Raw genomic sequence first — 112848 nt, forward strand, 5'->3', positions numbered from 1 at the left:
ACACCAACCTCGGCCCGGCCGAGCTCGCCCAGGTGGGCTCCGACAAGGCCCTCGCCGCCCGCGTCGGCACCGGCCACTTCGGCTTCACCAACTACATCGCCTTCAACCCCAAGGTGAAGCCCTTCGACAACCCCAAGGTCCGCCAGGCGATCTCGTACGCGATCAACCGCACCAGCGTCGTCAACGCGGCCGGCGGCTCCGCGCTCGCCGAGCCCGCCACCACCTTCCTGCCCGAGCAGACGGCCTTCGGCTTCACGCCGTACGACCACTTCCCGGCCGGGAAGACGGGCGACCCGGAGAAGGCCAGGCAGCTCCTGAAGGAGGCCGGCCACCCGAACGGGCTCACCATCACCCTGCTCCACTCCACCGCCCAGAACCGCACCACGAGCCCCGAGATCGCCACCGCCGTCCAGGAGGCGCTCGGCAAGGCCGGCATCACCGTCAAGCTCGACGGACAGCAGCCCAACTCCTTCAACGAGAAGCGCTGGAGCGTCAAGGACGCGCCCGGCTTCTTCCTCTCCCGCTGGGGCGCCGACTGGCCGGCCGGCGGCCCGTTCCTCGCGCCGATCTTCGACGGGCGGCAGATCGTCGCCAACGGCTCCAACTACAACCACGCGCAGCTGAACGACCCGGCGGTCAACAAGGAGATCGACGAGATCAACAAGCTGACCGACCTCAAGGCCGCCGCCGCCCGCTGGGGAGCCCTCGACAAGAAGATCGGCGAGCAGGCGCTCGACGTGCCGCTCTTCCACCCCGTTTATAAGCGGCTCGTCGGCAAGAACGTCAAGAACGTCGTCATCAGCGACTGGACCGGCGTCCTCGACATCTCGCAGGTCTCGGTCAAGTGACCGCTCCGACCGTCACGACGGCGCCCGTGGCGGGCCTCCCCGCCACGGGCGCCGCCCGGCAGGTGTGGCGACGGCTCCGCACCCGCCCCGCCGCCCTCGTCTCCGCCGCCGTCCTCCTCCTGCTCGTCGTCCTCGCCGTCGGCGCGCCGCTGTTCGCCGCCCTGGAGGGCCAGGACGCGAACACGTACCACGACGACCTCGTCGACTCGGCCCGCGGCGGCGTCCCGTACGGCGCCTTCGGCGGCGCGAGCGCCGACCACTGGCTCGGCGTCGAACCCGGCACCGGCCGCGACCTGTTCGTCCGGCTCCTGTACGGCGCCCGGATCTCCCTGCTCGTCGCCGTCGGCGCCACCGCCGTCCAGATCCTCATCGGCGTCCTCGTCGGACTCGCCGCCGGCCTCGGCGGGCGCTGGATCGACGGCGTCCTCGGCCGGGTCACCGACGTCCTCGTCGCCCTCCCGATGCTGGTCCTCGCCGTCGCCCTCACCGCCGTCGTCCCCCGCGGCTTCCCCCGGCCCCTGCTGCTGATCCTCGTCATCGGCTTCCTCGGCTGGGCCGGGACCTCCCGCATCGTGCGCGCCCAGACCCTCACCCTCAGAAGCCTCGACTTCGTCGCGGCCTCCCGGCTCGCGGGCTCCGGGCCGTGGCGGACCGCCCGCCGCGAGCTGCTGCCCTCGCTCGCCGCGCCCGTCATCACCTACGCGGCGATCCTCGTCCCCACCAACATCGTCGTCGAGGCCTCGCTGTCCTTCCTCGGGGTGGGCGTCACCCCGCCCACCCCGTCCTGGGGGCAGATGCTGTCGACCGCGCAGACGTGGTTCCGGGCCGACCCCGCGTACGTCCTGCTGCCCGCCGGACTGCTCTTCGTCACCGTGCTCGCCTTCACCGTCCTCGGCGACGCGGTCCGCACGGCCCTCGACCCGCGCGAGGCGAGCCGCCTGCGCGTGGGCACCCGCAAGGAGGCCTCCTGATGACCCGCTTCGTCCTCAAGCGGCTCGCGGGCGCCCTGCTCGTCCTGCTGGCCCTGTCGGTCCTCGTGTACTCGCTCTTCTACCTGGCGCCCGGCGACCCCGCGCGGCTCGCCTGCGGCGAGCGCTGCAACCCGCAGCAGATCGCCCAGGTCCGTGAGCAGCTCGGTCTGAACGACAGCATGGCCGTCCAGTACCTGCACTTCCTCCAGGGCGTCCTCACCGGCCGCGACTACTCCACCGGCACCACCCTCGTGCACTGCGACGCGCCCTGCCTCGGACTCTCGTACCAGAGCGACCAGCAGGTCACCCGGCTCGTCCTGGAACGGCTCCCCGCCACGGCGTCCCTCGTCGTCGGCGCGCTGGCCGTCTGGCTGGTCGTCGGCGTCGGCACCGGACTGCTCTCCGCGCTCCGCCGCGGCGGCCCCACCGAGCGGATCCTGACCCTGCTCACCCTCGCCGGGAGCGGCACCCCCGTCTTCATCCTCGGCCTGCTGCTCCTCATGGCCGTCTGCGCCTACCTCCAGTGGCTGCCCTTCCCCAGCTACGTGCCGTTCGGCGAGAACCCCGAGCAGTGGGGCTGGAACCTGCTCCTGCCCTGGCTCACCCTCGGCCTCTTCGAATCCGCCAAGTACGCCCGGCTCACCCGGAGCGCCACCCTGGAGACCCTCGCCGAGGACCACATCCGCACCTTCCGCGCCTACGGCGTGGGGGAGCGGTCCGTCGTCACCCGCCACGCGCTGCGCGGCGCCGTTCCGCCGGTCATCGCGATCAGCGCCGTCGACCTGGGCTCGATGTTCGGCGGAGCCGTCCTCACCGAGTCCCTCTTCGGGATCCCCGGGCTCGGCAAGACCCTCATCGACGGGGTGAAGGCTATCGACCTGCCCGTGGTGGTGGGCGTGGTCATGGTGACGGGCACGTTCGTCGTCCTCGCCAACGTCCTCGCGGACCTGCTGTACGCGGCCGCCGACCGAAGGGTGGTCCTGACGTGACCCCGCTCGTCGAAGTGACCGACCTCACCGTCGAGTTCGCCCGGTCCGGCGATCCCGTACGGGCCGTCGACGGCCTCTCCTTCACCCTCGGCGAGGGCCGGGCCCTCGCCCTCGTCGGCGAGTCGGGCAGCGGCAAGTCCACCGTCGCCGGCGCCCTCCTCGGCCTCCACCGGGGGACGGGGGCGCGGGTCGGCGGGACCGTACGGGTCGGCGGCATCGACGTCGGCACGGCGGGCCCCGGCGAGCTGCGGCGGCTGCGCGGCGGAGTCGCCGCCATGGTCTTCCAGGACCCGCTGTCCGCCCTCGACCCCTACTACGCCGTCGGCGACCAGATCGCCGAGGTGTACCGCGTCCACGCCGGAGGCTCGCGGCGGGACGCCCGCGCCCGCGCCGTCGAGGTCCTCGACCGGGTCGGCATCCCCGACGCGGCCCGCCGCTCCCGCTCCCGCCCGCACGAGTTCAGCGGCGGCATGCGGCAGCGGGCCCTGCTCGCGATGGCCCTCGCCTGCGAACCCCGGATCATCGTCGCCGACGAACCGACCACCGCCCTCGACGTCACCGTGCAGGCCCAGATCCTCGACCTGCTGCACGAGCTGCGGCGCGAGACGGGAACGGCGCTGCTGCTCGTCACCCACGACGTGGGCGTCGCCGCCGAGAGCGTCGACGAGGTGCTGGTCATGCGGGACGGCAGGGAGGTCGAACGCGGCCCCGTGGGCGAGGTGCTGGGCGCACCGGCGGAGCCGTACACCAAGCGGCTGCTCGCCGCGGTGCCGCGGCTCGACGGACCGGTGCGCGAGCCCCTGGAGAAGGGGCGGCCGCTTCTCGAAGTCCACGACCTGCGGCGGGTGTTCGGACGGGGACCGAAGGCGGTGACCGCCGTCGAAGGCGCCTCGCTCACCCTCCACGCGGGCGAGACCCTCGGCGTCGTCGGGGAGTCCGGCAGCGGCAAGACCACCCTCGGCCGGATGCTGGTGCGGCTCCTCGACCCGACCGGCGGCGAGCTCCGGTACGGAGGGAAGGACATCGGGTCCCTGCCGGAGCGGGAACTGCGCCCCCACCGCCACGAACTCCAGATGGTCTTCCAGGACCCGGTCGCCTCGCTCAACCCGCGCCGCTCCGTGGGCGAGTCGATCGCCGACCCGCTGCGGGTGGCGGGGGAGCGGGACGAGAACCGGATACGGGGCCGGGTGCGGGAGCTGCTCGACCGGGTCGGGCTCGACCCCGACCGGTACGAGGCCTACCCGCACGAGTTCAGCGGCGGGCAGCGCCAGCGCGTCGGCATCGCCCGCGCGCTCGCCGCCGAGCCCCGCGTCGTCGTCTGCGACGAACCCGTCTCCGCCCTCGACGTCACCACCCAGGCCCAGGTGACCGCGCTGCTCGCCGAACTCCAGGCCGAACTCGGGCTCGGCCTCGTCTTCATCGCCCACGACCTCGCCGTCGTCCGGCAGGTCAGCGACCGGGTCGCCGTCATGCGCGCGGGCCGGATCGTCGAGCAGGGCACGGTCGCCGAGGTGTACGGCGCGCCCCGGGACCCGTACACCCGGCAGCTGCTCGCCGCCGTCCCCTCGCTCGACCCGCTCCGCGCGACGGAGCGCCGCGAGCAGCGCCGGGAACAGCGCCGCGAGGAACGCCAGGAACTGGCCGTCGCCTGACCCTCCGTGACCGTTCTGGCGTGTACCGCGACAGAACGCTACCGGGGAGGGAAAGTTACGTGCATTCACCCCTTCCGGTGGTGCGACGGACAACCGTCCGTCGCACCACCGGTATCTCCGCTTACGTTCTTCCCGCTGCGAGTCGCCGGACCAACGGTGGCCGCCGTCAAGGGAGACCGGGGGTGCACTCATGCGGATCGGACTGCTCACAGAGGGTGGCTACCCGTACGCCACCGGTGAGCCCGGACTCTGGTGCGAGCGGCTCGTACGCGGACTCGGGCAGCACCAGTTCGACCTGTACGCCCTCGGCGCGGCCGGCGCCCCCCGACCGCTCCCCCCGAACGCCCGCGTCGCCCGCGCCGCCGACCTCGGCGGCCCCGGCACCGGCCCGGCGGCCCGCACCCTCCTCGAACGGACCGCCTTCGGCGACGGCCGTGCCGCCCGCCGCGCCTACGGCCGGCGCGAGCGGCGCCGCTTCGTCGAGGCCTTCCACCGGCTCGCGGTGGGCGTGTGCGGGGACAGCGCGGCCGGGACCCCGGAGAGCACCGCAGGGCCCGGGGACGGCGAGGCCGGCGCCGCGCTCGGGACCGCCTTCGCCGAAGGGCTCTACGCGCTCGCCGAACTCGCCCGCGAGCGCGGCGGCCTCCCCGGCGCGCTCCGCTCCGACGACGCCGTCCGCACCCTCGAATCCGCCTGCCGCGCGCCGGGCGCACGCCGCGGCGCGGCCGCCGCGGGACTCCCCGACCACCTCGCCTTCGTCGAGCACCTGGAACGCACCCTGCGCCCCCTCTCCCTCGACTGGTACGCGGAGGACGCGCTCGGCGCGGCCGACCTCTGCCACGCCGCGGCCGGCGGCACCACCGCCCTTCCCGGCCTGCTGGCCAAACGCTTCTTCGGGACCCCGCTGCTCGTCACCGAGTACGGCGTGCAGCTCCGCTCCCACTACCTCTCGGCCGCCGGTGCCGACCGCTCCGCGCCCCTGCGCACCCTGCTCGCCGCCCTCCACGGCCGGCTCGCCGCCGAGGTCTACGGGCAGGCCGCCCTCCTCACCCCCGGCAACGCCCACGCCCGCCGCTGGCAGGAGAAGTGCGGCGCCGACCGCGCCCGGATCCGCACCGTGCACCCCGGCATGGCCGCCGACCGCTTCGCCGAGGTCGGCGAGGACGAGGAGAGCGGCGACCCCGCCACCCTCGTCTGGGTCGGCCGGGTCGAACCCGCCAAGGACCTCATCGCCCTGCTGCACGCCTTCGCCGAGATCCGCGCCCGGCAGCCCGACGCCCGGCTGAGGATCGTCGCCGTCCCCGTGCGGGACCCGGGCTCCGGCGCCTACCTCGCCCACATCAAGGGGCTCGCCGCCCAGCTCTTCCCCGACGAGGCCGCCGGCGCGCACGCCGTCGGAGAGAACCCGGTCACCTTCGAGGAACTCGGCGGGCCCGAGGCGCCGACCCTGGAGGACACCTACGCCTCCGGTGCGGTCGTCGTGCTCTCCAGCGTCGTCGAGGGCTTCCCCGCGAGCCTCGTCGAGGCGATGTTCTGCGCGCGGGCCACCGTCTCCACCGACGTCGGCGCGGTCGTCGAGATCATCGGCGGCACCGGGCTCGTCGTCCCCCCGCGCAACCCCCGGGCGCTCGCCGACGCCTGCCTCGCGCTGCTCCGCGAGCCCGAGCGCCGCCACCGCCTGGGCGCCGCCGCCCGCGCCCGCGCGCTCGAACTCTTCACCGTCGAACAGAACCTCGCCGCGTTCCGCGGCATCTACCTGGAACTCCTCTCCCACGCACCGGTGCGCCACCGCCCCGGGGACGGCGTGCCCTTCGCCCACCCCGCCGAGGCGCACGTGCCGGGCAGCTGGGCGCACAAGGCCGTGGCCGCCGGGACAGGAGCCCCCGATGCCTGAAGGAGACACCCCCATGCGCGGCTCCGCCGCCCCGACCAGCCCCGGAGCCTGGGACGCCCGCTCCGAGGCCCTCCTCGGCGCCCCCGCACTGACCCCCCGTACCGGCGCCCCCCTCGGCCCGCACACCGCCGAGGGTCCCGTCGAGGCCCCACCGTCCGGGATAGCCCCGGCCCCGACGGACACACCGTGGCCGATGACGACGACGCCGCCCGTCCCGGCGCGGAAGCCGGACCCGGAGGGCCCCACCGGCACGACCCGCCGGGACGGCCTTTCCGACCTGGACGGCCTCTCCGGACCTGACGCCCCTTCCGGCCCGGACGCTCCTTCGGACCCCGCCGGGCCGTCAGGAACCACCGGGAACCCCGTATCCGCCGAGCCGCACGCCGCCCCCGCCCCGGCCTCCGCCCTGCCCGGCGGCGTCCCGGCGACGGCCGCCCTCGCCGGAACTCCCGCCTCCGCAGCAACCCCCGCCCCCGCCGCCCGCCCCCGGCGCGGTACCGCCGACCCCGTCAAAGTCCTCATGCACCGCCACCGGGAGCTCTGCGCCCGGGCCGTCGACCCGCTGGAGATCGCCGCCGGTCTCGAGGCCCAGGGGTTCACCGACCGGACCGCCGCCCGCTTCCGGCACCGGGACGTGTTCTCGCTCGCCGAGGAGCTCTACGCGCGCGTGCCCCGCGGCACCGAGCCCCCCGCGCCGCCCGCGCCCCCGCGCGGGGACACCGACGCCTGGGTGCTCGCCGTCCTCACCCCCGGCGCCGCCGCCGCGCTCACCGGCATCGGACTCGCCCTCACCCACGGGCCCGTGCGTCTCGCCGTCGGCGCGACCGGGGCCCTGCTGCTCACCGCCGCCCTCCTCCTCGCCGTCCGGCGCGGCCCCTTCCGCGCCCCCGAGGGCGGCACCGTGCCCGCCGCCCGGCTCTGGACCGGCTGGCTCGTGGCGTACGCGGTCTGCGGCGACGGGCTCCTCACCCAGGTGCTCAGCGGCGGCCCCGACGGCCCCTGGGACCTGGCCCCCGGACCGGTCCTGGCCCTCGCCCTCGCCGTCGCCCCCGCCGCCTGGTGCGCGCGGCTCTTCGCCCACCGGGCGCGGCGCCGGATCGCCGACAGCCGGGGCCTCGCCGACTTCGCCGCCGGCACCCGCCCGCTGCTGCTCGGCACCGTGACCCTCCCCCTCCTCGCCCTCGCCCTGCTGCTCGGGCTCACCGGGTTCAGCTCCGGGGCCCTGGCCCTCGGCGCGCTCCTGCTGCTCGCCCGGCTCCTCACCGTCCACGGCTTCCCCGAGACGGCCGCGGCCGCCCTCGCCGCCGCCAGCGCCACCGAGGCCCTCGCCCTCACGAGCGTCCTCGCCGCCCGTGTCCCCGTCCCCGGCTTCGACGCGCTCGCCATTCCCGTGCGGACCCTCGTCGACGCCTGGGGCCCCGGGGCCGTACCCACCCTCGTCTGCGGCGCCGCCGCGCTCGGCCTGCTGGCCCACGCGACCGGCTCCCTGGCCCGGGCCTCGGCCCACGCCACCCCGTGAGAACCCGCAGCGACCGGCGCCGGAGGGCGGGCGGCCACCGCACCGCCCACCCCGCCGGGCCTCCCGTCCGGAAACCCTTTCGCACCCGCGGAGCCGACGCCGCGGGCGCGACCCGTCACCTCTCTGAACACCTCGCAAGGAGACCGAAGACCATGACCCCGCAAGCCCAAGGAACGGCCGGTCGGCACGAAGGGGCCGCACGATGAGGGTGCTACTGCTCGGAGCCAACGGCTTCATCGGCCGCTTCGTCGCCGACCGGCTCCTCGCCGACCCGGCGGTCCACCTCACCGCACTCGGCCGGGGCGACGACGCCGACGTCCGGTTCGACCTCGCCTCGGGCAGCCCGGGCGCGCTGACCCGGTTCCTCGACGCCGTCCACCCCGGGGTCGTCGTCAACTGCGCGGGCGCCACCCGCGGCGGCGCCCGCGACCTGACCCGGCACAACACCGTCGCCGTCGCCACCGTCTGCGAGGCCCTGCGCCGCAGCGGCTGCGGCGCCCGGCTCGTCCAGGTCGGCTGCGCCTCGGAGTACGGGCCCAGCCAGCCCGGCTCCTCCACCGCGGAGGACGCCGTACCCCGCCCCGGCGGCCCCTACGGGGTGTCGAAGCTGGCGGCGACCGAGCTCGTCCTGGGCTCGGGCCTCGACGCCGTGGTCCTCCGGGTGTTCTCGCCCGTCGGCCCCGGCACCCCCGCCGGGTCGCCGCTCGGCCGCCTCGCCGAGGCGATGCGCCGGGCCATGCAGGCCGGTGACGGCGAGCTCAAGCTCAGCGGCCTCGGCGTGCAGCGGGACTTCGTCGACGTCCGGGACGTGGCGCGGGCCGTGCACGCGGCCTCGCTCTCCGCCGCCCAGGGCGTCGTCAACATCGGCACCGGCCGCGCGGTCCGGCTCCGGGACGCCGCCGCCGTCCTCGCCAGGGTCGCCGGCTACTCCGGCAACCTGCACGAGCTGGACGCCCCGCACGGCATCCCGCAGCGCCCGATGATCGGCGCCCCCCGCACCGAGGGGACCATCGCCGAGCAGCTGGCCGCCGCCCCCTACCCGTACCCCGACGGCTGCGGCCCCTGGCAGCAGGCCGACGTCCGGACCGCCCGCGACCGGCTCGGCTGGCGGCCCCGGATCAACCTGGAGGAGTCGCTCGCCGACATCTGGATGGAGGCGGCGTGTCGCATCTGACGGCGACCACGGGGGCGGTGCGGGAAGCCGTGGGGGTGGGCGTGCCCGGGTACGCCCACCCGCTGCTCGCCCCCGTCGAGTGGGGCGAGCTGACCCGCCCCGGGACCCCGCTGCACTGGGCGGTGCTCAATGTGGCGGAGGGCCCGGGCAGCCGTCCGGACCCGCACTGCCTGGAGGCGGCGGGCCGGCTCCGCAACGCCGGGGTCAGGGTCCTCGGGCACCTGGACGCCGCGTACGGCTCCCGGCCGTTCGGGGAGCTGGTCTCGGACGCCCACCGCTTCGTCGACTGGTACAAGGTCGGCGGTTTCTACCTGGACCGCTGCCCCGCGGACCGGGCGGACCTGGCGGGGGTGCGGAGGGTCACCGCGACCCTGGAGGCGGTCCTCGGCGGCGAGGCCCACCTCGTCCTCGGCCACGGCACCCATCCCCATCCGGGATACGCCGAGACCGCCGACCAGCTGGTGACCTTCTCGGGTGCCTGGGCGGACTACCGCTGGTCGCAGGTGGCCGAGTGGACGGCCGAGTACACGGAGGCGAAGTTCGTCCATCTCGTGCACGGCGTGCCGCGCACCCACCTCGAGGAGGCCCTGCGGATCGCCCGCTGGCAGGGGGCCGGGACGATCTTCTTCACCGACCGCCCGGGGGGTCCGGGACAAAGTGCGCCATTCCACTCGCTGCCCGGCTACTGGGACGAAATCGTCTCGCGGATCGGACCGGGTGTCTCGGAATGAGAAGAGGCGTGGCAGTGTTACGGGGAGAACAACCGTACTGACATACCGACAACCGGAGTCCCCGTGTCGCTGCCACCCCTGGTCGAGCCGGCTGCCGAGCTCACCGTAGACGAGGTCCGCAGGTACTCCCGCCACCTGATCATCCCGGACGTCGGGATGGACGGGCAGAAGCGGCTGAAGAACGCCAAGGTGCTGTGTGTCGGCGCCGGCGGCCTCGGCTCGCCGGCGCTGATGTACCTGGCCGCCGCCGGCGTGGGCACGCTCGGCATCGTGGAGTTCGACGAGGTCGACGAGTCGAACCTCCAGCGCCAGATCATCCACAGCCAGGCCGACATCGGCCGCTCCAAGGCGGCGTCGGCGCGCGACAGCGTGCTCGGCATCAACCCGTACGTGAACGTGATCCTCCACGAAGAGCGGCTCGAGGCCGAGAACGTGATGGACATCTTCAGCCAGTACGACCTGATCGTCGACGGCACGGACAACTTCGCCACCCGTTACCTGGTGAACGACGCCTGCGTGCTGCTGAACAAGCCGTACGTCTGGGGTTCGATCTACCGCTTCGACGGCCAGGCGTCCGTGTTCTGGTCCGAGTACGGCCCCTGCTACCGCTGCCTCTACCCGGAGCCCCCGCCGCCGGGCATGGTCCCGTCCTGCGCCGAGGGCGGCGTCCTGGGCGTGCTGTGCGCGTCCATCGGCTCCATCCAGGTCACCGAGGCCATCAAGGTCCTGGCCGGCGTGGGCGACCCGCTGGTCGGCCGTCTGATGATCTACGACGCCCTGGAGATGCAGTACCGCCAGGTGAAGGTCCGCAAGGACCCGAACTGCGCGGTCTGCGGGGAGAACCCGACCGTCACCGAGCTCATCGACTACGAGGCCTTCTGCGGCGTCGTGTCCGAGGAGGCGCAGGAGGCGGCGCTCGGCTCCACGATCACTCCGAAGCAGCTCAAGGAGTGGATCGACGAGGGCGAGAACATCGACATCATCGACGTCCGCGAGCCGAACGAGTACGAGATCGTCTCGATCCCGGGCGCGCGTCTGATCCCGAAGAACGAGTTCCTGATGGGCACCGCCCTCCAGGACCTTCCGCAGGACAAGCGGATCGTCCTGCACTGCAAGACGGGTGTCCGCAGTGCGGAGGTCCTCGCGGTGCTGAAGTCCGCGGGCTTCGCCGACGCGGTGCACGTCGGCGGCGGCGTCATCGGCTGGGTCCACCAGATCGAGCCCGAGAAGCCGGTCTACTAGTCGGCCCGACGAAGGGGCCCGGATCCCGACAGGGATCCGGGCCCCTTCTCGTGCCCGCCGCGGGTCACGCCCCGCTGCGAGCCGTCCCGCCGGAGCAGGTCGTGCCGTACGCGGGGACCTTGCCGTCCAGGAGGTACGCGTCGATCGTCGCCGTCACGCACGACGACGTGCCGTACGCGCCGTGGCCCTCGCCCTCGTTGGTGACCAGGACGCCGACACCCGCGCCGAGTTCCTTCGCCATCCGCTCCGCGCCCTCGTACGGGGTCGCCGGGTCGCCCGTCGTGCCGACGACGAGGACCGGAGCGGCACCCGGGGCGCTCGCCTCCGGGGTCGCCCGCTCGCCCTCGACCGGCCACTCGGCGCACCAGCCGGCCGTGTCCCAGGCGAGGAACGCGCCGAACACCGGGGAGAGCCGCCGGAACTCGGGGATCAGCGCCTTCGCCTCCGCGGCGGTCGGCCGGGCGCTGGAGTCGGCGCAGGAGATCGCCCGCTGCGCGTGCGACTGGGTGGCGTAGTGGCCGTTCGCGTCACGGTCGTTGTAGTAGTCGGCGAGTTCGAGCAGGGCGCCGCCGCGGCCCTTCTCGGCGTCCGCGAGGGCCGCCGTCAGCAGGGGCCAGTTGGACTGCCCGTACAGCGTCACCGCGATGCCGGTGAGCGCCAGTCCCTCGGTGAGCTTCCGCTCGCCGACGGTCAGCGGGGCCCGGTCGAGCTTCCGCAGCAGGCGCGCGATCCGCTCGGTCCCGTCCTCGGGGTCCTGGCCGGTGCTCTTCAGGTAGTTGCCCAGGGCCCGCTGGAAGCCGATCGTCTGGTGGCGGGCGTGGCCCACGGCGTCGGCGGTCGGGTCGACGACCGCGTCGAGGACGAGCCGGCCGACGTTCTTCGGGAAGAGGTGCGCGTAGGTGCCGCCGAGCTGCGTCCCGTACGAGATGCCGAAGTAGTGGAGCCTGTCGTCGCCGAGGACCCGCCGGATCAGGTCCAGGTCGCGGGCGGTGGCGGTGGTCGTGGTGTGCGGGACGACCGTGGCGGAGCGGCGGGCGCAGCCGGCGGCGAAGGCGGCGCTGTCCTTGAGGTACGCGGCCTCCTCGGCGGCCGAGTCGGGAGTGAGGTCGACGGTGGCCTCGGCGGCGGCCTGTTCGGCGTCGGTCCGGCAGACGACACCGGAGCTGCGGCTGACGCCGCGCGGGTCGAAGCCCACCAGGTCGTAGCGTTCGGCGAGCTTGCCGTAGTCCTCCTCGACCTGCGGCAGGATGTCGACGCCGGAGGCGCCGGGGCCGCCGAAGTTGAAGAGCAGGGAGCCGATGCGGCCGGCCTTGCTGCCGGCCTCCTTGCGGATCAGGGCGATCGGGATCGTCGCGCCCTCGGGCTTCGCGTGATCGAGCGGCACCTTCACGGTCGCGCAGCGCCAGTTCCCGCCGGGCGCCGCCTTGCCGGGACCCGGGGCCGGGCAGGCCTTCCAGCCGGGGCGCTGACCGGTGAGGGAGGCGGGCAGCGGGGGAGTGGCGGCGGTGGCCGAGGGGGCGGCGGAGGTCGCCGACGGCTTGGCGTCGGTCGTGGCCGTCCGCGCGCCCGGGGTGGCGGCCGGTGCTCCGCCGCCGGCGCTCGTGCAGCCCGCGACCAGCAGGCCGGTGACGGCCAGGACCGCCACCCGTATGCGTATGGACATGTGTTCCCCCCAGGAGCCCGACAGGGCGGCCCATCCTAGGGGGAGTCCTGTCGGCTACTTGCAGACGGTGCCGGAGACCGGGACCTTGCCGTCCAGGAGGTAGGCGTCGACCGCCTTCTTCACGCACGCGCTGCCGCTGTTGTACGCGCCGTGGCCCTCGCCCTCGTACGTCAGCTCCACGCCGACCCCGTCGCCGAGCGCCTTCACCATCGCGCGGGCGCCCTCGTACGGAGTGGCCGGGTCGCCGGTGTTGCCGACGACCAGGATCGGCGCCGCGCCCGGAGCGGAGACGTCCGGGTTCTCCCAGGTCCCGGGCACCGGCCACTGCGAGCAGCTGGAGAGCGCCCAGCCCATGAAGTCGCCGAAGACCGGGGAGGCCTCGCGGAACTGGGGGAGCCGCTCCTTGGCCTGGCCGAGGGTGTAGCGCTCCTTGAAGTCGACGCAGTTGATGGCGGCGTTGGCGGCCTGGATGTTGCTGTAGGAGCCGTTCTGGCCGCGCCCGTTCATGGAGTCCGAGAGGGTGAGGAGCAGCGCCCCGTCGCCGCCCTCGGCGTCGGAGAGGCCCTGCTCCAGATAGGTCCAGTACTCCTTGGAGTAGAGGGCCTGCGCGATGCCGTTGGTGGCCTGCGTCTGGGTGAGCTTGCGGTCGCCGATGCCCGGGATCGGCTCCTTGTCGAGGGAGGCGAGGAGGTCGAGGACGAAGGCCTCGATCTCGGCGACGGTCGAGCCGGGCAGGGTGCACGCGTCGCCGCGGTCCACGCAGTCCTGGGCGAAGTTGTCGAGGGCGAGCTGGAAGCCCTTCGCCTGGCCGAGCGCCCCCTCCTCGACGCCGGCGTCGGGATCGACGACCGCGTCGAAGACGGCCCGGCCGACGTTCTTGGGGAAGAGGTGGGCGTAGACGCCGCCGAGTTCGGTGCCGTACGAGATGCCGAAGTAGTGGAGCTTGTCGTCGCCGAGGACCTGGCGCATCAGGTCCATGTCCCGGGCGGCGTTCTCGGTGCCGACGTGCGGCAGGGCCGGTCCCGCGTCCTTCTCGCAGCCGGCCGCGTACCTCTTCTGCGCGTCGGAGAGCGTCCGCTCCTCGGCCTCGTCGTCGGGCGTGAAGTCGAGGGCGTAGTAGGCGTCGAGCTCCTGGTCGGTGAGGCACTCCACCGGGTCGCTGCGGCCCACCCCGCGCGGGTCGAAGGAGACCAGGTCGTAGCGGCTGCGCAGGCCCTCGTACTCGTTGGCGAACCCGGGCAGCGCGGTGACGCCCGAGCCGCCCGGCCCGCCGAAGTTGAAGACGAGCGAGCCGATCCGCCGGTCCTGGTCGCGGGCCCGGGCCCGGATCAGCGCGAGCTCGATGGTCTCGCCGTCCGGTACCGACCAGTCGAGGGGGGTCTGGAGGAAGGAGCACTCCCAGGTGGCGCCCCCGGGCAGCGGGGAAGGGGCGGGCCCGCCGCCCTCGGCGGCGGACGGCGCCGGGCACGGGGCCCAGGACAGCTTCTGCGCCGCGAGCGCGGAGACCCCGGCCGTGCTGCTCGGCTGCGTCCCCTCCGCCGTGTCGCCCCCGTCCGAGCACCCGGCGGCGAGCAGCACGGTGGTGGCGGTCAGCAGAGCGGCGCGCTGGGCGGCGGAGATCGGCATAGGCCCATGGTGGGCCGCCGCCCCCGCCGCCGCGCGGGACGGGGGTCCATGCGGGTGGCGGGGGCCGGGCGATCCGACCCGCTACAGCGCCTCGCGCTTCGTCAGCCAGTTGAAGCAGAGCCAGCCCGGCAGGACCGGGAGCCACAGGGTCAGCAGGCGGTAGAGCAGCACGGCCGGGGTCGCGACCTCGGCGGGCAGGCCGACCGCGAGCAGACCCAGGGTGAGCGCGGTCTCGACGGCTCCCACGCCGCCCGGGGTCGGCGCCGCAGAGCCGAGCGCGTTGCCCGCGAGGAAGACGACGGCCACGCTCGCGTAGCTGATCGACACGCCGTCGTGGTCGAAGGCCTGGATCGAGGCGTGCAGGCAGAGCACGAACGTGAGGGTGAGCAGCAGCATTCCGCCGATGCCGGTGACCAGCTTCATCGGCCGCTGGAGCACGTCCAGCATGCGCGGCACCACTCCGGCGAAGAGCGAGCGCAGCCGCGTCGCGACGAACTTCCGCATGAACGGGATCGCCGTCACGACGAGCACGAGCACCGCGACCGTGAGGAGGCCGGCGATGACCGTCCTCGACGGGGTGAAGGACTGCGAGCGTTCCGTTCCCGTGAGGTAGCCGAAGGAGAGCAGCAGCAGGATGTGGGCCCCGAGCCCGAAGAGCTGGGAGGCGCCGACGCTCGCCACCGCGAGCCCCGGGCGCACGCCCGAGCGCTGGAGGAAGCGGGTGTTCAGGGCGACGCCGCCGACCGCCGCCGGGGCGACGATCTTCACGAACGAGCCGGCGACCTGGGCCACCACCGTCCGCCAGAAGCCGACCCGCTCCGGCACGAAGCCGAGCAGGCTCATCGCCGCCGCCACATAGCTGAGCGCGGAGAACAGCACGGCCGCCGCGACCCACCGCCAGTCCGCCTGGCCGATCGTCGACAGCGGCGTCTGGGAGATCTGCGACAGCAGGAAGTACGCGGCGACGGCGCCCGCGATCAGGCTGACCAGGGTGCGCGGCTTGATGCGCTCCAGGCGGACCGGCTCCGCCGGCGCCTGCGGGCGGATGAGCAGCACCTGCTGCCGGATCTGGGCCAGCAGGTCCTCCTCGCGGGCCTCGTCGAGCGCCGTGTCCAGGGCCCGCTTCTCCGCCTTCTTGTCCGCCTTCTTCTCGGCCTTGGTCTCGGCCCGCGCGGCCGTCGGGTCCGCGGCCGCCTCCGCGGCCTGGGCCTTCGCCAGCTCCCGCTCGTGCTTGGCCGCCTCCGAGGCGGCGAGCACGGCCTCCCGCTCGCGGGCCGACCGCTCCCGGGCCAGTCTCCGCAGCGTCGCGCGCGTGGAGCGGCTCAGCGCGATCGGCTGGAGCAGCGGCAGGCAGTCGGCGACGGCGTCAGGGCCGAGCACCTCGACCGCCGCGGCGACCGTGCGCTCGGCGCCGACCCGCAGGCCGAGGGTGGTGAGCAGCTGGGCGATGTCCATCCGCAGGATCAGGTCGCCGGCCGCGATCTCGCCGCCGCGCAGATCGGTGAGGACCACCCTGCCGGAACGATCCACCAGAATCGCGTCGCCCGTGAGCCGGCGGTGCGCGATCCGGCGCGACTGCAGCGCCCGTACCTGCCGCCAGGCGCTGCGGACCAGCGCGTCGGTGATCTCGTCGTCGTCGAGGGAGTCGAGGCTGCGGCCGCCGATGTGCTCGTAGACGAGCATCACGGCGTCCGGGCCGAGCTCGGAGGTGGCGATCAGCTTCGGCGCGTTCGCCCCGGCGGCGATCGCCGCGTACGCGAGGAGCGCCTCCTGCTCCAGGGCCTGCCGCAGCGAGACGATCGACCGGCGGGTGGTGATCGTCCGCAGGGTGATCCGCCGCCACGCGCGGTAGAAGAAGCCGTGCGCCTGCTGCTCGCGGTCGACGACGGTGACGTCGAGCGGCGGGCCGTCCTCCAGGGTCACGATGTAGCGGCGGCCCCGGTCGCCGCTGTCGGACGAGTCGGGCACGCCCTCGGCGCGCAGCGCCGTGACCGTCCGGAACCCGACCCGGCGCAGCCCGGCGAGGAGGGTCTGCCCGGTGGGCCGGACGTTGGGGGAGCCGACCGCGTACAGCGTGCCGTACGCCACCGTCCAGCCGATCAGGACGGTCAGGATGATCGAGAGCGCGGTGGTGTAGCCGGCCACCAGCATGGTGAAGGCGTCGAGCAGCAGCACCACCCAGAGCGACACCCGCCAGCGGGGCCTGCGGGCCATGCCGACGGCGGTCATGTACGCGATCACCGGCGCGAGGTAGTTGTGCACGGGGTCGGTGAGCCCGCCGCCGGACGCCGGCTGGGTCAGCGCGTCCTGGATGGTGCCGGGCGCGGCCTGGGCGACCCAGAGGTCGGTGGCGAGGGTGAGTCCGTGCGCGAGGACGGCGGCGAGGACGCCGTCCGCGATGCGCAGCCCGTCCCGTTTGATCAGGCGTTCGATGGCGAAGGCGACGGGGACGAGCAGGACGGCGATGGACGAGACGAGACCGGCGATCTTGACGAAGACATCGGGTGCGCCGACGGCGCCCTTGTTGATGTCCTCCTCGAGACCCGAGGTCGTCGCGTGGGCGAACGCGGCGACGGCGATGACGAGCCCGATGGCGAGCAGACCGGCGAGCAGCCGCATCAGGTCCGAGGGGCGGTGGACCCGGGCGGCGAGCAGCGGCTCGTCGCCCGAGACCCGCTCGGGCACGTCGGCCTGGCCCTCCTCGGGTGGCTGGGTGTCCGGGGCCATCACCATGTCCGTCTCTGCATGCGCGTTGTGTCGTTCTCGTTCTCGCCGTTGTTCGGGCTGTGCGTCTCGCTGTTGTTCTTGCTCGTGTTCTTGTACTTGTCGCTCTTGATCTCGTATCACCAGTCACCGCCCGCACGATGGTGGCACGAAGAGCCGCCGCGCGGAGGCATCAGGGCCATGTCGGTGGGGTGAGGCAGGATGGTGCGGATGAGCATGGAGGTGCCCGTGGGGGAGACCGGAGAACTGCCCGAGTACGCGGAACGGGTGCTCGACGTCGCCGACGGGATCCCGCCCGGCCGGGTGATGACCTACGGCGACGTCGCCGAATGGCTCGGCGAGGGAGGGCCCCGCCAGGTCGGCCGGGTCATGGCCCTGTACGGCGGGACGGCACCCTGGTGGCGGGTGGTCCGCTCGGACGGCACGCTGCTCCCCGGGCACGAGCTGAGGGCCCTCGGCCACTACCGCGAGGAGGGCACGCCGCTCCGCGAGCGGGGCCCGGCCGCCGAGGGGCACCTGCCGAGGATCGACATGCGGCGGGCGCGCTGGGACGGAACTCACACCTGAGCCCGCCGGCCGGGGACGACCGGGCGGGGCCGGGCGTGAGCGGCGCCGGAGGGGACGTACGCGGTACGGGACGGGGCGCGGAGTACGGCTCGGCGGCGGGCCGTTTCGCGTAACGTCGACGTTCGCGTCCCCCGAGGCGACGGCGGGCCGACGAGCCCGCCGGCCGGCCGCGGCGGACGGCCGCCTCACCCGCACCACCACTCCCACCAGGACCGGCGACCCACGTGAGTACCTCCTCGACCACCCGGCGTACGCCGCCGTACCAGGGACAGCCGTACCCGGGTTCGGGACGGCCGCGGAACCCGGGCGCGTACCGACTGGTGCGTACCACGCCGGCCCCGATGGATTCCCCTCAGCTGGACGCAACCCAACGCGAAGTGGTTGACCACGACGGCGGACCTCTTCTCGTCCTCGCCGGCCCCGGCACCGGCAAGACGACGACCTTGGTCGAGGCCGTCGCCGCCCGGATGGAGAAGGGCGCCGACCCCGAACGGCTCCTCGTCCTCACCTTCAGCCGCAAGGCCGCCGTCGAACTCCGCGACCGCATGGCCGCCCGGCTCGGCGGCCGCCGCCCGCCGCAGGCCACCACCTTCCACTCGTACTGCTACGCCCTGATCCGCGCCCACCAGGACGCCGAACTCTTCGCCGAACCCCTCCGGCTGCTCTCCGGACCCGAGCAGGACCTCGCCGTCCGCGAACTCCTCGCCGGCCACATCGACCTGGAGAAGGCCGGGCTCGGGAGCATCCGCTGGCCCGACGAACTCCGCGCCTGCCTCACCACCCGCGGCTTCGCCGACGAGGTGCGGGCCGTCGTCGCGCGCTCCCGCGAACTCGGCCTCGGACCGGACGCCCTCGCCCACTTCGCCCAACGGGTCGGCCGACCCGACTGGAAGGCCGCGGCCGGCTTCCTCGCCGAGTACCTCGACGTCCTCGACCTCCAGGGCGTCCTCGACTACACCGAGCTCGTCCACCGGGCCGTACTCCTCGCCGAGGACATCAGCCTGCCCGCGTACGACGCGATCTACGTCGACGAGTACCAGGACACCGACCCGGCGCAGGTCCGGCTGCTGCACGCCCTCGCGGGCGGCTCGGCGGCGGCCGCCCGAACGGCCTCCGCGAGCCCCGCCCGCCGGCCGGCGGGCGGGAGCACGGTCGTCGCCTTCGGCGACCCCGACCAGTCCATCTACGCCTTCCGGGGCGCCGACGTGAACGGCATCCTCGACTTCCCCGCGACCTTCGGCGGAGCGGACGTCCGGGTCCTGCGCACCGCGCGCCGCTCGGGCGCCCGGCTCCTCGGGGCGACCCGGCTGCTCGCCCAGCGGATGCCGATGCCCCGGCTCCCCGCCGACAAGGTCCGCGCCCACCGCGACCTCACCGCGGCCCGGGACGGCGGACAGGCGGAGGCGTACACGTACCCGACGGCGTCGGCGGAGGCCGAGAACATCGCCGACCTGCTGCGCCGCGCCCACCTGGAGGACGGCGTCCCCTGGCACCACATGGCCGTCCTCACCCGGGCCTCCGCCCACCTCCCGTCGCTCCGCCGCGCCCTCACCTCCGCGGGCGTCCCGGTGGAGACGGACGCGGCGGACACCCCGCTCCGCCACGAACCGGCGGTCGCCCCCCTGCTGCTGGCACTGAGGGCGGTGGCGCAGGCCCCGGGCAGGCCCGCGGCGGGCCGGGACCTTCCGGCGGGCAGGCCCGCGGGAGGGCGGGACGTCTCGGAGGGCAGGTCCGAGACGGACCAGGACGTCTCGGAGGGCAGGTCCGAGACGGACCGGGACCTCTCTGCGGGCAGGCCCGAGGCGGGCCGGGACCTTCCGGCGGGCCGGGACCTCCCGGACCAGCCGCCTGCCGAGCCCGGCGAGCCCGCCGAGTCCGGCGAAGCCGAGCCCGACGAGGACGTCCCGTCCCCGGACGCGGCACCGGCGCAGCCGGCCGGCACGTGGCTGAGCACCGAGACCGCGCTCGAACTCCTCGCCTCCCCGCTCGCCGGCGTCGACCCCGCCGACCTCCGCCGCCTCGGCCGCGCCCTGCGCGACGAGGCGCGCGCCGCGGGCGACAAGGTCCCGCCGCCCTCCGACGTGCTCCTCGCCCGCGCCCTCGCCGAACCCGAGCGCCTCGCCGCCCACGACCCCGCCCACACCCGCGGCGCGAAGCGGCTCGGCGACCTGCTCCGGGACACCCGCACCCTCCTCGCCGACGGCGGCACCGCGGAGGAGGCCCTCTGGGTGCTCTGGAACGGCACCCCCTGGCCCGGCCGGCTCGAACGGGCCGCGCTCCGCGGCGGGCCCGCCGGCCGCAACGCCGACCGGGACCTCGACGCCGTCTGCGCCCTCTTCGAGACCGCCGCCCGCGCCGAGGAGCGCGTCGGCGGCCGCGGTGTCCTCAACTTCCTCGAAGAGCTCGACGCGCAGGACATCGCCGCCGACACCCTCACCCGCCGCCACACCCGCCCCGACGCCGTCCGCCTCATGACCGCCCACCGTTCCAAGGGCCTGGAGTGGAGCCTCGTCGTGGTCGCCGGGGTCCAGGAGGGGCTCTGGCCCGACCTGCGCCGCCGCGGCTCCCTCCTGGAGGCCGACCGCATCGGCCGCGACGGACTCGCCGAGCCCCTCACCCCCGGCGCCCTCCTCGCCGAGGAGCGCCGCCTCTTCTACGTGGCCGCCACGCGCGCGCGTGACCGGCTCGTCGTCACCGCCGTGAAGGCCGCGGCCGAGGACGGCGACCAGCCCTCCCGGTTCCTCACCGAACTCGGCGCCGAGCCGAAGGACGTGCCCGGCCGCCCCCGCCGCCCCCTCGCCGTCTCCGCGCTCGTCGCCGAGCTGCGCGCCACCACCGTCGACCCGGACGCCTCGCCCGAGCTCCGCGACGCCGCCGCCCACCGCCTCGCCGAACTCGCCGCCCTCACCGACGAGGACGGCCAGCCGCTGGTCCCGGCCGCGCACCCGGACCGCTGGTGGGGCCTGTTCGAGCCGACCCGCAGCCCGGAGCCGCTGCGCGACCGCGACCGGCCCGTCGCCCTCTCGCCGAGCTCCCTGGACAACCTGGTGAGCACCTGCTCCCTCCAGTGGTTCCTGGGCCGCGAGGTCAAGGCCGCGGCCCCCGCCACCGCCGCCCAGGGCTTCGGCAACGTCGTCCACGTCCTCGCCGACGAGGTCGCCTCCGGCCGCACCCCCGCCGACCTCGACGTCCTCATGGCCCGGCTGGACTCCGTGTGGGACGCCCTCGCGTTCGACGCCCCCTGGAAGTCGGCCCAGGAGAAGGCCAACGCGCGCGTGGCGCTCGAACGCTTCCTCAGCTGGCACGTCATGGACCGGGGCGGCCGCACCCCGGCCGCCTCGGAGCACGGCTTCGACGTGACCCTGGAGGCGGGCGCGTACGAGGTCCGCATCCGCGGCTCCATGGACCGCGTCGAGACCGACGAGCACGGCCGCGCGTACGTCGTCGACTTCAAGACCGGCAAGTCGGCCCCCACCAGGGACGAGGTCGCCCAGCACCCGCAGCTCGCCGTCTACCAGCTCGCGGTCCGCGAGGGCGCCCTCGACGAGGTCCTCGACGGGCGGCGGCCGGAGCCCGGCGGCGCCGAACTGGTCCAGCTCCGGCAGGCCGCCCCGCAGAAGGAGGGCGGCGACGCCCTCCCCAAGGTCCAGGCACAGGAACCGCTCGCCGGGGAGTGGGTCGGCGAACTGCTCGCCAACGCCGCGGGCCGGGTCCTCGACGAGCGCTTCACCCCCACCACCGGCCAGCACTGCGCGACCTGCTCGTTCCGCGCCTCGTGCAGCGCCCAGCCGGAGGGCCGCCAGGTCGTCGACTGACGGCGCCGCCCGGGCGCGGAGTCGCGGGCACGCGCACGCGGGGAGACCCTGGTGGACAGGGATCGGGGAAACCGTGAGGAGGCTCGCATGGCGTCCCACCGAAAGCTCCGCGCCGCGGCCGTCGTCTGCGCCGTCGCCGTCGTCACGGGGCCCGCACCCGTCGCGGCCTGGGCCGCGACGACCGGCACCGCGGCCGCCGCGCCCTCGGTGGCGGCACCCTCGCCCGATCCGTTCTCCGGTCTCACCGCCGACGAGATCGGCGACAAGGCGGTCACCGCGACCCGGTCGGCGACCTCGCTCCGGATGACGGGCCGGGTGTTCACGGAGGGACAGCCTCTCGACATCGACTTCGCCGTCAACGACCGCGACGAGTGCACGGGCGTGATGAGGATCAAGGGCGGCAAGGCCGAGCTCCGCAAGATCGACCGGATCACCTACATGAAGGGCGACGAGGCCTTCTGGCGCGTCTCCATGGCCTCCCAGGGCATGCCCGATGCCCAGATCGACGCCACGGTCGAGCTGGTCAAGGGCCGCTGGCTGAAGATCGCCCCGGGGCAGGCCGGCAGCGCCGACCTCAGCGGCGTCTGCGACCTGAAGTCGCTCCTCGCCGACCTCGGCAAGGACGAGGAGGAGCGCCGGGGGCTGACCAGGGGCCCCGACGCGGAGGTCGGCGGCACCCCCGTCGCGACCCTGGTCAAGAAGAAGGCCGAAGGCGAGACCACCACCGTGTCCGTGTCCCGGGAGGGCAAGCCGTACATCCTGAAGATGGTCAAGGCCGGTGGCGAGGAACCGGGCGCGATGGTGCTCTCCGACTACGACAAGCCCGTCCGCGTGGTCGTCCCGCCGGCCGACGAGACGGTGGACCTGTCCAAGCTGGACGGGGGCGTGCCCGCGTGACGAGATCCCCTCGCGCCAGGGTCACGCACGCGTGACGAGGCGGGCCGCGGCAGCACGCCCGCGTGACGAGGATCCCTCGCCGGATCCGGGCCGGACCGGGCCGGACTGTCGGTCCGCCGCGTTAGCCTCTTTGAGGTGACCGCACGCATCACCGACCCCGAGCAGCTCAAGGAGCTCCTCGGCATCCCGTTCACCCCGGAGCAGACGGCCTGCATCACCGCGCCGCTCGCCCCGCAGGTCGTCGTGGCCGGAGCCGGCTCCGGCAAGACGACGGTGATGGCGGCCCGGGTGGTCTGGCTGGTCGGCACGGGCCAGGTCGCCCCCGAGCAGGTCCTCGGACTCACCTTCACCAACAAGGCCGCCGGAGAGCTCGCCGAGCGCGTCCGCACCGCCCTCGTCCGCGCCGGGGTCACCGACCCCGACGTCATCGACCCGGACGACCCCCCGGGCGAACCCCGGATCTCCACGTACCACGCGTTCGCCGGACAGCTCCTCACCGACCACGGCCTGCGCATCGGGCTGGAACCCACCTCCCGGCTCCTCGCCGACGCCACGCGCTATCAGCTCGCCGCCCGCGTCCTGCGCGAGGCCCCCGGCCCCTACCCGGCGCTCACCCGCTCGTTCACGACCCTGATCACCGACCTGCTCGCCCTCGACGCCGAGCTCGCCGAGCACCTCGTAGCGCCGGAAAGACTCCTTTCGTACGACTCCGCGCTGCTCACCGCCCTCGCCGAGGCCAAGCTCAGCAACGCCGAGCTGCGCAAGATCCCCGAGGCCGCCACCGCCCGCCGCGAACTCCTCGACCTCGTCGTCCGCTACCGGGCCGCCAAGCGCTCCCGCGATCTGCTCGACTTCGGCGACCAGATCGCCCGCTCCGCCGAACTCGCCACCACCCGGCCCGAGGTCGGCGAGATCCTCCGCGACGAGTTCCGCGTCGTCCTCCTCGACGAGTACCAGGACACCTCCGTCGCCCAGCGGCTGCTGCTCTCAGGACTCTTCGGACAGGGCGCCGCGCAGCGGCCGACCGGCCACGCGGTGACCGCCGTCGGCGACCCCTGCCAGGCCATCTACGGCTGGCGCGGCGCCTCCGTCGCCAACCTCGACGACTTCCCCGAGCACTTCCCGCACGCCGACGGCAGCCCCGCCGACCGCTACGCCCTCTCCGAGAACCGGCGCAGCGGCGGCCGCCTCCTCGACCTCGCCAACGGACTCGCCGCGCCCCTGCGCGCCATGCACGCGGGCGTGGAGGCGCTGCGCCCGGCGCCCGGCGCCGAGAACGACGGAAGCGTCCGCATCGCCCTCCTCCCCACCCACGCCGAGGAGATCGACTGGCTGGCCGACTCCCTCGCCCACCTCGTCCGCACCGGCCGGGAGCCCGGCGAGATCGCCGTCCTGTGCCGCACGGCCACCGACTTCCCCGCCATCCACGCGGCCCTCGTCGCCCGGGACGTACCCGTCGAGGTCGTCGGCCTCTCCGGCCTCCTCCACCTGCCCGAGATCGCCGACCTGGTCGCCGTCTGCGAGGTCCTCCAGGACCCGGGGGCCAACGCCTCCCTGGTCCGCCTCCTCACCGGCCCCCGCTGGCGCATCGGCCCCCGCGACCTCGCGCTCCTCGGCCGCCGGGCCCGCCACCTCGTCCACCGGGGCGGCGACGACCCCGACCCCGAGCAGCGGCTGGCCGCCGCCGTCGAGGGCGTCGACCCGGCCGAGGTCGTCTCCCTCGCCGACGCGCTCGACACCTTCCTCGACTCCGGCGGCGCGGCCGACGACGGCCTCGCCTTCTCCACCGACGCCCGGGTCCGCTTCGCCCGCCTCGCCGCCGAGCTGCGCGCCCTGCGCGGCTCGCTCGCCGACCCGCTCATGGACGTCCTGCACCGGGTGCTCTCCGCGACCGGCCTCGAAGTCGAACTCTCCGCCTCCCCGCACGCGCTCGCCGCCCGCCGCCGCGAGACCCTCGGCCACTTCCTCGACGTCGCCGCCGGCTTCGCCTCCCTGGACGGCGAGGCGAGCCTCCTCGCGTTCCTCGGCTTCCTGCGCACGGCCGTCCAGTTCGAGAAGGGCCTCGACAACGCCCTGCCGGGCGGCGAGAACACCGTCAAGGTCCTCACCGCCCACAAGTCCAAGGGCCTGGAGTGGGACGTCGTCGCCGTCCCCGGCCTGGTCACCGGCCAGTTCCCGAGCGCCCGGGCCCGCGAGTCGTGGACCTCGCAGCCGCAGGTGCTCCCGCACGCCCTGCGCGGCGACGCGGCCACGCTGCCGACCGTCGACACCTGGAACGCGAAGGCCCTCACGGCCTTCAAGAACGAAATGCGGGACCACCAGCACACCGAGGAACTCCGTCTCGGCTACGTCACCTTCACCCGTCCCCGCAGCCTCCTCCTCGGCTCGGCCCACTGGTGGGGCCCGTCGCAGAAGAAGCCTCGGGGCCCGTCGGACTTCCTCCAGGCCCTGTACGCCCACTGCGAGCAGGGCCACGGGGAGATCGAGGCATGGGCGGAGGAGCCGGAGAAGGACGCGAAGAACCCGACCCTGGCGGAGCCGGAGAGCGAGGGGACCTGGCCGCTCCCGCTGGACGGGGAGTCGTTCGGGCGCCGCAGGGAGGCGGCCGAGCTCGTCCGCGCCCGGCTGCGGGACATCGCTCCGCAGGACGGGACCCGCGCGCACCACCCCGTCGGCGCGGCGCCCGCCGCCCGGGACCCGCACCCGGAGGACCTCTGGCCGGACGAGGAGGAACCCGACTGGGACGAGGAGGCCCTGCCCGAGGACACCCACATGGACGCGGTCCCGGCCCCCCGGGAGCCCGAGGCCCCGCCCGCGGACCCGGACTCGGATCAGTACCCGGACTCGGAGCCGTACGGCGCCCTCACCCCCGAGGACACGAGGACCGTCGCCTCGTGGGACCGCGACCTCACCGCCCTCACCGCCGAACTCCGCCGCGCCCGCGCCACCACCCGTGACGTCGTCCTCCCCGCGTACCTCTCCGCCTCCCAGGTCCTCCGCCTCGCCGCCGACCCCGACGGCTTCGCCCAGGAGCTGGCCCGGCCCATGCCGAAGGCCCCGCAGCCGGCGGCCCGCCGGGGCACCCGGTTCCACGCGTGGGTGGAGTCCCGCTTCGAGGAGCTGCCGCTGCCCTTCCTCGGTCCCGAGGACCTGCCCGGCGGGGAGGACTTCGCCGGGGAGCCGGAGATCCTCGACGAGCGGGACCTCGACGAGCTGAAGGAGGCCTTCGCCCGCACCGCGTACGCCCGGCGCACCCCGTACCGCGTCGAGGTCCCCGTGCACCTCTCGCTCGGCGGCCGGGTCGTCCGGGGCCGGATCGACGCCGTCTACCGGGACCCGGACTCCGGCGCGTACGAGATCGTCGACTGGAAGACGAGCCGGCTGCGCAGCGCGGACCCGCTCCAGCTCGCGATCTACCGGCTCGCCTGGGCCGAGCAGCACGGTCTCGCGCCCGAGGACGTGGCCGCCGCCTTCGTCTACGTGCGGACGGGCGAGGTCGCCCGCCCCACCCGGCTGCCCGGCCGGGCCGAGCTGGAGGCCCTCCTCCTCGGCGAGCCGGCCCCCGACGCCGAGCAGGCCCTCCTGCCGGGCGGGGCACCCCCGGGCGCCGGATAGGCTCGGGGGCATGAGCGAGACCCCGGACAGCGCCGTCCACGCCGTACGCACGTACATCGAGCAGCACCGTGCCGCCTTCCTCGGCGACCTCGCGGAGTGGCTGCGCATCCCCTCCGTGTCGGCGCAGCCGGACCGCGCCGGGGACGTACGGCGCAGCGCCGAGTGGCTCGCCGCCAAGCTCACCGGGACCGGCTTCACCACGGTCGAGGTCTGGGAGACGGACGGCGCCCCCGCCGTCTTCGCCGAATGGCCCTCCGACGACCCGGACGCGCCCACGGTCCTGGTCTACGGCCACCACGACGTGCAGCCCGCCGCCCGCGAGGACGGCTGGCACACGGACCCGTTCGAGCCGACCGTGGTCGACGGACGGATGTACGCGCGCGGGGCGGCCGACGACAAGGGCCAGGTGTTCTTCCACACCCTCGGCGTCCGCGCCCACCTCGCCGTCACCGGCCGCACCGCGCCCGCGGTCAACCTCAAGCTGATCGTCGAGGGCGAGGAGGAGTCCGGGTCCCCGCACTTCCGCGCCCTCGTCGAGACCCACGCCGAGCGCCTCGCCGCCGACGCCGTGATCGTCTCCGACACCGGCATGTGGTCCGAGACCACCCCCACCGTCTGCACCGGCATGCGCGGGGTCGCCGACTGCGAGATCGAGCTGTACGGCCCCGACCAGGACATCCACTCCGGCTCCTTCGGCGGCGCCGTGCCGAACCCGGCCACCGTCGCCGGCCGGATCGTCGCCGCCCTCCACGACGCCGACGAGCACGTGGCGATCCCCGGCTTCTACGAGGGAGTGACCGAGCTGAGCGACGCCGAGCGCGCCCTCGTCGCCGAGCTGCCCTTCGACGAGGCCGCCTGGCTGAGCACGGCGAAGTCGCACGGCACCCTCGGCGAGGCAGGCTTCTCCACCCTGGAGCGGGTCTGGGCCCGCCCCACCGCGGAGGTCAACGGCATCGGCGGCGGCTACCAGGGCCCCGGCGGCAAGACGATCGTCCCCGCCTCCGCCCAGCTCAAGCTGTCGTTCCGGCTGGTCGCCGGCCAGGACCCGGCCAAGATCGAGCTCGCCGTACGGGACTGGCTCGCCGGTCTCGTCCCCGCCGGCATCCGGTACGAGATCGTCTTCGGCGCCCCGACCCGCCCCTGCCTCACCCCGCTCGACCACCCCGCGCTCAAGGCGGTCGCCGGGGCGATGAGCCGGGCCTTCGACGGCGCCAAGGTCCGCTACACCCGCGAGGGCGGCTCGGGGCCCGCCGCCGACCTCCAGGACGTCCTGGAGGCACCCGTGCTGTTCCTCGGCATCTCCGTCCCGTCCGACGGCTGGCACGCCCCCAACGAGAAGATCGAACTCGATCTCCTCATGAAGGGCGTCGAGACGACCGCTCATCTGTGGGGTGACCTGTCCGCCGCCCTCGCACAGGTCACCGTCGCCGAGCGCTGAACCCACACACCGATCCGGGGGAGTTGGAAGCACCTGTGAGCACCTTGAAGAACGCGTCAGCGGACCGCCCGATCTCGCTGACCGCTCCGAGCGGCATCGACCGCGCCTCGCACCACCGCCTCGACGAGGCGTGGCTGGCGGCGGCCTGGAGCCACCCCACCACGCGGGTCTTCGTGGTCTCCGGGGGCCAGGTGCTGATCGACGACACGGCCGACGGCAGGACCGAACTCGTCATGACCCCGGCCTTCGAGGCCCCGGTCACCGAGACCCACCGCTACTTCCTGGGCACTGACGCCGACGGCGTCTCCTACTTCGCGCTCCAGAAGGACTCCCTTCCCGGCCGCATGGACCAGTCCGCGCGGCCCGCCGGGCTCCGCGAGGCCGGACTGCTCCTGTCGGACCGGGACGCGGGCCTCATGGTGCACGCGGTGGCCCTGGAGAACTGGCAGCGCCTCCACCGCTTCTGCTCGCGCTGCGGCGAGCGCACGGTGATCGCCGCCGCCGGGCACATCCGCCGCTGCCAGGCGTGCGGCGCCGAGCACTACCCGCGGACCGACCCCGCGGTGATCATGCTCGTCACGGACGAGGAGGACCGGGCGCTGCTCGGCCGCCAGGTCCACTGGCCCGAGGGCCGCTTCTCGACCCTCGCCGGCTTCGTCGAGCCCGGCGAGTCCATCGAGGCGTCGGTGGCCCGTGAGGTCTTCGAGGAGGCCGGGGTCACGGTCGGCGAGGTCGAGTACATCGCCAGCCAGCCCTGGCCGTTCCCGTCCAGCCTGATGCTCGGCTTCTTCGCCCGCGCGACCTCCTCGGAGATCAACGTGGACGGCGAGGAGATCCACGAGGCCCGCTGGTTCTCCCGCGACGACCTGGCCGCCGCCTTCGAGTCGGGCGAGGTGCTCCCGCCGTACGGCATCTCGATCGCCTCCCGGCTGATCGAGCGCTGGTACGGCAAGCCGCTGCCGAAGCCCGGCGACGTGATCTGAGACGCTCCCGCACCTGAGGACGTCCCCGCCCGCACGGCCGGACGGGGACGTCTCCGCGGTGCGGACGGGGACGCCCCCCCCGGTGCGGGCGGGACGTCTCCGCGGTGCGGACGGTGACGTCTCCGCGGTGCTCACCGACGGAGCAGGTGGTTCCTGAGGCTCCGGCCGAGCGGCCGCTCGACGAGACGGTGGACCAGGTACGACAGCACGAGCATCCCGAGCAGTACGGCGGTGAGCAGCACCCAGGGGGTGACCCGCTCCCCGAAGCGCGCGAAGAGCTCCCAGCCGATGACCTCGTGCAGCAGGTACAGCGGATAGGTCAGCGCCCCGGCCACCGGCAGCCACCGCCAGCGGATGCCGGAGAGCCTGCCGGTCGCGACGAGCGCCATCAGCCCGAAGAAGGCGGCGAGCACGACGAGCACGGGCCACGCCGGCCGGTCGCCGAGGAAGGTGAGCTCCTTGGCCCTCTCGATGGACGGCGCGAGCGAGGCGCAGTAGCTGACCCCGACGACGCCGAAGAGCATCAGGTTCGGGCGGAACCGGTACATCAGGTAGAAGGCCATGCCCGCGATGAAGAACCAGCTGTACCCGGGCATCACCAGCAGCTTCAGGGGGCCGGGCTCGGCCGGGGAGACCAGGACGCTCGCCGCTCCCCACACGCAGCAGAACAGCAGCACCCGGCGGTAGGTCAGACCCCACCAGGCGAGCGCCGTGAAGAGCAGGTAGAAGCGGAGCTCGGCGAAGAGGGTCCAGTAGACCGGGTCGACGGACTCGGCGCCCAGCGGCTCCTGGAGCATCGTCAGATTGGTGAGGATGTCGTTCCAGGGCACGTGCTCGCGCCCGCCGGGGATCACCGTGACGGTGACGGACGTGGCGACGACGGCGAACCAGTACGCCGGGTAGAGCCGCGCCACACGGGAGACGAAGAACTCCTTCACCGGCCTGCCCCAGCCGCTCATGCAGATGACGAAGCCGCTGATCAGGAAGAAGAACTCCACGCCGAGGTAGCCGTACGAGGCCACGGAGTAGGTGCGGGGGAAGAGCTGCTCGACCGGCTCGGGCCAGCCCTCCCCGAAGGCGAGGTAGTGGTAGCCGACCACCATGAGGGCGGCGACGAGGCGCAGGCCGTCGAGGACGTGGAGACGTCCGCGGCCTCGGCCCGTGGCGTCCGGCCGGGTGCCCGGCGCGCGACCCAGGGACACGGACACGGGTGAGGCGAGAGGGGCAGGGGCTGTCTGGTTGAGCAAGAGGAATCCCACCTGGATATGCAGTCGCAAATCTCGGTCGGGAGGAGAGCATAGGTGCGCCGACGGAAGCCGCACAAAGACGGGGTCGTGTGTGATGCTCTTCACGGCAGGGGGGCGCTCATGGGGTTCGCTCAGGCGAAATCCCGTCGTACGGTACCTCCCGATCGGCCCGTGTCGCCTCCGGTCCGCCGCTGTTCCTCGCGGTCTCCGCAAGGGCGTTTCGCGATCTTCACCCGAACCCCTCGGGATCTCCCCGCCGCCCCGGACGCGGCCACCGCCCCCCCCCGCACGCACGGAACCCCCGACGGTGGTGTCACCGGTCGGGGGTTCCGTGGATGCGCGGGGCCGGGTGGCTCAGACGCTGAGCGCCTGCTTCACCTGGGCGAGGCTCGGGTTCGTCAGGGTCGAACCGTCCGGGAAGAGGACGGTCGGAACGGTCTGGTTTCCGCCGTTCGCCTTCTCGACGAAGGCCGCCGAGTCGGGGTCCTGCTCGATGTTGATCTCCGTGTACGCGATGCCCTCGCGGTCCATCTGGCTCTTCAGCCGACGGCAGTAGCCGCACCACGTGGTGCTGTACATCGTCACAGTGCCCTGCATGGCGAGGCGCTCCTCTTGGTTCGCTGACGGGTGCCGAGAGCAAGAACGTACGCCGTGTCCCGGCCATTCCCGGAATTCGTATGACCGCGGCCGCCCCCTGTGGACAAGCCTCCGCGGCAAGCTCGGCGGACCTGGCAGCATTGGGGGGTGACAGCAGCAACGCACTCCACTCTCTTCCCGCAGGTACCGGAGACGGCCGACGCGGTGCTCGACGGGCTCGACCCGGAGCAGCGCGAGGTCGCCCTGGCCCTGACCGGCCCGGTGTGCGTGCTGGCGGGCGCCGGCACGGGCAAGACGCGGGCGATCACCCACCGCATCGCGTACGGGGTGCGGTCGGGCAGACTCCAGCCCGCCAGTGTGCTGGCCGTCACGTTCACCAACCGCGCCGCGGGCGAGATGCGCGGCCGGCTCCGGCAGCTCGGCGCGGGCGGAGTCCAGGCCCGCACCTTCCACTCCGCGGCCCTCCGGCAGCTCCAGTTCTTCTGGCCGAAAGCAGTCGGTGGCGATCTGCCCCGGCTCCTGGAGCGGAAGATCCAGCTGGTCGCCGACGCCGCGGCCCGCTGCCGGATCCGGCTCGACCGGAACGAGCTGCGGGACGTCACCGGAGAGATCGAGTGGGCCAAGGTCACCCAGACCGTCCCCGCCGACTACCCGGCCATCGTCGCCAAGGCCCACCGGGACGCCCCCCGCGACCCGGCGGAGATCAGCCAGATCTATGCGATGTACGAGCAGCTGAAGCGCGACCGCTCGGTGATCGACTTCGAGGACGTGCTGCTGCTCACCGTCGGCATCCTCCAGGACCGGCACGACATCGCCGACCAGATCCGCGGCCAGTACCAGCACTTCGTCGTGGACGAGTACCAGGACGTCTCCCCGCTCCAGCAGCGGCTCCTCGACCTGTGGCTCGGCGACCGCGACAACCTCTGCGTCGTCGGCGACGCGAGCCAGACCATCTACTCCTTCACCGGAGCCACCCCCGACCACCTGCTGAACTTCCGCACCCGCCACCCCGGCGCCACGGTCGTCAAACTGGTCCGCGACTACCGCTCGACCCCCCAGGTCGTCCACCTCGCCAACGGACTGCTCAGCCAGGCCCGCGGCCGGGCCGCCGAGCACCGCCTGGAGCTGATCTCCCAGCGCGACCCCGGCCCCGATCCCGTCTACACGGAGTACGCCGACGAGCCGACCGAGGCCGAGGGCACCGCGCGCCGCGTCCGGGACCTCATCGCCGCCGGCGTCCCGGCCGGCGAGATCGCCGTCCTCTACCGGATCAACGCCCAGTCCGAGGTGTACGAGCAGGCGCTCGCCGACGCCGGAGTGCCCTACCAGCTGCGCGGCGCAGAGCGCTTCTTCGAGCGCCAGGAGGTGCGCGAGGCGGGCATCGCCCTGCGCGGCGCGGCCCGCGCCGGGGGCAACGACTCCCTCCTCGACGACGCCGAGGACCTGCCCGCGCAGGTCAGGGCCGTCCTCTCGACCAAGGGCTGGACCTCGCAGCCGCCCGCCGGCTCCGGGGCCGTCCGCGACCGCTGGGAGTCCCTCGCCGCCCTGGTCCGGCTCGCCGAGGACTTCGCCCGCGCCCGCTCCGGCGCCACCCTCTCCGACCTGGTCGCCGAGCTCGACGAGCGGGCCGCCGCGCAGCACGCGCCGACCGTGCAGGGCGTCACCCTCGCCTCGCTGCACTCCGCCAAGGGCCTCGAATGGGACGCCGTCTTCCTGGTCGGCCTCACCGAGGGCATGATGCCCATCACCTACGCCAAGACCGACGAGCAGATCGAGGAGGAGCGGCGCCTGCTCTACGTCGGCGTCACCCGCGCCCGGCACCACCTCACGCTGTCGTGGGCGCTCTCCCGCTCGCCGGGCGGCCGGGCCTCCCGGCGCCCCAGCCGCTTCCTCAAGGGCCTGCGGCCCGGCTCCGGCTCCCTCGGCACGGTCGCCTCCGGCGGGTCCGGCTCCTTCGAACGGGGCGCCGCCGCCGGTCGCCGCAAGCCGCGCGGTCCCGTGCTCTGCCGGGTCTGCGGGGCGACCCTCACCGAGGCCGGCGCCATGAAGCTCATGCGCTGCGAGGACTGCCCCTCGGACATGGACGAGGCGCTGTACGAGCGGCTCCGCGACTGGCGGGCCGATCAGGCCAGGGAGCTCGGCCAGCCGGCGTATTGCGTGTTCACCGACAAGACGCTGATGGCCATCGCCGAGCGGGTCCCCGCCACCGGCGGGGAACTCTCCTCGATCTCCGGCGTCGGCGCCCGCAAGCTCGACCGCTTCGGCACCGATGTCCTGGCCATCTGCGCAGGTGGGGACGGTGGGGCAGGCCATGACGACGGGTGAGAAAAACTCGTGGGAAAAATAGTTTGCGCCCGCCCCGTCAAGCCCCATAGGTTCTTAACCACGGAACAGCGGCTTCTGAGAAGCCCTGTCTCTGTGCTGTACTTGTCCAAATAAACATGAGGGTCCGGCTCGCACCCGAGCCCTCCGAGACGCCGAGAGGAGGCGATTCCACGTGATCAGCAACGTCATTCAGACCAGCACCGCCAGCTTCATCAGCCGTGCCGGCTCCGTCAGCACCGTCAAAATGACCGATCGCTCCGTCGTCTCCGCCTGCTCGCTCGGCCTCTCCGCCTCGGCGTTCATTGGCACCGGTCTGCCCGTCTCCGGCCTTGCCGGTGCCGGTCTGCGGCCTGCCGTGGAGCTTCGCAATGAGCGACCGACCAAGGCACTGGAAGCAGGAGCAGCGGGCAAGGCCACGGCCTATGCCTTTGCGGCGACCGGTGCCGGCACCCAGCAGACGACGACGCACCACCACAAGATGTGGGCCTTCCGTGGGCTCGAACCCTGGAGCGATCCAGTCTGATCCATGATCAGACCGGCGCCTTCAGGGCCGCGGAACCCCACCCGGGATCCGCGGCCCTTTTGTTTGTCCTCGAACGGGGACGACGACACGAGGACGCCTCGGGACAGCAACACCCCGGTACCAGCCGAAACCCCGGTCAACAGGCCGGAAAGACCAGACGAGGAAAGACCACCGTGCAACTCGAAGCGCACGCCCCGTCCGTACCGCCTTCCGCACCGATCGCCCAGCCCGGCCGCCCCACGGAGGACCCCACTTTGACCCCCCTCAGCACGCTCACCGCGCTCGACGACGCCATCGAGAACCTCGGCGTCCCCGTCCCCTGTCGCGCCTACGACCCCGAGGTCTTCTTCGCGGAGTCCCCGGCCGACGTCGAGTACGCGAAGTCCCTCTGCCGGACCTGCCCGCTCGTGGCCGCCTGCCTCGCCGGCGCCCAGGAGCGGCGCGAGCCGTGGGGCGTCTGGGGCGGCGAGCTCTTCGTCCAGGGCGTGGTCGTCGCCCGCAAGCGGCCCCGTGGCCGTCCGCGCAAGAACCCGGTCGCGGCATGAGCGCCACCGGAACCATCGACCGCCCCCTCACGCACGATCCCCAGAAGCAGGCCCCGATGACCTCTTCCACCAGCGAGCCCGCCGGCTCCGCGACCCCAGTCTTCTTCCCCTCCGCCGCGCCCACCGCGCGTCAGAACAGGACCCGTGAAATGCAACTCGCCCCAGAAGCCCTCGCCCGTGCCCATATGCACGAGCGTCACCGCGAGGCCGACGCGGAACGCCAGGCCGTGCGCCTGGTCGCCGCCCGACGCATGCAGCGCCGCGCCGAGCGCGTCTCGCTGCGCGCCCGCCGCGCGCTGGCCATGGCCGTCATGCACTGACGACCGCCACGCAGTGATCACACCGCGCCCTCAGGGGCGCCCCCGCGGGGGCCGGTCCGAACGGACCGGCCCCCGCGGTGCGTTGTCGGGTCCCCGGCGCTTCGTCGGGTTATCGTCACGAGGGTGAACGACGCCCGTACCCCCGAGGGGCCCCTCGTCTGCGCGCGCTGCGGCAAGACGGCCGACACCCTGCCGCTGACCTGGACCTGCTCGGTGGAGAACGGCCGGCGCAGCTACTTCTGCGAGGACTGCGCCCGCGCCAACATCCGAGCGATCGAAGGCCGTCTCGACTCCTCCTGGTGGTGACCCCCGTCAGTCCGAGGCGGCCGGCACGAAGCCCGGCAGCCACTCCTCCAGCTCGGCCCGCAGCCGCACCGTCGCGTTCAGCTGGCACAGCACCCCGATGGTGCTCAGCGTCACCCGGTGTATCAGCAGGTACGAGGGCGGCAGGTTGAGCTGCTTGCCCAACTGGTGGGCGGGTGAGCGCGGGTCGGCGATGCGGGCCGCCTGGGTGCGCATCCAGCCCCGGGTGAACAGGAAGGACTCCGCCTCGGCCGGCTCGATGATCGGCAGCAGGTACTCCAGGACCGCGTCGGGGTCGAGTGCCACGGACTTCCTGACGAAGCCGTCCGCCCGCAGCAGCTCGTAGACGGTCTCGGCCTCGCCCTCCAGAGTCATCCGCAGACAGGTGCCGATCGTCTCCGGCAGCCCGCCCGGCAGCCGGTCCACGGTGCCGAAGTCGAGCACCCCGAGCCGCCAGCCCTCCGGGCCCTCGCCCTCGTCGGCGCCCGGAAGCAGCCGGAAGTTCCCCGGGTGCGGATCGGCGTGCAGCAGACCGGTGCGCGCGGGTCCCGAGAACAGGAACCGGGCCAGGAGCTGGCCCGCCCGGTCCCGCTGCTCCTCCGTACCGTCCGCGATCACCTCCGCGAGCGGGATGCCGTCCATCCATTCCGTCACCAGGACCTGGTCCGCCCGGTGCACCACCGCCGGAACCAGCACGTCGGGGTCGTCGGCGAACTCCTCCGCGTGCTTCTGCTGGGCCGCCGCCTCCAGGGCGTAGTCCAGCTCCTCCGAGACCCGGTCCCGCATCTCGGTGATCAGCGGCTTGATGTCCATCCCCGGAATCAGCGGGCCCAGCAGCCGGGCGAAGCGGCTCAGCTGCGTCAGGTCCGAGAGCAGCGCCTCCCCGGCGCCCGGGTACTGCACCTTCACCGCGACCTCGCGCCCGTCGTGCCACACGGCCCGGTGCACCTGCCCGATCGACGCGGCCGCCGCCGGCTTGTCCTCGAACTCCAGGAACAGCTCCCGCCACTCGGCGCCCAGCCGCTCCTCGAGGACGGCGTGCACGGTGCGCGTCGGCATCGGCGGCGCCGCGTCCTGGAGCTTCGTCAGCGCCGCCCGGTAGGGCCCGGCCACCTCCTCGGGGAGGGCCGACTCGAAGACGGACAGCGCCTGCCCGAACTTCATGGCGCCGCCCTTGAGCTCACCGAGCACCTTGAACAGCTGCTCGGCCGTGCGCTGCTGGAGCTCGCGGGCGACGATCTCCGCCGATCTCCCGCCGATCCGCTTGCCCAGGCCCCAGGTGGCCCGGCCCGCGAAACCGAGCGGCAGCGCCGCCAACTTGGCGGTCCGAGTGACCGCCTTCCGGGGAAGATCAGACATACGCCCCTCCAAAACCCAGACTGCCGTGCCGCGCAGGTCGGTCACCCCTGCCGTCCCGCACAGGGCCGTTACCCCGCCATTGTGTCCTGCGTGCCTCCCGCTGCCGAGGCTCGCTCCCCCTCTCCGCGGCGCGCTGCTCCGCAGGGGCAGGCCGGATGAGGTCTCAGTCGCTCCTCCCGCCACTCCAGCAGCGGCAGCGACGCCTCCCAGCGGCTACCGGTGCTGGCCGGCAGATCCCCGTCGAGGAAGGCCAGCGCGTGCGCGGCGGCGAGACCGGCCACCGCCGTCGCGAGCCCCAGGTCGCAGGCGGGCAGGGGATGCCGGGCCCCGGAGCGCCACTGGGCGAGCAGCCGCGGCCAGTCCGACTCCCGGTCGGTCCGCTCCTCCTGAAGGCACCGCGCGCACGCCGTGCCGCCCGGCAGGACGAGCGGCCCGACGACTCCCGTCGCCTCCAGGACCCCGGCGTACAGATGCGGGGTCCCCGTGGTGACCCACCGCTGAGCCGGAAGCGGATCGGGGACGTACGCGCCGAGACCGTCCCGCGGCGTCACCACGACGAGTGACAGCCCGACCCCGCCGGAGCCCTCACCCGGTCGGCCCGGAACGCGCGGCCTCCGCCAGCGGTTGACCAGCCGGCGGGCCGCCGTCGCCCGGCGCTCGCCGACCGCCTCGGCCGGCAGCCCGCCCGGAGCCGTCTCCCAGGCTTCGACCCGGCCCGAGTCGACGACCTCGACCGAGCCCGTGCCCGCCGCCGCGAGCAGCGCCGCCACCATCACCCCCACCCGCCCCGCACCCCGGACCTGGACGCGCGCGGCCCGCCGGGCCGCCAGGGTCCGTAACGCCCGGTCCGGCCCGGGGTGGACGACGGAGAGGGAGGCGAGGTCGGCGCGGAGCGGATCGAGGGCGCTGTCCACCGCGCCGGCCGCCGGCCCGGCCCTCCCCGGCCGTCCGGTCGCGGCGTCGGCGAGCAGTCCCGCCGACTCGAGCCGCCCGAGCAGCGCGTCGAGCCGTCCGGACGGCAGGCCGAGGGTCCTCGCCTCGGCCCGGAGCAGCTCGGTGCCGCGGGTGCCGTCGAGCAGCCCGAGCAGGGTCCCCGTCGCCCCGTCGACCGGATCGAGCACCACCGCGTGCGCGGGGGTCACCCCGAACTGCACGCTGCGCAGACTCCGCCAGGCGCGCCGCAGCGCCGGTTTCACCATCGGATGCATTTCCCCCGCCCCGCATTCATGATCGACGACTTCAAGATCGACAACTTCGTCGGCGACGGCCTTTCGCCGCCCGTGTCGAGAATGCCCCGCGGCCGTGACGGCCGCCGAAAGTTGTCCACAGGTCAGGGGATTAGTCATTCGAATCGCGCGGGGTGTGAGCGGATCGTTGCCGAAACCACTCCGGAGGCGGGACTTCCCGCGCTGACAGCGGGTAACGTCGGGGCCGTGCCCGCCGACCCACAGCGCAGCGTGACCGACAAGCCGCACCGCGGTGCGGGGACGAGTGCGGTCGAGGTCCGCAGAAGCCCACGGCGGAGCAGAACCGTCTCGGCCTACCGCGAGGGCGACCGGACCGTGGTGCTGATCCCGGCCCGGATGTCCGAGGCGGAGGAGCGCCGCTGGGTCGGCGTGATGCTGGACAAACTCGCCGCACAGGAGAGCCGCAGCGTCCTCGGGGACCGCGAGCTGACCGAGCGGTCGCTGCGGCTGTCCGAGCAGTACTTCGGCGGCCGGGCCCGCCCCAGCTCGGTGCGCTGGGTCACCAACCAGAACACCCGCTGGGGTTCCTGCACCCCCTCCGAGGGCAGCATCCGGCTCTCCCACCGGCTCCAGGGCATGCCCGAATACGTCGTCGACTACGTCCTCCTGCACGAGCTGGCCCATCTGCTCGTCCCCGGGCACGGCCCCGGGTTCTGGCGGCTCCTGGAGGCGTACCCCCGCACCGAGCGGGCCCGCGGCTACCTGGAGGGCGTGGTCGCCGCCGAGCGCCTGCCGCACCCTCCGGGCGCTCGCGAGGAGTGACACCGCCGGCTTGTCCGGAATCTCCCCGTCCGCTTGCGGGGAGTGACCCCGATGGCACGCGCGCGTGACCGCGGTTTCCCGATTCCGTACCGAAAACGACCTGCGCTGTCTCAATGTCGCACTCAGCGGCTAGCCTGGCGCGAGCATTCGCCATTCGGGATGGGGGACGGTCGTTACGCATGGCCAGGGAATTCCAACGCGGCCACAAGGCCAAGATCAGTGATCTCACCGCGGGTACCGATCTGTACATCGGTGTGCAGATCGCGGCGCCCGGACTGACCTTCGACATCAGCTGCTTCGGACTCGACGCGGACGAGCGGCTCTCCGACGACCGCTACTTCGTCTTCTTCAACCAGCCGAAGACGCCCGAGGAGTCCGTCCAGCTGCTCGGGGCGCAGTCCGGTGACACCGAGTCCTTCCGCGTGACTCTCGACCGCATCCCCGCCCAGATCCACAAGCTGTCGTTCACCGCGACCATCGACGGCGCCGGCCAGATGTCGCAGATCGGCCCCGGCCACCTGCGGATCGTGGCGGGCGGCGAAGAGGTCGCCCGGTACGCCTTCACCGGCGCGGAGTTCAGCACCGAGCGCGCGGTGATGCTGGGCGACTTCTACCTCAAGGACGTCTGGCGGTTCGCCGCCGTCGGCCAGGGCTTCGACGGCGGCCTCGACGCGCTCCTGCGGAACTTCGGCGGCGAGGTCGCCGAGGAGGAGCCCGCCGCCCAGCCGCAGGCCGCGCCCGGCTTCGCACCGCCGCCGCAGGCGACGGCGCCCCCGGCGTTCGGCGCCCCCGCGGCACCGGCACCGGCGCCCGCGCCCGCCTTCGGCGCACCCCCGGCGCCCGCACCCGCGCCCGCGTTCGGCGGGCCGCCGGCCCCGCCCGCGCCCGTGCCGCCGGCTCAGCCGGTGCACACGCAGCCGACCATGGTGGCACCGATGGCACCCGCCCCGGTCCCGCCGCCGGCGCCCGCACCCGCCCCGTACGGCCAGCAGCCGTCGTACGGCCAGGTCCCGGGACAGCCTCCGGGCCAGTACCCCGGCCAGCAGCCGCCGCAGGTGCCCGGCCAGTACCCCGGTCAGCAGCCGCCGGCACCCGGCTACGGCCAGGCCGCCCCCGCCCCGTACGGTCAGCAGCCGTCGTACGGCCAGCAGCCCGGCGTCCCGCAGGGCGTCCCGGCGACCGGAGCGGGCCTCACCGCCGCGCTCGCGCCGTACAAGGAGACCCCCACCGGCGCCCGCTGGACCCCGCAGAACCAGCAGCTCATGCGGGTCGACCTGGCCATGGGCGGCATGCCCGTGCTCGCCCGGCAGGGCTCCATGGTCATGTACCAGGGCAAGGTCGACTTCTCCCACAAGGGCGCCGGCTTCACCGGCCGGATCGTCGGCAACGCCACCGGCCAGGAGATGCAGCTGATGCGCTGCACCGGCCGCGGCCAGCTCTTCCTCGCCGAGGAGGGCGCCCATCTGCACCCGATCGAGCTCCAGGGCGACGGCATCTGCGTCTCCGCGGAGAACGTCCTCGCGTTCGACGAGTCCCTGCAGTACGAGGTGCGGCGCATCGAAGGCCACGGCATCCCCGGCGGCGCCCTGTTCACCATGCAGTTCCAGGGCACCGGCACCGTCGTCGTGAAGACCCACGGCGTGCCCGTGGTGCTGCCCGTCACGCCGACCACCTTCGCCGACTGCAACGCCGTCGTGGCGTGGTCCTCCGCGTCCCAGGTCATCCTCTCCAGCCAGGTGCGGCTCCGCCGCAACGCCTACCCCGGCCACAGCGGAGAGACCGTGAACCTCCAGTTCCGGGGCGCCCCCGGCAACTTCATCGTCGTCCAGCCCTACGAGGTCTGAGGGAGCCCGAAGTCATGAACCAGCAATTCGCGGGCTACGCCCCGACCCCCGTCGCGGCCCGGATGGAGAACCACGGCCGCGCCATGCTCCAGGTGGCCATGGCCTCCGGCCAGGACCTCTACGCCCGGACCGGCTCGATGGTCTCCTACGAGGGCTACATCACCTACGAGCCCAACCCGCCCGCCGCCCGCCAGGTCGCCCAGCAGTGGGCCACCGGCGAGGGCGCGCCCCTCATGAAGTGCTCCGGCGACGGACTGCTCTACCTCGCCGACTACGGCGCCGACGTCGTCGTGATCAACCTGCAGAACGACTCGATCTCGGTCAACGGCACCAACCTGCTCGCCTTCGACGCGCACCTCCAGTGGGGCGTCGAGCGCGTCAAGGGACTCGCCAAGTTCGCCGGCCAGGGCCTGTTCAACGTCGAGATCGCCGGCACCGGCTGGGTCGCCCTGACCTCGCGCGGCACCCCGATCGTCGTCGACTGCGGCCGCGGCGACGACGAGACGTACGTCGACCCCGACGCGCTCGTCGCCTGGTCGCCGTCGCTCAAGGTCAAGGGCAAGCGCAGCTTCAAGGCCTCCTCCCTCATCGGGCGGGGCAGCGGCGAGGCCTTCCAGATGGCCTTCTCGGGCCAGGGCATCGTCGTCGTACAGCCGAGCGAGGACAGCACCGACCGCCTGCGGGTCCGGGGCTGAGGGGGAGCGAGAACACACCATGCAGAGCCCGCTTTTCAACCACGCCGAACAGCAGAGCCAGGAGCGGTACGTCATCCAGAACCCGCAGCTCCTGCGGGTCAGCCTCACCGGGCAGGACGACGTCCTCGCCCGCAAGGGCGCCATGGTCGCGTACCAGGGACTCGTCGACTTCGACGGCGAGTACAAGACCCCCGGCCAGCGCCGGGCCCAGGCCCGCACCGGTGAGGGCCTCGACCTGATGCGCTGCTCCGGCCAGGGCACGGTCTACTTCGCCAACCTCGCCCAGCACGTCCACGTCGTGGAGGTCGAGCAGGAGGGCCTCACCGTCGACAGCGCCTACGTCCTGGCGCTCGACTCGACCCTCCACACCGAGGTCATCGCCGTCGACAGCCAGTACGGCGTCTCCGGCACCGGCAAGTACCAGCTCAACATCTCCGGCCGCGGCAAGGTCGCCCTGATGACCTCGGGTCAGCCGCTGATGATGCAGGTCACGCCCGAGAAGTACGTGAGCGTCGACGCGGACGCCATCGTGGCCTGGTCCACCGGGCTGCGCGTCCAGATGCAGGCGCAGACGCACAGCTCCAGCGTCCGGTCCCGCCGCGGCAACACCGGCGAGGGCTGGGAGCTCAGCTTCCTCGGCCAGGGCTTCGCGCTCGTCCAGCCCAGCGAGGTCATGCCCCCGCAGAACGCGGCCATCGGCCAGGGCATCGCCGCCCAGTTCGGCGCCGGACAGCACGGTTCCCACGCCCAGAACCAGAACAACGCCTGGAACTAGGCACCGCACAGCGCGTGAGGGGCGGTCGGCACCTGCCGACCGCCCCTCACGCGCGCCTGCCCTACGAGAGCCGCGCCAGCGCGCTCTCCAGGAGACGGACCACCGACGCGTCCGCCACGCCCGCCACCTCCTCGTACGGGAACCAGCGCAGGTCCAGCGACTCCTCGCTGATCTGCTCCACCGCGCCGGCCGGGGCCAGCGCCGCGTACTGCACGTCCAGGTGCCAGTGGCAGGGCGCCGGGATCGGATGCCGGTCGAGCCGCACCGGGCCGCCCGGCAGCAGCGTCAGCCCCGAGATCCCCGACTCCTCGGCGGCCTCCCGCAGCGCGGCCGCCTCGACCGTCGCGTCACCCGCCTCGCAGTGACCGCCCATCTGCAGCCACATGCCCAGCTTCTTGTGCAAGGTCAGCAGCACCCGCCCGCGCGCCGGGTCGACGACCAGCGCGCTGGAGGTCAGATGCCCGGCCCCGCAGGGCTTGTACATCCCGTCCGGATGCGCGTCCAGGTGCGCCAGGTACAGGTCGCGCAGCTCCGGCTGGTCCTCGAACCCCTTGAGGACGAGGACCGCGTCGTCGTGCAGCGTCACTCCTTGCCGTCCCCGTCTTCCGGGGCGTCGCCCTTGGCCGCCTCGCCGAGCATCTTGTCGAGCTCGGAGAAGTCGAGGTGCTCGCGGTGCACGAAGCCGTCCGGGTCGTCCAGGTCGGTCGCCGTCGGCAGCATGTCCGGGTGCTCCCACAGGCCGTCACGGCCGTCGACCCCGCGCGCGTCGGTCAGCGACGCCCACAGGCGCGCCGCGTCCCGCAGCCGCCGCGGCCGCAGTTCGAGGCCGATCAGCGTGGCGAAGGTCTGCTCGGCGGGACCGCCCGAGGCACGGCGCCTGCGCAGCGTCTCGCGCAGCGCGTCCGCCGACGTGAGCCGCGACTTGGCGGCCTCGTGGACCACGGCGTCCACCCAGCCCTCGACGAGGGCGAGCGCCGTCTCCAGACGGGCCAGGGCCGCCTTCTGCGCCGGGGTGTCCTCCGGCTGGAACATGCCCTGCTGGAGGGCCTCCTGAAGCTGCTCCGGGTGCGTCGGGTCGAGCTGGCCCACCGCCTCCTCCAGCTTCGAGGTGTCGACCTTGATCCCCCGCGCGTACCCCTCGACCGCGCCGAACAGGTGCGCGCGCAGCCACGGCACGTGGGCGAAGAGCCGCTGGTGCGCGGCCTCGCGCAGCGCCAGGTAGAGCCGCACCTCGTCGGAGGGCACGCCCAGGTCCTTGCCGAAGGCCTCGATGTTCAGCGGCAGCAGCGCGGCCCGGCCCGCGGGCCCGAGCGGCAGACCGATGTCGGTCGAGCCGACGACCTCGCCGGCGAGCGCGCCGACGGCCTGCCCGATCTGCTGTCCGAACATGGCGCCGCCCATGGAGCGCATCATGCCGATCAGCGGGCCCGCCATGGCCTGCATCTCCTCCGGCAGGACGTCGCCCATCGCCGAGCCGACCCGCTCGGCGACCGGGTCCACGAGCTGCTGCCACGCCGGCAGCGTCGCCTCGACCCACTCCGCGCGGCTCCACGCCACGGCCGTGCTCGCGCCCGAGGGCAGCGAGGTCACGCCGTCCAGCCACAGGTCGGCGAGGCGCACGGCCTCCTCGACGGCGGCCTTCTCCGCGGGGCCCACGCTGGAGTCCTTGGTGCCGTCGGCGGTGCCCTGGGCCACCACCTGGCGGGCGATCTGCTTGGCCATGTCCCAGTTCACGGGACCGCCCTCGTAGCTCAGCATCTGGCCGAGCTGCTGGAAGGCCGCACCGAGGTCGTTGGGGTTCAGCGAGCCGAACATCGCCGCGAACGGATTGTCCGCACCGCTCTGGCCGCCCGGCCCGCCCATGCCGGGCAGACCGCCGAAGCCGAACGGGTTCGCCCCGAACGGGTTGCCGCCGCCCTGGCCCCCGGAGCCCTGGCCACCGGGGTTCTTCTTCTTGCCCTCGTCGCCGTTCTCCGGCTCCTCCGGCGGAAGGCCGAATCCGAATGGGGTGTCACTCACAGGTTTCCTCGGCTCGTAGGGCCGCCGGCCTCCTGCCGACGGCGACTGCCCGACCAGGGCCTGTCCAGACAGGCCCCGCACACCACCAGCGTAGACATCCGGGCCGGAAATGGGCTCGGTGCTCCGCCGGGCCGTGCCCTGCGGCAGGATGGACGCCACCTGGTCCGTACGCGTCATCCGTGTACGTACTGAAGACAACCGCTGGAGACGCCCGGTGAGTTCCCCAGATCCACAGGTTCGCGGAGCGCGAAACCTCTCAACCCGGTCCGCCGCGCGCGGCCCCGTCGTCGCGGTCACCGGTGCCGCTTCCGGCGTCGGTGACCTGCTGACCCGGCGCCTCGCCGCGTCCGACGAGGTCAAGAAGGTCGTCGCCATCGACGAGCGCCGGGGCGAGGTCGCCGAGGCGCAGTGGCACATCCTCGACGTGCGCGACCCGGCCATCGCCGAGAAGCTGCGCGGCGCGGACGTCGTCGTGCACCTCGCCGTCGATCTCGACCTGGAGACCGACCCCGCCGCCCGGACGGCCTACAACGTGCGCGGTACGCAGACCGTGCTGACCGCCGCGGCCGCCGCCGGGGTCCACCGGGTGGTCCTGTGCACCTCCGCGATGGTCTACGGCGCGCTGGCCGACAACGACATCCCGCTCTCCGAGGACGCCGAGCTCAGGGCCACGGCGGAGGCCACCGGCGTGGGCGACATGCTGGAGATCGAGCGCCTCGGCCGCCGGGCCCCGCGCGCCCACCCCGGCCTCAACGTCACCGTGGTCCGCCCGGCCGTCCTCGTCGGCGGTACGGACACGGCGCTGACCCGCTACTTCGAGTCGCCCCGGCTGCTCGTCGTCGCCGGCTCCCGGCCCACCTGGCAGTTCTGCCACGTGGAGGACCTGGTCAGCGCCCTGGAGTACGCGGCCCTCGAGAAGGTCGAAGGGGAGTTCGCGGTCGGCTGCGAGGGCTGGCTGGAGCAGGAGGAGGTCGAGGAGCTCTCCGGGATCCGGCGCATGGAGCTGCCCTCCGCCGTCGCCCTCGGCGCCGCGGCCCGGCTCCACCGGATCGGCCTCACCCCGTCCCCGGCGGGCGACCTCGCGTACACGATGCACCCGTGGGTGGTCAGCGTCGGACGCCTGCACGACGCCGGATGGCGGCCACGGTGGACGAACGAGGAGGTCCTCGCGGCGCTCCTGGAGGAGGTCGAGGGCCGTCACACGGTCGCCGGCCGGCGCCTGGGCCGCAAGGACGCCACGGCGGCCGGCGCGGCCGGCGCGACGGTGGCCCTGCTCGGTACGGCGGCGCTCGTCCGGCAGATGCGCAAGCGGCGGGGCATCTGACCGGGGAGGGGCACGGCGGCCCGGGGCCCAGCGGCCTGTAGGACCCTCCTACGGAGGCCGCCGACCACCGGTCGAAACCGCTATTCCGGGATCGCGCGCGGGTACGGCACGATGGACGCATGGCACCGACGTCGTTTGACCACCCCGGCGAGCAGGCCGCCGCCGATCCGATCAAGCTCCTCGCGATCCGCGACACCCCGCTCTCCCTCGACGAGGTCTTCCGGGCGGTCGGGGACGACGCCTCCGGCGGCACGACGCTCTTCGTCGGCACCGTGCGCAACCACGACGGCGGCGCCGACGTCGACGGCCTGGGCTATTCCTGCCACCCCACGGCCGAGGCGGAGCTGCGCCGGGTGGCGGAGAAGGTCGTCGCCAATTACCCGGTGCGCGCGCTGGCCGCCGTGCACCGTGTGGGCGACCTGGTCGTGGGCGACATCGCGGTGGTCGTGGCCGTCTCCTGCCCGCACCGCGGGGAGGCCTTCGAGGCCTGCCGCAAGCTCATCGACGACCTCAAGCACGAGGTACCCATCTGGAAGCACCAGACCTTCTCGGACGGCACCGAGGAGTGGGTCGGGGCCTGCTGAGACCCGCCACCCCTGGTCTGGGGGTCCCCCCGGCCGAAGGCTGGGGGAGGGTGGGGGCTTGCTGAGGCCTCCACGCGCGCGTGCCGCGGCGGCAAGGCGACGCGCCGACAGGGCGTAGCCGAACGCCCGATTTGCGTAACCGCCCCCCAGGCGCGAGCGTTGATCTCACAGATGACACAGTCTGCTGATCAACTCACTGGGGATGGGAGGTCGGGATGGCAGCGCTGGCCTGGTTGCTGATTCCGCTTTTCGCAGTCGTCGGCGCGGCGATATGGGGAAGCTGGGCTTCGAGGAACAAGACGATAGGTGACGTGGCCGAACTCGCCGGCTACGCACGGTTCCGGGACGCGATGGAACGCGCCCACACCACGACCCCCGATTCCGCTCGTGCCGAGCGCGAGCCGGCCGCCGCCGCGGGCGGTGCCGCCACCTCGCCGTCGAGCTGACGCCGGCCCGCCCCGTACGGACCGCCCCAGGGGTGCACCCACAGGCGAGTCCCGTACTGTCGTTCCATGCCACGCCGCACCGCGACGATGCTCGCCTCCACCCTGGTCCTGATCTGCCTGCTGATCGCGGGCGTCCTGATCCCGGTGCCGTACGCGGAGATGAGCCCGGGCCCCACGGTCAACACCCTCGGAGAGGCCAGGGGAGAGCCCGTCCTGCACATCGAGGGGCGGAAGACCTACCCGACCGACGGGCACCTCAACATGACGACGGTCCGGGTCACGAGCGCGGACTACAAGATGAACGCCGTCGAGGCCGTGTACGGCTGGCTGGCCCACGACAACGTGGTGGTGCCCCACGACACGCTCTACCCGGACGGCAAGACCGAGGAGGAGTCGAGCCAGGAGAACGCCGAGGAGTTCAGCCAGTCCCAGGAGAGCGCCAAGGTGGCCGCCCTCAAGGAGCTGAACATCCCGGTCGTCTCCCGGGTCGTCGTCGGCTCGGTGATCAAGGGATCGCCCTCCGAGGGCAAGCTGCACGCCGGTGACGTGATCAAGGCCGTCGACGGGGTGGCGATCACCGCGCAGGCCGACGTCGCCAAGCAGGTCGTGAAGCGGAAGCCCGGCCAGGACGTCGAGTTCACGATCGTCCCGGCCAAGGAGGCGGCCGCCGCGGAGAAGGCCCGCAAGGAGCCCACCGCCACCCGGAAGGTGGTCATCACGACCACCACGTCGGAGGAGGGCGACCGGGCCGTCGTCGGCATCCAGGCCGGCACCGACCACGTCTTCCCGTTCACGATCGACATCAACCTGGCCGATGTCGGCGGCCCCAGCGCCGGGCTGATGTTCGCGCTCGGCATCGTCGACAAGCTCACCCCCGAGAGCCTCACCGGCGGCCGTTTCGTCGCCGGCACCGGCACCATCGACGACGAGGGCAAGGTCGGCCCGATCGGCGGTATCGAGATGAAGCTGGTCGGCGCGCGCAACGCCGGCGCCCAGTACTTCCTCACCCCGGCCGACAACTGCGAGAACGCCGCGCGGGACACGCCCGACGGGCTCACCCTGGTCAGGGTGGACACCATCGACGACGCCACGAAGTCCCTGGAGAAGCTTCGCGCGGGCGACACGAAGTCCCTGCCGAGCTGCTCGAAGAGCTAGCTCCGCCCCCGGACACGACCCGGGAGTACGTGAGAAGGGGCGCCCGGTCACCGACCGGGCGCCCCTTCCGCCGTCGTGCGGAGGTCAGCTCTCGAAGGTCGCCGCCAGTGCCTCGGCGAGGCCCGGCACCAGGTCGGGGCCGGTCAGGACCTCGGTCGCGGTGTCCTTCTCACGGAGCCGGATCGCCGCCTCGCGGGCACCGCCGCGCAGCACGGCGACGGTCATCCGCACCTCCTGGCGGTCCGGATGAGCGGCGACCCACTTGGCGAGCTGCTTCTCGTTGAGGCCCTGCGGGACCTGGGCCTCCGCCGACGGGGGCAGCATGAGCCGCTCCACGGTCATGGCGCAGCCGGCCACGCCCGCAGGCCAGGCGATCGTGCCGAGGAATTCGTCGAGGGGCTTCCCGCGCGGCAGCTTGTCCTGCTCGATCGGGGTGTAGGCGGTGGCATCGTCGCCCAGGCCCAGCTGGGAGGCGAGCGCGGGTTCCTTGGCGCGCAGTCGCGCGGTGTCGACGAGGGCGAACAGACGGGCCGGCTGGTCCCAGCCGAGGCCCGCCGCGTACTCGTCGATCTCGAGCACCGCGCGGGTGAGGGGGCTGGCGGCCATGGCCGGGCCGGAGGGGGAAACGTTGGACATGACCAATATCCTGCCTCCTCTTCCCCGGAACACGGGAACTAGGTAAAGCCTCAGTAAGTTGCACTATGGGGCTCTACGATCGCGGGGCCTGCTTTCAGACGCATCAACATCGAGGGGCGCACGTTGGCTTTCCAGATGCCGGACCGCGGCGGTAGCCCGTCCGGGCCAAGGATGAGAGTCGGCCGGCCGTCCCGGCGGGCCCGGACCCTGCTCATGACGCTCGGGGTGCTGGCCGTCCTGGCCATGGCGTTCGTGATGTTCGCCGGGTTCTGGACGGACTGGCTCTGGTACCGCTCGGTCAAGTACTCGTCCGTGTTCACGACCACGCTGTGGACCAAGATCGGCCTCTTCGCCGTCTTCGGTCTGCTGATGGGGCTCGCCGTCGGCCTGAACATCTGGCTGGCGTACCGGCTGCGGCCGCCGCTCAGCGCGATGTCGCTGGAGCAGCAGAGCCTCGACCGGTACCGGATGGGACTCGCCCCGTTCAAGAAGTGGGTGCTGCTCGCGGTCACCGCCCTGGTGGCGCTGATCGCCGGCGCCTCCGCGTCGGGCCAGTGGCGCACCTGGCTGATGTGGGTCAACGGCGTGAAGTTCGGCGAGAAGGACCCGCAGTTCGGGCTCGACGTGTCGTTCTACGCGTTCGACCTGCCCTGGTACCGCTTCCTGCTCGCCTTCGGCTTCGCCGCCGTCGTCCTGTCGCTGATCGCCGCCGCGCTCACGCACTACCTGTACGGCGGACTGCGGATCACCAGCCCGGGCGCGCGGGCCACCGCCGCGGCCACCGGCCACCTCTCGGTGCTCCTCGGCGTCTTCGTGGCGCTGAAGGCCGTGGCGTACTGGCTCGACCGGTACGGCCTTGCGGTGAAGTCCAGCGACTTCAAGGCCACCGGCAACTGGACGGGCCTGCGGTACGTCGACGCCAACGCCTACCTGCCGGCGAAGACCATCCTGTTCTGCATCGCCGCGATCTGCGCCGTGCTGTTCTTCGCCACGCTCTGGCGCCGCACCTGGCAGCTGCCGGTGATCGGCTTCGGCCTGATGGTGCTCTCCGCGATCCTGATCGGCGGCCTGTACCCGGCCATCGTGCAGAAGTTCCAGGTCCAGCCGAACGAGCAGGCCAAGGAAGCGGAGTACATCCAGAAGAACATCGACGCGACCCGCAAGGCGTACGCGATCGACCGGACGAAGCTCGAGAACTACTCGGGCAAGTCGACGGTGAAGGCCAAGGACCAGCTGCGCAACAACGCCGACTCGGCGGCCAGCTACCGCGTCCTCGACCCGAACATCGTGTCGCCGACGTTCCAGCAGCTGGAGCAGAAGCGGAAGTACTACCAGTTCCCGACCACCCTGGACGTGGACCGGTACGCGGGCAAGGACACCGTCGTCGGTCTCCGTGAGCTCAACATCAAGGGCATCCCGAAGCGGAACTGGATCAACGACCACTTCACCTACACCCACGGCTACGGCGCGATCATGGCCTCGGGCACGCAGACCGACGCCAACGGCTCCCCGGTCTTCACCGAGGCCGGACTGCCGACCACCGGGATGCTCGGCACGTACCAGCAGCGGATCTACTACGGCGAGAAGACCGATCAGTACTCGATCGTCGGCGGCCCGCAGAAGGAGCTGGACTACGAGGAGAACGGCGAGAAGACCACCAGCTACGAGGGCACGAGCGGGGTCAACCTCTCCAGCACCTTCAACCGCGCCGCCTACGCGGTCGCCTTCAGCGAGCCGCAGATCCTCTACTCGGGGGCCATCGGCGAGGGCTCGCGGATCCTGTACAACCGCACGCCCAAGGAGCGCGTCGAGGCCGTCGCGCCCTGGCTGACCATCGACGGCGACGCCTACCCGGTGGTCGTCGACGGCCGCATCAAGTGGGTCATCGACGCGTACACGACGACCAACGGCTACCCGTACGCCTCGCGCACCACGCTCGGCGACACCACGGCCGACTCACTGACCGTCGGGAACCAGCAGCGCGCGGTCGTCGCCCAGCAGAACCAGGTCAACTACATCCGCAACTCGGTGAAGGCCACCGTCGACGCCTACGACGGCACGGTGAACCTCTACCAGTGGGACACCCAGGACCCGGTCCTGAAGACCTGGATGAAGGCGTTCCCGGGCACGGTCAAGGCCAAGTCCGAGATCGGCGGCGACCTGATGCAGCACCTGCGGTACCCGCAGGACATGTTCAAGGTCCAGCGCGAGCTGCTCACCCGCTACCACGTCACCGACCCGGCGCAGTTCTACAGCGGCTCGGACGCCTGGCAGGTGCCGGACGACCCGACCAACAAGGACGGCAACGCGGTCCCGCCGTACTACCTGAGCATGAAGATGCCCGGGGACACGGCGCAGCGCTTCTCGCTGACGACGACGTTCACGCCGAACGGGCGGCCCAACCTGGGCGGCTTCATGGCGGTCGACGCCGACGCCACCAGCAAGCAGTACGGGCAGCTGAGACTGCTGCGGGTCACCGAGGACGTGCCGGGTCCGGCGCAGGTGCAGAGCAAGCTCAACGGTCTGCCCTCGGTCGCCACCTTCGTCCGGGACATGAAGGGCGCCGACTCCGACATCCAGTACGGCAACCTGCTGACCGTCCCGCTCGACGGCGGGTTCCTGTACGTGGAGCCGGTGTACGCCCAGGGACGCAACGCGCTCTACCCGCTCCTGAAGAAGGTCGCGGTGTCGTACGTGGACGCGGACCAGCCGGAGGGTGACACGACCAAGGACACCACGGTGTTCGAGGACAACCTCACCAAGGCCCTCAACGCGGTCTTCGGGGTGGAGGCGCCGACCACGCCGCCGCCCACCTCTCCGACGACCCCGCCGGGCACCACCAACCCGCCGCCGGCGTCCAACGACGCCGCGCTCAAGCAGGCGATCGCGGACGCCCAGAAGGCGTACGACGAGGGCGAGGCGGCTCTGGCGAAGGGCGACTGGACGGCGTACGGCAAGGCCCAGGAGGACCTCCAGGCGGCGCTCGAGGCCGCCGCGGCGGCCGGGGCCAAGCTCAAGACTCCGGGATCAAGCGGCTGACCTGAGCTTTTCCACCCCGCGACCGTGGTACGGTTGGTCTACCGACGCGGGGTGGAGCAGCTCGGTAGCTCGCTGGGCTCATAACCCAGAGGTCGCAGGTTCAAATCCTGTCCCCGCTACTCAGAGGACGAGGGCCCGGATCCATAAGGATCCGGGCCCTCGTCGTGTGTCGGCGTGCGCGGGGGGCCTGAAGAGCGGTAGGGAAGGGGCGAGTTGGCGTGAGTCGTGTTTGACTTGTCTCTCTGTGGGCATGTCGACAAAACGCTGAGTGACCTCACTGGCTGCGGTATACCAGGTGTGCTCGGGTTGCGGGTGGTGCGACGATGGTATTTATGGGGGACAGGGCAACTCTGTTGGAGACAGGGCGGTTTGTGCAGCGGCATGCCAGGAACGCCGCAGACGAGATCATCGAGGCAGTAGGGGCCGTCGATGCGGCCGTCGACACCACCGCCGAGACCGAGACCGATGCCGAGAACGAGACCGAGACCGAGGCCCGCCACCGGCGTGCCGCCGAGCGCGGCGACCTCGCCTCGATGAGCGCGCTCGGCGCGCTGCTGCTGCGCCGCGGCGACCTCGACGGCGCCGAGCCCTTCCTCCGCGGTGCCACCGCGGAGGGCGACCGCGCCGCCGCGAACAACCTCGGGGTCCTGCTGCACCAGCGCGGCTACGCCGAAGAGGCCGCCGGCTGGTGGCGGGTCGCCGCCGTCGCCGGCTCCGCGCCCGCCGCCCACGCCCTCGGCCGCCACCACCGCGAGCGTGGCGACGAGCCGGCCGCCGAGTACTGGCTCCGCCAGGCCGCCGAGCAGGGCCACGCCCTCGGCGCGTACGCCCTCGCCGACCTCCTGGAGCACCGCAGCGACGTCGGCGCCGAGCGCTGGCTGCGCGCCGCCGCCGAACAGGGCCACCGCGAGGCCGCGTACCGGCTCGCCCTCGCCCTGGAGCGCCGCGCCACCGAGACGACCCGCGGCCCGCACGACACGGGCACCCGGCTCCGGGTGCCCGGCACCGGCGCGCTCGTGCCCACCGGCGCGCCCGCCACCGCCCCGGCCGCCACGGGCACCGACGCCGCCGCCGGGCGGGCCGTCGGCGAGCCCGGGGGCGAGCCCACCGAGGCCGAGCAGTGGTTCCGGCAGGCCGCCGCGCGCGGTCACCGGCGCGCCGCGCTCCACCTCGGCACCATCCTGGAGCACCGCGGCGAGCTCAAGGAGGCCGGCCGCTGGTACCTCAGCTCCGCCAAGGAGGGCGAGGCCAAGGCCGCCTGCGCGCTCGGCTTCCTGCTCCGCGACGCGGGCGACGAGGAGAGCGCCGCCGTGTGGTGGCTGCGCGCCGCCCAGGACGGCGACGGCAACGCCGCCAACGCCCTCGGCGCGCTGCACGCGGCCAGGGGCGAGCAGCAGACCGCCGAGCGCTGGTACCGGGCCGCCATGGACGCGGGCGACGTGAACGGCGCCTACAACCTCGGGCTGCTCTGCGCCGCCCAGGACCGCATCCCGCAGGCCGAGCAGTGGTACCGCCGGGCCGCCTACGCGGGCCACCGCGAGGCCGCCAACGCGCTCGCCGTGCTGCTCCTCCAGGCCGGCGACGCCAACGGCGCCGAACCCTGGTTCTCCAAGGCAGCCGAGGCCGGCAGCGTCGACGCCGCGTTCAACCTCGGCATCCTCCACGCGGGCCGCGACGACGACCGCACGGCCCTCGTCTGGTACGAGCGGGCGGCGGCCGCCGGGCACACCGAGGCCGCCCTCCAGGTCGGCATCGCCGCCCTCAGGGACGGCGACGAGCGCACCGCCGAGCGGCACCTGCGCTGCGCGGCCGGCGGCGGCAGCGCCGAGGCCGCCTTCCGGCTCGCCTCGGTGCTCGACGCGCGTCGCCCCGACCCGGGTCCGGCCGTCCTCGGCGCGCCCCGGGAGGAGAAGACCGAGTGCGAGGAGTGGTACGAGCGGGCGGCCCAGCAGGGCCACCGGCGTGCCCAGGTACGGGTGGGCATGCTCGCCGCCGGGCGCGGCGACCTGGCCGAGGCCGACCGCTGGTACCGCGAGGCGGCCGAGGCAGGCAGCCGCAACGGCGCCTTCAACCTCGGACTGCTGCTCGCCCGCGAGGGCAGCGAGCGCGAGGCCGCCCTCTGGTGGACCAGGGCCGCCCGGGCCGGCCACGGGCGCGCCGCGCTCCGGCTCGCCCTGCTCGCGGCGCGCCGCGGGGAGCTGGCCGAGGGCAGCCGCTGGTGCGCCCGCGCGGTGGAGCTGGGTCCCGCGGAGGTCGCGGAGCGGGCGGCGCGGCTGAGTGAGGCGCTGCACCAGGAGCTGACCGCGTGACGGTGGCGCGAGGGGCCCACCTCAATGGATTTGCGCTGGTCGAGCGGTGTCCCGTAGAGTCGTCTCTACCGACGCGGGGTGGAGCAGCTCGGTAGCTCGCTGGGCTCATAACCCAGAGGTCGCAGGTTCAAATCCTGTCCCCGCTACTCAGTAGCACGAAGGCCCGGTTCCAGTCACTGGATCCGGGCCTTCGTCGTTCCCGCGACGTGGCGAGGAGCCGTTCGGCGACGTGACGAGGAAGGCCCCCGCCGGAGCGGGGGCCTTCCTCGTGCGTCTTCCTCGTACGTCAGGCGGTCGTCGCGCAGCTCGGGCAGATGCCCCGGTACGTGACCTCGACGTTGGAGATCGTGAAGCCGAAGCGCTCGGCGTCCGGCAGGTCCGCCAGCGGGTCGCCGGCCGGGTGGACGTCCCGGATCGCGCCGCAGCGGCCGCAGACCAGGTGCTGGTGCGGCCGGTGGGCGTTGGGGTCGTAGCGCTTGGCGCGTCCGTCGGTCGCGACCTCGAGGACCTCGCCGAGGGTGACCATCTCGCCCAGCGTGTTGTAGACGGTCGCACGCGAGATCTCGGGGAGCCGCGCCACGGCGCGCGCGTGGACCTCGTCGGCGGTCAGGTGCACATGATCCCCGTCGAGGACCTCGGCCACGACGCGTCGCTGCGCGGTCATCCGCCAGCCGCGTCCGCGCAGTCGTTCCAACAGGTCACTCATGGGGGCCAGGGTAACAGTCACGGCCCCGGGTTCCCGAACAGGTGTGACTTTAGATGTTCACTTGACTTAGACAATGTCCATTGTAGGATCGAGTACGGCAGACAGGGCAGGACGTAGGAGGCGCACGTGACGCAGGGACCGCTCACCACGGAGGCCGGCGCGCCGGTCGCCGACAACCAGAACAGCGAGACGGCCGGCGTCGGTGGTCCGGTCCTCGTCCAGGACCAGCTCCTGCTCGAGAAGCTCGCCCACTTCAACCGCGAGCGCATCCCGGAGCGCGTCGTCCACGCGCGCGGTGCGGGCGCCTACGGCACCTTCACGCTCACCCGTGACGTCTCGCAGTGGACCCGGGCCGCGTTCCTCTCCGAGGTCGGCAAGCAGACCGAGACGTTCCTGCGCTTCTCCACGGTCGCGGGCAACCTCGGCGCGGCCGACGCGGTGCGCGACCCGCGCGGCTGGGCGCTGAAGTTCTACACCGAGGAGGGCAACTACGACCTCGTCGGCAACAACACCCCGGTGTTCTTCATCAAGGACGCCGTCAAGTTCCCCGACTTCATCCACACCCAGAAGCGCGACCCGTACTCGGGCTCGCAGGAGGCGGACAACGTCTGGGACTTCTGGAGCCTCTCCCCGGAGTCGACCCACCAGGTCACCTGGCTCTTCGGCGACCGCGGCATCCCCGCCTCGTACCGCCACATGAACGGCTACGGCTCGCACACGTTCCAGTGGAACAACGAGGCCGGCGAGGTCTTCTGGGTCAAGTACCACTTCAAGACCGACCAGGGCATCAAGAACCTCACCCAGGACGAGGCCAACCGGCTGGCCGGCGAGGACCCGGACTCGCACCAGCGCGACCTGCGCGAGGCCATCGAGCGGGGCGACTTCCCGACCTGGACCGTGCAGGTCCAGATCATGCCCGCGGCCGACGCCGCGCAGTATCGCTTCAACCCCTTCGACCTCACCAAGGTGTGGCCGCACGAGGACTACCCGCCGATCGAGATCGGCACCCTGGAGCTCAACCGCAACCCGGAGAACATCTTCGCGGAGGTCGAGCAGTCCGTCTTCAGCCCGGCGCACTTCGTGCCCGGCATCGGCCCGTCCCCGGACAAGATGCTCCAGGGCCGCCTCTTCGCCTACGGCGACGCCCACCGCTACCGCGTCGGCATCAACGCCGACCACCTGCCGGTGAACCGCCCGCACGCGACCGAGGCGCGCACCCACTCCCGTGACGGCTCCCTCTACGACGGCCGCCACAAGGGCGCGAAGAACTACGAGCCGAACTCCTTCGGCGGCCCGTCCCAGACGGACCGGCCGCTGTGGCAGCCGGCGCCGGTCGCCGGCGTCACCGGGAACCACGCCGCCGCCGTCCACGCCGAGGACGACGACTTCCGGCAGGCCGGCGACCTCTACCGGCTGATGTCGGAGGCCGAGAAGGGCCGCCTGGTCGACAACCTGGCCGGCTTCATCGCCAAGGTCTCGCGCGACGACATCGCCGAGCGGGCGATCGGCAACTTCCGCCGGGCGGACGAAGACTTCGGCAAGCGGCTGGAGGCCGCGATCCAGGCCCTGCGCGGCTGAGGGCGCCTGCCGAAAGAGGGAGCGGGCCGGATCTCCGTACGGAGTCCGGCCCGTTCCCGCGTCATCCCGCGACGCTGTGCAGCGGGATCCAGCATCGGATGATGTCCCGGACCGAGACGATGCCGACGGGGCCGAGGTCGTCGAGCACCACGAGGTGGCGGAACCCGCCGTGCGTCATGGCCTCGGCCGCCTCCTCCAGGGTCCAGGTGGGGGCGGCGAAGACGACGTCGTGGGTGGTGTGGGCGTCGGCGGTCTCGGTGTCGGGGTTCTGGTCCCGGGCCAGGGACTTGAGGATGTCCCGTTCGGTGAGGATGCCGAGCCCGGCGTCCCCGTCCAGGACGACGGCCGCGCCGACGCGACGCGCCGCCATCAGCCGGGCGGCCTGTCGGAGGGTGTGTGCGGGGCCGATCGTGAGGACCACGGTGCTCATGGCGTCGCGGACGAGCATGGGCGGAGCCACCTCCTTGGTGAAACGTTCCCGCCTTCAACGAGAACCGATTCACAAGTTCACAAGTGGGGGGACTCTCAGAGTGGCACCGGGGGAGGGGCCCGACAAGGGGGCGCGCGAGGCGCCCCCGGGGAGTGCCGAGGGCGCTCGAACGCGGGAGTTCGACCGGGTGCGGCGGGGCGATCAGCCCTCCGCGTCCTCCTGGTTGAGGTAGCTCAGCAGCTCGCCATGGAGCAGGCCGTTCGACGCCGCCGCGTTTCCGCTGTGCGGACCGTGCCGGCCGTCCAGGCCCGTGTACGTACCGCCCGCCTCCTGGACCACGACCGCCACCGCGGCCATGTCCCACAGCGACAGCTCGGGCTCCGCGCAGATGTCCACCGAACCCTCGGCGACCATCATGTACGGCCAGAAGTCGCCGTACGCGCGGGTCCGCCAGCACGCGCGCGTGAGGTCCAGGAAACCGTCGAGGCGGCCCTGCTCCTCCCAGCCGCTCAGGGAGGAGTACGCGAACGAGGCGTCCTCCAGGGACGCGACCTTGGAGACCCCGATCCGGCTCGCCGAGGCGAGGCTGCGCCCGGTGTACGCCCCGAGGCCCTTCGCCGCCCACCAGCGCCGGCCGAGCGCCGGGGCCGACACCACGCCCACCACCGGCTGGAAACCGGTGTCACCGGCCTCCATCAGCGCGATCAGGGTCGCCCACACGGGCACCCCGCGCACATAGTTCTTCGTACCGTCGATCGGGTCGATCACCCAGCGGCGCGGGCCCGAGCCCTCCACGCCGTACTCCTCGCCCAGGATCGCGTCGCGGGGCCTGGCGCGCTGGAGCTGCCCCCGGATCAGTTCCTCGGCGGCCTTGTCGGCCTCGCTCACCGGAGTCATGTCCGGCTTCGTCTCGACCTTGAGGTCGAGCGCCTGGAACCGGTCCATGGTGGCCGCGTCGGCGGCATCCGCGAGGACATGGGCGAGACGCAGATCATCGTGGTAATCGGCCATGGTCGGCACTCTATCCCCGGGTGATCCCCTCGCGCGGAACCGTCCACCGGCGGCCCTTGACAGTGCCGGTACGCCTGCCGACGCTGAGCACGGAAACGATTCCCCGGTCCGGGAGGCGCCGATGCCGACAGCCCGCGAGGCCCTGCTCGACGCCGCGCTCGCCGCGCTCGCGCACCGGCCGTGGTCCGCCGTCCGCATGGCCGACCTCGCCGTGGCCGCCCGGGTCTCCCGGCAGACCCTCTACAACGAGTTCGGCAGCAAGGACGGCCTCGCCCGCGCCCTGGCGCGCCGGGAGGCCGACACCTATCTCCAGGGCGTCCGCCGGCTGCTCGCCGCCCCGGCCCCGCCCGAGCGGAACCTGGTCGTCGTCGCCGAGTGGATCGTCACCCGGGCCGCCTCACGGCCCGTGCTGCGGGCCCTGCTCACCGGCGCCTGGGACGAGCGGCTGCCCGCGCCCCGGCCCGCCAGGCCCGGCGCGCGCCCCGCGGCCGTCCCCGCGCAGCGCCGCGCCGACGAGGGGCCGCCCGCGCCCGGCGAGCTGGTGGCGGCGACCGTGGCCTGCGCGGCGGAGGGGTGGGCGGTGGGCTGCGAACTCGCGGTCCGGCTGGCCCTCAGTCATGTCGTGGCACCCGCGATCCCCTCGGCGGAGGGGTGGCGGGCGGACGGTCAGTGCGCCGAGCCGGACAGCTGGAGCCCGATCACGCCGATGATGACCAGGCTGATCGAGATGAGCTTGAGCGTGGAGACCACGTCACCGAGGAAGATCATTCCGTAGATCGCCGTCCCGGCCGCCCCGATCCCGGTCCACACCGCGTACGCGGGGCCCACGTCGAGCTTCCGCAGGGCGAGCGTGAGGAGGCCGAAGCTGCCCAGCGCGAAGGCGGCGAACGCGACCGTCGGCCACAGCCGGGTGAACCCGTGCGAGAGCTTCAGGCAGACCGCGAACCCCGTCTCCAGAAAGCCCGCCACCACCACCAGCAGCCACGCCATCGTCAGTGCCTCCCACGCCGTCGGTGACTGCTTCGTCGCACTTGGTGCGATTATGCCCTTACCGGCCGTGGACGTCGGTAAACGTGGAGGCTCAGTCGCCCTCGCGCCGCTCCCGGGTCGCCAGCAGCCGGCGCAGCGAGACGAGCCGCGCCGGATCGGCGTGCCCCTCCGCCACCCACGCGTCGAGCGCGCAGTCCTGCTCGTCGTGGCTGCACGCGCGCGGGCAGTTCTCCGTACCCGGTACGAGGTCCGGGAAGGCCAGGATGACCCGGGACGGGTCGACGTGGTGCAGACCGAAGGAGCGGACGCCCGGGGTGTCGATGACCCAGCCGCCCTCCTTGTCGTTGAGCGGGAGGGCGAGCGCGGAGGTGGTGGTGTGCCGGCCGCGGCCCGTGACCGCGTTGACGACACCGGTGGTGCGCCGGCGCTCCGGCGGGACCAGGGCGTTCACCAGGGTCGTCTTGCCGACGCCGGAGTGTCCGACGAACGCGGTGGTCCGGCCCTTGAGGTGCTCGTGGACCCGCTCGGCGGCGACCCCGTCCACGAACTCGTCGCGGGTGGTCACGACGTACGGCACACCGAGCGCGCCGTACATGTCGAGGAGGTCGTCCGGCGGCGCCAGGTCCGACTTGGTGAGGACGAGCAGCGGGGTGAGGCCGCCGTCGTACGCGGCGACCAGGCAGCGGTCGATCAGACGCGGGCGCGGCTCGGGGTCGGCGAGGGCGGTGACGATCGCCAGCTGGTCGGCGTTGGCGACGACCACCCGCTCGTACGGGTCGTCGTCGTCGGCCGTGCGGCGCAGCACCGAGCTGCGCTCACCGATCCGCACGATCCGGGCGAGGGTGTCCTTCTCGCCGGACAGGTCGCCGACCAGCGAGACGCGGTCGCCGACCACGGCGGCCTTGCGGCCCAGCTCGCGCGCCTTCATCGCGGTCACCGCCCGGTCGTCGACCAGGACGGTCAGCCGGCCGCGGTCGACGGTGAGGACCATGCCCTCGACGGCGTCCTCGTGCTTCGGGCGGATCGTGGTGCGGGGCCGGGTGCCCTTGCGGTTGGGCCGCTGGCGGATGTCGTCCTCGTCGGTGTGCTTGCCGTAACGCCGCATGGTTCAGGCCCCGAGCATTTCGGTCCACATCCTGGGGAAGTCGGGCAAGGTCTTCGCCGTCGTGGCCACGTCCTCGATCTCCACGCCCTCGACCGCGAGGCCGATGATCGCGCCCGCCGTCGCCATGCGGTGGTCGTGGTACGTGTGGAAGACGCCGCCGTGCAGCGGGCGCGGGCGGATGTGCAGACCGTCCTCGGTCTCGGTCACGTCGCCGCCCAGCTCGTTGATCTCCTTGGTGAGCGCCGCCAGCCGGTCCGTCTCGTGCAGCCGGAGGTGGGCGACCCCGCGCAGGGTCGAGGGGGAGTCCGCGAGGGCCGCGACCGCCGCGATGCCGGGCGTCAGCTCGCCGACCTCGCCGAGGTCCACGTCGATGCCGTGGATCCGGCCCGTACCGGTGAAGGTCAGGCCGGCCTCGGTCAGCTCGCAGGATCCACCCATCTCGGTGAAGATCTCCCGCAGCGCGTCACCGGGCTGGGTGGTGCGCGACGGCCAGTCCGGGACCGTCACACGGCCGCCGGTGATCAGGGCCGCCGCCAGGAACGGCTGGGCGTTCGACAGGTCGGGCTCGACGACCAGGTCCCGGCCGCGCAGCGCGGAGGGGGCCACCCGCCACACGTCGGGGGCGCCGCCGTGCTCCGGCTCGTCGACCCGGGCGCCGACCGCCCGCAGCATGTCGACCGTCATCCGGATGTGCGGCAGCGAGGGCAGCCGCGACCCCACGTGCCGCACCTCCACACCCTGGTTGAAGCGGGGCGCGGAGAGCAGCAGGGCGCTCACGAACTGGGAGGACGAGGACGCGTCGATCTCGACGGTGCCGCCGTCCAGGCCGCCCGCGCCGTGCACCGTCATGGGGAGGGCGCCGCGGCCCTCGTCGTCGATCCGGGCGCCGAGCGCGCGCAGCGCGTCGATCACGCCGTGCAGCGGGCGCTCGTGGGAGCGGGGGTCGCCGTCGAAGCGCACCGGGCCGTCGGCGAGCGCCGCGACCGGGGGCAGGAAGCGCATGACCGTGCCGGCGTTGCCGACGTCGACGGTCGCGGGGCCGCGCAGCGGGGCGGGGATGATCCGCCAGGCCTCGCCCGAGCCGTCGGGGCCGCCCGCGACGGAGGAGCTGGACGACACGGTCTCCTCGATCCGCACGCCGAGGGTGCGGAGCGCCTCGGCCATCAGAAGGGTGTCGCGGGAGCGCAGCGGGCGGCGCAGCCAGCCCGGCTCGGACGCGAGGGCGGCGAGGACCAGGGCGCGGTTGGTGACCGACTTCGATCCGGGCACGGTGACGGTCGCGTCGACGGCGCCGCGGGCATACGGGGCGGGCCAGAGGTCGGTGGGCGGGTCGATGTGCGCGGAGGTGGCTGCGGTCATGGACTCACTGTACGGGGGAGTCAGAAGCCCAGGAGCCAGCGCCCGCCGCCGATCAGGGCCGAGATCGCGACGGCGTGGAAGAAGACCAGCCACACTCCGGCGGGCACATGGGTGAGCCGGGCGAGCTGGTCCGCGTCCGAGTCGGGGGCGCCGCCGTGGCGTCGCTTGGACTGGAGCTCGAAGGCCGGGCGGACGCCGCCGAGCAGCAGGAACCAGACCACGGCGTACGCGAAGACCGACTGGACCTCGGGGGAGGTGAGCCAGGAGACGAGGAGGAACGCCGCGCCGGTGAGGAGGACGGTGAGGACCCCGTAGGCGTTGCGGACCATCACGAGCATCGCGAGCAGCAGGGCCGTCGCCACCCACAGCAGCAGCGTCACCCGATGGGTACCGAGCAGCGCGGCGCCGCCCAGGCCGAGCAGCGGGGCCGCGGGGTAGCCGGCGGCCAGGGTGAGGACCACGCCGAGGCCGGTCGGGCGGCCGCGGCTCACGGTCAGGCCGCTGGTGTCCGAGTGCAGCCGGATCGCTTCGAGGCGCCGGCCGGTGGCGAGCGCGACGAGTCCGTGGCCGCCCTCGTGGGCGATGGTGATCGCGTTGCGGGCGAGCAGCCATATGCGGCGGGGCACGGTGACGGCGAGGGCGGCGACGCCGGTGGCGATCACGAGCCACTCGGCCGGAGCGGCCTGCGCGCTGAAGAGGTCCAGGTCCATCTTTCGGGCCGCTCCTCGGGTGGTCGGGGATCGTGGCAGTGTGGCACGTATGTGCGGAAGGTATGCAGCGAGTCGGCGGCCCGAGGACCTCGTCGGCCTTTTCGGGATCGAGAAGTGGGAGCCGGAGGAGACTCTGGCCCCGGACTGGAACGTGGCCCCCACCAAGGAGGTCTGGGCCGTTCTGGAGCGTCCTCTGAAAGACGCGGAATCCCGGCGCCCGGTTCGCCAGCTGAGGGCGCTGAAATGGGGACTGGTGCCGTCCTGGTCGAAGACCCCGGAGGGCGCCGCCCGGATGATCAACGCGCGCGCGGAGACCCTGGACGAGAAGCCCTCCTTCAAGCGGGCCTTCTCCTCCCGCCGGTGCATCCTGCCGGCCGACGGCTACTACGAGTGGGTGACCGGCGCGGGAGAGCGGGACCTGGAGGTCGAGGGGAAGAAGAAGCGGCCCCGGAAGCAGCCGTACTTCGTGACCCCGGCCGACGGCTCGGTCTTCGCGATGGCGGGGCTCTACGAGTTCTGGCGCGACCGGACCCTGCCCGACGGCGACCCCCTCGCCTGGTGGGTGACCTGCTCGGTGATCACCACCGAAGCGGAGACCGGACCGCTGGGCGTGGCCCCGGCCGAGGGCCCGCACTCGCTCGCCGACATCCACCCCCGGATGCCGCTGATGCTCACCGAGGACCGTTGGGACGCCTGGCTCGACCCGGCGACCACGCGGCCCGAGGAGCTGCGCGGGCTGCTCGCCGCGCCGCCGGAGGGCCTGATGCGGGCCTACCCGGTGGCGACCGCCGTCAGCAACGTCCGGAACAACGGGCCCGAGCTCCTGACGGAGCTGGAGGGCCCGGAGGTCGGCACGCTCTTCTGAGACGGCCTCGCCCCAGGGCGGCCCTGCCCCGGACGGCCCCGCCCTGGACCGCCCCGCCTCGCCCTGGACCACCCCAGCTCTGCGCTGGAGCGCCCCGCCTCGCCCCGGCCCGTGCCGGACCGTCACGGGCGTCTTCGGACGGCAGGATGGGAGCGTGACCGACGTGACACAGTACGAGACCGTTCCCACCGACGCCGGCGACGCCCGCGTCACCTGGTACGAGGCGCCCGGGGGCGCGAGCCCGCGGGCCGTCCTCGCCCTCGGCCACGGCGCCGGCGGCGGCATCGAGGCCCGCGACCTCCAGGCCCTGGCCGCGGCGCTGCCCGCCCGGGGCGTGACCGTCGCCCTCGTCGAGCAGCCCTGGAGGGTGGCGGGCAAGAAGGTCGCGCCCGCGCCCAAGACCCTGGACACCGGCTGGCGCGGCCTCTGGCCGGCCCTCGCCCGCCCCGGGCTCCCGGTGATCGCGGGCGGCCGCAGCGCCGGAGCCCGGGTCGCCTGCCGCACCGGGCGGGAGCTCGGCGCGGTCGCCGTCCTCGCGCTGAGCTTCCCCCTGCACCCGCCGGGCAGGCCGGAGAGGTCCCGGGCCGACGAGCTCCTCGGCACCGGGCTGCCGACGCTCGTCGTCCAGGGCGGCAACGACCCGTTCGGGCGGCCCGCGGAGTTCCCGGAAGGCTCGTACGCCCTCGTCGGGATCCCGGACGGGGACCACGGCTTCGCCCTGCCCAAACGGGCGCCGCTCGGGCCGGAGGAGGCCATGGCGCTCCTCGTCGACGGGGTCGCCGAATGGATCTTCTCGCTCCGCTGACGGACCGGGAATGTTGAGTGGGGGACCACTGTTGTTCCGTGCGTCGGTGTGAGAGCGAGAAGAGGGAGTCCGTCGCATGGGTTCGACCATCTGCCCGGAGCGTGCGCAGGCCGCTGACCTCGACTGGACAGTGCTGCCCGCCCCCAAGGGAGCCCGGATTCGGGCGGCGGGCGGAGCGGTTCCTCGTCTATCCTCCGAAACGAGCGGGTCCGCCCTCGGGCTCGCCGCCGCGCTGGAGGAGGTGGGTCCGGTCACTGGGACCGACACAGGGACCGACGACGGCCCCGAGGAGACGACCGAGGAGCGCAACGCGCGCTTCGAGCGGGACGCCCTCGGCTACCTCGACCAGATGTACTCGGCCGCGCTGCGCATGACGCGCAACCCCGCGGACGCGGAGGACCTCGTGCAGGAGACGTACGCCAAGGCGTACGGATCCTTCCACCAGTTCCGCGAGGGCACGAACCTCAAGGCCTGGCTGTACCGCATCCTCACGAACACCTTCATCAACTCGTACCGCAAGAAGCAGCGCGAGCCCCAGCGCAGCGCGGCCGAGGAGATCGAGGACTGGCAGCTCGCGCGTGCCGAGTCGCACATGTCGACCGGTCTGCGCTCCGCCGAGTCGCAGGCTCTCGACCACCTTCCCGACTCCGACGTGAAGGAAGCGCTCCAGGCGATTCCCGAGGAGTTCCGCATCGCCGTCTATCTCGCGGATGTCGAGGGCTTTGCGTACAAGGAGATCGCGGACATCATGGGGACACCCATCGGTACGGTGATGTCCCGGCTGCACCGGGGTCGCCGCCAGCTGCGCGGCATGCTCGAGGACTACGCCCGCGACCGCGGGCTGGTACCCGCGGGCGCCGGAGAGTCGTCGAACGATCTGAAAGGCTCGGGCTCATGAGCTGCGGAGAGCCGCACGAGACGGATTGCTCGGAAGTCCTGGATCATCTGTACGAGTTCCTCGACAACGAGATGCCCGACAGTGACTGCACCAAGTTCGAGGTGCACTTCGAGGAGTGCTCCCCGTGCCTGGAGAAGTACGGCCTGGAGCAGGCCGTGAAGAAGCTCGTCAAGCGCTGCTGCGGCAGTGACGACGTCCCCACCGACCTGCGCTCCAAGGTCATGGGCCGGATCGACCTGATCCGCTCCGGGCACCTGGTGCCCGAGCAGGAGATCGCGCCGATCGTGCCGACGACGCCGGCACCCCAGGAGTAACTCCCCCTTCCGCAGCGGGAGAAGGAGGTCGTCGCGACAGGGTCGCGGGGGCCTCCTCCGTATATTCAGCTTGTATCACCCGATGGTGCGAATCCGCTCCACCCCGCCGTCACGGGCCGCCCCACTCGCTACCGTGACGGGGATGATGGGCGTGAAGGTCATTCCGCGCGCGGCCCGCGTGTACATCGGCTGCGTCCTGCTGGGCGCCGGGGCCTCCGCCCTGCCCGCCCTCCGCCCCGGCGCGGCCACCCCCTGGGCGACGGTCGCGCTCCTCGCCGCCCTGTACGCGCTCTGCGAACTGCCCGCCCGCTGCCGCCTCCTCGGCCGCGCGGTCGGCGGCTCCGTCCCCATGGGCACCGGCTCCTTCTTCCCCGTCCTCCTCGCCGCCGCCCTCCTCCTGCCGCCCGCCGCCGCCGCGCTCACCGCCCTCCCCGGCAGCCTCCTCGCCCGCGTCGACGAACCCCCGGCCGGGCCCCGCCGCGCCTGGCGGGCCGCCGCCACCGCCCTCGCCACCTGGGCCGCCGCCCAGACGGCCGCGGCCCTCAGCTGCGCCCGCGCCCTCGGACACGGCCACGACGCCCCCGACTTCCCGGACGCGCTGCTGCCGGCGGGCGCCGCGGCACTCGCCTTCTGCCTCGTCCTGACCGCCCTCGACGGCGGCATCCGGGCGACCGCCGACGGCATCCCCCCGCGCGCCGCCTGGCACGGCCTCCTCGGCCGGGCACTCGCCCCGCACGCCGTCCACGGCCTCGCCGGACTGATGATGGCCGTCCTCTGGCGCAGCGCCTACGGACCCGTCTCGGCCCTCTTCGTGCTCCTCCCGATGTACATCTCCTGCTGGGTCTTCGCCCAGTACCACCGCGAGCGCGCCGCCCACCAGGCCACCATCCGCGCCCTCGTCCAGGCCGTCGACATCAAGGACCGCTACACCCGCGGCCACAGCGAACGCGTCGGCCACGCCTCCGTCCTGATCGCCCGCGAGCTCGGCATGGCCGAGGAGCGGCTCGACGTCGTGCGGTTCGCCGGCATCCTCCACGACGTCGGCAAGCTGGGCGTGCCCACCCGGGTCCTCCGCAAGGACGGCCCCCTCACCCCCGAGGAGCGCCGGGTCATCGAACTCCACCCGGAGTACGGACACGAGATGGTCCGCGGCATCGGCTTCCTCGGCGAGGCGCGGGCCGCGATCCTCCACCACCACGAACGCATGGACGGCAGCGGCTACCCGTACGGGCTGCACGGCGACGAGATCCCCGAGTTCGCCCGGGTCGTGGCCGTCGCCGACGCCTTCGACGCCATGACCTCCACCCGCTCCTACAGCCGGGCCCGCCCGGTGCCGACCGCCGTCGCCGAACTGGAGCGCTGCGCCGGAAGCCAGTTCGACGCCCGGATGGTCGCCGCCCTCGTCCGCGCCCTCGACCGGCACGGCTGGCAGCCCGCCGTCACCGCCGACGAGACCGCACCGACGGCCCCGGCCGGCGGGAACGTGCCGCCCGCCCGCGACGCCGACGCCGCCCGGCGCCCCGGAGCACCCGGAGCACCCGAAGGACCCGGCGCACCCGGCACCAGGCCCAAGGAGCGCGCATGAGGCCCGGCGCCGCCACCGTCGGCGCCGTCCACGGGGCCGCGCTCCTGCTCGGCCTCGCCGGACTCGCCTCCACCCTCTGGTACGGCGTCGACGAACCCGGCAACGCCCTCGCCTTCGGCACCCTCATCGTCCTCGGCGAGCTCGCCCGCTGGGGCGCCGCACCCGGCACCGGCGCACCGCCCGCGCACGAAGCCCCGGGAGGAAGGGAGCCCGCGCCGCTCGCCGCCGCCGGAGCCCTCGCCTACGCCCTGCTCGGCGCGAGCGCCGGGACCGCCACCACCCACGGCGTCCTCCAGATCGTCGCCGTCGTCGTCGCCGCCGGCCTCGCCGGGATCGTCCCCCACATCGCCCGCGGCCACGGGCCGGGCCTCGACGACCTCGCCCGCCGCGTCCTCACCGTCGGCTTCGCCGCACTCTGCTTCCAGCCCCTCTACAACGCGGGAGCCGTCGTCGAGCACCTCGGCCAGGGCCCCGCGTACGCCCTCTTCCTCGTCCTGCTGCTCGTCCTGACCGCCCTCTGCGACGCGGTCCTCGCCGCCCTCGTGCTCCGCGCCCGCACAGGATTCCCGTACGGCCCCCTCCTCCGCGACGAACTGCGCTCCCTCCTCGGCATCGGCTCCGCCGTCGGCGCCACCGGCATCGTCATGGCACTCGGCGTGGCCGCCGCCGGGCTCTGGGCGCTGCCCGTGCTCGCCGTGCCGCTGCTGCTCACCCAGGTCTCCTTCCGGCGGTACGCCGCCGTGCGCACCGTCAACCGGCAGACCATCGCGTCCCTCGCCCGCGCCACCGAGATCGCCGGCTGCACCCCGCCCGGCCACACCCGCCGGGTCGCGGCCCTCAGCACCGCCGTCGGACGGGAGCTGGGCCTCTCCGGCGCCGAGCTGGCGGTCCTCGAGCACGCGGCGCTCATGCACGACATCGGCCAGCTCTCCCTCGTCGACCCCGTCGCCGGCGGCGCCACCGCCCTGCTGCCCGCCGAGGACCAGCGCCGGATCGCCCTCCTCGGCGGCGAGGTCGTCCGCATGACCGGTGTCCCCGAGGCCGTCGCCGTCGTCGTGGAGCACCAGGCGGACCCGTACCGCGAGCAGTCGCTGCCCGCCCGGATCGTGCGGACCGTGAACGCCTACGACGACCTCGCGGGCGGCGAACGCGCGGGCGCCGCCCTCGACGCCCTGGAACGGCTCAGACTCGGCACCGCCCGCGACCATCACCCGGATGTCGTCGAATGCCTGGCCAGGGTCCTGGCGCGAGGCGGAGCGGCTGGGGTGACCTCCGTCGCGACTGGGTAACCCATGGGTAATGAGCGCGCGTCCGACCGGGCATGGTTGGATGCGAACAAGAGGGTGAAGCGACCGGCAGGCGGGAATCGTGAAGATCTTCGGGAAGGTACGGCATCGGCCCTCCGCCTCATGGCGGCAGGCCACCGACCGCGCGTTCACGCTGATCGGCGACGGCCGGTACGAGGACGCGGGGGCACTCCTGACGCGTGCGGCGGACCTGGAGCCCTGGCTCTCGGAGTCCTGGTTCAACCTGGCGCTGCTGCACAAGTTCCGGCACGACTGGGAGCAGGCGCGTGCCGCCGGGCTCCGCGCCGTCGCGCTGCTCGACAAGGAGAGCGGAGCCCCCGACTGGTGGAACGTGGGCATCGCGGCCACCGCGCTCCAGGACTGGCCGCTGGCCCGCCGCGCCTGGCAGGCCTACGGACTGAAGGTCCCCGGCGCCGCCGCCGGCACCGGTGAGCCCGCCGGGATGGAGCTGGGCAGCGCCGCCGTCCGGCTGTCGCCCGAGGGCGAGGCCGAGGTCGTGTGGGGCCGCCGGCTCGACCCGGCCCGCATCGAGGTCCTCTCCATCCCGCTGCCGTCCTCCGGGCGCCGCTGGGGCGAGGTCGTCCTCCACGACGGCGTGCCGAACGGCGAGCGCACCACCACCGCCGGCCCCTCCTACCCGGTCTTCGACGAGATCGAGCTGTGGGCCCCCTCACCCGTCCCCACCTGGGTGGTCCTCCTGGAGGCCGCCACCGAGGCCGACCGGGACGCCCTGGAGCAGCTCGCCGCGGAAGCGGGATTCGCCGCCGAGGACTGGTCGTCCTCCGTGCGGCTGCTCTGCCGCGCCTGCTCCGAGTCGACCATGCCGAGCGCCGAGGGCGAGGGCGAGCACTCCGACCCGCACGACCACAGCGAACCGGGCCACCCCGGGCCGCTCGGGCACCGCTCGCCGGGCGAGCTGTGGGTCCCCGAGCGCGAGTGCGGCATAGCGGCCCCGGCGGGCCTGGTGCGCGGGCTCCTCGACGGCTGGGTGGCGGACAGCCCCGACAGCCGTGAGTGGCGGGATCTCGAAGAGGTCTGCTGAGCGTTCCCTGCCGGGCCCGTAGGCTGTCTCTCGACGGAATCGGGTTTTCAGGAAGGCGCGGCCGGACATGGCGCAGCAGGAGACGGACGAGCAGACGATCAACGACGGGTTCGTCGTGGACACGGAGGACTGCGAGGCACGCGAGCTCGCCCACCGTGAGCGCGGCACGGCCCGCCCGATCACGGTGGTCGGCAACCCGGTGCTCCACAAGGAGTGCAAGGACGTCACCGAGTTCGACGACTCGCTCGCGGCGCTCATCGACGACATGTTCGCGAGCCAGAAGGCCGCCGAGGGCGTCGGCCTCGCCGCGAACCAGATCGGTGTGGACCTCAAGGTCTTCGTCTACGACTGCCCCGACGACGACGGCGTCCGGCACACCGGCGTCGTGATCAACCCGGTCCTCCAGGAGCTCCCGGCCGAGGCGCGCGTCCTCGACGAGTCCAACGAGGGCTGCCTCTCCGTGCCGACCGCCTACGCCGAGCTGGCCCGCCCCGACTACGCGGAGGTCCACGGCCAGGACGCCCAGGGCAACCCGATCAAGGTGCGCGGCACCGGCTACTTCGCCCGCTGCCTCCAGCACGAGACGGACCACCTGTACGGCTACCTGTACATCGACCGCCTCTCCAAGCGCGACCGCAAGGACGCCCTCCGCCAGATGGAAGAGGGCACCCCGCGCTACGAGACGGTACCGAACGCCTGACCGCCGGTACGCGTACGAGAGGGGCCCCGCACTCGACCGAGTGCGGGGCCCCTCTCGTACGGCGGGGTCCTAGAAGTCCTCGTCCAGGTCCACCGAGCCCTCGACCGCCACCTGGTAGGCGGACGGACGGCGCTCGAAGAAGTTGGTGAGCTCCTGCACGCCCTGGAGCTCCATGAAGGAGAACGGGTTCTCGGAGCCGTACACCGGGGCGAAGCCGAGGCGCTGGAGGCGCTGGTCGGCGACGCACTGGAGGTACTCGCGCATCGACTCGGTGTTCATGCCCGGCAGGCCGTCGCCGCACAGGTCGCGGCCGAACTGCAGCTCCGCCTCGACGGCCTCCTTCAGCATGTCCGTGACCTGCTGCTGGAGGGCGTCGTCGAAGAGCTCCGGCTCCTCCTTGCGGACGGTGTCCACGACCTCGAAGGCGAAGTTCATGTGCATCGTCTCGTCACGGAAGACCCAGTTGGTGCCCGTCGCGAGGCCGTGGAGCAGGCCGCGGGAGCGGAACCAGTACACGTACGCGAAGGCGCCGTAGAAGAACAGGCCCTCGATGCACGCGGCGAAGCAGATCAGGTTCAGCAGGAAGCGGCGGCGGTCGGCGGCCGTCTCCAGGCGGTCGATCTTCTCGACCGAGTCCATCCACTTGAAGCAGAACTGGGCCTTCTCGCGGATGGAGGGGATCTCCTCGACCGCGTCGAACGCGGCGGCGCGGTCGTCCGGGTCGGGCAGGTAGGTGTCGAGCAGCGTCAGATAGAACTGGACGTGCACGGCCTCCTCGAACAGCTGGCGCGACAGGTACAGGCGCGCCTCCGGGGAGTTGATGTGCTTGTAGAGCGTCAGCACCAGGTTGTTCGAGACGATCGAGTCGCCCGTCGCGAAGAACGCGACCAGGCGGCCGATCATGTGCTGCTCGGCCGGCGTCAGCTTGGCGAGGTCGGCGACGTCCGAGTGGAGGTCGACCTCCTCGACGGTCCAGGTGTTCTTGATCGCGTCCCGGTAGCGCTCGTAGAAGTCCGGGTAGCGCATCGGACGGAGGGTCAGCTCGAAGCCCGGGTCGAGGAGGTTCTTCTTCTCGTTGGTGCTCATTACTGGCAGGCCTCGCAGGACTCGGGGTTCTCAAGGGAGCAGGCGAGGGCGTCCGCGTCGGAGGTCGCCTGCTGGACGGGGATGGTGGCGGCGGCGGGCGTCGCGGCCTGGGCGGCGCGCGCGATCCGGGTCGCCGGACGGGAGCGCAGGTAGTACGTCGTCTTCAGACCCTGCTTCCAGGCGTACGCGTACATCGACGACAGCTTGCCGATGGTCGGCGTCTCCAGGAACAGGTTCAGCGACTGCGACTGGTCCAGGAACGGCGTCCGGGCGGCGGCCATGTCGATCAGACCGCGCTGCGGGATCTCCCACGCCGTGCGGTACAGCTCGCGCACCTCGGCCGGGACCCAGGTGAAGCCGGCCACCGAGCCGTTGGACTCGCGCAGCGCCTCACGGGTCTGCGCGTCCCACACGCCGAGCTTCTTCAGCTCGTCGACCAGGTACGAGTTGACCTGGAGGAACTCGCCCGAGAGCGTCTCGCGCTTGAACAGGTTGGAGACCTGCGGCTCGATGCACTCGTACACACCGGCGATCGAGGCGATCGTCGCGGTCGGCGCGATGGCGAGGAGGAGGCTGTTGCGCATGCCGGTGACGGCGATCCGCTCGCGCAGCGCGGCCCAGCGCTCCGGCCAGTTGAGCTCCACGTCGTAGTGGTCGGGGTGCAGCACGCCGCGGGCGGTGCGGGTCTGCTCCCAGGCGGGGACGGGGCCGTTGCGCTCGGCGAGGTCGGCGGAGGCCTCGTAGGCGGCGAGCATGATGCGCTCGGCGATACGGGTGGACAGCGCGCGCGCCTCGGCGGAGTCGAACGGCAGCTTCAGCTGGAAGAAGACGTCCTGGAGGCCCATGGCGCCCAGGCCGACCGGACGCCAGCGGGCGTTGGAGCGGCCCGCCTGCTCGGTCGGGTAGAAGTTGATGTCGACGACCCGGTCGAGGAAGGTGACGGCCGTGCGGACGGTGGCGTCGAGGCGCTCCCAGTCGATGTCCCCGCCGGTCACGAAGGACCCCAGGTTGACCGAGCCGAGGTTGCAGACGGCCGTCTCGCCGTCGTTCGTGACCTCGATGATCTCGGTGCAGAGGTTCGAGGAGTGGACGACGGTGCCCGGCTCGGCGGTCTGGTTGGCGGTCCGGTTCGAAGCGTCCTTGAAGGTCATCCAGCCGTTGCCGGTCTGGGCCAGGGTCCGCATCATCCGGCCGTACAGGTCGCGGGCCGGCATCGTCTTGCGGGCCAGGCCCGCCGCCTCGGCCTTGCGGTAGGCGGCGTCGAACTCCTCGCCCCACAGGTCGACCAGCTCGGGCACGTCCGCCGGGGAGAACAGCGACCAGTCGGCGTCGGCGTTGACCCGGCGCATGAACTCGTCCGGGATCCAGTGCGCCAGGTTCAGGTTGTGCGTACGGCGCTGGTCCTCGCCCGTGTTGTCGCGGAGCTCCAGGAACTCCTCGATGTCCGCGTGCCAGGTCTCCAGGTAGACGGCGGCGGCACCCTTGCGGCGGCCGCCCTGGTTCACCGCGGCGACGGAGGCGTCGAGGGTCTTCAGGAACGGCACGATGCCGTTGGAGTGCCCGTTGGTGCCGCGGATCAGCGAACCGCGGGCGCGGATGCGGGAGTAGGAGAGGCCGATGCCGCCCGCGTGCTTCGAGAGGCGCGCGACCTGGTGGTAGCGGTCGTAGATGGAGTCGAGCTCGTCCTGCGGGGAGTCCAGGAGGTAGCAGGAGGACATCTGCGGGTGGCGGGTGCCGGAGTTGAAGAGCGTGGGGGAGGACGGCAGGTAGTCGAGCCGGCTCATCAGGCGGTAGAGGGCGGCGACCTCGTCGAGCGCGCGGACGCTGTCGTCCTCGGCGAGGCCGCAGGCCACGCGGAGCATGAAGTGCTGCGGGGTCTCGATCACCTTGCGGGTGATCGGGTGGCGCAGCAGGTAGCGCGAGTAGAGGGTGCGCAGGCCGAAGTAGCCGAAGCGGTCGTCCCCGGCCGCGTCGATCGTCGCGTCGAGCCGGTCCGCGTGCTGCGCCACGAACTCCGCGGTGCGGTCGGCGATCAGGCCCTCGCGGTGGCCGACGGCGACGGAGGCCGAGAAGGAGTACGAGCCCTGGCCGGCGGCCTCGTCGGCGATCGTGATCGTCAGGAGCCGGGCGGCGAGCCGGGAGTACGCCGGGTCCTCGGCGATCAGGCCGGCGGCCGACTCGGTGGCCAGCTCGCGCAGTTCCGCGTCGTCCGCGGCGGCGCTGCGGCCGCGGAGGGCGGCGGCGGCGACCTTGCCGGGGTCGGTGTCGGGGAGATCGGCGGTGAGGTCGGTCAGGGTCCGCAGCAGCACGGTCCCGGGGCCGTCGCTCTCGACCGCGGAAGCCTCGGCGGAAGCCGGATCGGCGGGCGCGATGGTCACGTGGGGGCTCTCCCTCGCTCGGCTCGGGGCCGCGGGCGGGGGAGGAGGGCACACGAAGGTCCGGACGCCGGACGCGCTGTGTCCACCGGCCCACTCCGCGAGGCCCGGAAGTCATCGGCACCCGGAACGGATGGACCGGGTGCGCTGGCGGCAGGTCCTCGGACTCACCTCGTCCGAACACGTCGTATCCGTACGAAGCACACCGTTGCGGGACAGTTCCGGATTCGCGCCGGATTCCCCTGCGTCGACAGCGAGCACGAGCATACATGTGGGGGGCTCCGCTTGCGGAACCCCCCACATGTTGTGTCGCGCGGTGGAGTCAGAACTCCAGGGCGTAGGTGCGCAGAGAGTGATCGGGGATCGGCTCCCAGTCCCGGTCCGGGGTGCGGAGGAAGCCCAGACGCTCGTAGATCCGGTGTGCGGAGACCATCGTGGCGTCCGTGGAGAGCACGATGCGGCGGCAGCCGGGGAGGGCCCGCGCGCGCTCGATGCAGGCCCGTACGAGGGCCTCTCCGACGCCCCGGCCGCGAGCCTCCCGGGCGACCACGAGCATCCGGAACTCGGCCTCGCCCTCGATCGCGATGTCCGCCCAGGGAGTGGAGCCGGTGGCGAAGGTCACCCCGCCGAGCAGCAGTCCGTCGGCGTCCTCGGCGACGAGGACCTCGCTCTCGCGCGCCCGCCGGGCGGTGTCCCGGAGCACGTGCAGATACGAGTCCTCCGCCCCGTACTTCAGCAGTCCGTCGTTCAGATAGGTCCCCGCGGTGAGTTCACCGAGCGCCTCGTGGTCCTCGGGCCGTACCGCCCTGATCGTGAAGTCCATGAGGGCAGTGTGCCTCCGGCGGGCCGTCCGGCGTCAGGGCGGTCCACGGGACGGGCCGCCCCGCCTCCGGGGAGGCGGGGCGGCCCGCATGTGCCGCGACGGCCGGGGTCCGGCCGGGTGGTCAGTGGGTCTCGGCGCCCAGCTTCGGGAGCTTCGTGTCGACCCCGCGGTCGCCGGCGTCCGCCGTGTAGTCCTCGGGGGAGGTCGCGTCGACGCCCTCGGGGGCCTTGACGGCCTTGAGGACGAAGGTCAGGACGACCGTGACGAGGACGTTGAGGAGGAAGGCGGTGAGGCCGATGTAGCCGATCTCGCCGATGCCGGGGATCTCGGCGGAGGAGCCGCCGAAGTGCTTCTGGGTCGGGCTGGCCACCCCGTACGCGGCGACCGTGCCGTAGACCATGCCGACGGCCCAGCCGGCGAGCAGCGCCCAGCGGTGGAACCAGCGGGTGAAGAGGCCGCCGACGAGGGCCGGGAAGGTCTGCAGGATCCAGATGCCGCCGAGCAGCTGGAAGTTGATCGCGACCGTCTTGTCCATGGTGAGGACGAAGGCGAGCGCGCCGACCTTCACGAGCAGCGAGACCAGCTTGGAGACCTTGGTCTCCTGGGCCGGGGTGGCGTCCGGTTTGATGAAGTCCTTGTAGATGTTGCGGGTGAAGAGGTTGGCCGCGGCGATCGACATGATCGCGGCGGGCACCAGCGCGCCGATGCCGATGGCGGCGAACGCGACGCCCGCGAACCAGTCGGGGAACATCGTCTCGAACAGCTGCGGGATGGCGAGCTGGCCGTTCTTCACCTGGATGCCGGCGGCGATCGCCATGAAGCCGAGCAGCGCGAGCAGGCCCAGCATCAGCGAGTACAGCGGCAGGATCGTGGTGTTGCGGCGGATGACCTCGCGGCTCCGGGACGACAGCGTCGCCGTGATGGAGTGCGGGTACATGAAGAGCGCGAGGGCCGAGCCGAGCGCCAGCGTCGCATACGTCCACTGGCCCGCGTCGCCGGGGACGAGCGAGCCGCGCGGCTTGCCGGTCGCCGGGTTGGTCTGCGCGTACGCCTCGCCCGCCTTGGCGAAGATCTCGTCGAAGCCGCCCAGCTTGATCGGGATGTAGATGATCGCCACCGCGATGACGATGTAGATCAGGGTGTCCTTGACGAAGGCGATGAGCGCGGGGGCGCGCAGGCCCGAGGAGTACGTGTACGCCGCGAGGACGCCGAAGGCGATGAGCAGCGGCAGGTCCTTGATGAACCAGTGGGTGGTCTCGCCGCCGCCGACGCCCATCACGTCCAGGACGGCCTGGATGCCGACGAGCTGGAGCGCGATGTACGGCATGGTGGCGAGGATGCCGGTGACCGCCACCGCGAGGGAGAGGCCCTTGGAGTCCCAGCGGCCGCGCACGAAGTCCGAGGTGGTGACGTATCCGTGCTTGTGCGAGACCGACCAGAGGCGCGGCAGGAAGGTGAAGATCAGCGGGTAGACCAGGATCGTGTACGGCACGGCGAAGAAGCCGGCCGCGCCGGCCGCGTAGATGGCCGCCGGGACGGCGACGAAGGTGTACGCGGTGTAGAGGTCGCCGCCGAGCAGGAACCAGGTCACCCAGGTGCCGAACGAGCGGCCGCCCAGGCCCCATTCGTCGAGGCTGTTCTCGTTCTCCGCCTTGCGCCAGCGCGAGGCGAGGAAGCCCATGACCGTGACGGCCAGGAAGAAGAAGATGAAGACGGCGAGTGCGACGCCGTTCACGCCGTCCTTCATCGCTCGTCACCCCCCTTGCGGGCGCGCTGGTCCAGCTGCCACAGCTTGTACGCGACCATGGTGAGCGCGGTGGAGATCAGCACCCAGAGCATCTGGTACCAGTAGAAGAACGGGATGCCCGCGAGGAGCGGTTCGACCTTCGCGTACGAGCTCACCCAGAGCATCGCCACGAACGGCGCGAACAGACAGAGCGCGATCACCACTCTCAGCGGCGTGATGGTGGGTTGTTTCCCTTGTGTCGCTTCTGGCATGGCGATTCCGGTCCCCTCACTGATCACCTCGGTAATGGTGGGGAAATCTAGGGGACTGTTCTGCTCCATGGAACCCCTGTCCGCATAACGGATGGGACTACGTCAGCTGCGGTCGTGGGAGCGGTCCCCCGGCGCGGCGCTCAGAGCCAGCCCTCCTTCGCGGCCCGCACTCCCGCCTCGAACCGGCTGCGCGCGCCGAGCCGGTTCATCAGCTCCGAACTCATCCGGCGTACGGTCCGCAGCGAGATCCCGAGCCGTCGGGCGGCGATGTCGTCCGTGCAGCCGATGCCGAGCAGCATGAGCAACTCCCGTTCCTGCGGGGAGAGGTCGTGCTCGTCGCGGCGGGGGCTCTCGCCGAACGGGGTGCCCGCGTCCCACAGCCGGTCGAAGAGCACCACGAGCGCGTGGACCAGGCCGGGGCTGCGGACCTCCAGGGCGCCCGCGCGGCCGTCCTCCGGGTCGACGGGGACGAGCGCGGCCTCCCGGTCGACGACGACCATGAGCATCGGCACCACGGGCACGGTCCGCGCCTCGCCGCCGAGATCGCAGTACCAGCGCACGTATTCGACGGTCGGCGGGTCGTTGCGGAAGCTCTCCTGGTAGATCGAGCGGATCTTCACGCCGCGTTCCAGGGCGAGTTGGTCGAGCGGCTGGCTGGCGTCCATGGTGTCGGGGAGCTGCGCGCCGCCCGGGAGCAGCGAGAGGCACTCGGTGCGGGCGTTCGCGGCGAGGTCCTCCAGGCGCTCCCGGACGTTGTCGAGGCCGGTGATGCGGTCCACCAGGTCGTGCCGGACGCCCGGTTCGGTGTGGTCCGCGTACGAGGCGAGGATGCCGGCCACGGCCCGTCCCGCCCGCTCGACCTGGCGTTTCCGCTTGCTCAGCTCGGCCTCGGCGCGGGAGAGCAGGAAGGAGAAGCCGACGTCCGGGTGGAAGGGTTCGACCTCGCCCGAGGAGTCGTCCATCAGCACGAGCTTGAGGTCCGCGAGGCAGGCGAGCGCCTCGCGGACCTCGGACTCGGGGCGGCCCAGATGGGCCGCCATCTCCGTCACGTCGAACTCGGGCCGCTCCAGGAGCAATCGGTAGACGGCCTCCGTCGACTCTTTTATGCCGAGCGCCTCCAGCATCCCCTGTCTCCCCCTCGTCACGTTCCGTACCGCGACCGCCCCGCAATCGTGATCGCGGTCGTCGATGCTAAGTGGGAGGAGCCCTCTAGGTCTAGACCAATTGGAGTGAACTCCGGTATGTGGGACGGGCGGGTGACCCGGGCGGGGTGCGGTGCCCGCCGGCCAGTGCGTCGAACAGCGCCGCCATCGCGAACCCCGACACGAGCAGGGCCAGTTCGACCTGCGGTCCGATCCCGACCGCGAGCACCGCGAGCGCGCCCGCCCCGGCCGCCACGGGCCCCGCCCACCAGGGGCCGCCCGCCGCCGACGCGACCGAGCGGTCGAGGGACACGCAGAAGGCGAAGGCGCCGACGACCAGCGGGACCCAGCCGGTGACCGCCCCGGTGTCGGGCGGGCCCCACTGCCAGAGCACGGTGAGCGCACCCGCCGAGGCGACGGCGGTGAGGAGCGCGCCGGACACGGCGCGGACCGCGGCGCCCGCCGTGGTGAGGGCGGCGAGAGCGAGGAAGGCGGCGAGGGCGGCCGCCGGGACCGCGAAGGGGAGCAGCCGGTAGACGCCGTCGACGAGATCGCGGTCGACCACGCCCGAGCCGCCCACCGGGAGGGCGGCCGCCCCGCCCGACAGCGCCGACCGCAGCGCCGTCACCGTCGCCGCGCCCGCCGCCGTCATCGGCTCCTCCTCCGGTACGACCACGACCACCGCCGAACCGTCGCGGCGCCACTCGGCCGCCGTCGGCGCCGCCGCGAGCAGCACCCCCGGGACGCGGGCCGCCCGCGCGGCCACGGCCGCCGCGTCCGTGCCCGCGGGGACCAGGACCTCCAGCGGGTTCAGGACGCCCGACGGCACCCCGGCCGCCGTGAGCCGGTCGAGGCCGTCGCGGGCCGGGCCGCCCGCCACCAGGGCGTGCGCCTCCGGGTTGCCCACCCGGAGCTGCGTGGCCGCGCCGGCGAGCAGCACGAGGAGGGCGAGGCCGATCGCCGCCGGGAGCGCGCGGGGGCGCCGTCCGCCGCGCCCGTGTGCCGCACTCGCTGTACTCGCCGTCCGTGCCGCACTCGCTGTACTCGCCGTCCGTGCCGCACCCGCTGTACTCGCCGTCCGTGCCGTAACCGCGGTCGGTGCGGTCGGCGAAGGCCGTGATGGCCGCGTCGTCTGTGGCGTCCGTGTCGTCCGTGTCGCCAGCGAGCCGAGCACCGGCGCCAGGGTGAGGCTCGCCGCCGTGCCCACGACCCACACCGCGAGACCCGCGACCCCGACCGAGCGGAGGAACGCCGCCGGGAAGACCGCGAGGACCGCGCAGGCCGCCGCCCCCGCCGCACCGGCCGCCACCGCGGACCGCCCGGCGGTCCCCGGCGGCTGCGCCCAGCGGTGCACCGCGAGCACCAGGGCCGTGACCGGCACCAGGTAGACCACGATGAAGCTGATCTCGGTGAACCGGGCCACCGCCTCCACCAGGACCAGCGCCCCCACCGAGGTCACCCCGGCGAGCAGCAGCGGTGCCGACGCCCCGAGCGGCGAGCGGAACGCCAGGACCAGCAGCACGAGCAGCCCGAGCGCGCACCCCGCCTTCACGGCGAGGACCGCCGGGCCCGGCCCCGCCACCGCACTGTCGTGCTGGAGCGGGAGCACGCCCGTCACCTCGACCCGGACCGCCGGCAGCGCCGACCGCAGCCCCGCGCGCAGGGTGCCCGCCGCGGCCTCGACGGCCGCGAGCCCCGCGAGGTCCGGCTTCCCCGCCCCCGGGTAGACCAGCGCGTACACCGTGCGGCCGTCCGCGCCGAGGAACCCCTCGTCGCCCGTGCCCGCGAACGAGACCGTCCGCGCGCCGGGGCCCGCCGCCCGCCGGACGGCGTCCGCGAAACGCCCGGCCGTCTCCGCGGTCCGTACGTCCGTGGCCGCCGGCCAGCTCGCGACGGCGACCAGCGGGGCGACGGCCGCCCCGTTTCCGTACCGCTCCTGGATCGCCTGGTTCGCGCGGTGCCCCGGCCCGCCGGAGGCGGTGAACGACTGGTCCAGGCGGCCCAGGCCGGCCACCGCCGCCGCGCCGCCGAGCAGCAGTACGAGCAGCCACACCACGCCGACGGTCACCCGGTGGCGGAGCGCGAAGTCCCGTATGCGCAGGCTCGGTTCAGTCGACATCGTCGAGCCGCTTCCTCAGCTCGTCGTCCAGGCGCAGCCCCAGCGCGCCCAGCGTCTCGTCGAGCTGCGCCGTCGAACTCGCCCCGATCACCGGGAGTACGGGCAGCTCACCGCCCAACGCCCAGGCGAGGACGACCTGGTTGGCGGTCACGCCCAGCTCCGCGGCGACCTCCGCGAGCACCTTGAGGCGCCGCTCCGAACCCTCGTGCCGGTACTGCTCCGGCACCTCCTTGCCCGCGTCGGTGTACGCCCCCGTCAGCTGGGTCGTGTACGCCGTGAACGTCAGCTCCGGACGGGTCCCCAGATAGTCGAGCAGCTCCTCCGACGCGTGCGGGTTCACCCCGAACTCCGCACCGGGGCGCGGCCGCAGATAGGTGTACCGCTGCTGCACGGCCGCGTAGTCCGGCACCCCGGCGGCGACCGCCGCGGCCCGCGACTCCTCGATCCGCCAGGCCGCGAAGTTGGAGCAGCCGGCCCGGCCGATCTTCCCGGTGTCCTCCAGCTCGCCGAAGGCGCCCATGGTCTCGGCGACCGGCGTCCGCCGGTCGTCGATGTGCGCGTAGTAGAGATCGATCCGGTCCGTGCCCAGGTTCCGCAGGCTCTCCTCCACCTGCCGGCGCAGCACCGGGGCCGAGAGCCCCTCCGCGCACTCGGGCCAGGCCGAACCGGGCGGGTCGGGCAGCGCGCCGACCTTGGTGGCGAGCACCATCTCGTCCCGGACGCCCCGGCTGCGCAGCCAGCGGCCGATCAGCAGCTCGCTCTCGGCGCCGGTCGCGCCCGGCTCCCAGAAGGCGTAGGTGTTGGCGGTGTCGATGAAGGTGCCGCCGGCCTCGTGGAAGCGGTCGAGGACGGCGAAGGCGGCGGCCTCGTCGATCCGGGTGCCGAACGGCAGGGTGCCCAGGCACAGGGTGCTCACACGGGGGCCCTCAGGGCCGCCCAGGTGGGTGTACTCCATCGGTTCTTCCCTCTCTCTCATCGGTGGGGGGTGGTGACGGTCAGTTCCTGGACCAGGTGGTCCGAGAGGTCCTCCGCGGCACGGAAGCGGTACGAGCCGACCCGCGCGCCGCCGCCGGTGAACGCCCAGTCGATCCGCCACAGCCGCAGCCGCGCGCGGGCGTTCCAGCTGGCCGGGAGGACCGAGCGGCAGGCGCCGATCGCGTCGCGCAGCGAGCGCGGCATCCGGCGGATGTCGCCGATGGCGGCACTCGTGTTGAAGTCCCCGGTCACCAGGACCGGGTGCGGGTTGCCCCGCAGGTCGGCGACGAGCGCCGCGTACTCCCGGTCGCGGGCGGCGGCCCGGCGCCGCATGTCCCGGAGGAAGGCGGGCCGCAGCGGGTTCATCACCGTGAGCTGGACCGGGATGTGCACGTTGTACGTCGACAGGATGCCCTCTCCGACGCGCAGGTCCACCCGGAGCGAGCAGGCGCCGACCGGGACGGGCTCCCCGGCGGGCGGGAACCGCGACAGCGTCACGGAGTTGTTGCCGACGGCCAGGTGGTGCCCGGGGAACGCGGCCCGGATCCGCTCCTCGTCGTCGATGTCCCAGACCTCGCCGCCCTCGAAGCCGTTCAGGTACTCCTGGAGGACGTAGACGTCCGCCGAGAGGGAGCGCAGGAAGGCGTAGAAGCGCTCGGGGTCGCCGCCCTGGTTCCAGTGCTGAGTGTTCCAGGAGACCATGCGCAGCCCCGCCCCCGCCTCCGAACGGCGGCCGAGCGCCCGCAGGTTGACGCCGTTCTGCGTCCAGCCCGCGAGCAGGGAGCCCGCGGCGACGGCCCCTGCCGTCCACCCGCCGGAGACCGCGGCGGCCGCGAGCAGGGCGAGCGGGACGGCGGCGAAGGCGAGCGGCGGCAGCAGGGAGACCGCGAGCCAGGGCCACCAGCGCCCGTTCAGCGCGAGGTGCAGGGCGAGGAACACCGCCCAGACCAGGGCGCAGGACAGCAGCACGTCGGTCACCCGTTCCCCGGCAGGGACACCCACAGGTCCTGTACCGCGTGGTCGGAGAGCTTCTCGGGCTCGTTGAACTCGTAGCGCTCGGCCTTCGCCCCGTTGCCCGTGAACGCCCAGTCGGTCCGCCAGAAGGGCTTCCAGCCGCCCTCCTCCCAGCTCGTGGGGTACGGGTCCGTGCTCACGTCCGCCGCGTCGTCGAGGCGCTCCCGCAGCGGGTCGAGGTCCGACATCGCCGCCGTCGCGTTGAAGTCGCCGGCCACCACGACCGGGTTGCGGTTGGCCGCGAGGTCGGCCTCCAGGCCCGCGTACTGCGCCCGGCGCGGGGCGAACCGCTCCCGCATGTGGCGGTAGAACGCGGCGGAGAGCAGCCCGTCCGGCATGCTGTTCCACACCGGCATGTGCACGTTGTAGAACGACACCGTCCGGCCCCCGACCCGCACGTCCGTCCGCAGCACCTTGTTCTCCCGGTACTCCGCCCGCCAGTCCGCGCCCGGCGGCAGGTCGGCGGCCGGGCCCACGGCCGGCTGCCGCAGGATCGGGAAGCGGGAGAGCGTCACCAGCTCGCCCCGGACCGCGACCTCGTAGCCGGGGAACTCCCGGTGCAGCCGCGCCAGGTCGTCGATCGGCAGCCTGCCCTTGCGGTCGGCGGTCACGTGCTGGTACTCGTGCAGCAGGTAGACGTCCGCGTCCTTCGCCTTCAGGAACGCGTAGAAGTGGTCCTGGGTGCCGAGGAGCTGGTTCCACGAGTTGGTGTTCCAGGCGAAGACCCGTACGGAGTCCGGGCCGGGCCTCGGCTCCGACCGCCACAGCGCCGCCGGGTCGAAGCCCGACTGCCCGAAGCCCACGACCAGGGCGAGCGCGGCGGCCGCGAGGCTCCGCCACCGGGCGGCGCCCCGGGCGAGCGGGGCGAGCGCGGCGAGCAGCAGCGGGACCACGGCGAACACGGCCGGCGGGACGATGCCCACCAGGTGCCCGAGCCAGATCCGGCCGTCCGCCGCCCACTCGACGAGGAGCAGGACGAGCCAGGCGAGGGCCGCGCCGAGGACGAGCCGGTTCAGGCGCCGCCGGGCCGGGGCGACCCGTCCGGGGCCGGCCGGGGCCTGTGCCGGGGCCCCGGTCGGCGTGAGCGTGTCAGCCATGGGAGGCCCCCGCGGCCCCCGCAGCCCCCGCGGCCACCCCGGCGGCCGCCGCCGGGCGGTCCGGCAGGGGCTGCGGGTCGTACAGGTGCCGGAACCGCTTCGAGCACAGCCACTGCACGCCCGCGACCCCGATCGCCGCGAACACCGTCAGGTTCACGAGGAAGTTGACGGCCACGAAGTACCCGAGGAACAGCCGCCCCCGGTGCCGCCGCACCTCCCGGTACATGTCCAGATCGCCCCACACACCGAGGGCGAACAGGGCGAGCGGCAGCAGCGCCCACACCGCTCCCCACAGCGCCGGCGCGGCGAGCGCGGCCACCGTCAGGGGCGCGGCGAGGCTGGCCCCGGCCCGCGGGCCGGTGACGAAGCCGCCCTGGAGGTGCCGTCTGCCGAGGATGAGCGGGACGGCGAGCCGGGCCCGCGCGAAGACCTTGTCGAGGACGATCCGCACGGTGTCGTCGTGGTCGTGCCGGCCGCGCACCTCCAGGGAGCTGAGCACCGTGTACCGCTCCGAGATGCGGCGTCCGTAATCCTGGTCCTCGGTGTGCCGCAGGATCGGGTTGAACGGTCCCACCTCGTCGAAGACCCGCCGGGGGATCGCCAGGATCGCGGTGTGGACGGTGTCGATGACGCCCTCGGACTTCAGGAGCAGGTGGTACTGCTGGAGCGAGCGGTACTCCTCGATCAGGCTGTCGCGGATGAGCGGCTCGGGCTCGTAGGTGCCGCAGATCGCCCCGTACCCCTGTCCGGAGCCGAGGAGTTCGACGGACCTGGCGACGGCGTCGGGGTGCATGGCGACGTCGGAGTCGAGGAAGACCAGGATCTCGCCCGAGGACAGTTCGGCGCCGAGGTTGCGGGCGACCGCGACTCCGCTGTTCACACCGGTGGAGACCACGCGGGCGCCGGCCGCGGCGGCGATCGCCGCGGAGTCGTCGGTGGAGCAGTCGTCGACGACGAGGACCTCGACGTTCGGGTACGTCTGGGCGAGGGCGGCCTCGACGCACAGGCCGATCGAGCGGCCGTAGTTGTAGTTGGGGACGATGACGGAGACCAGCGGAACGGACATGATCGGGTTCTCCTAGAAAAGGACCTTGGCGAGGGAGAGGGCCCCCTGCCGCCACGGTTCGACACTGGTGACGCCCTCGCCCTTCTTCGCGGGGCGGGCGCCGGCGGGGAGCGCGGCGGTGGCGAGCCGCTGCTCGCGCCACCAGGCGAAGGTGCGGAGGATCGCGTCCTGGTTGGAGTGCTTCGGACGGAAGCCGAGGACGTCCCGGGCCTTGTCGGTGGAGACGAAGCTGTCGTCGAGGAGCTTGTGCAGCAGGCGTCCGTAGACGGGGGAGAGACCGGAGCGCTGGAGCAGGCTGAGCGCGGCGAGCGCCGGCTTCGCGGGCATGGACCGCACCCGCTTGCCGTGCCCCGCGGCGTCCAGGACGGCCTGGAAGTCCTCGCGGATCGTGCCGAACGAGGTGGCGCCCAGGTTGAAGGTGTCGTCGGCCTTCGCGGCCGGCGCGTCCATCGCGGTGACGACCGCGTCGACGAGGTCGTCCACGTCGAACATCTGGATGCGGACGTCGCCCCGGCCCAGGACGGGGAAGTTCCGGCCCTCCTCGGCCCACTCGAAGAGCATCGCGAACAGGCCCATCCGGCCCGGCCCGAGGAAGGTCTTGGGCCGCAGGATCGGTACGCACATCTCCCGGCCGCGGAACCGCTCGGCGACCTCCTCGGCCTCGGCCTTGGCCGCGCTGTACGTGTCGACGGGCTCGCGCGGGTACTCCTCCGGCGTGGGCACCACCTTCGGCAGGCCGTACACGGCGGTCGAGGAGATGTGCACGACCCGGGGCACGGCGTTCGCCTCGGCTGCCGTCAGGACCGCCTCTGTGCCGCCGACGATCACCGAGCGGATCATGTCGGCCGGGTAGCTGGGCAGGGCGGCGGCGCAGTGCACCACCACGTCCGCGTCCGCCGTGACCCGCTTCATCGTCACCGCGTCCCGGACGTCCGAGACGGTGTGCGTCAGGTTCTCGTGCTCCGTGCGCGGGGCCCGCAGGTCCACGCAGTGCACCTGGCGGCCGTCGCCGAGCAGCCGGTCGATCAGGGTCGAACCGAGCATGCCGGCACCGCCGGTCACCACAATGCGCTCTACCACAGCGACGACACCTTCTCCTTGACGAAACGGGTGAGCAGACGGGGCAGACCCTGGGCGAGGGTCTTGTCGAGGCAGTCCAGGAAGAACTCGACCTCGTGCGGCTCGGCGACCAGCGAGGGGGCCACCATCAGCGGGTTGTCGCCGTTGAGCGTGTAGTACGTGTAGATGCCGTGGTCCCGGTAGAGGGCGTTGACCACCGACGAGGTGATGAGCTTGGTGCGGAAGCGCGGGTCCTTCGTCATCGCGCCGGGCACCAGCTTCGTCACCAGCTCCAGGATCTTCGGGCCCTTGTGCAGGAAGACCCCGTGGAGCGCGCCGTGGCCGCGGACCTCGGCCACCACGTCCGGGTACTCCTTGGCGATCCGCGCCAGACCGGGCGCGAGGATCCGCTCGATGTCCCGGGCGCGGGCCGGATAGTCGTCCTCGACGGCCACGTTGACGGCCTCGATGGCGGTGACCGCCTCCTCGCCGAAGCCGTAGTAGGTGGTGGACGTCGACTGGAGGAGGGCGTCCGTGAGGTTGTCGTAGGCCTTGCGGAAGACCGGCTCGCGGGCCACGAAGGCGGAGATGGAGGACTTGCCGCCGCCGAAGGACTTGGAGGTGGTGAGGATGTCGGGGACCAGGCCCTCGTACCGCATGAAGTGGAAGAGGGTGCCCGTCTTGCCCCAGCCGGTGTAGATCTCGTCGAAGAGCAGCACGATGTTCTCGGCCGTGCACAACTCCCGCAGCCCGCGCAGGAACTCCTCCGAGCACTCGTTCATCGTCGACGCCGACAGCGGCTCGATGAGGATCGCGTACACGTCCGACTCGCCCTTTTCGGTGCGGAGTTCGGCGACCAGCGTACGGACCGAGTCCAGGTCCCCGTACCGGAAGATCCCCACGCCGGGGATGCCGGGGAACTGGAACCCGGACTGGTTCTGGCCGGTCAGGCTGCCCGAGCCGAGGAGCTTGCCGTGGAAGGAGATGTCGGCCCGCAGGACCCGGGAGCGCCGGCCGCCGTGGTACTTGTACGCCAGCTTGACCGCGCCCTCGACCGCCTCCGCACCGGAGTTCGGGAAGAACGACATGTTCAGGTCGCCGGGCAGCAGCTCCGCGAGGTTGTGGCCCAGGGCCGCGACGTACGGCGAGAAGTAGGTCTTGTGGACCTCCATGCTCTTCCGCTCCTGGAAGCGCTGCCGGGCGGCGAGGATCCGGGGGTGGTTGTGGCCGTGGTTGAGGACGCCGACGCCCCCGGTGAAGTCGAGCACGCGGCGGCCGTCGCGCTGGGTGATCCAGACGCCCTCGGCGCTCTCGACGAGCTCCTGGCCGAAGCCGAAGGAGGTCATCAGGGAGACCTGGCTCTTGTTGACGTGGTCCTTGTACAGGCCGTGGACCTGCTTCGTCGTCAGCGACTCGCAGTCGTCGACGGAGTACAGCGGGGGCATGGTCAGTCCTTCGCGGGGATCGGGCGGGCGGGGGGAGCGGAACGACGGGGGAGGGTCAGGAGGAGGGCGGCGCCGCCGACGAGGACCTCGCTGAGGGTGCAGACCACCCGGCTGGCGACGGCGACGGCGGTCGCCTCCTGCCAGGGCAGTACGGCGGTCAGCGCCAGGAGCAGCAGGGCCTCGCGGGCACCCCAGCCGTCCGGCAGCACGACGACGAGGCTGGCGGCGGCGGTGGCCAGGGCGAAGCCGCCCACGCAGACCGGCAGCGCGGTCAGCGGCGGGGCGCCGAGCATCACGGCGAGGGCCCACAGGTGCAGCCCGCCGACCGCCCAGGACGCGGTGGCCGAGGCGAGCGCCCGGCGCATGCCCCGGTCGCTCGCCCGGGTGGCGGGCGCCGGCCGGCGGGCGAGCCGGGCGGCGGACGCCGCCAGGTGGTGCAGCAGTCCTGGCCTTACGGCGAAGGCGACGGTGACCGCGCCCGGCAGGACCAGCCACCAGGCCTCCGCGCCGATCGTCCAGGGTGCGGCGATCGGGCCGACGGCGAGGCCGGTGAGGACGGCCACGATCAGGTTCAGCAGGAAGACGGCGAGCACGACCGGCGCGGACACACCCGCCGCGCCGCCCATCCGCAGCTGGGCGAGGACGCCCCAGACGGCCCCGGGCACGTACTTGCCGAGGTAGGAGGTGAAGTAGATCCGGGTCGCGGTCCGGCCCGGCACTCCGGGACCCAGGTCGGTGAGGAGGGTCCGCCAGGTGGCCATGGAGAGCAGGACGGCGAGTCCGTTGGCGACCAGCGCGGCGAGGAGGTACGGGACGGAGTCGGGGCGCAGGACGAGGGCGGCGAGCTCGCCGGCCCGGCCGTACAGGGCGAAGCCGATGCCGGTGACGACGGCGACCGGGAAGAGGACGGGGAGGGCGCGGCGGAGTCGGCCGCGCGGGGCCGGGGGAGCTTCGGCCGCGGCGGGGAGCGGGGCGGCCTCCTGGCCGGTTGTCGGGGCGGGCTGCGGGTCGGTTGTCCGGCCGGGCGTCGGGGCGGGCGTCGGGTCGGGCCCGGTGCCTGTCGGTGCGACGGTCGGCGCGACGGTCGGGGCGGTGGTCGGCGCCGTCATGACCCGAGGTGGCTCAGCGGCCACGCGCCTGCGAGCAGCGCCGACCAGAGCAGGGCGTTGGAGACGGTCATCCGGTCGCTGAACAGCGCCCGCGAGGGATTGCCGCCGCCCGCGTCGACCACGAGCAGCTGCAGGTAGCGGGCGAGTCCGAAGAGCGCGAACGGGGCCGTCAGCACCGCGACCAGCGGTCCGTGCGGGCCGAAGACCGGGCTGCCCTGCACCTGGAGGACGTAGCTGACCGCCGTGAGCACCGCGGTGAAGGCGAGCAGCTGGTCGAGGAAGCCGAGGGTGTAGCCGCGCAGCGCGGGCCGGTGCAGCACCCCGCCGACCGCCATCTCGTGGCGCCGCTTGCCCAGGATCAGCAGCAGGCAGAGGGAGAAGACGCAGAGGGTGAGCCAGCTCGGCACGGGGTTGCCCGAGGCCAGGCAGCCCTGGGCGAGCCGCAGGACGAAGCCGAGGGCGACGATGAAGACGTCGAGCAGCGGGACGTGCTTGAGCCCCTTGCTGTACGCGGCGTTCAGTGCGACGTACGCGGCGACCGGCCACCAGTCGACGAGCGAGGCCGTCCCGGTCACCGCCGTGAGAGCGACCGTCGCCGCGAGGAGGACGGCGAGGGCGGCGGCGAAGGAGACGGCGGTCCCGACGCCGATGCGGCCGGCGGCGATCGGCCGGTGCCGCTTCTCCGGGTGCCGGCGGTCCCTGTCCCGGTCGCCGAGGTCGTTGACCAGGTAGATCAGCGCGGAGGCCAGGGTGAAGACCCCGATCGCGGCGAGGGCCCCGCCGAGCGCGGCACCGTCGAGGTGGGGCGCGCCGAGCAGACCGAGGGGGACGACGACCAGGTTCTTCGTCCACTGGTGGGGTCGTACGAGGGAGGTGAGGTCGGCGAGCCGACTGGGAGGGCGGGAGGCCGGCGGGCGGGCCGTCGGCGCCTCTCGGCCGGTGAGCGTGGGCGTGGCCATGAACGGACTCCTGGGGGGAGGGGCGTACGGGAAGGGGCGGCGGTCATCCGGTGGAGGTCGAGGTGAGGGAGGGGGAGCCTGCGGTGGCGTCGGGGCGGTCCGCCGGGACGGCCTTGCCGCGGCGGCGCACGCTGGGCCCGAAGTCCGGCTCGGTGAGCCAGCGGACGGTGCCCCGGGCCGCGCCGAGCACGATCGCCTGGTGCAGGACGAAGTGGACGGCGGTGAAGTAGAGGAGGAAGCCGGGTCCGCGGGTCCGCAGGGCGAACCTGCTCAGGCCCGGGTCGGCGCAGGCGAAGACCAGCGCGCACAGGGCCGGGACGAGCAGCAGCCACGGCGTGAGCAGGCCGAGCAGGAGGGTGGGGAGGGTGAGCGCGGCGGCGAGGACGCCGAGCGGCCGGTTGGCGGTGAGGCCGCCCTCCCGCAGCTGTCCGAGCGCCGCGATGAGCAGCTGCGAGCGCCGGTACTGCTCCCGGAGCATCGCCCCGAGCCGGTCGACGTCGTCGTGCCGGCCGCGGATCGCCTCCGTCATCACGATCCGGTGGGTGCGGACGAGCCGGCCGCTGTACTCGACGTCCTCCGAGTCCCGGAGGTTCTCGTCGAAGGGTCCGGTCGCCTCGAAGACCTCCTTGCGGATCGCGCCGAGGGCGAAGAACGCGGTGCGGACCTCGCCGACGGCGCGGCGGCGCCAGAAGTGGGCGTGCAGGGCGTGGTAGCGCTCCACGGGCCCGTCGTCGAAGAGCGGCTCGGGGTCCAGCACGCCGTGGACGCAGCCGAGGCCGGGGTCGTCCCTGAGCAGGTCGGCGGCGTTGGCGAGGGCCTCGGGGTGGAGGGCGGTGTCCGAGTCGAGGAAGAAGAGGACCTCGCCGCGGGCGGCGGCGGCCCCGAGGTTCCGGGCGGCGGACACCCCGCTGTTGTGGGGGTTGGCGATCAGGACGACGTCGAACTCCCGGGCGATGTCCCGGGACCTGTCGGTGCTCGCGTCGTCGACGACGATGACGTCGAGCGGGGCGTGGGTCTGGGCGAAGACCGAGGTCAGGCAGGCGTGGAGGGTCTTCTCGTAGTTGTAGTTGGGGATGACGACGGACACGCTGGGACGAGCCCTGGACATGGGGGTTCCTCGGGAGGGCGGTCGGGGGATTTCGGCGTGGGGGGCGCTTCAGAGCAGCCGGAAGTCCGCGATGCGGTGGTGGGAGAGCTCGGGGGAGTGGCCGAGGAGGCGCCGGCAGAGCAGCAGCGCGTGGCCGACGGCTTCGATCTCGTCGGGGCCCCGGATGTAGAGGGCCAGGCGGATCGTCCGGTCGAGAACCAGCGCCCGTGCGGACTCGAAACGGTCCTGCGGACGGGCGACGCGGTGCAGCGTCTCGACGAGGAGTGCGGCGGACGGGGCCGGTGGGGGGTCGGTGTCCGGGGCGGGTTCGTCGTCCGGTGCCCTCATCGAGATGCCGACGAGGTAGATGACGATCAGCCCCAGGAGAAGCCGTTGTCGCTGTCGTTCGTCTGCGCGGTGGGGGTCGCGGTGGGGGCAGTGGTGGTGGCGGTGGTGGTGGTCGCGGCCGGTACGCCGTCGGTGGCGGCGGCGACCACCGGAGCGCCCGCGGTCGCCGGCTCCGTCGTCGCCAGGACGAGGGTCAGCGCGGCCGCGGCGGGGACGAGCAGGGCGAGGGCGGGGCGGACCTGAAAACGGGCGAAAGTGGCGAAACGGGCGCTGCTGGGCATGGCGGGACTGCCTTCCTTGCGGTGCGGACGAGGAATGTCGGGGGCGGGTCTCCCGGCGCCGCTCCCGGGCTCTTCCGGGCGGCTCCGACAGGTCCAAGACTGGCCCGCCGGGGGTGCCCTGTCACCGGAGAACGGCTGGCGCCAAGTGCGTGGCCGTTAGGAGTCAGCCCGGACGCACGGCCGCCGCGCGCCGCTGATCTGGGGGTTTCCGGGAGGCGTCACGTTGCTGCCAGGCGGAAGGTGCCGGGTGGCCGTCATCTCCTCGTACGGCCTCCGGAAACGCCGGACGGCCGCACCCGGTGGGGTGCGGCCGTCCGTGTCGTGCGGAGGTGGCGTCGTCGCTCAGCCGTTGGGGCGCTTGAGGCGCGCCACGAACTTGTACCGGTCGCCGCGGTAGACCGACCGTACCCACTCGACCGGCTCGCCCTCGGCGTCCAGCGAGTGGCGGGAGAGCATCAGCATCGGCAGGCCCACGTCCGTGCCGAGCAGGCCGGCCTCGCGCGGGGTGGCGAGGGAGGTCTCGATGGTCTCCTCGGCCTCGGCGAGGTGCACGTCGTACACCTCGGCGAGGGCGGTGTACAAGGAGGTGTACTTCACAAGCGAACGGCGCAGCGCGGGAAAGCGCTTTGCGGAGAGATGGGTGGTTTCGATCGCCATCGGCTCGCCGCTCGCGAGGCGCAGCCGCTCGATGCGGAGCACCCGTCCGCCGGCCGAGATGTCGAGCAGTCCGGCGAGCGTGTCGTCGGCGGTGACATAGCCGATGTCGAGGAGCTGCGAGGTGGGCTCCAGGCCCTGGGCGCGCATGTCCTCGGTGTACGAGGTGAGTTGCAGCGCCTGGGAGACCTTGGGCTTGGCCACGAAGGTGCCCTTGCCCTGGATGCGCTCCAGGCGGCCCTCGACGACCAGCTCCTGGAGGGCCTGGCGCACCGTGGTGCGCGAGGTGTCGAACTCGGCGGCGAGTGTGCGCTCCGGGGGGACCGGCGTGCCGGGCGGCAGGGTCTCCGTCATGTCGAGCAAATGCCGCTTCAGTCGGTAGTACTTGGGCACGCGCGCGGTACGGGTGGGTGTCCCGCCCTCCGACTCCGTGCTGCCCGCGTCCGTGGCCATTGCCTGCCTTCCCGACTCCTGTGCTGCTGCCGTCACCGGCTCCTCCGTCTGTCGCGGCTCACATGGTGGCACGGACCGGTCACGGGTCGTCGCCCTCCCTCAGGTGTCGGTCCGATAACGGACGCGACTGCCCTTCTTATACACCCTTGACACCCCTAAAGGTCTAGGCCAAGCTCCGGGTACTGGTCTAAACCATTAAAGACCAGGTCCCAGCCCCACGAGCACTACCCGACGTATGTCTTCGCGCGGTGGGCAGGGGTTGCAGGCATCCCTGAGGAGGGTGGCGTGAAGCGCAAGCTCATCGCGGCGATCGGCGTCGCAGGCATGATGGTCTCTATCGCTGCGTGTGGTGGTTCCGACAGTGACAAGGGTAAGGACGGCGCCAAGGCGCCGGCCGGGGGCGACAAGACCCTGACCGTCTGGGTCATGGACGGTTCCGCGCCGGACGCGTGGATGGCCGAGGTGAACAAGGCCTTCGAGGCCAAGCACCCGGGCGTCAAGGTCAAGGTCGAGAAGCAGATCTGGAACGGCATCCAGGAGAAGGTCACCACCGCGCTCTCCGAGGACACCCCGCCGGACGTTCTCGAGCTCGGCAACACGCAGACCGCGGGCTACGCCGTGACCGGCGGCCTCGCCGACCTGTCCGGTGACAAGGCCACCCTGGGCTACGACGCCTGGAACAAGGGCATGGTCGCCTCCAACGAGCTGGACGGCAAGCTCTACTCCGCCCCGTGGTACGCCGCCAACCGCGTCGTCGTCTACGACAAGGCCGCCTTCAAGAAGGCCGGTGTCACCCCGCCCAAGACCCGCGCCGAGTGGGTCGACGGCCTGAAGAAGCTCAAGGCGTCCGACCCGAAGTCGCAGGCGATCTACCTGCCGGGTCAGTCCTGGTACGTCCTCGCCGGCCTCATCTGGGACGAGGGCAGCGACCTGGCGGTCAAGGACGGCGACAAGTGGAAGGGCAACCTGTCCTCCCCCGAGGCCGCCAACGCCGTGAACTTCTACAAGGAGCTGGCGTCCTACTCCACCGCTCCGAAGGACAAGGACGAGGCGACCCCGCAGCAGTCCACCGACATCGTCCCCAAGGGCGGCGTGGCGTCCTGGATCGGTCTCGGCTGGGAGGCCGGCGGCGCGATCGACGCCATGAAGAAGGCCGGCAAGACCGCCGACTTCGGCTACTTCCCGATCCCGGGCAAGACGGCCGACAAGCCGGGCTCCGTCTTCCTCGGCGGCTCGAACCTCGCCATCGCCGAGCGGTCCCAGAACAAGGACCTCGCGAAGGAGTGGCTGGCGCTCGCCGCCGGCAAGGACTTCATGACGAAGTACGCCGCCGCCACCGAGGGCGCGCTGCTTCCGAACACCGACGCCGCGCAGTTCAAGCCGGCCGCCGGCTCCTTCGCCGAGGCCATGGCCGCCTCCTCCGCCTCCGGCAAGGTCACCCCGGTGACCCCGGGCTGGGCGAACGTCGAGACCGCCCCGAACCCGATCAAGGACTTCATGACGAAGGTCCTGAAGGGCGAGGACCCCAAGACCGCCGGCGAGGCGGCCGACAAGGTCATCAACGAGCGCATCAACCAGCAGTAATCAGCAGCACCAGCAGTAATCCGTAGCCCGGTGGTGCGGCCGGTCTCGCACCGGCCGCACCATCGGCGCTTCACGAGTGATCAGCGGCCCGCTCCCCCGGGCCGCGCCCCGGTGGGCGCGGGAGCCCCAGAACCGCGAGGAATAAGACCATGACCGTGGACTCCCAGGGGACGGCGACCGCCGATCCTCAGGACGCGCCCGGGAGGGCGGCAGGGAAGTCTCAGACTCCGCCACCCCCTTCGGGCCCGAAGGAAGTCCTTAAGCCTTCGCGCGGCAGACGTTCCCTGCCCAGCGGGTGGCTGCCGTACCTGCTCGTCGCGCCTGCCCTGCTGTCCATGGCGGTGCTGCTGCTCTACCCGCTGATCCGCAATGTGATCCTCTCCTTCCAGGAGCTCAACCGGAAGGAGTTCATCACCCGCGAGACCGTCTGGACCGGCTTCGACAACTACACCGAGCTCCTCGGCGACCCGGACTTCTGGACCGTCGTCGTCCGAAGCGTCGTCTTCACGGCCGTCAACGTCGCGCTGATCATGGCGATCGGCACGGGCATAGGCCTGCTGCTCAACCGCCTCGGCAAGAAGATGCGACTGGTCCTCTCGCTGGCCCTGATGTTCGCCTGGGCCATGCCGATCGTCGCCTCCGTCACGGTCTTCCGCTGGCTCTTCGACGAGCAGTTCGGCGTCGTGAACTGGCTGATGCGCACCCTGGGCTTCGACGGCTACGAGCAGCACAACTGGTTCGAGACCGGGTTCTCCACCCTCGTCATCATCATGATCCTGCTGGTCTGGGGATCCATCCCGTTCGTCGCCCTCAACATGTACGCCGCCCTGACCACCATCGGGTCCGAGCTGTACGAGGCCGCGAAGATGGACGGCGCCAGCGGCTGGCGCACCTTCTGGGCCGTGGTCTTCCCGAACCTGAAGTCCTTCTTCATGATCACGACGTTCCTGGAGATCATCTGGATCTTCAAGGCGTTCGCCCAGGTCTACGCCATGAACCAGGGCGGCCCCGACCGCGGCTCCGAGACGCTCCCCGTCTTCGCCTACATCGAGGGCGTCGGCCAGTTCCACTACGGCGTCGCCGCCGCCATCTCCATCCTGACGATCGTGATGCTCATCGCGGTCATGTCCTTCTACTTCCGCCTGATCCTGAAGCAGGAGGAGGAGCTGTGAGCGCCACCACCGAGACTCCGCAGAAGCTGCGCACCAGGAGGCCGCTCACGGTCGGCGTGGTCGCCAAGAACCTCACCGCCCTCGTCCTCGCGGTCGTCTTCGTCTTCCCCGTGTACTGGATGTTCTCGTCCTCGCTGAAGCCGCAGCACGAGATCATGACGAAGGACCCCGTCTTCGTCTTCACGCCGACGTTCGAGAACTACTCGACCGCCACCGGGGTCGACCTGTTCTGGACGTACGTCACCAACAGCCTCATGGTGACCATCGGCGCCGTGCTGCTCGCCCTTCTCGTCGCGCTGGCCGCGAGCTTCGCGATCGCCCGCATGAGGTTCAAGGGGCGCAAGGGCATCGTCCTCATCGTGATGATGGCGCAGATGGCCCCCTGGGAGGTCATGGTCATCGCGATGTACATGATCTCCCGTGAGAACGACATGCTGAACAGCATTCCGATGCTCACGCTCGTCTACTTCGTCATGGTCCTCCCCTTCACGATCTGGACCCTCCGCGGCTTCATCGCCGCCGTCCCGGTCGAGCTGGAGGAGGCCGCGCAGATCGACGGCTGCACCCGTGGCCAGGCGTTCCGCAAGGTGATCTTCCCGCTGCTCGCCCCCGGCCTGATGTCGACCTCGCTCTTCGGCTTCATCACCGCCTGGAACGAGTTCGCCATGATCCTCATGCTGAACAAGGAGAAGGAGTCGCAGACGCTGACGCTCTGGCTGACCCAGTTCCAGACCGCGTTCGGCAGCGACTGGGGCGCCACCATGGCCGCCTCGACGCTCTTCGCGCTTCCCGTGCTCGTCGTCTTCCTCTTCCTGCAGCGCAAGGCCGTCGGCGGCATGACCGCCGGCGCGGTGAAGGGATAAGGGCTCCCCATGACCACACTCGTACACGGCACGGACACCCTGACCCGTGACGCGCTCACGGTGCTCCAGCCCGGCTTCGTCGGCACCACCGCGCCCGACTGGCTGCTCCGCCGCATCGGCGAGGGACTGTCGTCCGTCGGCCTGTTCGGCCGGAACATCGTCAGCCCCGAGCAGCTCACCGCGCTCACCGCGCAGCTGCGGGCCGAGCGGGACGACGTCCTCGTCGCCATCGACGAGGAGGGCGGCGACGTCACCCGTCTCGAGGTCAAGCAGGGCTCCTCGTTCCCCGGCAACTACGCCCTGGGCAGCGTCGACGACGTCGAGCTCACCCGGGCCGTGGCCCGCGAACTCGGCCGCCGGCTCGCGGCCTGCGGCGTCGACCTCAACTGGGCGCCGTCCGCCGACGTCAACTCCAACGCCGAGAACCCGGTCATCGGCGTCCGGTCCTTCGGGCCGGACCCGGACCTGGTCGCCCGGCACACCGTGGCGTACGTCGACGGCCTCCAGGGCGTCGGGGTCGCGGCCTGCACCAAGCACTTCCCCGGACACGGCGACACGAACGTCGACTCGCACGACGCGCTGCCCCGGATCGATGTGGACCTCGCCACACTGCACACCCGTGAGCTGGTGCCTTTCCGCGCGGCCGTCGCCGCGGGTACCAAAGCCGTCATGAGCGCGCATATCCTGCTCTCCGCGCTCGACCCCCACCGGCCGGCCACCCTGAGCCCGCAGATCCTCACCGGTCTGCTGCGCCAGGAGCTGGGCTTCGAGGGGCTGATCGTCACCGACGGCATGGAGATGCAGGCCGTCGCGGCGACGTACGGCATCGAGCGCGGATCCGTCCTCGCCATCGCCGCGGGCGCCGACGCCATCTGCGTCGGCGGCGGGCTGTGCGACGAGGACACCGTGCTGCAGCTGCGCGACGCGCTCGTCACTGCGGTACGGACCGGTGAACTGCCCGAGGAGCGGCTGGCCGACGCCGCGGCGCGCGTGCGCGCCCTGGCGTCCTGGACCCAGGCGCACCGGGCCAGGGGGGCTGAATCGGTGTCGGGCGCGGCAGTGCAGGAGGGGACCGCGCCCGGCACCGACATCGGACTCGTCGCCGCCCGCCGGGCCCTGAAGGTGACCCGTGGGAAGCAGCCGTACACCCCGGTGAGCAGCGCCCCCTACGTTGCCTCCTTCACCCCCGTCGCGAACTTCGCGGTCGGTGACGAGACCCCGTGGGGCATCGCCGCCGAGCTGGAGCGGCTGCTGCCCGGCACGGAGACCGGCTCCTACGCCGACTCCTCCGTGGACGCGCTCCTCGCCGCCGCGGGGGAGCGCCGGATCGTGGCGGTCGTCCGCGACGCCCACCGGCACGCGTGGATGACCGAGGCCCTGGACGCCCTGGTGGCGGCCCGCCCCGACACCGTCGTGGTCGAGATGGGCCTCAACGAGGCGGAGCCCCGCGGGGCCCTGCACATCGCCACCCACGGCGCGGCCCGGGTCTGCGGCCGCGCGGCCGCCGAGGCCGTCGTCGGAACCGGCGCCTGACGGAACGTACGCGAAGGGGCCCGGCACCTGGACAGGTGCCGGGCCCCTTCGTCGTGCACGGGGGAGTCCGGGCCGCTCAGATGCCCTGCCAGGCGGGCTTGTTCGCGAAGGTGTGGCGGAAGTAGTCCGCGAGCTTCAGCTTGGAGGCGGCGGCCTCGTCCACCACGACCGTGGCGTGCGGGTGCAGCTGCAGCGCGGAGGCCGGCACGAGCGCCGCCACCGGGCCCTCGACGGTCTGCGCCACGGCCTCGGCCTTGCCCTCGCCGGTGGCGAGCAGCACCAGGTGACGGGCCTCCAGGATGGTGCCGATGCCCTGGGTGATGACGTGGTGGGGCACCTGCTCGATGTCGTTGTCGAAGAAGCGGGCGTTGTCCACGCGGGTCTGCTCGGTGAGCGTCTTGATCCGGGTGCGGGAGGCGAGTGAGGAGCACGGCTCGTTGAAGCCGATGTGCCCGTCGGTGCCGATGCCGAGGATCTGCAGGTCCACGCCACCGGCCTCGGAGAGCGCCGTGTCGTACGCGTCGCAGGCCGCCAGGACGTCCTCGGCGGAGCCGTCGGGGCCCATGAAGGCCTCCTGGGAGAGCCCGAGCGGCTCGACGACCTGGCGGAGCACGGTGGAGCGGTACGACTCGGGGTGGCCCGAGGGCAGCCCCACGTACTCGTCCAGCTGGGCGATGCGGGCCCGCGAGGCGTCCACGGAGCCGGCCTTGACCTGGGCGATCAGGGCGTCGTAGATGGGCAGCGGAGTCGAGCCGGTGGCCACGCCGAGCAGCGCGTCGGGCTTGCGGCGCAGGAGGTCGGCGATGCCGTCCGCGATGAGCTCGCCGCCCGCCTTGGCGTCCTTGACGATGACAACTTCCACGCTGTGCCTGCCGATCTGGTGAGGGGCTGGTGAGGAGCCATGTGGTATAGACCAATCAAAGCCAAATCTAGCAGAGGAGGGGCCTTCCCCTCATGCCGTTCCGTCCCCCGGACGCCCCCGCCGCCTCCATGGTCGGCCGCCCCTGCCCCACCAGCCACTCGAACCCCCCGGCCCCCTGAGATCAGGCGATCGAGCCCCCCGTCGCGTCGATCCACTGCCCGGTCACCCAGCGCCCGTCGTGCGAGGCCAGGAAGGCCACCACGTCGGCTATGTCCTCCGGGGTGCCGACCCCGCCCAGGGCCGACATCGCCGCCGCCCCCGCCCAAGCCTCGTCGTTCCCCCGCAGCCAGCCCGCGTTGATGTCGGTGTCCACGATGCCCGGCGCCACCGCGTTGACCGTGATCCCGCGCCCGCCCAGCACCTTCGACAGATAGCGGGTGAACACGTCGAGCGCGCCCTTCGACATCGCGTACGCCATCAGGTCCGGCATCACCGCCGCGTGCGAGAGGCCCGTCGAGACGTTCACGATCCGGCCCCCGTCGCGCAGCCGCTCCACGCCGAGCTGGGCGAGGAAGAACGGCGCCCTGGTGTTGACGGCGAAGATCCGCTCGTACTCCTCCGCGCCGATCGTCGCGAACGGCGCCGAGGCGCCGATCCCCGCGTTGTTCACCAGGATGTCCAGGCCGTCCGCGTGCGCGTCGAACGCGGCCCACAGCGCCTCCGCGTCCCCCGGGACCCCCAGCTCCTGCCCGATGGCGAAGGCCTCGCCGCCGGCGGCCTCGATCGCCGCGACCGTCTCCTTCGCCGCCGCCTCGTTGCTCCCGTAGTGCACCGCGACCCGCGCGCCGTCCCGCCCGAGCCGCTCGGCGATCCCCCGACCGATGCCCCGGCTGCCGCCCGTCACCAGCGCGGTCCTCCCGGCCAGCTTCCCGGCCCGCTCCTCCGTGGTCCTGCTGTCGAGCACGCCCATGGCGACGCCCCCCTCATTTCTGTAGCGGTCGTTATGAAAAGACCGTACCCCACTTCCGTAGCACCCGCTATAGAATTCACTCCATGGTGACGACACCGCGTGGCCGACCCCGCTCCTTCGACCGGCTCACGGCCCTGGAGAAGGCGACGATGGCCTTCTGGGAGCACGGCTACGAGACGACCTCCGTCGCCGACCTCACCCGCGCCATGGGCATCAGCGCCCCCAGCCTCTACGCGGCCTTCGGCGACAAGAAGACGCTGTTCGAGGAGGTCGTCGAGGCGTACGCCGGCTCGTACGGCGCGTACGGCAGCCGGGCCTTCGCCGAGGAGACGACCGCCCGGGCCGCCATCGGCCGGGTCCTGAGCGAGTCCGCCGAGCTCTTCACGGAGTCGGGCCACCCCCGCGGCTGCCTGATGATCTCCGCCGCGATCAACTGCTCGACCCCCGAGGTCGAGGAGGCCCTGCGCGAGCGCAGGAACCGCAACCTGGCCCTCTTCGAGGCCCGGATACGCGAGGGCATCGCCGCGGGGGAGCTGCCGGCCGACACCGACGCCCGGGCCCTGGCCCGCTTCAGCGGAGCCGTTCTCCAGGGGCTGTCCCAGCAGGCCCGCGACGGGGCGACGAAGGAGGAGCTGGCGGCCGTCGCGGCGACCGCGATGCTGGCCTGGCCGCCGCAGCGCACGGAGCAGGAGCAGGGGCGGGGGTAGGGGCCGCGGGGACTGGACCGGCGCCGGGCAGGAGGGTGGGGGAGCGGGCTCCGCCGGCGGACGGCCCCGGAAACACCCGCGGGCCGCGGCGCCCGGCGGGACCCTCAGCCCGCCCGGCACCGCAGCCCGGAGTTTTGCTCCGGCCGGGGGTGTGCGGTCCCTCGGCCGTGTGGGAGGTCTCGACGCAGTCAGGGCAGAGAGCGTCGGGTACCTCGTTCCATCCTCCTGTGCGGGGAGGATGGAGGTCTATCGCATTCATTGTGGACTAGACCATTCTTGTCTGTCCATCCACAGGAACGCGGTCCTTCCTGGCCCATCCTCCAGCACGGAGCCCCGGAGATCCAGGTTCACCGCCCCTTTATTCCGCGGGTACGCTCGCACCGTGCCCTCCATGAACGACCTCGTGCGCCAGCACACCGCCCTGAGCGACTCGGACCTCGAGTGGCTCCACCTGCTGGTGTCGGAGTGGCAGCTGCTCTCCGACCTCTCCTTCGCCGACCTCGTCCTCTGGGTCCCGACCCTCGACGGAACGCGCTACGTCTCCGTCGCGCAGATGCGGCCGAACACCGGCCCCACCTCCTACCAGGACGACATGGTCGGCCATCTCGTGCCGCGCGGCCGCCGCCCGCTGCTCGACGCCGCGCTCGACGAGGGCAGGATCGTCCGCGAGGGCGACCCGGAGTGGCGCGAGGAGGTCCCGGTACGGGTCGAGTCCATCCCCGTCCGCCGCGAGGGCCGGGTCCTCGGCGTCATCGCCCGCAACACCAACCTGCTGACCGTCCGCACCCCCTCCCGGCTCGAGCTCACCTACCTCCAGTCGGCCTCCGACCTCGCCCAGATGATCGCGGCCGGGACCTTCCCCTTCCCCGGCGAGCAGGTCGACATGGACTCCTCGCCCCGTGCCGGTGACGGACTCGTCCGCCTCGACGCCGAGGGCATCGTCCAGTACGCCTCGCCCAACGCCCTCTCCGCGTACCACCGGCTCGGTCTCGCCGCCGACCTGGTCGGCCAGCACCTCGGCCAGATCACCGCCGAACTCGCCCCCTCCCGCGGACCGGTGGACGAAGCCCTGGTCACACTGGCCTCCGGCTACGCGCCGCGCGAGTTCGAGGTCGAGGGGAACGGCGGTGTGATCCAGCTCCGGGCCATCCCGCTCAAGCCGAAGGGCACCCGGATCGGTTCGCTCGTCCTGCTCCGGGACGTCACCGAACTTCGCCGCCGCGAGCGCGAGTTGATCACCAAGGACGCCACCATCCGGGAGATCCACCACCGGGTGAAGAACAACCTGCAGACGGTGGCCGCCCTGTTGCGCCTCCAGGCCCGCCGGATGGACTCCGAGGGAGGCCGCGAGGCCCTCAACGAGGCCGTGCGCCGGGTCGGTTCGATCGCGATCGTCCATGAGACGCTGTCCCAGAACCTGGACGAGCGGGTGGAGTTCGACGAGATCGCCGACCGCGTGATCGCGATGGTCGCCGAGATCTCCCCGGGCCGGGTGACCTGCCGGCGCAACGGCCGCTTCGGCATTCTGGACGCCGAGGTCGCGACCCCGCTCTCCATGGTCCTCACCGAGATCCTCCAGAACGCCCTGGAGCACGCGTTCGCCCCGGGTGACGAGGGCGCCGTCGAGGTCACCGCCGTACGCGGCGAGCCGCGGCCCGACGCCCGGCTCCTGATCACGATCCAGGACGACGGCCGCGGCCTGCCCGAGGGATTCGACCCGCAGCGGGCCGGCAACCTCGGCCTGCAGATCGTACGAACCCTGGTGGAAGGGGAGTTGGGCGGATCCTTCGACATGCTGCCGGGCGCCGAGCGCGGCACGAAGGTGGTCCTCGACATTCCCGTGCAGCCGCAGAAGTAACGGCCGCAGAAGTAACGGCCGTAGAAGTGACGCCTGAGAGGTAACGGCCGTTAACTCTCAGGCAGTTGCTTTCGCGGTCCGCTTCGGAGACAGCAGCGAGCCCCGGACCGAATAAGTCGGTCCGGGGCTCGAATGCTGTGGGTTACTGCTGCGCGCTGCGGCTCAAGGGCGGTGATTGCATACGCGATGTATGCGCCGCTCGCCTCAGGCTGTCGGTGGGCGTCAGGCGCTGGCGTTACGCGCCCGGTTGCGAGCGGCGCGGCGCTTCATCGCGCGGCGCTCGTCCTCGCTGAGGCCACCCCAGACGCCGGAGTCCTGGCCGGACTCGAGCGCCCACTGCAGGCACTGCTCCATGACGGGGCAGCGGCGGCAGACGGCCTTGGCTTCCTCGATCTGCAGCAGCGCAGGACCGGTGTTGCCGATGGGGAAGAACAGCTCGGGGTCTTCCTCACGACAAACGGCGTTGTGACGCCAGTCCATGGCTGCTACCTCTCTAGGGTGTTACAAGCTGGTTGCTTGTGAATGTGAACGCTTTCACGAATCCCCCCGCAAGGGAAGGGCCGACTGCCAGATGAACTGGTGTGGTCCTAAGACTGAGGAGGGGTTCTGGCTCTCAGTGGAGGCCGGTGTTGCGGGCCGTCCCGATCGCCAAGAAGAGACTCCCAAACCCCAGCAACGGATACAACCCCTTCCGGAAAGTTTTTTTTGATTCCTCGGTGTCGGCTAGGTCACAGCCGTACTTCTAAGGGGTGGATGCGCGCCTAAACGTTCGAGTGAAAGGACTTTGGGCCCTTCCACTCACACAATCACACGCAGTGCACGGCGTACGCCTGTGAACGTCACGCTCGTACGCAGTCCCAGGTGGTCTCCGTCCATCTGCAGGGGGAGGGGAACCTTGGAATGCAAGGTGAAGTCGGTCAGGTCGTGCAGAGTCGTCGCGTGCTTGCCGCGAGGCCCTCGTTCCGGGGTCGAGGTGAGCAGCTGGGTGGCGTACCGGGCCACCGCCGGGGTGGAGAGACGGCGCAGTCCGAGGACGTCGAGCGCGGTTTCGAAGGAGGCCTCCGGGGACGCGTACACCGGGCGATTGCCCAGGTAGGTCCAGGGGGAGGTGTTGCAGATTATGGAGAGGACCAGGTCCTCGACCGGCTCGGCGCCGGGGCGCTCCAGGGTGATCATCCCGTGCCGGCGGTTCGGTTCGTCCAGGAACTGGCGCACCACCTGGCGCAGATAAAGGGCGTGCGTGGATCTCCTCCCGCGCTCCCGCTGCTGTTCGACCCGGCCGATGACGCTGGCGTCGAAGCCGAGGCCGGCGCAGAAGGTGAACCAGCGGGACGGGACGGACTCGTCCTCCGTGCCCGGCGTGCCCGAGGCGAGACCGAGGCTCACCGTGCGTGCCCGCCGCTCACGCAACGCGTCGAGGAGGGCGCCGGTCGCCTCGACGGCGTCGTTCGGCAGTCCGAGGGCGCGGGCGAACACGTTCGTCGATCCGCCTGGGACGACCGCGAGGCCCGGGAGCCGGTCGGGGTCGGGCCCGCCGTGCAGCAGTCCGTTGACGACCTCGTTCACCGTGCCGTCGCCGCCGAGGGCCACGACCAGGTCGATGCTGCCGGAGTCCGCGGCCCGTCGGGCGAGGTCCCGCGCGTGCCCGCGGTACTCGGTGGTGACCGCCTCCAGCTTCATCTCGCTCGCGAGCGCGTGGATGAGCACGTCACGGGTGCGGGCACTGGTGGTGGTGGCTGCCGGGTTGACCACGAGAAGTGCGCGCATGAGCGCCAGGGTACCTACCCGGCGGTACCGGGCCCAGTCCAGCCCGATCCCTGGACGCATCCGCCCGGCCCCGGACAGCCGACCCGCCCGGCTCCGTCCGGCCCCGGACAGCCCGACCCGCCCGGCTCCGCCCGGCCCCGGCAACCCTGCCCGCCCGGCGCCGCCCGGCCCCAAGGTAAGCCCGCCCGCCCGGCTCCGCCGCCGTGGGCCCCCCGCTCCGCCGCCCGTGCCCCGCCCGGCTTCTCGGGTGCGCTCCCGCCCGGCCTCGGCCGGTCCGGGCCGCCCCCGCTACCCTGCCCTGTATGAGCAGTCCCGCTGAGACCAGCACGGAGCAGACCCCCCGCCCCGCCCGACTCGCCGCCGCTGCGGCCGTGGCCGGTGTCGAGGCCCTCGGCCTCTTCGCCGGGGGTGTCTACATGCTGGTGCACGCACTGACGGGGACGTCCGAGGACCTCACCGGTGCCGCGACGGGCGCCGTGACGCTCGTGGCACTCGGACTGATCCCGCTCGCCGCCGCCCGCGGCCTGTGGATGCGCCGCTCGTGGAGCCGCGGTCCGGCGGTGATCACCCAGATCCTGGCGCTGCCGGTCGCCTGGCAGATGCTCCAGGCGAACAGCGTGATGATCCCGGCCGGGATCGTCCTCGGCGTCCTGGCCGTCACCGGGCTCGTGCTCCTGGTGAACCCGGCCACGACCGAGGCGCTCGGCATCCGGCGCCCCGGTCAGGACTCCGCGTAGAGCCTTCGCCCTCGTCTACTCCTCGACGAGGAGTTTCTCCCGCAGCGACGCCAGCGTCCGGGCCAGCAGCCTGGAGACGTGCATCTGCGAGATGCCGACCTCCTGCGCGATCTGCGACTGGGTCATGTTCCCGAAGAAGCGAAGCAGCAGGATCCGCTTCTCCCGGGGCGGCAGGTCCTCCAGCAGCGGCTTGAGCGACTCGCGGTACTCGACCCCCTCCAGGGCCTCGTCCTCCGCGCCGAGCGTGTCGGCCACCGCGGGCGACTCGTCGTCCGTGTCGGGCACGTCCAGGGAGAGCGTCGAGTAGGCGTTCGCCGACTCCAGCCCCTCCAGGACCTCCTCCTCCGAGATCCCGAGCCGCTCGGCCAGCTCGTGCACGGTCGGCGATCGGCCGTGCTGCTGGGAGAGCTCCGCCGTCGCCGTGGTCAGCGAGAGCCGCAGCTCCTGGAGCCGGCGCGGCACCCGGACCGCCCAGCCCTTGTCGCGGAAGTGGCGCTTGATCTCGCCGACGACCGTCGGCGTCGCGTAGGTCGAGAACTCGACGCCGCGCTCCGGGTCGAAGCGGTCCACCGACTTGATCAGACCGATGGTGGCGACCTGCGTCAGGTCGTCCAGCGGCTCGCCGCGGTTGCGGAAGCGCCGGGCCAGGTGCTCGACCAGCGGCAGGTGCATCCGCACCAGCTGGTTGCGCAGCTCGGCCTTCTCCGGGGAACCCTCCGGCAGGTCACGCAGCGTGACGAAGAGCGCACGGGCGCCGCTCCGGTCGTGCGCGTTCGGTACGGCGCGGGCGTCGGGGACGTCGTCGGACTCGTCCTCCTCCGCCTCCTCCGCTTTCGCCGGCTCCGCGCCCGGCTCCGCGACCGTCCCGGTGACGGCCTCGGTGGCCTCGGCGGGCGAGGCGGGCGCGGCGGCCGAGCCGGCCGGCTCCGCGGTCGCCGCCGCGGCCCCGCCCGCCTCGGAGGAGCCCTCCGCACGCGCGGGGCCCCGGGGGGCCTCGGAGACGCCTGGTGTCTCGGGAACCTCGGGGTGCTGCTCGTGCTCGCTCATCTGGTCCGCCTGCTCCGTAGCGACCTCATACGGCCGTGCCTGCTGCTCAGGGATGCCGGCCGTCGCGTCCCCGCGCCTCACGCCGGGCCTGGCCCCGCGCCGCGCTGTTTGTACAGGCTGATCGAGACCGTACGGTCATCGGCCACCGACGATTCCACCTTCCCGGCCAGTGCCGACAGCACCGTCCAGGCGAACGTGTCCCGCTCGGGCGCCCGGCCGTCCGTGGTCGGGGCGGAGACGGTCACGTCGAGGGAGTCGTCGACCAGCCGGAAGACACAGCTGAGGACGGATCCCGGCACGGCCTGCTGGAGCAGGATGGCGCAGGCCTCGTCGACCGCGATCCGCAAGTCCTCGATCTCGTCGAGGGTGAAGTCCAAGCGCGCCGCGAGGCCGGCCGTGGCCGTACGCAGCACGGACAGATAGGCACCCGCAGCGGGCAGCCGGACTTCCACGAAGTCCTGGGTCCCGGGCTCGCCTGCGATCTGGGACACCCTCACCTCCAAGGTGGCACAAGCTCATTCGGGGCTCGGGGGGAGAGGCCCCCGAACCGGGCGGTACGCAGGGGGCTGCGCGGTCCGCCGTGACGCTATCGCGATCCGTCCCGCCGTGTCGCCGCGCACCCCCGCCCCCACCGGCCCCCCGATCGCCGGTCGTCACCCATGGTAGGCCCATGGGTACGTACGGTGGGCAGGGGTCTGCGGGGGCCGAAAGCGAGCGACCGGCGGAGGGGTGACGTACCCAACCGTGGGGCGGGTGAATCGTCGAACGGCCGAATCGCCGGACGGTCGGACCATCGGCCCGGCCGGGGACTCAGACGATCGACCCGTCCACGAAGCACCAGCGCCAGGCCTCGCCCGGCTCGAAGGTCCGCATGACCGGGTGCCCCGTCGCGGTGAAGTGCCCCGTCGCGTGCTGCCCCGCCGACGAGTCGCAGCAGCCCACGTGCCCGCAGCTCAGGCAGAGCCTCAGCTGGACCGGATGCGTACCGTCCGCCAGGCACTCCGGGCAGGTGTCGGCCAGCGGCGCCGGTTCGGGGCGCGGCATTTCGGCAACGTGCGGGCACTCACTCATGATGGCCAGGTTACGTTGCGGGACGAGACGGGGACGGGCATGGACGCTCTACAGCTGGTGGCACTCGTGGCGGCGAGCGCGGCGATCGCGGGGCTCGCCCGCAGGACCCCGGTGCCCGCGCCGCTCCTCCTGGTCGCCGCCGGTCTCGCCGCCGCCTACGTCCCCGGAGTGCCGGACTACACCCTCGACCCGCACATCGTGCTGCCGCTGATCCTGCCCCCGCTCCTCTACACGGCGGCCGTCGACTCCTCGTACCTCGACCTGCGGGCCAACATCCGGCCCGTCGCCCTGCTCTCCGTCGGGTACGTCCTCTTCGCCACCGTGGCCGTGGGCTGGCTCGCGTACGTCCTCGTGCCCGATCTGCCGCTCACCGCCGCCCTCGTGCTCGGCGCGGTCGTCGCCCCGCCGGACGCGGTCGCCGCCACCGCCATCGCCCGCAAGCTCGGTCTGCCGAACCGGATCACCACGATCCTCCAGGGCGAGTCCCTGGTGAACGACGCCACCGCCATCACCGCGTACAAGGTCGCCCTCGCGGCGGCCGTCGGCGAGGGCCTGAGCTGGGCCGGCGGGCTCGGGGAGTTCGCGCTCGCGGCGCTCGGCGGCATCGGCGTCGGCCTCGTCCTCATGGTCCCCATCCACTGGCTGCGCAGGACCCTCGGCGACTCGCTCCTGCAGAACACGCTCTCCCTCCTCATCCCCTTCGTCGCCTACGCGGCGGCCGAGGAGGTGCACGCCTCCGGCGTCCTCGCCGTCGTCGTGGTCGGCCTCTTCCTGGGCCACCGCGCCTGGCAGGTCGACTTCGCGACCCGCCTCCAGGAGGAGGCCGTCTGGAAGATGGTCGCCTTCGTCCTGGAGTCCGCCGTCTTCGCCCTGATCGGCCTTCAGCTGCCCTACGTCGTCAGGGAACTCGGGCCGTACGGGATCGGCGAGGCGGCCTGGTACGCGGCGGGGGTCTTCGGCGCGGTGGTCGTGGTCCGGTTCGTCTGGGTCTATCCCGCGACCTTCCTGCCCCGGCTCTCCGCGCGGATCAGGGAACGGGAACCGGAGGTGGACTGGAGGGCCCCGCTCGTCGTGGGCTGGGCCGGCATGCGCGGGGTGGTCTCGCTCGCCATCGCGTTCTCCATCCCCGTGGTCACCGACGGCGTGGAGTTCCCGGCCCGCAACCTCGTCCTCTTCCTCACCTTCACCACGGTCATCGGCACCCTGGTCGTACAGGGCCTCACCCTGCCGCCCCTCATCCGCTTCCTGAAGCTCCCGGGGAAGGACCGGTACGCCGAGACCCTGGCCGAGGCGCAGGCCCAGAGCGAGGCCTCGCAGGCTGCCGAGCGGCGCCTCGACGCGCTGCTCGCCGACGAGCGCAACGCCCTGCCGCAGCCCCTCGCCGACCGGCTCCGCACGGTCCTCGAACGGCGCCGCAACGCGGTCTGGGAGCGGCTCGGCGCCGTCAACGAGGTCACCGGAGAGACCGCGGACGACACGTACCGGCGCCTGTCGCGCGAGATGATCGACGCCGAGCGGGAGGTGTTCGTGCAGCTGCGCGACGCCCGGCGGATCGACGACGAGATGATGCGGACGCTGCTGCGCCGGCTCGACCTGGAGGAGGCCGCCGCCTACCGCGAGGAGGCCGCGGACTGAGCCCCGGCGTCCCGCCGGGGCGTGTCCGGGGCGCCCGTGACGACCGCCACGAGCCGGGTGCCCGCCAGGAAGGCGCCCTCCTCCGCGAGGGTCGTGAGGCCGAGCAGCATTTTGGCCACATACAGCCGCTCGATGGCGAGTCCGTGCCGTGCCTCGAAGTCGTGTGCGAACGCCTCGAGAGCGGGGGACACGCGCGCGTAGCCCCCGCCGTGGAACCGCTCGTCCAGGGCCCAGTCGCCGCGCGGCCCGCCGAACGCCGCCTCCTGCAGGGCGCGTACCTCACCGCCCAGGAAACCGCCCTTGAGGACCGGGACGCCCAGGGCCCGCTGCCCCGCGTCCAGGCCGGCCGCGAGACCCGCCAGAGTGCCGCCCGTGCCGCAGGCGACGGCGACCGTGTCCGCCACCCCGCCGAGCTCCCGGCCCAGCTCCACGCACCCCCGGACGGCGAGCGCGTTGCTGCCGCCCTCCGGGACCACGTACGCGCCCGCGGGGGCCCGTTCCAGGAGCGCCGCGCGCGTGGCCGGGTCGTTCTTCGCGCGGTACGTGGCGCGGTCCACGAACACGAGCCGCATCCCGTCCGCCGCGCACCGCGCGAGCGAGGGGTTGAGCGGCCGCCCGGCCAGCTCGTCGCCGCGCACGATCCCGACCGTGGGGAAGCCGAGCAGCCGCCCGGCGGCCGCCACCGCGCGCAGGTGGTTGGAGTACGCGCCGCCGAAGGTCAGCACGGGCCGGCCGCCCGCCGCCGCAAGGTTGAGCGCGAGCTTGCGCCACTTGTTGCCCGGCAGGTCGGGGTGGATGAGGTCCTCGCGCTTGAGGGACAGCGTGAGCCCGCGCCGGGTGAAGCGCTCGTCCTCCACCGGCTCCAGGGGTGAGGGGAGCCGGGGCCGCAGGCGGGAGAGGTCGAACGCGTTCACCCGGCCATTGTCCGGGACCCGGGCCGTCGTGCCCGTGCCGGGGCGCGGGTCCGCGCGCGCCCCGTACGGCCGGCCCCGTACGGCCGGGCCCCATGCGGTCGGCTCCGAGGGGTCGGCCCCGGCGGGTCGGCCCCGTGCGGTCAGCGGAGGAGTTCGGCGACCCGCTCGCGCATCGAGGCCATCGTGAAGCCGCGCGGGTCCACCTTCCCGGGCTGCCACTCCAGGTGCCCGATGACGGAGCGCTGCGTCCAGCCGTGCACCCGGCACAGCGCGGCCGCCGCCTTGGCGATGGCGTCCAGCTGGACCTTCGGCCAGGGGTCCTTGCCGTCGCCGAGGTTCTCGCACTCGAAGCCGTAGAAGTACCGGTTGCCGTCCGTGGTGGCCTCGTCGTCCCGGGGCAGGCCGTGTTCGGCGATGACCGCCCTGAGGACCTCGTCGTCGCCGAGGCCCGCGTGGTTGGCGCGGCCGTAGCCGACGAGGTGGACGGTGCCGTTCTTGGCGATCACGCCGTGGCAGAGCGGCCCCGGGAGGCTCTCGTAGCCGTCCCGGCAGATCCGGACGGTGGCGGCGGTGCCGCGGGTCACGGTGTGGTGGATCATCACGCCGTGCACGGGCCCCCAGGGGCCCTTGTGGTTGCGGTTGTGGGTGGACCAGTTGCCGACCTGGACGACCGCGAGGCCCTCGTCGCGCAGCGCGTCGAGGAACCTGCTCGCGGACATGGGACTGGACATGACCGACTCCCTTCGGAGGACGGGCGGGGGCTTCCGGAACGCCGGAGTCCGGCCCGTCGGAGGTTCCGGAATACCGGACTCCGCCCCTCCGCTGCCATCCGTTCGGACCGTGTGCGAGCCGATCCGGACAGGGCCGGTCGGGGCAGGTGGGGCTCCGCTGTTCGGATGGAAATCACGTGACATGCCCCGAAGATCGTCGAACAGTCCCACTCGATTGTGTAATGGCGCCGACACGTTCCGTGCTGAAAGGCTTCGTCTCGCAACTCAGTCATACGAGAGGGAGTTCCATGTCCGTTGGTTCGGTTGGCGACGAGGTACGCGTCGCGGAGCAGCAGGCGCCGCAGCAGAGTCTGGGCACCGCAGCCGCGCGGAACCTCGCCACGACCACCAAGTCGGCGCCGCAGATGCAGGAGATCACCTCACGGTGGCTGCTGCGGGCGCTGCCCTGGGTCCAGGTGCAGGGTGGTACGTACCGGGTGAACCGGAGGCTCAGCTACTCCGTGGGCGACGGTCGGGTCACCTTCGTCCAGACCGGAGAGCGCGTCGCGGTCATCCCCGCCGAACTCGGCGAACTCCCCGTCCTGCGCGGCTACGAGGACGAGGAGGCGCTGACCGAGCTCGCGGCCCGCTGCCGCCAGCGGGAGTACGCGGCCGGCGAGGTCGTCGCCGTCGCGGGCGAGCCGACCGACCGGGTCCACCTCCTCGCGCACGGCAGGATCGAGCAGATCGGCGAGGGGCCGTACGGCGACGAGGCCGTCCTCGGGGTCCTCGCCGACGGCGCGTACTTCGGGGACAACGCCCTCGTCGACCCGGAGGCCACCTGGGAGTGGTCGGCCCGTGCCGCCACCGCCTGCACGGTCCTCGAGCTCACCCGCGACGACGTACGGAACCTCGCGGAGCGGGCCGGCTCGCTCGCCGCCCACCTCGCGAGCGTGGCCGCCCTGCCCCACCAGCGGACCAACAAGTACGGCGAGGCGGAGATCGACCTCTCCGCGGGCCACGTCGGCGAGGCCGTCGTCCCGCACACGTACGTCGACTACGACGCCTCGCCCCGCGAGTACGAGCTCAGCGTCGCCCAGACCGTGCTGAAGGTGCACAGCCGCGTCGCCGACCTCTACAACCAGCCGATGAACCAGACCGAGCAGCAGTTGCGGCTCACGGTCGAGGCGCTCCGCGAGCGCCAGGAGCACGAGCTGGTCAACAACAAGGAGTTCGGCCTCCTCGCCAACTGCGACTACGAGCAGCGCCTCCAGCCCCACGACGGCGCCCCCAGCCCCGACGACATGGACGAGCTGCTCTCCCGCCGCCGGGGGTCCAAGCTGTTCCTCGCCCACCCGCGGGCCATCGCCGCCTTCGGCCGCGAGCTCAACAAGCGCGGTCTGGTGCCCGAGACCATCGACATCAACGGCAACCGCATCCCGACCTGGCGCGGTGTGCCGATCTACCCGTGCAACAAGATCCCGGTCTCGGACGCCCGGACCACCTCGATCATCTGCATGCGTACGGGCGAGGCCGACCAGGGCGTGATCGGCCTGCACCAGACCGGCATCCCCGACGAGATCGAGCCGAGCCTCTCCGTCCGCTTCATGGGCATCGACGAGCAGGCGATCATCTCCTACCTGGTCACGGCCTACTACTCGGCGGCCATCCTCGTCCCGGACGCGCTCGGTGTCCTGGAGAACGTCGAGGTCAGCCGCTGGCGTTGAGCCGACGGCGCCCGGGGGCGGGGACCGAACCCTCCCGCCCCCGGGCGCGCCCGGCTCGTCGCCGCGCAGCATCGCCACGGAGGAGAAGAAGGAAGTGACCGTGACCATTGCCGGCGGGGACGCCGTCACCGACGGTCAGGGGGCCGTGCGCCTCCTGGACCGGACGCGGGCGGCCGTCCACCCCCAACTGCGCTCGACCGTCGAGACCCTGCCGGGTTCGATGCGGCGGGTCGCGATGTACCACTTCGGCTGGGAGCACGCCGACGGCACCCCGGCCACGGAGCAGCCGGGCAAGGCCATCCGGCCCGCCCTGGTCCTCGCGGCGACGCGCGCGCTCGGCGCGGACGAGGGCCCGGCGGTGCGGGCGGCGGCGGCGGTGGAGCTCGCGCACAACTTCACCCTGCTCCACGACGACATCGTCGACGAGGACGTGACCCGGCGGCACCGGCCCACCGCCTGGACGGTCTTCGGCATCCCGGACGCGCTGATCGCCGGCGACGCGATGAGCGCGCTCGCCCTGCGGATGCTCGCCGAGGATCCGCACCCCGCCTCGGCGGCCGCCTCCGCCCGGCTCGCCGCCTGTGTGATCGAGCTCTGCGCGGGGCAGCAGGCCGACTGCGCCTTCGAGCAGCGGGCGCCGCGCGAGGTCTCGCTCGACGAGTGCCTGGCCATGGCCACCGCCAAGACCGGTGCGCTGCTCGGCGCCTCCTGCGCCATCGGCGCGCTCTACGCGGGCGCGGGGGAGGAGGAGGTGGCGGCGATGGACGCGTTCGGCCGGGAGGCGGGCCTCGCCTTCCAGCTGATCGACGACCTCATCGGGATCTGGGGCGACCCGGACCGTACGGGCAAGCCCGCCGGGGCCGATCTGGTCGCGCACAAGAAGTCGCTGCCGGTGGTGGCGGCGCTCGCCTCGGGGACGCCGGCGGGCGACGAGCTGGCCGAGCTGTACGCCCGCCCGGTGCTCGACGCCGCGGCGGTACGGGCGGCCGCGGACGCGGTCGAGCGGGCCGGGGGGCGCGACTGGGCGCAGGACCAGGCGGCCGAGCGGATGGGGCGCGCCGTCGAGCATCTGGCCCAGGCGGTCCCGGACCTGGCGGCGGCGGGGGACATGCTGGCGCTTGCGGAGTTCGTCACGCGGCGCACGCGCTGAGACCGCGGGGCCTCGTCACGTCTCGGGGACGATCCGGTCGACCACGGTCTCGATGAGGTCGTCCAGGTCCCGGTCGCCGTGCAGGCCGGGGACCGTGAAGTGGTCGAACAGCAGCCCGGTGAGGGCGAAGTAGAGCAGCCGGACGGTGTCCGCGTCCCCGGGCATCGCGGCCTCCAGGTGCCCCCGGATGTTCGCGTCCAGGTCCCTGCGGAGCACCTTGGTGAGCTGGGTCCGCAGCTCGGGACGGCGCACCGCTTCGAGGCGGAGCTCGAAGAGCCCGAGGTAGCAGGTGCGCTCGGCGGCGAGCCGCTGGGCGACCTCGCGCATGAGCGCGAAGACCAGGGCGCGGCTCGGCGTCTGCAGCAGGGCGTCCTCCATGACTCCGGGCTCCGGGGTGAGCCGTACGAAGATCCGGTCGGCGACCTCGGAGAGCACCTGGTCGCGGTCGCGGAAGTAGTTGGACGAGGTGCCCGCGGGGACGCCCGCGCAGGCGTCGACCGCGCGGAAGGTCAGCCCGCGGGCGCCTTCGTCCGCCAGGACCTGGATGGCGGCGTCGAGCAGCGCCGTCCGTCGTTCGGGGTTTCTCGCCATGCCGTGTTCCTTCGTCGTGGAAAAGAGTCTTGCGCAACCACTACAGATGAAGCACTATAACCGTCGTGGTTGCGATCGCAGCCATGATCCGTAGTGGAAGAGGACCGGTTTGCGCAAGCTCACGTACTTCATCGCCTGCACCATCGACGGCTTCATCGGTGACCCCAAGGGCGATGCCACCTCCATGTACCCGTTCGTGGACGCCGAGTTCCTGGAGTTCCTGACCGGCGAGTACCCGGAGACCGTCTCGGCGCAGGGCCGGGAGATGCTCGGGATCGACGCCGAGAACAAGCGGTTCGACACGGTCGTGCAGGGGCTGGGCTCGTACCAGCTCGCCCTGGACATGGGGATCACCAGCCCGTACGGCCACCTGCGGGAGCTCGTCGCCACCCGCTCGCTGGCCGAGTCGCCCGACGCGAACGTCGAGCTGATCGCCGACGACCTCGTCGGCCGGATCCGCGAGCTCAAGGCCGAGGACAGCCCCCTGGACATCTGGCTCTGCGGCGGCTCTGTGATCGCCGGCGAGCTCATCGACGAGATCGACGAGCTGGTCATCAAGACCTACCCGCAGGTGTACGGCTCCGGCATGCCGATGTTCGGCGCCGACTTCGAGCCCCGCGACTTCGAGCTGGACGACCTGCGCGTCTTCGGCAACGGCGCCTTCGTCCGTACGTACACCAGGAAGCGGTAGCCGGCGGCAGGCGCTCCCGGGCGAGCCGACCTACCCTGGACTCATGGGTGACGAGGCGTCTCACACGACGCGGGACCCCCGGGCCGCGCACGACTGCCCGGTCTGCGGGCAGCCGCTGGCGACGACGGCCACCCGGCACAAGGTCCTCGGGGCCTGGGTGCCGGAGTGGGAGGTGCACCCCTGTCGCAATCCGGACTGCGGGCGCCCCGTCGCGGGTGCGGAAGCCGCGAGCGCGCACGTGACCGGCAAGAACGGCGAGATCGGGAGAAGTCAGGCCACGGGGTGACCGGACGCGCGCCGGGGCCGGTCCTACGGTTACAGTCCGCGCATGTCATCGGAGTCGACGGAAGTCTGGACCGGCTGGTACCGGGACCGCAGCGGCGCGGAAGCGATCGTCATCACGGCCGACGGGCGGCATGTCGCCACCCGGATCAGGGGGATCGAGTACACGGGCGAGGGTTTCGCCGCGCTCAGCGCGGTGGAGGGCGGGCAGGCCCTCACCGCCTGCGTCCTGGAGTGGGACCTGCCGCTCCCCGTCGTCACGGACGGCGCCGCCCAACAGGCCACGCTGGCCTGCCTGCTGACCCTCGGCGAGCGCGCGGACCTCAGCCTGACGCTGCACTACGGCGGCGCCGCCTTCGAAGCGTGCGTCGCCGGGGGTGACTTCGACGGGGCGCTCGAACGGGTCAGGCGCCAGCTGCCGCCCGGCGCGGACTTCGGCCGCCGACTGCTCCAGGCCGCCTGAGCGCGGCTCGGAGCACGGCCCCGAGCACGGCCGCCGGGCGGGCTGAGTGCGCCCGTCGGGCCGCCCGAGAGCACCCGTACCGGAACGGAGAACGAGGACGGCGGCGCCCCGGGGAGGGGGCGCCGCCGCTTCTCGTCTCCCGCCCGCTCAGCTCTTGAACGCGGAGGCGAGGCCGTAGCGCCACAACTGGTCGACGCGGGACCGCTCCTGGGCGTTCGGCTGGGCGTTCTGGCAGGACGTGCCGGGGCCGCCGCCCGACATCAGCTCGCTGCACGGACCGCTGTAGTGGTCCGGCAGTCCGAGGACGTGACCCGTCTCGTGGGTGGTCACCCGGGTGGAGTTGTACTGCTGGTTCTGCCGGTAGTCGAGGAAGATGTAGCCGCTGCCGTGGCCGTCGGTGCTCGCGTACGAGCCACGGGAGTCGTTGCCCTCGTAGTAGCGGAAGTCGGGGTTGCTGCCCTCGACGAGCCGGACGTTCACCACCGAGCTGTTCCATATCTGGGCCGAGCGGGAGATCTGGCTGCGGAAGCTCGGCGCGTTGGCGGAGCTGTAGACCACGGTGACGGCGGCCGCGCCGGGGGCGGCGGCCCGCTTCTTCGCCACCGACTTCACGACCGCGTCGAAGAAGGCCTGGTTGGCCTTCGCCTCCGCGGCCGAACCGGCGTACGCCACGGCGGCGTTGCCGGCGGCCGGGACGCCGGTGGGGGCGCTCGCGGCCACGGCGGGGGCCGCGCCGAGGGAGGCGGCGAGACCGAGGCCGAGGGCGGTGGCCAGGACAGAGGTGAGGACCTTGGGGTGACGCATGGGGGGCTCCTCCTGTAGGGGATGGGAGAGAGTCTCGGGGGAGCCGGGGCTGGTGGGGATGATGTCAACCGGCGATAGCATCACCGCATCACCTGGTCGAAACACTCCCAACTACCTTGAAATCAAAGGTGATTGAGGGGTTCCGGGTATCTGGTGCGAGCCATGGAGCCGTCCTACCCTCGGGGCATGGAGCTGGAGGTGAGACACCTGCGCGCGCTCTGCGCCATCGCGGACACGGGCAGCCTGCACAAGGCGGCCCGGCAACTGGGCATGAGCCAGCCCTCGCTGACCACCCAGCTGCGCCGCATCGAGAACTCCCTGGGCGCCGAGCTCTTCTCCCGCGGCCGCACCGGCTGCCTCCCCACCCCGCTCGGCCGCTCCCTGCTCAGCCGGGCCCGCCCGCTCGTCGCCGACATGGCGGCGCTCGTCACCGAGACCAGGGCCGCGGCCGCCCGCACCGACCGACTCGGGCTCCGCGTCGGCTCCACCGCGAGCCGGGCACTGCCGGGCTGGCTGCGCCGGCTCCGCCAGCGGCTGCCCGGCACCGACATCGGCCTGCGCATGGACGTCTCCGCCAACGCGCTGCTGCGGAGCGTCGCCGCCGGGCAGCTCGACGTGGCCTTCGTGCACGAGGTGGAGGGCTGCCCGCTACGGGTCCCCGAGGGCCTCGGGGAGCGGGTCCTGGTCGCCCGCGAACCGCAGTTCGTCTCCCTGGCCCCCGACCATCCGGCCGCCGCCCGGCCCGTGGTGGACCTCGCCGACCTGGCCGGCGACCACTGGATGGTCGACCCGACCGTGGACGGCGAATGGGAC

The 112848-nt window shown here is 72.7% G+C and carries 101 protein-coding genes, 2 tRNA genes and 1 riboswitch (2 of these 104 only partly in view); of the genes, 56 read left to right on the top strand and 47 right to left on the bottom strand.

Features of this window, described 5'->3' with window-relative positions:
• The 9 genes from AMK27_RS24090 to moeZ all read left to right on the top strand — a co-directional run.
• Positions 1–848, top strand: partial view of an ABC transporter substrate-binding protein gene (locus tag AMK27_RS24090; RefSeq protein WP_198955932.1) — the 3' portion only. 883 nt of this gene lie to the left of the window's left edge; only the last 848 of its 1731 coding nucleotides appear in the window; its start codon lies off the left edge, out of view; the stop codon is at positions 846–848.
• Positions 845–1819 carry an ABC transporter permease gene (locus tag AMK27_RS24095; protein ID WP_198955933.1) on the top strand — a complete coding sequence of 325 codons (975 nt, stop codon included), beginning with the start codon at positions 845–847 and terminating at the stop codon, positions 1817–1819. Before AMK27_RS24090 ends, AMK27_RS24095 begins: the two co-directional genes overlap by 4 nt.
• Complete coding sequence (locus AMK27_RS24100) at positions 1819–2808, top strand: ABC transporter permease (RefSeq protein ID WP_073912076.1); 990 nt, start codon at positions 1819–1821, stop codon at positions 2806–2808. Before AMK27_RS24095 ends, AMK27_RS24100 begins: the two co-directional genes overlap by 1 nt.
• Positions 2805–4460 (top strand): dipeptide ABC transporter ATP-binding protein, encoded by a 1656-nt coding sequence (locus AMK27_RS24105; RefSeq protein ID WP_073912079.1) that lies wholly within the window; start codon positions 2805–2807, stop codon positions 4458–4460. Before AMK27_RS24100 ends, AMK27_RS24105 begins: the two co-directional genes overlap by 4 nt.
• A gap of 190 nt (positions 4461–4650) precedes the next feature.
• Positions 4651–6354 (top strand): glycosyltransferase, encoded by a 1704-nt coding sequence (locus tag AMK27_RS24110; protein WP_073912082.1) that lies wholly within the window; start codon positions 4651–4653, stop codon positions 6352–6354.
• Positions 6347–7873, top strand: a complete 1527-nt coding sequence (locus AMK27_RS24115; RefSeq protein WP_241847592.1) for a hypothetical protein — start codon at positions 6347–6349, stop codon at positions 7871–7873. The genes AMK27_RS24110 and AMK27_RS24115 overlap by 8 nt, the downstream gene beginning before the upstream one ends.
• Positions 7874–8075: 202 nt before the next feature.
• Positions 8076–9047 (top strand): NAD-dependent epimerase/dehydratase family protein, encoded by a 972-nt coding sequence (locus AMK27_RS24120; RefSeq protein ID WP_073912085.1) that lies wholly within the window; start codon positions 8076–8078, stop codon positions 9045–9047.
• The gene (locus AMK27_RS24125) at positions 9035–9778 is read left to right on the top strand and encodes a spherulation-specific family 4 protein (protein ID WP_073912088.1); all 744 of its coding nucleotides are present in this window, start codon (positions 9035–9037) and stop codon (positions 9776–9778) included. The genes AMK27_RS24120 and AMK27_RS24125 overlap by 13 nt, the downstream gene beginning before the upstream one ends.
• Before the next feature lie 63 nt (positions 9779–9841).
• Positions 9842–11020, top strand: a complete 1179-nt coding sequence (gene moeZ, locus AMK27_RS24130; protein WP_033201278.1) for an adenylyltransferase/sulfurtransferase MoeZ — start codon at positions 9842–9844, stop codon at positions 11018–11020.
• Positions 11021–11084: 64 nt separating this feature from the next.
• On the opposite strand, the gene AMK27_RS24135 is transcribed toward moeZ, so the two are convergent.
• From AMK27_RS24135 to AMK27_RS24145, 3 genes are all read right to left on the bottom strand, one after another.
• A complete protein-coding gene (locus AMK27_RS24135; RefSeq protein ID WP_073912091.1) occupies positions 11085–12683 on the bottom strand; it encodes an alpha/beta hydrolase in 1599 nt (532 codons plus the stop codon).
• A 54-nt stretch (positions 12684–12737) separates the two neighbouring features.
• The gene (locus AMK27_RS24140) at positions 12738–14309 is read right to left on the bottom strand and encodes an alpha/beta hydrolase (RefSeq protein WP_073912094.1); all 1572 of its coding nucleotides are present in this window, start codon (positions 14307–14309) and stop codon (positions 12738–12740) included.
• A gap of 81 nt (positions 14310–14390) precedes the next feature.
• Positions 14391–17042: a lysylphosphatidylglycerol synthase transmembrane domain-containing protein gene (locus tag AMK27_RS24145; RefSeq protein ID WP_073912097.1), complete on the bottom strand. Its 2652-nt coding sequence runs from the start codon at positions 17040–17042 to the stop codon at positions 14391–14393.
• Positions 17043–17243: 201 nt separating this feature from the next.
• Here AMK27_RS24145 and AMK27_RS24150 point away from each other — a divergent pair, with 201 nt between their 5' ends.
• The 6 genes from AMK27_RS24150 to nudC all read left to right on the top strand — a co-directional run bounded on the left by AMK27_RS24150 (position 17244) and on the right by nudC (position 28348).
• Positions 17244–17600 carry an MGMT family protein gene (locus AMK27_RS24150; protein ID WP_286329932.1) on the top strand — a complete coding sequence of 119 codons (357 nt, stop codon included), beginning with the start codon at positions 17244–17246 and terminating at the stop codon, positions 17598–17600.
• A 224-nt stretch (positions 17601–17824) separates the two neighbouring features.
• A complete protein-coding gene (locus AMK27_RS24155) occupies positions 17825–21415 on the top strand; it encodes an ATP-dependent DNA helicase (RefSeq protein ID WP_073912103.1) in 3591 nt (1196 codons plus the stop codon).
• 87 nt (positions 21416–21502) lie between these two features.
• Positions 21503–22312 (top strand): hypothetical protein, encoded by an 810-nt coding sequence (locus tag AMK27_RS24160; protein ID WP_073912106.1) that lies wholly within the window; start codon positions 21503–21505, stop codon positions 22310–22312.
• A gap of 135 nt (positions 22313–22447) precedes the next feature.
• Positions 22448–25927 (top strand): ATP-dependent DNA helicase, encoded by a 3480-nt coding sequence (locus AMK27_RS24165; RefSeq protein WP_073912109.1) that lies wholly within the window; start codon positions 22448–22450, stop codon positions 25925–25927.
• Between the two features lie 10 nt (positions 25928–25937).
• On the top strand, positions 25938–27365 hold the full coding sequence (locus tag AMK27_RS24170; RefSeq protein WP_073912112.1) for a dipeptidase: 1428 nt from the start codon (positions 25938–25940) through the stop codon (positions 27363–27365).
• Between the two features lie 35 nt (positions 27366–27400).
• Entirely contained in the window at positions 27401–28348 is a 948-nt protein-coding gene (nudC, locus tag AMK27_RS24175; RefSeq protein WP_073912115.1) for an NAD(+) diphosphatase, read from the top strand.
• 131 nt (positions 28349–28479) lie between these two features.
• On the opposite strand, the gene AMK27_RS24180 is transcribed toward nudC, so the two are convergent.
• Both AMK27_RS24180 and AMK27_RS24185 read right to left on the bottom strand, forming a co-directional pair.
• Entirely contained in the window at positions 28480–29556 is a 1077-nt protein-coding gene (locus AMK27_RS24180; protein ID WP_198955934.1) for an acyltransferase family protein, read from the bottom strand.
• Between the two features lie 393 nt (positions 29557–29949).
• Positions 29950–30192, bottom strand: coding sequence for a mycoredoxin (locus AMK27_RS24185; RefSeq protein WP_073912119.1), 243 nt, complete (start codon positions 30190–30192; stop codon positions 29950–29952).
• 147 nt (positions 30193–30339) lie between these two features.
• Here AMK27_RS24185 and AMK27_RS24190 point away from each other — a divergent pair, with 147 nt between their 5' ends.
• From AMK27_RS24190 to AMK27_RS24210, 5 genes are all read left to right on the top strand, one after another.
• Positions 30340–32517, top strand: coding sequence for an ATP-dependent DNA helicase UvrD2 (locus tag AMK27_RS24190; RefSeq protein ID WP_198955935.1), 2178 nt, complete (start codon positions 30340–30342; stop codon positions 32515–32517).
• A 172-nt stretch (positions 32518–32689) separates the two neighbouring features.
• The gene (locus AMK27_RS24195) at positions 32690–33040 is read left to right on the top strand and encodes a hypothetical protein (protein ID WP_107425658.1); all 351 of its coding nucleotides are present in this window, start codon (positions 32690–32692) and stop codon (positions 33038–33040) included.
• A 173-nt stretch (positions 33041–33213) separates the two neighbouring features.
• Positions 33214–33585 (top strand): WhiB family transcriptional regulator, encoded by a 372-nt coding sequence (locus AMK27_RS24200; RefSeq protein WP_073912123.1) that lies wholly within the window; start codon positions 33214–33216, stop codon positions 33583–33585.
• Complete coding sequence (locus AMK27_RS24205; protein WP_055600983.1) at positions 33582–33905, top strand: hypothetical protein; 324 nt, start codon at positions 33582–33584, stop codon at positions 33903–33905. The genes AMK27_RS24200 and AMK27_RS24205 overlap by 4 nt, the downstream gene beginning before the upstream one ends.
• A 123-nt stretch (positions 33906–34028) precedes the next feature.
• A complete protein-coding gene (locus AMK27_RS24210; RefSeq protein ID WP_055600984.1) occupies positions 34029–34211 on the top strand; it encodes a hypothetical protein in 183 nt (60 codons plus the stop codon).
• A 6-nt stretch (positions 34212–34217) separates the two neighbouring features.
• On the opposite strand, the gene AMK27_RS24215 is transcribed toward AMK27_RS24210, so the two are convergent.
• Together AMK27_RS24215 and AMK27_RS24220 are read right to left on the bottom strand one after the other, a co-directional pair.
• Positions 34218–35567 (bottom strand): ABC1 kinase family protein, encoded by a 1350-nt coding sequence (locus tag AMK27_RS24215; RefSeq protein WP_073912125.1) that lies wholly within the window; start codon positions 35565–35567, stop codon positions 34218–34220.
• Between the two features lie 68 nt (positions 35568–35635).
• Positions 35636–36775: a TOMM precursor leader peptide-binding protein gene (locus AMK27_RS24220; RefSeq protein WP_073912128.1), complete on the bottom strand. Its 1140-nt coding sequence runs from the start codon at positions 36773–36775 to the stop codon at positions 35636–35638.
• Between the two features lie 225 nt (positions 36776–37000).
• Between AMK27_RS24220 and AMK27_RS24225 the strand changes: the two genes are divergently transcribed.
• The 4 genes from AMK27_RS24225 (at position 37001) to AMK27_RS24240 (ending at position 40890) form a co-directional block, all read left to right on the top strand.
• Complete coding sequence (locus AMK27_RS24225; RefSeq protein ID WP_073912130.1) at positions 37001–37576, top strand: M48 metallopeptidase family protein; 576 nt, start codon at positions 37001–37003, stop codon at positions 37574–37576.
• Positions 37577–37755: 179 nt separating this feature from the next.
• A complete protein-coding gene (locus AMK27_RS24230) occupies positions 37756–39420 on the top strand; it encodes a TerD family protein (RefSeq protein ID WP_073912133.1) in 1665 nt (554 codons plus the stop codon).
• A gap of 14 nt (positions 39421–39434) precedes the next feature.
• A complete protein-coding gene (locus AMK27_RS24235; protein ID WP_073912134.1) occupies positions 39435–40115 on the top strand; it encodes an AIM24 family protein in 681 nt (226 codons plus the stop codon).
• 19 nt (positions 40116–40134) lie between these two features.
• Positions 40135–40890 carry an AIM24 family protein gene (locus tag AMK27_RS24240; protein WP_073912137.1) on the top strand — a complete coding sequence of 252 codons (756 nt, stop codon included), beginning with the start codon at positions 40135–40137 and terminating at the stop codon, positions 40888–40890.
• A 61-nt stretch (positions 40891–40951) separates the two neighbouring features.
• On the opposite strand, the gene AMK27_RS24245 is transcribed toward AMK27_RS24240, so the two are convergent.
• Positions 40952–41476: an NUDIX hydrolase gene (locus AMK27_RS24245; RefSeq protein WP_073912138.1), complete on the bottom strand. Its 525-nt coding sequence runs from the start codon at positions 41474–41476 to the stop codon at positions 40952–40954.
• Positions 41473–42909, bottom strand: a complete 1437-nt coding sequence (locus tag AMK27_RS24250; protein WP_073912141.1) for a zinc-dependent metalloprotease — start codon at positions 42907–42909, stop codon at positions 41473–41475. The genes AMK27_RS24245 and AMK27_RS24250 overlap by 4 nt, the downstream gene beginning before the upstream one ends.
• A 214-nt stretch (positions 42910–43123) precedes the next feature.
• On the opposite strand from AMK27_RS24250, the gene AMK27_RS24255 reads away from it, so the two are divergent.
• From AMK27_RS24255 to AMK27_RS24270, 4 genes are all read left to right on the top strand, one after another.
• Positions 43124–44233, top strand: a complete 1110-nt coding sequence (locus AMK27_RS24255; RefSeq protein ID WP_073912143.1) for an SDR family oxidoreductase — start codon at positions 43124–43126, stop codon at positions 44231–44233.
• A gap of 119 nt (positions 44234–44352) precedes the next feature.
• Entirely contained in the window at positions 44353–44817 is a 465-nt protein-coding gene (locus AMK27_RS24260) for a molybdenum cofactor biosynthesis protein MoaE (RefSeq protein WP_073912145.1), read from the top strand.
• Positions 44818–45128: 311 nt separating this feature from the next.
• Positions 45129–45263, top strand: coding sequence for a hypothetical protein (locus AMK27_RS44590; protein WP_374115399.1), 135 nt, complete (start codon positions 45129–45131; stop codon positions 45261–45263).
• 66 nt (positions 45264–45329) lie between these two features.
• Positions 45330–46418, top strand: coding sequence for a YlbL family protein (locus AMK27_RS24270; protein ID WP_073912150.1), 1089 nt, complete (start codon positions 45330–45332; stop codon positions 46416–46418).
• Between the two features lie 84 nt (positions 46419–46502).
• Here AMK27_RS24270 and AMK27_RS24275 read toward each other — a convergent pair whose 3' ends face one another.
• Positions 46503–47054, bottom strand: a complete 552-nt coding sequence (locus AMK27_RS24275) for a PPA1309 family protein (protein ID WP_030320796.1) — start codon at positions 47052–47054, stop codon at positions 46503–46505.
• Positions 47055–47189: 135 nt separating this feature from the next.
• Here AMK27_RS24275 and AMK27_RS24280 point away from each other — a divergent pair, with 135 nt between their 5' ends.
• From AMK27_RS24280 to AMK27_RS24295, 4 genes are all read left to right on the top strand, one after another.
• Positions 47190–50093: a UPF0182 family membrane protein gene (locus AMK27_RS24280; RefSeq protein WP_073912152.1), complete on the top strand. Its 2904-nt coding sequence runs from the start codon at positions 47190–47192 to the stop codon at positions 50091–50093.
• Between the two features lie 45 nt (positions 50094–50138).
• A tRNA-Met gene (locus AMK27_RS24285) sits at positions 50139–50212 on the top strand.
• 204 nt (positions 50213–50416) lie between these two features.
• Positions 50417–52402, top strand: coding sequence for a tetratricopeptide repeat protein (locus AMK27_RS24290; RefSeq protein WP_073912155.1), 1986 nt, complete (start codon positions 50417–50419; stop codon positions 52400–52402).
• Positions 52403–52474: 72 nt separating this feature from the next.
• A tRNA-Met gene (locus AMK27_RS24295) sits at positions 52475–52548 on the top strand.
• A 140-nt stretch (positions 52549–52688) separates the two neighbouring features.
• Here the strand turns inward: AMK27_RS24295 and AMK27_RS24300 are convergent.
• Positions 52689–53108, bottom strand: coding sequence for a Fur family transcriptional regulator (locus tag AMK27_RS24300; RefSeq protein ID WP_073912157.1), 420 nt, complete (start codon positions 53106–53108; stop codon positions 52689–52691).
• A gap of 126 nt (positions 53109–53234) precedes the next feature.
• Between AMK27_RS24300 and AMK27_RS24305 the strand changes: the two genes are divergently transcribed.
• Entirely contained in the window at positions 53235–54686 is a 1452-nt protein-coding gene (locus AMK27_RS24305) for a catalase (protein WP_073912159.1), read from the top strand.
• A gap of 61 nt (positions 54687–54747) precedes the next feature.
• Here the strand turns inward: AMK27_RS24305 and AMK27_RS24310 are convergent, their stop codons facing one another.
• Together AMK27_RS24310 and hisN are read right to left on the bottom strand one after the other, a co-directional pair.
• Positions 54748–55134, bottom strand: a complete 387-nt coding sequence (locus AMK27_RS24310; RefSeq protein WP_073912163.1) for a CBS domain-containing protein — start codon at positions 55132–55134, stop codon at positions 54748–54750.
• Positions 55135–55317: 183 nt separating this feature from the next.
• Positions 55318–56127, bottom strand: coding sequence for a histidinol-phosphatase (gene hisN, locus AMK27_RS24315; protein ID WP_073912166.1), 810 nt, complete (start codon positions 56125–56127; stop codon positions 55318–55320).
• A 121-nt stretch (positions 56128–56248) separates the two neighbouring features.
• On the opposite strand from hisN, the gene AMK27_RS24320 reads away from it, so the two are divergent.
• Positions 56249–56902, top strand: coding sequence for a TetR/AcrR family transcriptional regulator (locus tag AMK27_RS24320; RefSeq protein WP_073912169.1), 654 nt, complete (start codon positions 56249–56251; stop codon positions 56900–56902).
• Here AMK27_RS24320 and AMK27_RS24325 read toward each other — a convergent pair.
• The 4 genes from AMK27_RS24325 to AMK27_RS24340 all read right to left on the bottom strand — a co-directional run bounded on the left by AMK27_RS24325 (position 56794) and on the right by AMK27_RS24340 (position 60291).
• Entirely contained in the window at positions 56794–57117 is a 324-nt protein-coding gene (locus tag AMK27_RS24325; protein WP_073912172.1) for a DMT family transporter, read from the bottom strand. The genes AMK27_RS24320 and AMK27_RS24325 overlap by 109 nt on opposite strands.
• Positions 57118–57208: 91 nt before the next feature.
• Positions 57209–58222: a ribosome small subunit-dependent GTPase A gene (rsgA, locus tag AMK27_RS24330; protein ID WP_073912175.1), complete on the bottom strand. Its 1014-nt coding sequence runs from the start codon at positions 58220–58222 to the stop codon at positions 57209–57211.
• A gap of 3 nt (positions 58223–58225) precedes the next feature.
• The gene (gene aroA, locus AMK27_RS24335; RefSeq protein WP_073912177.1) at positions 58226–59581 is read right to left on the bottom strand and encodes a 3-phosphoshikimate 1-carboxyvinyltransferase; all 1356 of its coding nucleotides are present in this window, start codon (positions 59579–59581) and stop codon (positions 58226–58228) included.
• Positions 59582–59601: 20 nt separating this feature from the next.
• Positions 59602–60291 (bottom strand): M50 family metallopeptidase, encoded by a 690-nt coding sequence (locus tag AMK27_RS24340; RefSeq protein WP_073912179.1) that lies wholly within the window; start codon positions 60289–60291, stop codon positions 59602–59604.
• A gap of 49 nt (positions 60292–60340) precedes the next feature.
• Here AMK27_RS24340 and AMK27_RS24345 point away from each other — a divergent pair, with 49 nt between their 5' ends.
• The 8 genes from AMK27_RS24345 (at position 60341) to def (ending at position 67807) form a co-directional block, all read left to right on the top strand.
• Positions 60341–61156 carry an SOS response-associated peptidase gene (locus AMK27_RS24345; protein ID WP_073912181.1) on the top strand — a complete coding sequence of 272 codons (816 nt, stop codon included), beginning with the start codon at positions 60341–60343 and terminating at the stop codon, positions 61154–61156.
• A gap of 163 nt (positions 61157–61319) precedes the next feature.
• The gene (locus AMK27_RS24350; RefSeq protein WP_079188602.1) at positions 61320–61961 is read left to right on the top strand and encodes an alpha/beta hydrolase family protein; all 642 of its coding nucleotides are present in this window, start codon (positions 61320–61322) and stop codon (positions 61959–61961) included.
• Between the two features lie 241 nt (positions 61962–62202).
• Positions 62203–62859, top strand: a complete 657-nt coding sequence (locus AMK27_RS24355) for a sigma-70 family RNA polymerase sigma factor (RefSeq protein ID WP_030207302.1) — start codon at positions 62203–62205, stop codon at positions 62857–62859.
• Positions 62856–63173, top strand: a complete 318-nt coding sequence (gene rsrA, locus AMK27_RS24360; protein WP_030320825.1) for a mycothiol system anti-sigma-R factor — start codon at positions 62856–62858, stop codon at positions 63171–63173. The genes AMK27_RS24355 and rsrA overlap by 4 nt, the downstream gene beginning before the upstream one ends.
• A 142-nt stretch (positions 63174–63315) precedes the next feature.
• Complete coding sequence (locus AMK27_RS24365) at positions 63316–64758, top strand: HD-GYP domain-containing protein (protein WP_445194870.1); 1443 nt, start codon at positions 63316–63318, stop codon at positions 64756–64758.
• On the top strand, positions 64755–66047 hold the full coding sequence (locus tag AMK27_RS24370; protein WP_073912190.1) for an HD-GYP domain-containing protein: 1293 nt from the start codon (positions 64755–64757) through the stop codon (positions 66045–66047). Before AMK27_RS24365 ends, AMK27_RS24370 begins: the two co-directional genes overlap by 4 nt.
• Positions 66048–66126: 79 nt before the next feature.
• On the top strand, positions 66127–67107 hold the full coding sequence (locus AMK27_RS24375) for a tetratricopeptide repeat protein (RefSeq protein WP_055600922.1): 981 nt from the start codon (positions 66127–66129) through the stop codon (positions 67105–67107).
• Positions 67108–67174: 67 nt separating this feature from the next.
• Positions 67175–67807: a peptide deformylase gene (def, locus tag AMK27_RS24380; protein ID WP_073912193.1), complete on the top strand. Its 633-nt coding sequence runs from the start codon at positions 67175–67177 to the stop codon at positions 67805–67807.
• A 69-nt stretch (positions 67808–67876) separates the two neighbouring features.
• On the opposite strand, the gene AMK27_RS24385 is transcribed toward def, so the two are convergent.
• The 19 genes from AMK27_RS24385 to AMK27_RS24475 all read right to left on the bottom strand — a co-directional run bounded on the left by AMK27_RS24385 (position 67877) and on the right by AMK27_RS24475 (position 88897).
• Positions 67877–68893, bottom strand: a complete 1017-nt coding sequence (locus AMK27_RS24385; RefSeq protein ID WP_073912196.1) for a ribonucleotide-diphosphate reductase subunit beta — start codon at positions 68891–68893, stop codon at positions 67877–67879.
• On the bottom strand, positions 68893–71271 hold the full coding sequence (locus tag AMK27_RS24390) for a ribonucleoside-diphosphate reductase subunit alpha (RefSeq protein WP_073912199.1): 2379 nt from the start codon (positions 71269–71271) through the stop codon (positions 68893–68895). Before AMK27_RS24390 ends, AMK27_RS24385 begins: the two co-directional genes overlap by 1 nt.
• A gap of 132 nt (positions 71272–71403) precedes the next feature.
• Positions 71404–71545, bottom strand: a riboswitch (cobalamin riboswitch).
• 45 nt (positions 71546–71590) lie between these two features.
• On the bottom strand, positions 71591–72091 hold the full coding sequence (locus AMK27_RS24395) for a GNAT family N-acetyltransferase (RefSeq protein WP_073912202.1): 501 nt from the start codon (positions 72089–72091) through the stop codon (positions 71591–71593).
• Positions 72092–72212: 121 nt separating this feature from the next.
• Positions 72213–73838 carry a monocarboxylate uptake permease MctP gene (mctP, locus tag AMK27_RS24400; protein WP_073912205.1) on the bottom strand — a complete coding sequence of 542 codons (1626 nt, stop codon included), beginning with the start codon at positions 73836–73838 and terminating at the stop codon, positions 72213–72215.
• Positions 73835–74089, bottom strand: a complete 255-nt coding sequence (locus tag AMK27_RS24405; protein WP_107425671.1) for a DUF3311 domain-containing protein — start codon at positions 74087–74089, stop codon at positions 73835–73837. The genes mctP and AMK27_RS24405 overlap by 4 nt, the downstream gene beginning before the upstream one ends.
• Before the next feature lie 140 nt (positions 74090–74229).
• Entirely contained in the window at positions 74230–75213 is a 984-nt protein-coding gene (locus AMK27_RS24410; RefSeq protein WP_073912208.1) for a helix-turn-helix transcriptional regulator, read from the bottom strand.
• A gap of 91 nt (positions 75214–75304) precedes the next feature.
• Positions 75305–77350, bottom strand: coding sequence for an MMPL family transporter (locus AMK27_RS24415; RefSeq protein WP_073912211.1), 2046 nt, complete (start codon positions 77348–77350; stop codon positions 75305–75307).
• Complete coding sequence (locus tag AMK27_RS24420) at positions 77340–78305, bottom strand: aldo/keto reductase (RefSeq protein ID WP_073912213.1); 966 nt, start codon at positions 78303–78305, stop codon at positions 77340–77342. Before AMK27_RS24420 ends, AMK27_RS24415 begins: the two co-directional genes overlap by 11 nt.
• A 17-nt stretch (positions 78306–78322) precedes the next feature.
• Complete coding sequence (locus AMK27_RS24425; protein WP_073912215.1) at positions 78323–79303, bottom strand: endonuclease/exonuclease/phosphatase family protein; 981 nt, start codon at positions 79301–79303, stop codon at positions 78323–78325.
• Positions 79300–80436 (bottom strand): endonuclease/exonuclease/phosphatase family protein, encoded by a 1137-nt coding sequence (locus tag AMK27_RS24430; RefSeq protein ID WP_073912217.1) that lies wholly within the window; start codon positions 80434–80436, stop codon positions 79300–79302. Before AMK27_RS24430 ends, AMK27_RS24425 begins: the two co-directional genes overlap by 4 nt.
• Positions 80429–81502: a glycosyltransferase family 2 protein gene (locus tag AMK27_RS24435; protein ID WP_073912219.1), complete on the bottom strand. Its 1074-nt coding sequence runs from the start codon at positions 81500–81502 to the stop codon at positions 80429–80431. The genes AMK27_RS24430 and AMK27_RS24435 overlap by 8 nt, the downstream gene beginning before the upstream one ends.
• Positions 81503–81514: 12 nt before the next feature.
• Positions 81515–82582 (bottom strand): NAD-dependent epimerase/dehydratase family protein, encoded by a 1068-nt coding sequence (locus AMK27_RS24440; RefSeq protein WP_073912221.1) that lies wholly within the window; start codon positions 82580–82582, stop codon positions 81515–81517.
• Entirely contained in the window at positions 82576–84006 is a 1431-nt protein-coding gene (locus tag AMK27_RS24445; RefSeq protein WP_073912223.1) for an aspartate aminotransferase family protein, read from the bottom strand. The genes AMK27_RS24440 and AMK27_RS24445 overlap by 7 nt, the downstream gene beginning before the upstream one ends.
• 2 nt (positions 84007–84008) lie before the next feature.
• Positions 84009–85115, bottom strand: a complete 1107-nt coding sequence (locus AMK27_RS24450; RefSeq protein WP_073912225.1) for a lysylphosphatidylglycerol synthase transmembrane domain-containing protein — start codon at positions 85113–85115, stop codon at positions 84009–84011.
• Positions 85112–86074, bottom strand: a complete 963-nt coding sequence (locus AMK27_RS24455; protein WP_073912227.1) for a UbiA prenyltransferase family protein — start codon at positions 86072–86074, stop codon at positions 85112–85114. Before AMK27_RS24455 ends, AMK27_RS24450 begins: the two co-directional genes overlap by 4 nt.
• 43 nt (positions 86075–86117) lie before the next feature.
• Entirely contained in the window at positions 86118–87182 is a 1065-nt protein-coding gene (locus tag AMK27_RS24460; RefSeq protein ID WP_073912229.1) for a glycosyltransferase family 2 protein, read from the bottom strand.
• A gap of 48 nt (positions 87183–87230) precedes the next feature.
• Positions 87231–87509 carry a hypothetical protein gene (locus AMK27_RS24465; RefSeq protein WP_073912231.1) on the bottom strand — a complete coding sequence of 93 codons (279 nt, stop codon included), beginning with the start codon at positions 87507–87509 and terminating at the stop codon, positions 87231–87233.
• Between the two features lie 26 nt (positions 87510–87535).
• Complete coding sequence (locus tag AMK27_RS24470; RefSeq protein WP_073912233.1) at positions 87536–87790, bottom strand: hypothetical protein; 255 nt, start codon at positions 87788–87790, stop codon at positions 87536–87538.
• Positions 87791–88132: 342 nt separating this feature from the next.
• The gene (locus AMK27_RS24475; RefSeq protein ID WP_030320859.1) at positions 88133–88897 is read right to left on the bottom strand and encodes a GntR family transcriptional regulator; all 765 of its coding nucleotides are present in this window, start codon (positions 88895–88897) and stop codon (positions 88133–88135) included.
• Between the two features lie 285 nt (positions 88898–89182).
• On the opposite strand from AMK27_RS24475, the gene AMK27_RS24480 reads away from it, so the two are divergent.
• The 4 genes from AMK27_RS24480 (at position 89183) to AMK27_RS24495 (ending at position 94049) form a co-directional block, all read left to right on the top strand.
• Positions 89183–90481 carry an extracellular solute-binding protein gene (locus AMK27_RS24480; protein ID WP_073912235.1) on the top strand — a complete coding sequence of 433 codons (1299 nt, stop codon included), beginning with the start codon at positions 89183–89185 and terminating at the stop codon, positions 90479–90481.
• 149 nt (positions 90482–90630) lie between these two features.
• Positions 90631–91653, top strand: a complete 1023-nt coding sequence (locus AMK27_RS24485; RefSeq protein WP_073912238.1) for a carbohydrate ABC transporter permease — start codon at positions 90631–90633, stop codon at positions 91651–91653.
• Positions 91650–92516 (top strand): carbohydrate ABC transporter permease, encoded by an 867-nt coding sequence (locus AMK27_RS24490; RefSeq protein WP_079188581.1) that lies wholly within the window; start codon positions 91650–91652, stop codon positions 92514–92516. Before AMK27_RS24485 ends, AMK27_RS24490 begins: the two co-directional genes overlap by 4 nt.
• Before the next feature lie 9 nt (positions 92517–92525).
• Positions 92526–94049, top strand: coding sequence for a glycoside hydrolase family 3 protein (locus tag AMK27_RS24495; protein ID WP_073912241.1), 1524 nt, complete (start codon positions 92526–92528; stop codon positions 94047–94049).
• Between the two features lie 76 nt (positions 94050–94125).
• Here the strand turns inward: AMK27_RS24495 and nagB are convergent, their stop codons facing one another.
• On the bottom strand, positions 94126–94911 hold the full coding sequence (gene nagB / locus AMK27_RS24500) for a glucosamine-6-phosphate deaminase (RefSeq protein ID WP_073912243.1): 786 nt from the start codon (positions 94909–94911) through the stop codon (positions 94126–94128).
• A 181-nt stretch (positions 94912–95092) separates the two neighbouring features.
• Positions 95093–95881 carry an SDR family oxidoreductase gene (locus tag AMK27_RS24505; RefSeq protein WP_073912245.1) on the bottom strand — a complete coding sequence of 263 codons (789 nt, stop codon included), beginning with the start codon at positions 95879–95881 and terminating at the stop codon, positions 95093–95095.
• A gap of 83 nt (positions 95882–95964) precedes the next feature.
• On the opposite strand from AMK27_RS24505, the gene AMK27_RS24510 reads away from it, so the two are divergent.
• Both AMK27_RS24510 and AMK27_RS24515 read left to right on the top strand, forming a co-directional pair.
• Positions 95965–96588 carry a TetR/AcrR family transcriptional regulator gene (locus AMK27_RS24510; RefSeq protein ID WP_073912247.1) on the top strand — a complete coding sequence of 208 codons (624 nt, stop codon included), beginning with the start codon at positions 95965–95967 and terminating at the stop codon, positions 96586–96588.
• A 391-nt stretch (positions 96589–96979) separates the two neighbouring features.
• Positions 96980–98446 (top strand): sensor histidine kinase, encoded by a 1467-nt coding sequence (locus AMK27_RS24515; protein WP_073912249.1) that lies wholly within the window; start codon positions 96980–96982, stop codon positions 98444–98446.
• A gap of 222 nt (positions 98447–98668) precedes the next feature.
• Here AMK27_RS24515 and AMK27_RS24520 read toward each other — a convergent pair whose 3' ends face one another.
• Both AMK27_RS24520 and AMK27_RS24525 read right to left on the bottom strand, forming a co-directional pair.
• A complete protein-coding gene (locus AMK27_RS24520; RefSeq protein WP_003953983.1) occupies positions 98669–98926 on the bottom strand; it encodes a WhiB family transcriptional regulator in 258 nt (85 codons plus the stop codon).
• 318 nt (positions 98927–99244) lie between these two features.
• Complete coding sequence (locus AMK27_RS24525; RefSeq protein ID WP_073913175.1) at positions 99245–100213, bottom strand: diacylglycerol/lipid kinase family protein; 969 nt, start codon at positions 100211–100213, stop codon at positions 99245–99247.
• A 302-nt stretch (positions 100214–100515) separates the two neighbouring features.
• On the opposite strand from AMK27_RS24525, the gene AMK27_RS24530 reads away from it, so the two are divergent.
• On the top strand, positions 100516–100950 hold the full coding sequence (locus AMK27_RS24530) for a hypothetical protein (protein WP_073912251.1): 435 nt from the start codon (positions 100516–100518) through the stop codon (positions 100948–100950).
• Between the two features lie 15 nt (positions 100951–100965).
• Here the strand turns inward: AMK27_RS24530 and AMK27_RS24535 are convergent, their stop codons facing one another.
• The 3 genes from AMK27_RS24535 to AMK27_RS24545 form a co-directional block, all read right to left on the bottom strand.
• Positions 100966–102078: an RNA polymerase sigma factor SigF gene (locus AMK27_RS24535; RefSeq protein ID WP_073912253.1), complete on the bottom strand. Its 1113-nt coding sequence runs from the start codon at positions 102076–102078 to the stop codon at positions 100966–100968.
• Positions 102075–102488 (bottom strand): anti-sigma regulatory factor, encoded by a 414-nt coding sequence (locus AMK27_RS24540; protein ID WP_019889334.1) that lies wholly within the window; start codon positions 102486–102488, stop codon positions 102075–102077. The genes AMK27_RS24535 and AMK27_RS24540 overlap by 4 nt, the downstream gene beginning before the upstream one ends.
• A gap of 319 nt (positions 102489–102807) precedes the next feature.
• Positions 102808–103068 carry a UBP-type zinc finger domain-containing protein gene (locus tag AMK27_RS24545; RefSeq protein ID WP_073912256.1) on the bottom strand — a complete coding sequence of 87 codons (261 nt, stop codon included), beginning with the start codon at positions 103066–103068 and terminating at the stop codon, positions 102808–102810.
• Between the two features lie 39 nt (positions 103069–103107).
• Here AMK27_RS24545 and AMK27_RS24550 point away from each other — a divergent pair, with 39 nt between their 5' ends.
• Positions 103108–104703: a Na+/H+ antiporter gene (locus AMK27_RS24550; RefSeq protein WP_073912258.1), complete on the top strand. Its 1596-nt coding sequence runs from the start codon at positions 103108–103110 to the stop codon at positions 104701–104703.
• Here the strand turns inward: AMK27_RS24550 and AMK27_RS24555 are convergent.
• On the bottom strand, positions 104679–105617 hold the full coding sequence (locus AMK27_RS24555; RefSeq protein WP_073912260.1) for a 1-aminocyclopropane-1-carboxylate deaminase/D-cysteine desulfhydrase: 939 nt from the start codon (positions 105615–105617) through the stop codon (positions 104679–104681). The genes AMK27_RS24550 and AMK27_RS24555 overlap by 25 nt on opposite strands.
• 140 nt (positions 105618–105757) lie before the next feature.
• Positions 105758–106348: an N-acetylmuramoyl-L-alanine amidase gene (locus AMK27_RS24560; protein ID WP_073912263.1), complete on the bottom strand. Its 591-nt coding sequence runs from the start codon at positions 106346–106348 to the stop codon at positions 105758–105760.
• A 287-nt stretch (positions 106349–106635) separates the two neighbouring features.
• Here AMK27_RS24560 and AMK27_RS24565 point away from each other — a divergent pair, with 287 nt between their 5' ends.
• Positions 106636–108054 carry a family 2B encapsulin nanocompartment shell protein gene (locus AMK27_RS24565; protein WP_073912264.1) on the top strand — a complete coding sequence of 473 codons (1419 nt, stop codon included), beginning with the start codon at positions 106636–106638 and terminating at the stop codon, positions 108052–108054.
• A 94-nt stretch (positions 108055–108148) separates the two neighbouring features.
• Positions 108149–109204: a family 2 encapsulin nanocompartment cargo protein polyprenyl transferase gene (locus tag AMK27_RS24570; RefSeq protein ID WP_375880337.1), complete on the top strand. Its 1056-nt coding sequence runs from the start codon at positions 108149–108151 to the stop codon at positions 109202–109204.
• A gap of 15 nt (positions 109205–109219) precedes the next feature.
• Here the strand turns inward: AMK27_RS24570 and AMK27_RS24575 are convergent, their stop codons facing one another.
• Positions 109220–109795 carry a TetR/AcrR family transcriptional regulator gene (locus tag AMK27_RS24575; protein ID WP_073912267.1) on the bottom strand — a complete coding sequence of 192 codons (576 nt, stop codon included), beginning with the start codon at positions 109793–109795 and terminating at the stop codon, positions 109220–109222.
• Between the two features lie 109 nt (positions 109796–109904).
• Here AMK27_RS24575 and AMK27_RS24580 point away from each other — a divergent pair, with 109 nt between their 5' ends.
• From AMK27_RS24580 to AMK27_RS24590, 3 genes are read left to right on the top strand one after another with little or no spacing between them, the layout of a single operon-like run.
• Complete coding sequence (locus tag AMK27_RS24580) at positions 109905–110486, top strand: dihydrofolate reductase family protein (RefSeq protein ID WP_073912269.1); 582 nt, start codon at positions 109905–109907, stop codon at positions 110484–110486.
• Positions 110487–110529: 43 nt separating this feature from the next.
• A complete protein-coding gene (locus AMK27_RS24585; protein WP_073912271.1) occupies positions 110530–110772 on the top strand; it encodes a hypothetical protein in 243 nt (80 codons plus the stop codon).
• 42 nt (positions 110773–110814) lie between these two features.
• The gene (locus AMK27_RS24590; protein WP_073912273.1) at positions 110815–111231 is read left to right on the top strand and encodes a DUF6304 family protein; all 417 of its coding nucleotides are present in this window, start codon (positions 110815–110817) and stop codon (positions 111229–111231) included.
• 147 nt (positions 111232–111378) lie between these two features.
• On the opposite strand, the gene snpA is transcribed toward AMK27_RS24590, so the two are convergent.
• Positions 111379–112035, bottom strand: coding sequence for a snapalysin (gene snpA / locus AMK27_RS24595; RefSeq protein WP_073912275.1), 657 nt, complete (start codon positions 112033–112035; stop codon positions 111379–111381).
• A gap of 186 nt (positions 112036–112221) precedes the next feature.
• Here snpA and AMK27_RS24600 point away from each other — a divergent pair, with 186 nt between their 5' ends.
• Positions 112222–112848, top strand: the 5' portion of a protein-coding gene (locus AMK27_RS24600; RefSeq protein WP_198955936.1) for a LysR family transcriptional regulator. Its footprint extends 342 nt past the window's final position; only the first 627 of its 969 coding nucleotides appear in the window; the start codon lies at positions 112222–112224; the stop codon falls past the right edge of the window.

The sequence above is a fragment of the Streptomyces sp. CB02009 genome, from assembly GCF_001905825.1.
Lineage (GTDB): Bacteria > Actinomycetota > Actinomycetes > Streptomycetales > Streptomycetaceae > Streptomyces.

What these genes read in the sequence shown, in the direction of transcription:
- AMK27_RS24100 (WP_073912076.1), top strand. Translation starts at nt 1,819, where the DNA reads ATGACCCGCTTCGTCCTCAAGCGGCTCGCGGGCGCCCTGCTCGTCCTG.
- AMK27_RS24110 (WP_073912082.1), top strand. Translation starts at nt 4,651, where the DNA reads ATGCGGATCGGACTGCTCACAGAGGGTGGCTACCCGTACGCCACCGGT.
- AMK27_RS24115 (WP_241847592.1), top strand. Translation starts at nt 6,347, where the DNA reads ATGCCTGAAGGAGACACCCCCATGCGCGGCTCCGCCGCCCCGACCAGC.
- AMK27_RS24120 (WP_073912085.1), top strand. Translation starts at nt 8,076, where the DNA reads ATGAGGGTGCTACTGCTCGGAGCCAACGGCTTCATCGGCCGCTTCGTC.
- AMK27_RS24135 (WP_073912091.1), bottom strand. Translation starts at nt 12,683, where the DNA reads ATGTCCATACGCATACGGGTGGCGGTCCTGGCCGTCACCGGCCTGCTG.
- AMK27_RS24140 (WP_073912094.1), bottom strand. Translation starts at nt 14,309, where the DNA reads ATGCCGATCTCCGCCGCCCAGCGCGCCGCTCTGCTGACCGCCACCACC.
- AMK27_RS24145 (WP_073912097.1), bottom strand. Translation starts at nt 17,042, where the DNA reads ATGGTGATGGCCCCGGACACCCAGCCACCCGAGGAGGGCCAGGCCGAC.
- AMK27_RS24150 (WP_286329932.1), top strand. Translation starts at nt 17,244, where the DNA reads ATGAGCATGGAGGTGCCCGTGGGGGAGACCGGAGAACTGCCCGAGTAC.
- AMK27_RS24160 (WP_073912106.1), top strand. Translation starts at nt 21,503, where the DNA reads ATGGCGTCCCACCGAAAGCTCCGCGCCGCGGCCGTCGTCTGCGCCGTC.
- AMK27_RS24170 (WP_073912112.1), top strand. Translation starts at nt 25,938, where the DNA reads ATGAGCGAGACCCCGGACAGCGCCGTCCACGCCGTACGCACGTACATC.
- AMK27_RS24185 (WP_073912119.1), bottom strand. Translation starts at nt 30,192, where the DNA reads ATGCAGGGCACTGTGACGATGTACAGCACCACGTGGTGCGGCTACTGC.
- AMK27_RS24205 (WP_055600983.1), top strand. Translation starts at nt 33,582, where the DNA reads ATGAGCGCCACCGGAACCATCGACCGCCCCCTCACGCACGATCCCCAG.
- AMK27_RS24215 (WP_073912125.1), bottom strand. Translation starts at nt 35,567, where the DNA reads ATGTCTGATCTTCCCCGGAAGGCGGTCACTCGGACCGCCAAGTTGGCG.
- AMK27_RS24220 (WP_073912128.1), bottom strand. Translation starts at nt 36,775, where the DNA reads ATGCATCCGATGGTGAAACCGGCGCTGCGGCGCGCCTGGCGGAGTCTG.
- AMK27_RS24230 (WP_073912133.1), top strand. Translation starts at nt 37,756, where the DNA reads ATGGCCAGGGAATTCCAACGCGGCCACAAGGCCAAGATCAGTGATCTC.
- AMK27_RS24235 (WP_073912134.1), top strand. Translation starts at nt 39,435, where the DNA reads ATGAACCAGCAATTCGCGGGCTACGCCCCGACCCCCGTCGCGGCCCGG.
- AMK27_RS24240 (WP_073912137.1), top strand. Translation starts at nt 40,135, where the DNA reads ATGCAGAGCCCGCTTTTCAACCACGCCGAACAGCAGAGCCAGGAGCGG.
- AMK27_RS24260 (WP_073912145.1), top strand. Translation starts at nt 44,353, where the DNA reads ATGGCACCGACGTCGTTTGACCACCCCGGCGAGCAGGCCGCCGCCGAT.
- AMK27_RS24270 (WP_073912150.1), top strand. Translation starts at nt 45,330, where the DNA reads ATGCCACGCCGCACCGCGACGATGCTCGCCTCCACCCTGGTCCTGATC.
- AMK27_RS24275 (WP_030320796.1), bottom strand. Translation starts at nt 47,054, where the DNA reads ATGTCCAACGTTTCCCCCTCCGGCCCGGCCATGGCCGCCAGCCCCCTC.
- AMK27_RS24280 (WP_073912152.1), top strand. Translation starts at nt 47,190, where the DNA reads ATGCCGGACCGCGGCGGTAGCCCGTCCGGGCCAAGGATGAGAGTCGGC.
- AMK27_RS24290 (WP_073912155.1), top strand. Translation starts at nt 50,417, where the DNA reads ATGGTATTTATGGGGGACAGGGCAACTCTGTTGGAGACAGGGCGGTTT.
- AMK27_RS24300 (WP_073912157.1), bottom strand. Translation starts at nt 53,108, where the DNA reads ATGAGTGACCTGTTGGAACGACTGCGCGGACGCGGCTGGCGGATGACC.
- AMK27_RS24310 (WP_073912163.1), bottom strand. Translation starts at nt 55,134, where the DNA reads ATGCTCGTCCGCGACGCCATGAGCACCGTGGTCCTCACGATCGGCCCC.
- hisN (WP_073912166.1), bottom strand. Translation starts at nt 56,127, where the DNA reads ATGGCCGATTACCACGATGATCTGCGTCTCGCCCATGTCCTCGCGGAT.
- AMK27_RS24320 (WP_073912169.1), top strand. Translation starts at nt 56,249, where the DNA reads ATGCCGACAGCCCGCGAGGCCCTGCTCGACGCCGCGCTCGCCGCGCTC.
- AMK27_RS24325 (WP_073912172.1), bottom strand. Translation starts at nt 57,117, where the DNA reads ATGGCGTGGCTGCTGGTGGTGGTGGCGGGCTTTCTGGAGACGGGGTTC.
- rsgA (WP_073912175.1), bottom strand. Translation starts at nt 58,222, where the DNA reads ATGCGGCGTTACGGCAAGCACACCGACGAGGACGACATCCGCCAGCGG.
- aroA (WP_073912177.1), bottom strand. Translation starts at nt 59,581, where the DNA reads ATGACCGCAGCCACCTCCGCGCACATCGACCCGCCCACCGACCTCTGG.
- AMK27_RS24340 (WP_073912179.1), bottom strand. Translation starts at nt 60,291, where the DNA reads ATGGACCTGGACCTCTTCAGCGCGCAGGCCGCTCCGGCCGAGTGGCTC.
- AMK27_RS24345 (WP_073912181.1), top strand. Translation starts at nt 60,341, where the DNA reads ATGTGCGGAAGGTATGCAGCGAGTCGGCGGCCCGAGGACCTCGTCGGC.
- rsrA (WP_030320825.1), top strand. Translation starts at nt 62,856, where the DNA reads ATGAGCTGCGGAGAGCCGCACGAGACGGATTGCTCGGAAGTCCTGGAT.
- AMK27_RS24365 (WP_445194870.1), top strand. Translation starts at nt 63,316, where the DNA reads ATGATGGGCGTGAAGGTCATTCCGCGCGCGGCCCGCGTGTACATCGGC.
- AMK27_RS24370 (WP_073912190.1), top strand. Translation starts at nt 64,755, where the DNA reads ATGAGGCCCGGCGCCGCCACCGTCGGCGCCGTCCACGGGGCCGCGCTC.
- def (WP_073912193.1), top strand. Translation starts at nt 67,175, where the DNA reads ATGGCGCAGCAGGAGACGGACGAGCAGACGATCAACGACGGGTTCGTC.
- AMK27_RS24385 (WP_073912196.1), bottom strand. Translation starts at nt 68,893, where the DNA reads ATGAGCACCAACGAGAAGAAGAACCTCCTCGACCCGGGCTTCGAGCTG.
- AMK27_RS24395 (WP_073912202.1), bottom strand. Translation starts at nt 72,091, where the DNA reads ATGGACTTCACGATCAGGGCGGTACGGCCCGAGGACCACGAGGCGCTC.
- mctP (WP_073912205.1), bottom strand. Translation starts at nt 73,838, where the DNA reads ATGAAGGACGGCGTGAACGGCGTCGCACTCGCCGTCTTCATCTTCTTC.
- AMK27_RS24405 (WP_107425671.1), bottom strand. Translation starts at nt 74,089, where the DNA reads ATGCCAGAAGCGACACAAGGGAAACAACCCACCATCACGCCGCTGAGA.
- AMK27_RS24410 (WP_073912208.1), bottom strand. Translation starts at nt 75,213, where the DNA reads ATGCTGGAGGCGCTCGGCATAAAAGAGTCGACGGAGGCCGTCTACCGA.
- AMK27_RS24415 (WP_073912211.1), bottom strand. Translation starts at nt 77,350, where the DNA reads ATGTCGACTGAACCGAGCCTGCGCATACGGGACTTCGCGCTCCGCCAC.
- AMK27_RS24420 (WP_073912213.1), bottom strand. Translation starts at nt 78,305, where the DNA reads ATGGAGTACACCCACCTGGGCGGCCCTGAGGGCCCCCGTGTGAGCACC.
- AMK27_RS24430 (WP_073912217.1), bottom strand. Translation starts at nt 80,436, where the DNA reads ATGGCTGACACGCTCACGCCGACCGGGGCCCCGGCACAGGCCCCGGCC.
- AMK27_RS24435 (WP_073912219.1), bottom strand. Translation starts at nt 81,502, where the DNA reads ATGTCCGTTCCGCTGGTCTCCGTCATCGTCCCCAACTACAACTACGGC.
- AMK27_RS24445 (WP_073912223.1), bottom strand. Translation starts at nt 84,006, where the DNA reads ATGCCCCCGCTGTACTCCGTCGACGACTGCGAGTCGCTGACGACGAAG.
- AMK27_RS24450 (WP_073912225.1), bottom strand. Translation starts at nt 85,115, where the DNA reads ATGACGGCGCCGACCACCGCCCCGACCGTCGCGCCGACCGTCGCACCG.
- AMK27_RS24455 (WP_073912227.1), bottom strand. Translation starts at nt 86,074, where the DNA reads ATGGCCACGCCCACGCTCACCGGCCGAGAGGCGCCGACGGCCCGCCCG.
- AMK27_RS24460 (WP_073912229.1), bottom strand. Translation starts at nt 87,182, where the DNA reads ATGTCCAGGGCTCGTCCCAGCGTGTCCGTCGTCATCCCCAACTACAAC.
- AMK27_RS24465 (WP_073912231.1), bottom strand. Translation starts at nt 87,509, where the DNA reads ATGAGGGCACCGGACGACGAACCCGCCCCGGACACCGACCCCCCACCG.
- AMK27_RS24470 (WP_073912233.1), bottom strand. Translation starts at nt 87,790, where the DNA reads ATGCCCAGCAGCGCCCGTTTCGCCACTTTCGCCCGTTTTCAGGTCCGC.
- AMK27_RS24475 (WP_030320859.1), bottom strand. Translation starts at nt 88,897, where the DNA reads ATGGCCACGGACGCGGGCAGCACGGAGTCGGAGGGCGGGACACCCACC.
- AMK27_RS24485 (WP_073912238.1), top strand. Translation starts at nt 90,631, where the DNA reads ATGACCGTGGACTCCCAGGGGACGGCGACCGCCGATCCTCAGGACGCG.
- AMK27_RS24495 (WP_073912241.1), top strand. Translation starts at nt 92,526, where the DNA reads ATGACCACACTCGTACACGGCACGGACACCCTGACCCGTGACGCGCTC.
- AMK27_RS24505 (WP_073912245.1), bottom strand. Translation starts at nt 95,881, where the DNA reads ATGGGCGTGCTCGACAGCAGGACCACGGAGGAGCGGGCCGGGAAGCTG.
- AMK27_RS24510 (WP_073912247.1), top strand. Translation starts at nt 95,965, where the DNA reads ATGGTGACGACACCGCGTGGCCGACCCCGCTCCTTCGACCGGCTCACG.
- AMK27_RS24515 (WP_073912249.1), top strand. Translation starts at nt 96,980, where the DNA reads ATGAACGACCTCGTGCGCCAGCACACCGCCCTGAGCGACTCGGACCTC.
- AMK27_RS24520 (WP_003953983.1), bottom strand. Translation starts at nt 98,926, where the DNA reads ATGGACTGGCGTCACAACGCCGTTTGTCGTGAGGAAGACCCCGAGCTG.
- AMK27_RS24525 (WP_073913175.1), bottom strand. Translation starts at nt 100,213, where the DNA reads ATGCGCGCACTTCTCGTGGTCAACCCGGCAGCCACCACCACCAGTGCC.
- AMK27_RS24530 (WP_073912251.1), top strand. Translation starts at nt 100,516, where the DNA reads ATGAGCAGTCCCGCTGAGACCAGCACGGAGCAGACCCCCCGCCCCGCC.
- AMK27_RS24545 (WP_073912256.1), bottom strand. Translation starts at nt 103,068, where the DNA reads ATGAGTGAGTGCCCGCACGTTGCCGAAATGCCGCGCCCCGAACCGGCG.
- AMK27_RS24550 (WP_073912258.1), top strand. Translation starts at nt 103,108, where the DNA reads ATGGACGCTCTACAGCTGGTGGCACTCGTGGCGGCGAGCGCGGCGATC.
- AMK27_RS24560 (WP_073912263.1), bottom strand. Translation starts at nt 106,348, where the DNA reads ATGTCCAGTCCCATGTCCGCGAGCAGGTTCCTCGACGCGCTGCGCGAC.
- AMK27_RS24565 (WP_073912264.1), top strand. Translation starts at nt 106,636, where the DNA reads ATGTCCGTTGGTTCGGTTGGCGACGAGGTACGCGTCGCGGAGCAGCAG.
- AMK27_RS24575 (WP_073912267.1), bottom strand. Translation starts at nt 109,795, where the DNA reads ATGGCGAGAAACCCCGAACGACGGACGGCGCTGCTCGACGCCGCCATC.
- AMK27_RS24585 (WP_073912271.1), top strand. Translation starts at nt 110,530, where the DNA reads ATGGGTGACGAGGCGTCTCACACGACGCGGGACCCCCGGGCCGCGCAC.
- AMK27_RS24590 (WP_073912273.1), top strand. Translation starts at nt 110,815, where the DNA reads ATGTCATCGGAGTCGACGGAAGTCTGGACCGGCTGGTACCGGGACCGC.
- snpA (WP_073912275.1), bottom strand. Translation starts at nt 112,035, where the DNA reads ATGCGTCACCCCAAGGTCCTCACCTCTGTCCTGGCCACCGCCCTCGGC.